Source organism: Macrococcus sp. CoH-51_TC_04, from assembly GCF_058188655.1.
This window is the reverse complement of the sequence record NZ_JBVGOY010000006.1, coordinates 1-113,871: the sequence shown is the minus strand read 5'-3', so window position 1 is coordinate 113,871 and position 113,871 is coordinate 1. Positions and strand designations below refer to the sequence as shown.

Sequence of the window (113,871 nt, the reverse complement as noted above, 5' to 3'; positions counted from 1 at the left end):
TTGAAGATACAACTTGTGTATTCTTTGGTTGTTTCGTACGCTCATTCTCTTCGTGCGCTTCGATTAATGGTGCAATTTCTTCGTGCACTTTCTTCTTGTAGAACTTGTTTCCTAACCAAGTCTGTAACACTAAGAATGCTCCACCTACAGCCCAATATAATGGTAATGCTGCAGGAGAAATGGCTGACATCCAGACAATCATAATTGGCGAGATAAACATCATCATACGCATCTGTGCTTTTTGTTCTTCTGGTATGTTCTGCATAGAAACGTAAGCTTGTAATGCGTATACAATACCTGCGATAACTGTCATCGCGATATCCGTCTTCGTTAACTCAAACCATAAGAAATTCGGATACTGCGTGATGCCACCTTCAGTTGGATACTTCAATACATAGAATAATCCAGTGACGATTGGCAATTGAATTAATAATGGTAAACATCCCATGTTTAATGGGTTAATACCATTTTCTTTGTATAATGCCATCATTTCCTGGTTTGCTTCCATCTTCTCTTCTTGCGTGCGCGCACGCTTTACTCGTTCTTGAATCTCTGTCATCTGCGGCTTGATTAAAGCCATTTTCTCACGCATAACGCTTTGGTTCTTATATGTTTTCATCATAAATGGGAAGAGCGCTAAACGTACGATTAATGTAATCGCAATAATCGCAAGTCCGTAGTTATGTCCCATATGCGCCCCTAACCAGTGAATTAACTGGTCTAAAGGATGCACAAATGTATCATAGAAAAATCCATTACGGTTTGATTCTTTTGAATAGTCACAGCCAGATAAAATTATCGCTGCAGTAAATACTAGGAGCCATATCGACTTCTTTTTCATTTTTTCACCTCATAATATTATTCACATAGAGGTTATTTTATCATAAATCTAGGTATACATAAACAAAAACCATGATATTTTACTTTTTACTTATAATACTGTAAGTAATCTGTAACAACTTGCTTAATATCACTGCTTCTTGTAATAGATGAAATGGTAGAGATACCATCTGCTCCTGAAGCGATAATCATTTCACAGTTACTACTTGTTATTCCACCAATTGCTACAATTGGAATGTCTTCATCATGTAGACGCATCTTACGTATCAGTTCAATACCACCGGGCTTTTTCGCATCACTCTTACTACTTGTTTCATATACAGGACCGACACCTATATAGTCCACATGTGTTAAATCTGACTGATCATACTCTTCAAAATTACCGACAGACAATCCTATGATTTTTCCGTGGAAGTCATCGATGATATTTTCTATCTTTTCATCACCCTGTCCAAGATGAATACCGTCTGCATCAATTGATTTAGCAAGTGCAACATCGTCATTGACGATAAATGGAACTTTATAGTCTTTACATAGCTTAAATAAACGTTCAGCAAGTAGTTGTTTCTCTTGCCCCACCTTTGCTTTCGGACCTTTCTCTCTAAACTGAAACATTGTAATTCCTGCTTCAAGCGCTTCCTTTAGCACACGTTCTAAGTCACCGTCAGGAACGTCAGAAGTCCCTGCAATGAAATATACATGAAGCATCTCTCTTTTAAACATAAGCTACACTTCTTTCACACGTGATTCCTTTGCTATATCATCTTGTTGAATTAAATAGAGCTGATCTATTAAATTCACAGCAAAATGTCCTGGCAAGGTCCCATTAGCACTGTGCTCAGCACGTTCTGCCGCAATCGTATAAGTCGCAATTGCTTCTGTTAATAATGCTAATGAAGGTTTAGTTTCATTATATATGAAACTTGCAACAACTGCTCCTAATAAACATCCTCCTCCTGTGACTTTCGTCAGGAGCGGTGTCCCATTTTCCACTAAAGCGATTTGTCCATCCTGACAGATTGCATCAACCGCACCGGTTACGATAATCGCAGTATTGAACTTATCATATGCTCTTCGCGCAACGCTTTCAGTCGATAGCGATTGATCTGCATCTGTCCCTTTCATTGTGGCATCTTCTGTTAATGCTGCAAGCTCTGACGCATTCCCACGAATGACACTAATATGATGCTCGTTCAGCAATTTTAAGCAGAAGTCTTTACGAAACTTAGATGCACCACAAGCGACAGGATCAAGTACGATAGGTACATGATGTTTATTTGCAAATGCAGCCGCTTGTAACATGTTTTCCTTATCCCCTTCTTCAATTGATCCTATATTGATTAGTAACGCACCAGCATACGCTAAAAACTCATCCATTTCTTGACGTTCTGTCGCCATCGCAGGGCTTGCACCAAGTGCGAGCAGGCCGTTCGCTGTAAAGTTTTTGACGACATCATTCGTAATACAGATGATCAACGGGTTGTCTTTACGAAGTTGAGTGAGTTTTGTCATTATTCAACCTCCTGAAACTTAAAGTGATTTACTGGGCCCTGGCCATGACCAATTCCAGGAGTGTACTTAATGGCCATATCCATATAGCGCTTCGCTAATCGCACAGCATCTTCTATACTCTTCCCTTTGGCAAGTTCTGCTGTGATAACAGCTGAATAAGTACAGCCCGTGCCATGTGTGTGCTTCGTATTATAACGTTCTCCAGGCAAAGTAATTAATCCCGTCTTTGTGAAGAGATAGTCAGTCGCATCTCCCTTTAAGTGTCCACCTTTGATAAGCACGCTTCGAGAACCAATTTCATCGATAAATATTTTTCCTGCACGTAAGATATCTTCTTCCGTTTCCACCTTCATTCCAACAATTTTCTCTAGCTCAGGGATATTTGGTGTCACCACCGTCGCAATATCCAGTAACTTCGTGCGTACGGCGTTCTGTCCGTTCTCATCGAGCAACAAATCTCCACTTTTAGCCACCATCACTGGATCGATGACATATGGGACGTTATAACGTTCTATATACGGTCTCACCACGTCCATCACTGCGCTTGTTGCTAACATTCCTGTTTTTACTGCATCCGGAACAATGTCTGAATATACACTTTCAAGTTGCTTCTGTATAACATCCACAGGCTGATTAAAGACATCCTGCACACCTAATGTATTTTGTGCAACAATACTTGTTATTACACTCATCCCGTATACGCCGCGTGACTGAAAGACTTTCAAGTCTACTGTCGTTCCGGCACCTCCTGTAGGATCGGTTCCGGCAATCGATAATGCTGTTTTCATCAATAACCCTCCCATGTTTCAATGTTATAGGACATATTAAAGAAGCGCTTCTCATGAATACAGCTTTCAACAAAGTTCTTTCTTAATATATTTAGTTCTTCATCAGAAGCTGTTTCACTGAACTCATCTACCCAGCGATCTAAATGACCGATAAGCTCATGCATATTTGTACAATAAAAGTCGACCCAAGGTTTTAGCGGATTACCTTCCAGGTCATTACGTTCAGCAATCTTTAGTGCCAGCTGCTGATAGACATATGGACAAGGTGCCATCGCACATATTGTAAAGCTCGCATCACTATAGCGGTAGGCATTGTAATACATATGCTTAATATAATGATCACTTGATGGATACCATTCTCCTTCTTCAATCACTGTCTTATAATCAACACTTGCATAGTCTGCTAATGTATAGTGAGCATCCACTTCACCATTCATAACAAAATCGATTTGGCCGAGTAAGAACTGAATTCCTTCTCTATCATTTAGTTTCGGAATAAGTAGGCTATATATCTTTGCAAACTCGTTTAAATATAAACTATCTGCCTTTAAGTAATGTTTTACTGCTTCTTTCTTTAGATTCCCATGAATAATACCTTGAATAAATGGATCATTATAAATCGATTCAATAATCGGTTCTACTTCTTTTTTCAACTGTCTCGTAAACACGTTATCCCTCCTAAAAATAAAAACCTATCTCCTAATAGGAAATAGGTTAAATACACATAACGGGTACTTAGCACAACATTCCTACGCCGGCATTATCCGGATCAGGTGAAGGGTTCGGCAAAAGCCGTCTCAGCGCAAGGCACCCCTAGTGTGTATATTAATATTAGTGTAACGAAGTTAATGGATTAATGCAAAAAAAGAACTTCAAAGTGAATACACCTTAAAGTTCTAATATCGTTACTATAAACGTGCCCCACATACTGGCCACGGCTGCGCACCGCGCATATTGTATAAAATTTGAGCACGTTTCGTTTGCTCTGCTGCAGAAGCTTGGTGTGGATAACCACTTCCACCGACACCACGCCATGTCTGTAAATTGAACTGATACATTCCATAGTATCCATTTCCTGTATTAATTGATGGATTGCCACCAGATTCACATCTTGCTAATGCTGCCCAGTTTAATCCGTTGTTCACACGAACAGCCGGTGCTTGTGTCCTTGTCGTAGTCACACGCTTTGTCGTCGATGCCTTATAAACAGTCTGTCTTACTGGTGCTTGGTATGCTGACTTAGCAACAGCACGTTTAACTGGTGCTTGATATGCTGTTCTTGTAACGGGTGCAGCTGCTACAGCCGGTCCATTAACCTTCAATGTACGTCCAGCAATAATTAAATCTGAATGCAAACCATTCCATGCTTTAAGCTGCGCAACAGATACACCGTAACGTGATGCAACCTTGCCCAAAGTATCTCCAGGAACGATGCGGTAATATGAACCTGTAGTTACAGGTGCTGTGTATGCAGATTTATATGTTGATTTATAAGTATTTCGTTTTGTTGTATTCTCATTAATATTTAATACTTGATTCACATGAATTAAGTTAGATCTCAATCCATTCTCATGCTTTAATGCTTGAACTGACGTCCCATAGATTTGAGAGATTTTCCATAAAGAATCCCCACTTTTTACTCTATATTGTGCTGCATCCGCTTGAGTCGCTGCAAATGTTCCACCTACTGCAAATACTGTCGTTACCGCTAAAAGTTTTTTCATCTGGAAAAGTCCTCCTAAAGATTATCTACAATTTTAATACGTTAACTACATTAAAATTTCATATTTCATAGGTTACAACAATATAAAAGATTAAGTGTTATGTTAAATTTCTGACTAATTAATACGCCGTTGACCACTGAGAAGCTCCAGCAGTTTGATATAATATTCTTGCACGTTTCCATTGTTCTTCAACTGAAGCATTTGCAGGATTTCCTGTTCCACCTACAGATGCCCATGTTGATGGTGAAAATTGGAATAATCCGTAGTATCCAGATGCATTAACAGCATTAGGGTTGCCACCTGATTCACGTTGTGCGATAACGCGTAAATGTGCATCCATTGATGAATTTCCAGCAGGAGCTGCTTGCTGTACTGGCTTTTGTGCTGCTTGTTGGACCGGTGCTTGCTCTACTGGCTTTTGTGCTACTTGTTGGACCGGTGCTTGCTCTACTGGCTTTTGTGCCACTGGTTGCGCTACTTGCTCTTGTGCTACTTGTTGGACTGGTTGCTCTACTGGTTGTTGTGCTGCCGGTTTAGCTGTTTGCTCTGGGGCTTTGACGACCGGTGCTTGATACGCCACTGGTTGTTGTACAGTTACTGGTGCTTGCTGAGCAGCTGTTTGCGTAACGATTTGTCTTTTTTCCTCTTTATCAACAACAATCAGTTTACCTACTTTAAGATTTTTATTTGTTTCAATATTGTTCCATCTCTTTAAATCTGCAACTTTAGTATCAAACTTTTTAGCGATCTTCTCTAAAGTGTCTCCTTTTTGGACTTCATATTTACCTTTAACTAACACTTCTAATTTTTGATTCGGTAAGATGATATCTGATTCTATTTTGTTAATTTTTTTAATTCTTTCAACTGTAGTGTCATATTTATCTGCGATTGACCAAAGTGACTCCCCATAAGTTACTGTATGTTCTTTTGCATCTGCCTGTGCTGAAATTCCTGTAGCTAAAATTGCCATTCCTGTAAGTGCAGTAATTTTTTTCATTGTGAGTGTTGCCTCCGATAATTTTCTTAATTTATATTAATAATTATATTTGTCTTTTATTGAATGATATAAATTTAACACGTATTGATATTTCTTTGGTTACAGGAAGATGATTTATAATTACAAATATATTACAAAAGCATATCAATTTAACATCGAACCCCCCAGTAGCGTTCAGCACAGCGCTACTGGGGGGTATGGGGTGTATTTGAATGAGGTTTAAATGTGAGTAATGAAATGGTGTTAAAATGGTGTACTGGAGTCTGTTACATCTGATACAGATGTATTTTCTGTTTGATTGCTGTCTTCTTGAAGCTCTTCTTCACTTTCAGCTGACACATCTTTTTGATCTTCATTGTTTGTTGCAACTTTAATAATCTCATCTGCCTGAGCAGCATATTCACTCGGTGTCTTTTCTTCTCCACCTTCTATACCAAAAAGTTTACTATTCCATCGTTCTTCTGCAGTAGACTGAATAAGCTGCTCTGTACCTTTCACAATAAGATTCTGAGCTACTTTATCTTTAATTTCATCCGGTAAGCTGTTCCATACAGCATCCGACCTTGATTCATTCTTCTCTGCTTTATTTGCTCCGATATTTGGTAGAAACTTAATATTTTCAACTAAAATTTCAGTAGAATAATGCGTCTTTCCTTCTTTCTCGTAACGATTGCTATGGAATTGACCTGTTATACAAACAAAACTTCCTTTACTACAATATCTTCCTATATTTACAGCGGTCTTGTTAAATGCTTTGCACATCAAAAAATCCGTCGAACGCTCACCATTTTTAGAAACTCCTCGGTCAACTGCTAAAGAAAAAGTAGCGATAGTCGTATTATTTGCTACTTGTCGTAACGATGGATCCTTTACTAAGCGTCCAGCTACAATCGCTTTGTTTATCACATCTTCACCTCCTTTCCCATAAACTATAGAGCAAAAATTAAACTTTGAAAAACTGCAGTAATTTAAAAATTGTATAGAAATCTATATAATTTTTTAAAAACTGAGCAAATATATTAAAAAACATCTTAAAATTAACTTAATTTTTTAAATATTGTAATTTGAAAAATTTATTCAAAGAATTATAATAGATAATGGAGGGATATACATGAAAACGTTCAAAGCAATTCGATTTCAGCTCGTTGAAGATGAAGCGATTAAGGAATACACGTTGTATGATGGGGTAATAATAAACAAAGAAAATAGCGGGACAGGTTGGCTACTTGAAATATTGATCGATGAAATTCATCTGGAGACGATGGAAACCTATATGCACAACGAAACTATTCTTGATACACGTATAGTTATTACCCGTGCCTCCAATGACCCTGCAATGTTTGAATCTACAATTAAGGACATTCAGAAGTTGAATGATAAGATTTCTGTAATCTTCGAATGCCATATTTACACGTTGAGACAGACATATGCAGAAAAGTTATTAGAGCAATTGGTAAACGAAGGTTTATCTGGCCAGGCTCTAATTAAAGCATTTAATAGAAAGATGCAGTCAAAACCAAAATTAAAAGATGAAAATGAATAATAAATAAACACCCGAACGATACAGAAATACCATCGCTCGGGTGTTTTTATTTTACTGTTCTAACTAACCTACTTGTCGATAATCGCAAAGCTGATTTCACAGCTACAAGCGAGCTTATCTCCGACTTTCGCCGTAGCGGTACCTTTACCAATAGGACCTTTAACACGTGTCATCTCAACGGATAACGTTAACGTATCTCCAGGCGTGACTTGAGATTTAAAACGACACTTATCAATCCCTGTAAACATTGCAAGTTTTCCTTGATTCTCTTCTAGTTTCAACATTGCAACTGCACCGACTTGTGCCAGTGCTTCTACTATAAGAACACCAGGCATTACTGCGTATTCAGGAAAATGTCCTTGAAAGAAAGGTTCATTACCGCTTACTTGTTTAATTCCCGTACAACGTTTACCCTCTTCCAGTTCGGTAATACGATCGATTAATAAAAATGGATAACGATGTGGAATAATCTTCTTAATTTCATCAAAAGACAATAAAGTTTCCATTAGCTGTCACTCCCAGTAAGTTCTTTAAGATGTTGCCATGTAGAAGGTTTAAATATATCAATCGGTGAGTGGAGAATGCCATATCCAATCATCATTCCAACTATAAATAGTACAATCATTAATGCAAATATAATGGATAGTGTAATATAAATTGGAACAGTACGGTGAACAACTTCTGTTTCTCCGATTTTACTGACCTTTTGTTTATAAATAGGCTGTTTAAAGTTCATAATGCATACGCTCCTAGGCTTTGATTAATTGTTTTGTATCACCTGTGCGTTCGATTTCTGCGCCAAGATTGCGAAGCTTCTTATGGAAATCAACATAGCCTCGGTCCAGGTGATGCAGTGCAGTTACTTTAGTATAGCCTTTTGCAATAAGACCTGCAAGAACAAGTGCGGCGCCACTTCGTAAATCCGTAGCAGCAACATCGGCTCCTTGTAATGTACTATTGCTAATATAAGCAATTCGCTTATCCACTTTAATTTGAGCATTCATTTTCTGGAACTCTGTCGCATGCATAAAGCGATTTTCAAACACAGTCTCGTTAACACTACTATTACCTTCTAGTGATAACATGAGCGCCATCATCTGAGCCTGCATATCCGTGGGAAAGCCAGGGTGCGGCATTGTCTTGATATCAATTGCTTTAAGATTCTGTTCTACAGACAGATGAATTCCTCTCGTATCAATCTCAATATGGCATCCAGCTTCTTTCAGCTTTGCAATAAGTGCATGCATATGCTCATATATTGCACCTTCAACATACACATCACCACGTGTGATTGCTGCAGCTACTAGGAAAGTTCCCGCCTCAATGCGGTCAGGAATAATCTCATGCTTCGCTCCCGTCAATGTCTCTACACCATATACGGTAATCGTATCTGTACCAGCACCTTGAACGTTAGCACCCATCTGATTTAAATAGTTTGCGAGATCTACAATCTCTGGTTCACGCGCGACATTACCAATAACAGTCTTTCCTTCTGCTAAAACAGCAGCCATTAAGATATTTTGCGTCGCTCCGACACTCGGAAAATCCAGGTAAATATCGGCACCTTTCAGTCTGTCTTTAACAGTACCAACTAAATAACCGTTTTTCTGCTCAATAATTGCTCCTAATGCTTCTAACCCTTTAAGATGTAACTCAATAGGTCTTGAACCAATCGCACATCCTCCAGGCATCGCAACTTCCGCATACCCAAACCTTGCAAGCAATGGTCCAAGCACAAGTACACTGGCACGCATCTTACTTACAAATTCATATGCAGCTTGTGTTGAAAGTTCACCACGTGCATCAACTACTACTTTATTTTGTTCAATATTTTTTTCTACTTTTGCATTTAACCCTTCTAATACTGCTGAGATTGTATCTACATCAGACAAAGCAGGTACATTCATAAATTCACTAACGCCTTCAGACGCTAACAATGATGCTGTCATGATAGGCAATACAGCATTTTTTGCTCCTTCGACTTTTACGCGCCCTGATAATCTGTGTCCGCCTTTTACTATAATTGTATCCATTATTTCCTCCGAATTTCTTAACTTATCTATACAAGTATTTTATACCATTTACCCTACAATTACATCATTTATACATTAAAATAATATAAATATCTGATTTGTATATTTAATCAAGTCAATGAGAAAATTAGTGATAAGATAACCTAAAGACATACTTAAACCGATAAAGAGCATCTGAATCTCTTTAGTACGGTTCTCTTTAAACCACTGCTCTGTTCTTACTGCCTGCAAACTATTAAATACAACTCCCGTAATCCCAATATAAAGTACTATATATGTTAAAGCATAAACATTCATAAGCTACTCCTATGTAAAAAAGGAGCAAGACAATTGTCTCACTCCTTTATTTATTATCTAAACTTCGCGACTTCAATACGGTTAATCGCGCGGTGCAATGCACGTTCTGCACGATGGAAATCAACATGTGCTGCTTTATCTTCATTAAGACGTGCTTCTGCACGCTTTAATGATTCCTTTGCACGCTCAATATCAATTCCCTCTGCTTGTTCTGCAGCTTGTACTAACACCGATACTTGTTGTGGACGAATTTCAGCAAATCCTTCAGTTACAGCAATGTAGTCTTTATCATTGCCTGACTTCGTCACACGAACAGCACCAATCTTAAGTGGTGCGACTGTAGGAATATGTCCAGCCATCACACCCATTTCACCTGACTCAGTCTGTAGAACAATTAATTCAGCTTCAGTTTCTGAGTATATTGATCCATTAGGAGTGACTATTTCAATTGCTAATTTATTCATAGTTTCTTCCTCCTATGTTTATACTTCTACACCCATGCCTTTAGCTTGCTCTAAAACTGCTTCAATGCCACCTACTAAACGGAAAGCATCTTCAGGAATATGGTCATATTTACCTTCTAGAATTGCTTTGAAGTCCTGAACCGTTTGTTTAACTGGTACGTAAGATCCTTTTTGACCTGTAAACTGTTCAGCAACGTGGAAGTTTTGTGATAAGAAGAACTGTATACGACGTGCACGTGAAACAGTCTTTTTATCTTCGTCAGATAATTCATCCATACCTAAGATTGCAATGATATCTTGTAGTTCACGATACTTCTGTAATGTTGCTTGTACTTGACGTGCAACTTCGTAATGCTCTTCACCAACAACGGCAGGCGTTAATGCACGAGATGTTGACGCTAATGGGTCAACCGCTGGGTAGATACCCATCTCAGTTAATTTACGTTCTAAGTTCGTTGTTGCATCTAAGTGAGCGAATGCAGTCGCTGGCGCCGGGTCAGTGTAGTCATCGGCTGGTACGAATACCGCTTGAATCGATGTAACTGATCCTACGTTTGTTGAAGTGATACGCTCTTGTAATTGTCCCATTTCAGTTGCAAGTGTTGGTTGGTAACCAACGGCTGATGGCATACGTCCTAAAAGGGCAGATACCTCTGAACCTGCTTGCGTAAAACGGAAAATGTTATCGATGAATAATAATACGTCCTGACCTTGTTCGTCACGGAAATATTCAGCCATTGTTAAACCAGATAATGCTACACGCATACGTGCACCTGGTGGCTCGTTCATTTGTCCGAATACCATGGCTGTTTTCTTAATAACACCTGAATCGCTCATTTCGTGGAATAAGTCGTTCCCTTCACGTGTTCTCTCACCAACTCCAGCGAATACTGAAATACCACCGTGTTCCTGAGCGATGTTGTTGATTAATTCTTGAATTAATACTGTTTTACCTACACCGGCACCACCGAATAGACCGATTTTACCACCTTTGATATATGGTGCTAATAAGTCTACTACTTTAATACCAGTTTCCAAAATTTCAACTTTCGTTGATAACTCTTCGAATTTAGGTGCTTGTCTATGAATTGGATCACGACGTACAGTACCATCTAATTCAGGTTCTAAGTCAATCTTTTCTCCTAATACGTTAAATACGCGACCTAATGTTGCGTCACCAACTGGTACAGAAATCGGTGCGCCAGTATCAGTGACTTGCGCTCCACGTTGTACACCGTCAGTAGAGCTCATTGCGATTGTACGTACTGCATCATCACCTAAATGAAGGGCAACTTCTAATGTTAACTTTGTAGTGTTACCTTCTCCACGTTCGATATCTAAAGTTAAGGCATTGTTTAACGCTGGTAATTGACCATGTTCAAAGCGAACGTCAATAACCGGACCCATAACTTGGATTACGTGACCTACTGCCATGTTTATTCCTCCTAAGTGTTATTCTAATGCGGCTGCTCCACCAACAATTTCAGTAATTTGCTGAGTAATCGCGGCTTGTCTCGCACGGTTATATTGTAATGATAAATCATCGATTAGTTCTTTTGCGTTATCTGTTGCATTCTTCATTGCAGTCATACGTGAAGCATGTTCACTTGCTTTACCGTCTAAGATAGCACCGTAAATCAGACTTTCTGCATATTGTGGAAGAATGACTTCTAAAATTGCATCTTTGTCTGGTTCAAATTCATAGTTAGAGAGTTTCGATTCTCCTGAAACCTCTTCCTTAGATATTGGTAAGATCTTACGTTCATGAACTTCTTGCTCAAGTACGCTGATAAAATGACTATAATGCATATAAAGTTCGTCATATTCTCCAGTTTCAAAACGAGATACTGCTGTGTGAGTAATATCTTTAATAGATTTGAAAGATGGTTGATCTGATAATCCAATAATTTGGCCTTCAACGTTATAGTCTCTAGCACGTAAGAAATCATACCCTACTCGGCCGATAACTAATATGCCGTATTCAGCTGGATTATTATTATGACGTTCCTGAATTTTTTGCGTTACACTTTTTAAAATGTTTGCATTGTATGGACCTGCAAGGCCTTTATCACAAGTTATGACTAAGTAACCTGTCTTTTTCACCGGACGTTTTTGAAGCATTGGATGGTTTGCATCTGAGTTACTTCCGCCAATAGAGGTAACTGCATCCTGCATCTTCTCCATATATGGATAGAAGCTTTTTGCATTCTCTTCAGCACGACGTAATTTAGAGTTTGAAACCATGTGCATTGCCTTAGTGATTTGACTTGTTTTCTTAGTCGAATTAATACGGCCTTTTATGTCTCTTAATGAAGCCATTTTGTCACCACCTTATGATTAATTTCCCGTTCTATACTTCAGACTTGTTGAAGATTTTCTTGAATGCATTAATTGCCTCTACGAATACTTCATCAGCCGGTAAGCCTTTCGTTTCGCGAATTTCCTGGTAAATATGTGGTGCGTTTGAACCCACCCAGCCTAGGAATTCATCTTCAAAGCGTGTAATATCCTGAACCGGAATATCATCTAAGTGACCTTTAGTTAATGCATACAGAATCGTAACTTGCTTATCTACTGTTAATGGTTTGTTCTGGTCTTGTTTTAAAACTTCAACCGTACGTTTACCACGTTCTAATTTCGCTTTCGTTGCTGGGTCTAAGTCAGAACCAAATTGTGCGAATGACTCTAGTTCACGGTAAGAAGCTAAGTCAAGACGTAGTGTCCCCGCTACTTTCTTCATCGCTTTAATTTGTGCTGATCCACCAACACGTGAAACTGAAAGTCCCGCATTGATTGCAGGACGAACACCTGAGAAGAATAAATCTGATTGTAAGAAGATTTGTCCGTCAGTGATTGAGATTACGTTTGTTGGTACGTAGGCTGAGATATCCCCTGCTTGTGTTTCAACGAATGGTAATGCAGTAATAGAACCGCCACCTAAACTATCGTTTAATTTCGCAGCACGCTCTAACAGACGGCTATGTAAGTAGAATACATCCCCTGGATATGCTTCACGACCTGGCGGACGACGTAATAATAAAGATAATTCACGGTAAGCTGCTGCTTGTTTCGTTAAATCATCATATACGATTAATACGTGTTTACCGTTAAACATAAATTCTTCAGCCATTGCTACACCCGCATATGGTGAGATGTATAATAATGGTGCTGGTTGTGATGCAGATGCAGATACAACGATTGTATAATCTAATGCACCATGTGCACGTAATGTTTCAACAGCAGTACGTACTGTAGATTCTTTTTGACCAATTGCAACGTACACACAGATCATATCTTCGTCCTTTTGGTTAAGGATTGTATCGATTGCTACTGTAGTTTTACCTGTTTGACGGTCACCGATAATTAACTCACGTTGACCACGACCGATTGGTACTAATGCATCAATCGCTTTAATACCTGTTTGTAAAGGTTCATCTACTGATTTACGATCCATTACACCAGTTGCTGGTGATTCAATTGGACGTGTTTTTGTTGTGTTAAGTGGTCCGCGACCATCGATTGGTTGACCTAATGGGTTTACAACGCGACCGATTAATTCTTCACCTACAGGTACTTCCATGATACGACCTGTACGTTTAACTTCGTCGCCTTCTTTAATATCTGTGAAAGGTCCTAAAATTACGACCCCTACGTTGTTCTCTTCTAAATTTTGTGCAAGACCTAATACACCGTTATGGAACTCAACAAGTTCTCCAGCCATAACGTTGTTTAAACCATGTACTAATGCGATACCGTCACCGACCTGGATAACTGTACCTACATCCGTTACTGTCATACCAGACTCGTAATTTTCAATCTGTGATTTAAGTAACGCACTGATTTCTTCAGCTTTGATGGCCATTTATGTCACTCCTCTTAAGAAATTATTGTTTGTGAAACGATTTTTCAAGTTGTGTTAGTTCATTTGCAACAGAGCCATCATAAACAGTCGTACCAATTGTTGCACGTATACCACCGATTAGAGTGCTGTTTACTACGTTTTCAATTAATAACTTTTTGTAGCCTGTACGTTTAATGAACGCTTTTCCGATTTTATCAAGCTCTTCACTTGATAATGCATATACTGATTCAACTTTCATGTATTGCTGATTATTAAACTTGTTATAGTGTTCTGTGTAATAATCTGCAATTTCAGGTAATAGTGCAAGCTGCTGCTTATCTGCAAGAATGCTTAATAAGTTTTGTAATGGCTTGTCCACACCTTTAAATGTTGCCTCTACGAATGCATTTCTCTTCTCACTTGATACTTTAGGATCTTCAGCAAATAAAAAGAATGCTTTGCTTCCTGTTACAGCTTTTTTAATTTCACCAAGATCTTGACGTACACTTTCATGTACACCTTGTGCTTGTGCTACTTCAAAAAGACTTTGTGCATATTTATCCTGGACGATAGCCATTATTTATCGCCTGCCTCTTCGATAAACTCTCTTACTAATTGTTTTTGATCTTGTTCATTGATTTCTTTGTTAATCACTTTTTGAGCAATTAGTACTGATAATTCAGCAACACGATCATTGATGTCTGCAATCGCACGTTGTTTTTCGTTTTCAATTTCTACTTGTGCATCGCTAACAATTTTGTTTGCACGCATATTTGCTTCATGAACAATTTCTTCTTGCTGTGTTTTCGCTTGTTTCTTAGCATCTTCCATAATGACAGATACTTCTTGTTGTGTTTTAGCTAATAACGCTTTATTTTCTTCAGCGTAATGCTTAGCTTCTTCGTTTTGACGTTTCGCATTGTCAAGGTCAGCTGTAATCCCTGCTTGACGTTCGTCCATAATGTTCTTTAATGGTCCCCATGCGAATTTGCTTAATAAGAATAGCAATAGTGCAAATAATACTAATGTATATGCCGCTGTTCCCCACTGTACGCCAGTGTGCTCAGCTGCTTGACCTAATAATAAGAAATCCAAGTATAACGCTCCTTTCATCGCACTTTTCATAAATGAATGGCGAAATCAGAACGACTTCGCCTTTAACGAGTTATATTTTATAATTAACGGTTCATTACCATGAATGCTACTACTACTGCGATGATAGGAAGGGCCTCAACTAAACCTACACCGATGAACATGATAGTCATTAATGGACCACGTGCTTCTGGTTGACGTGCTACACCTTCAACTGTACGAGATACGATTAATCCGTTACCAATACCTGCTCCTAATGCTGCTAAACCAATTGCGATTGCTGCTGCTAATAAATTCATTAATAATTTCCTCCTAAAGAAATATGATAGTTTTTTAAATTTTTATATTAATGGTCGTCTGACACTTTATGTGACATATAAACCATTGATAACATTACAAAGATATAGGCTTGAATTGAACCTACAAAAATTGAGAAACCTTGCCAGATAAGAGTTGGAATTGCTGCACCTAGCATGCCAGCTGCTCCAGCTGTACCTAGCGTTGCAAGTAATCCGAGCAATACTTCACCTGCGAAAATGTTACCATAAAGACGCAGACCAAGCGTTAAAGTTGATGAAAATTCTTCGATGATTTTAAATGGCACCATAAACCATACTGGTTGAGCAAAACTCTTTAAGTAATTACCAGTACCGCGCATCTTAACACCATAGAAATGTGTTAATAGCACCATCAGTGTAGAAAGTGTTAATGTAACTGTCGGGTCTGCTGTTGGAGATTTCCACCATAATGTGTGACCATTAATAATTGCAAATGGTAACCCCAGCATATTTGCAACAAAGATAAATAATAACAATGTTACAGCCAGGAAATGAAAACGCCCACCTTTATTCCACGCCATGTTACTGTTGATAATTCCTCTTGTAAAGTCAAAAATCCATTCAATAAAGTTCTGTTTACCGTGAGGTCTTACACTTAAATTTCGTGTAAAGAACATCGCTATTAAAAAAACGATTGCTGCTGTCACCGTAAGCATCAACATCGATGAAAGATCAAATATCATTTCATGACCGAATAAATCAAGACTATAGAGGGGTGATACGTGTCCCATTACTTCACCTCTTCCATATATGTATTATTTTTTCAAACTGTTAACAGAATGTACGATAATCATAACATACGTTAACATCAGGCCGAGTGCGATTCCAAGCAAATTAATGCTTTGCGGAAATCTTACCCAGAAGAGGCATGCCATGACCGCTATTAAAAAGCGAATCCCCATACCACTCGAAACATAGAGCACATCACTATTGATTGCTCGCAATAAATTGTGATGCCAGACAAAACTACTGATTGCCGAAGCAATTGTACCAATGATCAATCCTAATATGAAGCTATTTCTATAGAAAATATAAATAATAGCAAGTAGAATTATCAAGCACAAAAAATACTTTAGATACAAGTTGAAAAATGTCTTAAATTCTGACATATCAGGATAAACTCCTTAGAAAAAGTTTTCACATGAATGAAAACAGTTTCATTCCTAATTTATGATAATATAGGGCAAAATATGTGTCAATGCTATGTGAAAAACTTAAAAATTAAAGTTTCACTAAATGTTCACAAATTAGACACATTTAAGCGTTTAATAAAAAGTCTGATAATTGCAAACGTAATTACTTGCTTCCAACTTTAAATGGCGCAGGTTTTTCTTCTGTCAAGCTGAAATAATATTTAATATGTTCACAAATACGTTGTGAAGTTTCACCATCGCCATAAGGATTGCTCGCTTTAGACATGGATTGATATAATGTCTCATCAGTTAACAAAGATTTTGTTAATTGATAAATATCTTCTTCTTCAACGCCTGCTAACTTTAATGTCCCAGCTTTAACACCTTCAGGACGTTCGGTTGTGTCACGTAGCACAAGCACTGGCTTACCTAACGATGGTGCTTCTTCTTGCACGCCACCCGAATCTGTAAGAATAAAATGACTGCGACTTGCGAAATTATGGAAGTCGATAACATCTAAAGGTTCAATCAATTGAATACGGTCATGATTATTTAAATGTTCTGCAGCAATTTCACGCACTTTTGGATTTTTATGCATCGGGTAGACAACTTCAACATCTTCAAACTCGTCCACGATTCTTCTGATTGCACTGAAGATATTATGCATTGGCTGACCAATATTTTCTCTTCGATGTGCAGTTAATAGAATCACTCTACGCTCACCTGCACTGTCTAAGATATCAGAACGATAATCCGACTTTACCGTCGTCTTTAAAGCGTCAATCGCAGTATTACCTGTGATAACAATTCTATCTTCAGGCTTATTTTCATTACGAAGATTCTGTGCTGCATCATCAGTCGGTGCAAAATGAAGGTCTGCCAATGTGCCTGTCATTTGTCTATTCATTTCTTCTGGGAATGGAGAGTATTTCTGCCAAGTTCTAAGCCCCGCTTCAACATGTCCAATCGCTACTTCATTATAAAAAGCAGCAAGACTTCCAGCAAATGTCGTTGTTGTGTCTCCATGTACAAGAATCATATCAGGGCGCGCTTCTTTGATGACTTCTTCTAATCCTAAGATAACACGGCTTGTCACTTCAGACAGTGTTTGACCTGCCTTCATAATGTTCAAATCATAATCCGGAGTAATTCCAAATATCTCAAGTACTTGATCCAGCATTTCACGATGTTGTGCAGTCACAACAACGATCGGTTCTAATTCTGGATCATTCTTTAAAGCCAATACAAGGGGAGCCATCTTAATTGCTTCTGGTCGTGTACCAAAGATTGTCATTATCTTCTTCATATCAATTCTCCTAATTATTTAGTCCCGAACAATCGATCGCCTGCATCACCCAATCCTGGAACAATGTAGCCATGATCATTGAGTTTTTCATCTAGTCCTGCAATATAAATATCTACATCTGGATGTGCTTTTTGTAATGCTTCTACACCTTCTGGAGCAGCAACGAGACACATAAATCTAATCTTTACAGCACCGCGTTTCTTCAATGAGTTAATTGCTTCTATTGCCGATCCACCTGTTGCAAGCATTGGATCCACTACAATAAAGTCGCGCTCTTCAATGTCCTGTGGCATCTTTGCAAAATATTCTACAGGTTGAAGCGTCTCAGGATCACGATATAGACCAATATGACCGACACGCGCTGCAGGAATCATCTTCAGCACACCTTCAGTCATGCCTAGTCCGGCACGTAATATTGGGACAACTGCAATCTTTTTTCCTGACAGGCGTTTTGCTGTCATATCAGTAACCGGTGTCTTAATCTGTACGTCATCTAGCTCAAGGTCACGTGTTACTTCGTATGCCATTAACATACCAACTTCATCAACAAGCTCACGAAACTCTTTCGTACCCGTTGACTCCTCTCGAATATAACTTAATTTGTGTTGAATAAGGGGATGATCAAATACATGGACTTTCGCCATACTATACCTCTTTCCTAATAATTATTTATATAATGGATATTTTTCTGTTATTGCACGTACACGCGCCTTTGCATTATGCTTCACTGTTTCATCTTCTGTATGAGCGAGCACATCCGCAATAATCGATGCAATATCTTTCATGTCTTCTTCATTAAATCCACGTGTTGTCACAGCCGGTGTCCCGATTCTAATACCACTTGTAACGAATGGACTTTCTTTATCAAATGGAATCGTATTTTTATTTGTAGTAATGCCGACATCGTCAAGTGCACGCTCTGCGACTTTACCCGTAATGTTACAGCTCGTTACATCTATACTCATCAAGTGATTGTCTGTGCCGCCAGAAACAATGCGTAATCCTTTTTCAGTTAAAGCATCCGCTAATGTCTTCGCATTAAGTACCACTTGCTGTTGATATGCTTTAAAGTCTTCTGTCAACGCTTCACCAAATGCGACAGCTTTGGCTGCGATAACATGCATCAATGGTCCGCCTTGAATTCCAGGAAATATCATCTTATCGATCGCTTTTGCATACTCTTCCTTACAAATGATCATACCACCACGAGGTCCACGTAATGTCTTATGTGTCGTCGTCGTAACAAAGTCTGCATGAGGTACTGGATTCGGATGAAGACCAGCAGCTACAAGCCCTGCGATATGTGCCATGTCGACCATCAGTTTTGCACCGACTTCATCTGCAATCGTTTTAAACGCTTCAAAATCAATAGTTCGTGAATATGCTGATGTGCCTGCAACGATAAGTGCAGGTTTATGTTCTCGTGCAAGTTCGCGAACAACATCATAATCAATTCTTTCTGTTTTTTCATCTACACCATAAGCAACAAAATTATAATCTACACCACTAAAGTTCACTGGCGAACCATGCGTGAGGTGACCTCCATGGCTTAAATTCATTCCTAGAACTGTGTCTCCAGGTTTTAAAGCGACACGGTAAACGGCCATATTAGCCTGCGAACCTGAATGCGGTTGTACATTGACATGTTCCGCTCCAAAGAGCTCTTTAATACGATTGCGTGCTAAATCCTCAACGATATCTACAAACTCACACCCACCATAATAACGGCGATGCGGGTAGCCTTCAGCGTATTTATTTGTCAGAACCGATCCCTGTGCTTCCATCACGGCTTTTGATACAAAATTCTCAGACGCAATTAATTCAATATGATGGTCTTGTCTCTCAAATTCTTTCGTGATTGCTTCAAATACTTGATTATCTTGCTGTTTAATTTCTGACATAATACCCTCCTATTTATATTGAGCGCGTGGCCCACCAATTAATTTCGGACGATGTGTTGCTATCGTGACTACTGCCCCGCCCACTTTTTTCGTTGTGGTTCTTACCGGAATCTGTACATGCTTAATATGCATTCCTATAAGCGTCTGACCAATATCAATACCACAGTCTGCCTGGACATGTTCAACTACGACAGGATCCTTAAAGTGACGATAAGCTGCTGCTGACATACTGCCCCCTGCTTGTTTTGCAGGAACAACCGTAACTTCATTTAGCTGATAGTTGAGCATAACTTCTCGTTCCATCGTTAATGCTCGGTTAATATGTTCACATCCTTGGAAACAAAAATCCACACCCGTTCTATTATGAACATCATCAAATATTTCAATAAACTGTGCAGCAACTTCATCAGAACTATGTGTTCCGATTTTTTCACCGATGACCTCAGATGTAGAACAGCCGATTACACATAATTGGCCCTCTTTAAAGAAATCTTTTGCTTCTAGCTCTGTCATCAACTGTTTAAGACTATTCATTGCAAGACTCCAGCGCTGCTAATTTATCAATCCTCTTCTGGTGGCGACCCCCTTCAAATTCAGCGTCCAGCCATGTCTGAACAATTAACAGCATTAGCCCTTCGCCTATCACACGTTGTCCCATTGCTAATATATTAGAGTTGTTATGCTCACGCGTCACTTGCGCTGTAAATACATCGTGCACTAATGCACAGCGAATACCTGGCACTTTATTCGCTGCGATGCTCATTCCAATACCTGTGCCACAAATCAAGATTCCACGGTCACATTCTCCATTCACTACACTCTTAGCAACTGGCTTAGCATAATCAGGATAATCAACAGATGTTTCATCTGGTGGGCCAAAATCAACATATTCAATATTTTGGGACTGTAATAATTCAATGATTTTCTCTTTATACTGAAATCCACCATGATCACTTGCGATTGCAATTTTCAAATAAACAACCTCCCTTAAATCTATATCACTCTATATTATACCGTATTTCATGTATGAGTAAATCAATTATCGGTCGAGCTTTCGAAGCATTTCACGAATATAATAGGAGAGTTCGTTATAAGTATCTAAATACACTGAGAAATCCCCTCCGTAAGGGTCTGATATATCTCCCTTCTCATCCATCGCATACTCTTTTAAAGTATATACATTACTTCCTGGATACATTAACTTAATTTGCATTTTATGACTATTTGTCATCGTCAATATTAAATCCTTTTCACTATCTATAGCATCGAACTGATGACTCTCTGTTACAGGCACCAAGTTTTCCTGCTCAATGATTGATGCTGCATGCTTTGAAATAGGCTGTCCTTCTTGTGCATACAGCCCAGCTGAAGAAAATAAATGGTTAGAATTAAGTGATTTTGCGATACTTTCTGCCATTGGACTACGACAAGTATTCCCTGTACAAACGAATACGATTTCCATATGCCACCTACTTTCTTGTAACTGCTTTATTGATACGATTCATTAACGCATCACTACCATTATAAGACGTAAAGTCAGTAATATATATCTTTTCAATTTCCTCTATATCATCTGCACTGCGCAGCGCATCATATAAATCATACATTGCACCCCCACTATCTTCAAACGTAGCACCAAGTTTAAAGAACCATCCACCATTCACTTTATCCTTTTCACTTAGTGGTGCAATAATCGCTTCATTTGCAGCCAGTTCCAAACTTTCAAATCGCTCCACTAATTCTAATGGGCTGTTCGGCGCATAATGTCGATATTTCATACCTGGAGCAATTGGTTTGTCTCCCTCAATACGTTCATCGCTCATACATCCAGGCACCACCATTTCCAGGTCATTGTGTGTAATCGCTCCTGGCCTTGCAATTCTAAATGGATACTGACTACAATCAACAACCGTGCTTTCTATTCCGACCTCTACTTGTTCGCTTTGAACAATGCCAAATATCTTCCCTTCCATATCATGAATCACGTGTTCTGCTTTTGTAGGTGACGGTTTGCCGCTCGTATTAGCGGACGGTGCAGCGAGCAACAAATCAGTCATCTCGATGAGTTGATGCGCAACCTTATGTGCAGGCATACGTACTGCCACCGTATTTAGTCCCGCAGTAACACTTTCCGCAAGGATACCTTGTTTTACTGGAACGATAAATGATATAGGCCCTGGCCAGAAATAATCCATCAACTTATAAGCCGCCGCATGAATATCATGAGTAAACCATTCAAGCTGTGACAGATGATGAATATGTACAATTAACGGATTATCTTGTGGTCTGCCTTTCGCTTTGAATATCGCTGCTACTGCCTCTCTATTTGTAGCATCAGCTGCTAAACCATATACTGTTTCAGTGGGAATTGCGATTGTTTCTCCTGCTTTGAAACCTGTAATGATTTCCTGTACGTGTGGATATGTGGACAAATCTTCCACATAGTTACACACATCCCAAACATTTGTTCTCACTTCGTTCACTCCTTTATTTAAAGGTCTTTCATGTAAAAATAAAAAGTTATGCACAAAATGTGGATAACTTTTTAGAATTGTGCATAACTTATTAACACCATTTAAACCATAGCACTCGATCATTACCATTAATATCTTTATGTATATTGACGTGTAAATGACTAAAATGTTCGTGAATATAATGTGTGAGTGCATCCGCCTGACGGTGCCCGATTTCAAACGCAATAAAGGCACCTTGATTCATAACTTCCGGGAGACTTTTAATCATACGTTTATAAAGTACAAGCCCTGCATCTTCTGCAAATAGCGCAAGTTCAGGATCAAAGAGCGCGGTCAAGTTCATCTCTGTCACTTCATCTCTACTAATATAAGGGGGATTGGATAGCAGTGCATCTAGCTTTATCCCTCTTTCAATAATAGGTTGAAGTAGATCACCTTCAAAACATGTCACTCGTGCATCTAAGAGCGCAATATTATGCAGCGCTACTTGCAACGCTTTCCGACTAATATCTGAAGCATACATCGTACATCCACTTTCTAGTTGAACCGTTGCTGCAATCGCACCACTTCCAGTTCCTATATCTGCAACAACGTCTGATTGAGATACATGCGCTAAAGCAAGCGCTACAAGCTCTTCTGTTTCAGGTCTAGGAACGAGTACGCGTTCATCCACCATAAATTTGCGGTCATAAAACATCTGAAAACCAGTAATATGAGCAAGCGGCTCATGCCGAACAAGCCGCGCAATCCCCTCTTTATATTGCGCACATTCTTCATCACTCAACTGACGTTCACCTAGCATAATATCTGTTCTCGAGAGAGCAAACAGATCCATCATTAGAAAAGTCGCTCCAATAGCTGGCTCTTGTGCATTAATAAGCGCTACTTCTCCTTCTTTAATAAGATTTCTTAAATTAGAGTACGCCATCATTTAATGCTTCTAACTTAGACGTTTGTTCTGCAATTGTTAATGCATCGATGATTTCTCCTAATTTACCCTCAACAATTTGATCTAATTTTTGAATCGTCAAACCGATACGATGATCAGTTACACGATTTTGAGGATAGTTATATGTTCTAATACGTTCAGAGCGATCACCTGTTCCTACCGCTGATTTACGTTGTTCAGAATACTTCGCTTGTTCTTCTTGTAATTTCGCATCAAATACACGTGTTTTAAGTAATTTCAATGCTTTTTCACGGTTTTTAATTTGAGATTTCTCAGAAGATGTCGCCACAATCCCTGTTGGAATATGCGTAATACGTACTGCTGAGTCAGTCGTATTTACGTGCTGACCGCCAGAACCTGATGAACGGTACGTTTCAATACGTAAATCTTCTTGACGAATCTCAATTTCCACATCTTCTACTTCAGGTAATACAGCAACCGTTGCTGTAGACGTATGTATTCGTCCACCACTTTCAGTTGTTGGAATACGTTGTACACGGTGTGCTCCATTTTCGAATTTCAACTTACTGTATGCACCTTTACCGATGATTGTGAAACTGATTTCTTTAAACCCACCATGATCAGCTTCATTCGTTTCCATCACTTCAATCTTCCAGCCCTGTTCTTCTGAAAATCTTGAATACATACGGAATAAGTCTCCAGCAAAGATATTTGCTTCATCCCCACCAGCTGCACCACGAATCTCCATAACCACGTTTTTGTCATCCATCGGGTCTTTAGGGATTAATAATAGTTTCATCCTTTCTTCTAGTTCAGGAATTTGAGGTTTTAACGTATTGATTTCCTCTTTAATCATTTCTTGCTCATCAGCATCACTGGCTTCACCCATCATTTCTAATGCTTCTTCAAGTTGCTGTTTTACTTCTTTGTATCCTCTATACACTTCAACCGTTTCCTGAAGGTCAGCCTGTTCTTTTGAGTATTCTCTTAATTTATCGGTATCACTTACGATATCTGGATCACTTAATAATTCATTTAATTGTTCGTAACGCTGTTCTACAATTTCTAACTGATCAAACATAACATTCTCCTTTAAATTTTATTTAGGTACAACATGATGTTCCCTACATCTTGGTTCATAACTTTCCTTTGCACCAACAAGTATAATCGGATCATCGAACTTGGCGGGCACACCATCTATTAATCGCTGCGTACGGGAGCTAGGTGCTCCACATACACTGCAAACAGCCTGAAGTTTCGTCACATGTTCGCTAACCGCCATGAGTTCTGGCACCGGCTCAAACGGAACACCCCTAAAGTCCATATCTAGTCCGGCAACAATCACTCTATATCCTTCTTCTGCAAGCTGTGTTGCAACACCTACGATATCATTATCAAAGAACTGCACTTCATCTATCGCTATAATATCATGCGTCTCTTTTACATGTTCTAATATTTCTGATGAATGATGCACATTTACAGCTTCTACTTTATTGCCGTTGTGTGATACAACTTCCAGTTCACTATATCTATCGTCTATAGACGGTTTAAATACAATCACTTTTTGTTTTGCGAAAAGTCCACGTCGCACGCGGCGAATTAACTCTTCACTTTTCCCACTAAACATACTTCCTGTAACACATTCTATCCAACCTGAATGGTAATGCTCATACATTTAAATGCCACCTTTATAAACAATAATCGATTAATTATATCATAAATTGTTTATAAAAAATAAAAAATCCCACAACCAAAACTGGCCATGGGATCATTTGAATTATTGGTTGCTTGATTTGAATCCGAACTTTTTGTTGAAACGTTCCACACGACCATCCGCAGATGCGAATTTTTGACGTCCTGTGTAGAATGGGTGTGAATCAGATGAGATATCTAAACGGATAACTGGATATTCGTTTCCATCTTCCCATGTCATTGTTTCACTTGAAGTACGTGTAGACCCACTTAAGAATTTAAAATCTGTAGTAGCATCTAAGAAAATTACTTTGTGATAATCAGGATGAATTCCTTGTTTCATTATTTTTCAGCTCCTTTGCCCTGAACCATCCGGAACAGAGTTTATTCGTGAATAATTTTCACGTCAATACTTACATATTATATATGGATTGTGTGTAGAATGCAACTATAAATTTATATGATCGGCTTACCAGTCTTCGCACTTTCAACCATACGTTCTCCCAATTGCTTAAAGAAATCTTCATTAGATTCACTTTGTTTTAGGCGTCTTAAGAAACGTTCGGTGAAGTCCGGACTCTCAGTAAACAAATTACGGAGTTGCCATATCATATCAAGCTCATTTTTATCGAGTAACAACTCTTCCTTACGTGTTGAACTGCGTCGAATATCAATCGCTGGATATACACGTTTTTCAGCTAGCTTTCTATCAAGCATCAACTCCATGTTACCAGTTCCTTTAAATTCTTCATAGATCATATCATCCATGCGGCTCCCTGTTTCTACAAGCGCTGTTGATAATATTGTCAAACTTCCCCCAGCTTCGATATTACGCGCCGCGCCGAAGAATGCTTTTGGTTTATGAAGGCTCGCAGGATCAAGACCACCTGACAACGTTCTACCGCTCGGTGGGATAACAAGGTTGTACGCACGCGCAAGACGCGTTATAGAGTCCATAAGAATAATAACATTTTCACCAATCTCAACAAGGCGCTTTGCACGTTCAAGGAGTAACTCAGCAACTTTCACGTGATGTTCAGGAGGCTCGTCAAACGTTGAGTGCACTACTTCGGCAGCTTCAACTGAACGTTCGAGGTCTGTAACTTCTTCAGGACGTTCCCCAATTAATAGTATAAAAAGTTTTGCATCTGGATGGTTAACTGAAATAGCATTCGCAATTTCTTTAAGTAGCGATGTCTTACCTGCTTTAGGTGGCGCTACAATCATTCCACGCTGGCCGAACCCAATAGGTGTAACTAAGTCCATTATACGCGTAGAATAAGCCGTTTTCGTTGTCTCCAGGCGAATGCGCTCATCGGGATAGAGTGGTGTTAACGCCTGGAAATGCGGACGTTTCTTAACCTCTTCAGCGTTTTGGTCATTAACAAAGTCTACCTGCAGCAAACCATAATACTTCTCATTTTCCTTAGGTCTACGCACTTTTCCAGTAACTTTATCCCCTTTTTTTATTTCAAAACGACGAATCTGACTTGCGCTGATATAAATATCCTTTTCACCCTTAGAATAATTGACGGTTCTTAAGAAACCATATCCGTCAGGCTGAATATCATCAAGAATACCTTCCATATAATAATTGCCGTCTTTTTCCATCTGTTTTTCCATAATGGCAAGCACGAGTTCCTTTTTATTAAGTTTACTGTAATTTACAAGACCTAATTCTTTTGCACGTTGTGTTAGAGCTTTCGTTGTCTGATTTTTGTAAAGTTCATGAAAAGATTCATATTGCGGACTTGTTCTAATTTTTTCTGGCATAATGACACCCATTTCTATTAAAAATTGTTTTATATATTTATAAGAATTTATTTAGCGGAATTGAAGGAGTTTATAGGGGCAAACAAATTAATTTTAACACGATTTCTGTTTATCACAAAGAAATATTACTTATTGTTATATAACAACTCATATACAGTAAGGAATGTAAAAACCCGAATATCACAGAAAACGAAAAACTTCTCCTGCAATATTCGGGCTTTACTTGACTTCTGTCATTCTATTATATTCTATCGCTATCTTTAATTACTAATCCCGGTTTCTTCTCTAAGCTGTGTCGTCCTTGAATAAAGCGGACCGTTCCTGATTTCGCACGCATAACAAGTGAGTATGTTTCAGCAAACCCACCTTTAAATTGTACTCCCTTCATCAGTTCACCGTCCGTCACAGCAGTTGCTGCAAAGATTGCATCGTCACCTTTAACCATATCATCAAGCTTCAGTACAGTATTCGGTTCGATACCCATCGCACGACAACGCGCTTCTTGTTCTTCGTCTTCCGGTAATAATATTCCTTGGAAATCCCCGCCTAACGCTTTAATCCCTACAGCAGCGATAACACCTTCTGGCGCACCACCAGAACCGAACAATACATCCACACCTGTAAAGTCAAATGCTGTATTGATTGCGCCAGCTACATCACCGTGTTCGATTAATTTAATACGCGCACCAGCTTCACGAATTTCTTTAATAATATCTTCATGACGCTTACGATTCAATAATGTCGCTGTAACTTCTGAGACATCTTTGCCTTTAGCTTTTGCTACCGCCTGTAAGTTTTCTGTTACTGATTTAGAGATATCAACAACACCTTTACACTCGGGTCCAACCGCAATCTTCTCCATATACATATCAGGAGCATGCAGTAATGTACCACGATCACCTACAGCAAGTACCGTCATCGCATTCCAGCTACCTTCAGCTACTAAAGTAGTACCTTCTAAAGGATCTACCGCAATATCAATCGCCGGCCCTTCTTTTGTTCCTAGCTCTTCCCCGATGTAAAGCATCGGCGCTTCATCCATTTCACCTTCCCCGATTACTACAACTCCGTCCATCGGAATTGTATCAAATACTTCTCGCATTGCCGTTGTTGCTGCATCATCCGCTTCATTCTTAAGGCCCTTACCTACCCATTTCGCACTCTTCAAAGCTGCCGCTTCAGTTACTCTGACTAATTCCATCGATAAACTACGTTCCATCATCATTCTCCTATCACCAATAATTTTCTTAATTAGTATAACATAATTCGTCATTTTACATACTATTAGTTTGTAATTATATACAGGTGATAAGTCCAACAAAAAAAGCGAGGCTTAAGCCTCGCCTTTTTTCGGAATTTCTAATTCCAGATGTTCCTGCGCCCAGGATTCTATAGGATGCATTGCTTCAGACAACGAGATACCTTTGTCAGTTAAAACGTATTTAATAGATAAAGGCGTTGTTGAAATGACTTTCTTCTCTACAAGGCCCCACTCAGATAGTTCTGTAAGTTTCAAACTCAACGCTCTCGGTGTAATGGTTTTTAAATCACGTTTAATATCCGAGAAATGTGCTGCATTATTCTCAGAACGCGATAAATAATTGATTAATAATCCATTCCAACTTCTGCCGAGGATTTTAAACGTCTCTTCTAAATATGGACAAACTTCCATAATATCACCTCTTTATCTCTCGATTATAACACGATATAAAAAATATATCTAGTATAAAAAGTACAATTTTATACCAAGGTATATTTTTTATATCAATAATGTACAATAAAGACGGTCAGCTGACCGTCTTAATCTTCAATAGATTCTCTCCAGATATCCGCGCCTAATTTTTTCAGTTTTTCTACAATACCACTATAGCCTCTATCAATATGGCGAACATTATATACTGTAGTTACACCATCAGCATATAAGCCTGCGATTACAAGGCATGCGCCAGCACGTAAATCACTCGCTGCAACCTCAGCTCCAGAAAGTTTTGATTTTTGTACAGCGGCTGTCCCGTCAGATTCTTTAATATTGCCATTCATTCTCATTAATTCTTCAACATGTTTAAAGCGTGCTGGATATATCGTATCAGTAACAATACTTTGACCATCCGCTCTAAATAATAACGGCGTAAATGGCTGCTGTAGATCCGTAGCAAATCCAGGATACACATTTGTAGTAATCGTTACCGGTTTGTACGTATCTGGTTTCTTAATACGCGCGGAATCTTCACCAATTTCTACGGTAATGCCCATCTCCCTCAACTTAGCAGTTAAAGGCTCCATATGTAGTGGAATGATATTTTCTACAAGTACATCCTCACCCATCATAGCAGCTGCACACATATATGTACCTGCTTCTATTCTATCCGGGATGATCGTATGTGTTGTACCATTAAGCGCTTCAACACCTTCAATTTTCAATGTATCCGTTCCCGCGCCACGAATTTTAGCACCCATATTATTAAGGAGCGTCGCAACATCTACAATTTCAGGCTCTTTTGCAGCATTTTCAATCACTGTTTTACCCTTTGCCATTGAAGCTGCTAGCATAATATTTATTGTAGCACCTACCGATACTACATCCATGAAAATTTTAGCACCCTTCAACTCGTCAGCTTCAAGATACATGCCACCTGCTTGATTCGTAATCTTAGCACCTAGCGCTTCAAATCCTTTAATATGCTGGTCAATAGGACGTGGCCCTAAAGGACATCCACCTGGCAGTCCAATGATGCACTTCTTAAATCTCCCTAACATTGCACCCATCATATAATAAGACGCACGTAAAGACTGTACTTTATGGTTCGGTAAAGGCATATTAATCGCTTCTGAAGGATCAATCGTTAAAGTATCTCCATCTAAATCCGTCTTTATATTTAGATCTTCTAGTAAGCTCATCAATGTAACAACATCTGAAATTTCAGGTAATCCTTCTAATTTCACAATACCATTCGCCATTAATGTAGCTGGAATAAGTGCAACTGCACTATTTTTTGCACCACTTATCTGAACAGAGCCATTTAACGGTTTACCGCCTCTGATTTTAATTACTTCCTGTGACATATTCGGGACTCCTTTAATTGTAATCACAAATTATTTATCTTTAACTTATTTCAATATTTTATATTATTATAAACTAATTTAACATTTCTATGCAAAGCAAAGCCATAGAAATTTAATATAAGATAGATTACAAAGTAAAGTCAAGAAAAAGAGCACTCCGAAATTTCAGAGTGCTCTTTCTATCAACATATATAACTATGCTTTATTAGAAGTTCCAAATTCTTTAATTTTACCAATCACAGTTGCTTTAATTGCTTCACGTGCTGGCCCTAAATATTTACGAGGGTCATATACATCTGGGTCATTGTTTAATGTATCACGAACTGCTTTCGCTGAAGCAATTTGGTTTTCAGTATTTACGTTAATCTTAGCAGTTCCTAACGAAATTGAACGCTCGATATCTTTCGTTGGGATACCAGTACCACCGTGTAATACTAATGGTAAACCAGTAGCATTACCTATTTCTTCCATTTCTTTAAATCCTAAATTCGGTTCACCTTTGTAAGGCCCGTGAACTGAACCTAATGCAGGAGCTAAGCAATCAATACCAGTTTTCTCAACTAATTCCTGACATTCTTTAGCATCAGCATATACAACACCATCAGATACGACGTCGTCTTCCTGACCACCAACACGACCTAATTCTGCTTCAACAGATACACCTTTAGAATGTGCGTATTCTACAACTTTCTTAGTGATTTCAACGTTCTCTTCGAAAGAATGGTGAGAAGCATCGATCATTACTGAAGTGAATCCAGCATCGATTGCTGCTTTACAGTTTTCAAAGCTTGAACCGTGGTCTAAGTGAATTGCCACAGGAACTGTAATCTTCATATCTTCCAGTAAACCTTCAACCATCTTAACTACCGTATAGAAACCACCCATGTATTTTGCTGCACCTTCAGATACACCTAAGATAACTGGTGCGTTCTCTTCTTGTGAAGCCCCTAGAATTGCTTGAGTGAACTCAAGGTTGTTAAGGTTGTATTGACCAACTGCATAACCACCTTCTTTAGCTTTAATTAACATTTCTTTCATTGAAACTAATGGCATGGATAATATCCTCCTTGTGTGCGTTAGGCACTAATTTTATAGATTTAGTATAGCACTATCGTCCTGTGTTTGCATTTATAAAGGTGGCTACTTTGTGTATTTTCGCACAATATTCATAACTTCTTCAATAGTAAACGGTTTCATCAGTATTCCTGATGCGCCACGACTTTTAAGTCCTTTAATTTGTTCGTTTGTCTGGAAGGCAGAGATTAAGTAGATTGGTCTATCAGTATATTTTCTCATTTCTCTCAATGTTTCTTCCCCCGACATTACAGGCATCCGTCGATCTAAAAATATAATGTCATAATCGTTAACTATCACCATTTCAAGTCCCTTTTTACCATGCTCTGCTTCATCAGCTTCTATACCTTGAATAGACAATATTTCTTTAAATAACAATCGAATATTTATTTCGTCATCTACTATGAGTATTTTCATCGGTTATCTCCCAGTATGTTATGATATAGTCAATCATTTCTTGAAAGTAGGTTTAATATGTTCAAAATATTTAATACACAACTCAATGGTATCTTTAAAAAAATAGAAGCGCAAGAAGTAGAAATTGATATTGCAGCACGACTGCTTGCACAAGCTGTTGTCGGTCAAGGAAAAATATATGTTAAAGGATTTGGCGATCTTAAACATTTCGAAGACTTTGCTGTAGAAAGCAAAGAAAGATTATTTGACTCAGAAAAATTTATTACTGAATCGCTAATCGATCATACGGACCGCATTTTAGTGATGAGCGACACGTACGATGAAGATTGTCATGAATTTATTACGATGCTAAAGGAAAAAGATATCGATTTCGTTCTTGTATGTAATAAAGATGAACGTATAGATGTGATGAACTTTATCGATTTAAGTACTCCACGTGCCCTCGTACCAACCGAAAACTTCAGTCGAATTATTACGCCTCATATGATGGCGATGAACTTTATATACTACGGCATTTATAATGTCATGTATGAAATGTTAGTTGAAGAAGAGGAAGCATAGCATAAACGCCCGAACAGTTGTCTGTTCGGGCGTTTCAAATTTGCATTTACCAGCTTCTATTCGGACGCTATCACACCATTTAGAATCTTGTTCAAGACTTATCGCTCACATGATAACCACTCTATTGAATCGCAGCTTCAATGAATCCTTTGAATAATTTCTGAGGTTTCATTGGGCGAGATAAGAATTCTGGGTGGAATTGACATGCCACGAACCATTTATGGTCAGGAATTTCAACGATTTCCACTAAACGTCCATCCGGAGATAAACCTGAGAACACTAATCCTTTTTCTTCTAATCGCTCACGGAATTCATTGTTAAACTCATAACGATGACGGTGGCGTTCATCAACATGCGTTGTACCATAAGCAGCATGTGCTCTTGTTCCTTCTTTTAGTTCACATGGATATAAGCCTAATCTTAATGTTCCACCTAAATCAACAACATCTTTCTGATCAGGCAATAATGCAATAACTGGGTAAGGCGTGTTTGGATCAAGTTCTGATGAATGTGCGTCTTTTAAGCCAACAACATTACGTGCAAACTCAACTGTTGCTAACTGCATCCCTAAACAAATACCTAAGAATGGCACGTTGTTTTCACGTGCGTATTGCGTCGCAAGAATTTTACCTTCAATACCACGTTCACCAAATCCACCCGGTACTAATATACCATCAGCATCTTGTAAACGTTCTTTATAGTTTGTTACATCTAAATCTTCTGAGTTAATCCAATCGATTTCGATGTCTTTTCCAAATTCATATCCCGCATGTTTTAATGCCTCAGCAACTGAAAGATATGCATCCTGAAGCGCCACGTATTTACCTACTAATGCAATTTTAACTTTGCCTTCTAGGTTACGCACAGTGTCCAAAAGTTTATTCCATTCTGTAAGATCTGCTTCTCCACTTGCTTCAAGTCCTAGACGCTCGATTACAAGATCATCCATATGCTGTGCTTGTAATGCTACAGGAATTTGATATAGCGTATCTGCGTCGCGACATTCAATTACTGATTTTTTATCAATGTCACAGAATAACGCAATTTTATCACGTAAATCTTCCGTCATTTCATATTCTGTACGCACAACAATCATATCTGGCTGAATTCCTAATCCACGAAGTTCTTTTACACTATGTTGAGTTGGTTTTGTTTTCATTTCACCAGCTGCTTTAATGTACGGCAGTAAAGTACAGTGAATGTACATTACATTCTCACGACCTAAGTCACTTTTAATCTGTCTGATAGACTCGATAAATGGTAATGACTCAATATCTCCTGTTGTACCACCAATTTCAGTAATGACAACATCAGCTTTCGTAGATTCCCCCGCAAGCAGTAAACGTGACTTAATTTCATTTGTAATATGAGGGATAACCTGAACAGTACCACCTAAATAATCTCCACGACGTTCTTTCTTTAATACATGAGAATACACACGTCCTGCAGTTACGTTAGAATACTGATTTAAATTGATATCGATAAAACGCTCGTAATGCCCTAAATCAAGGTCAGTCTCAGCTCCATCATCTGTTACGAATACTTCTCCATGCTGATAAGGACTCATCGTACCTGGATCAACATTTAAATATGGATCAAATTTCTGAATCGTGACTTTAAGTCCTCTATTCTTTAATAAACGACCTAAACTTGCTGCCGTAATCCCTTTACCTAATGATGAAACAACGCCACCTGTTACAAATATAAATTTTGTCATGTTTACCTCCTGGAAATTAAAATAATAAAAAACGCTCCCATGCACAGTAAGTACATTGGGAGCGTATAGTTTATACGTTCGTCCTTAAATTAAGGAGCCCAAGTAAAATAATAATCATTTTTAAGAAGATTGTCAACTATGATTATTCTTCCTCGTCTTCAAATTCGTCTTCTTCTTCTTCGAATTCTTCATCCGGTTCAACAACAAGACCTGCCTCATCTAATTCATCTTCCACTTCTTCATCTTCAGTGTCAACATTTTCCTCGTCACCATCAGTCGGTAATAGATCAAGTTCATCTTCCACTTCATCCTCACCTAATAAGGCGATCTTCGGTGAATCTTCGTCTTCTTCATCTAAAATATCAAACTTCTGAACAGTTGGTGCAATCTTTTCTTCAATATCGTCCACTGAATACCAGTCACGCAGACCCCACATATATTCACCAGTAGATAAGAATCTACCATCTGTGTTTAAGTCTGTATAGAATTGTACGACACGCGTTTCTACTGCTTCATCAGAATAATTCCCGATGGCTTTAAACTCATCGATTAATTCGTATAAGTTTACTTCTTTACCTTTTTCGCTTAAAGCCATGTAAGCTAAGTCGATAAAAGAATTTTCGTCCATCATTTCTTTAGTATATTCAGAGATTTTCATTATATTCGTCCTTTCAGAACTCTAAAGTGTTTATACTACATCATAACAAATTACTTCCAAAAAGCGCAATAATTATTCAAAATTTCTCTATTAATATTTAATTAACTTCGTTAATACTTGTGTATTTGCTGTATCCATCGCTACAAAGTTATTACTTAAATAAAGCGCGGCATCATCACCTGACACATCGATCTCAATTTTATCTACTGCTTCAAAATTACGACGAAGGAAAGTAGCGATCTGTCTCAATACATTTTGTTTAATAACGTCTACATCTTGCTGTATATTAAACGATACGAGGTGAGCTGTAGTATCTTCAATTGTATATTCAATTTCTCCAACAAACTGACCATCTCTTTCAAGGCGAATAACCTCTTCGTCTTTAATGAGTCGTAGCTTCGAAACATAATCGGCACCTAAATCTAGATAATAGAGACGCTCTTTTCCGATTGGCCCTTCAGGATTCGTCGCTAAATGAAGAAAACCGGCACGTTCATATAGATTCCATGCAGCCTGATTCTCTGCATCAACTACTAGGAAGAGTTGATCGAAATCCGGAAATACACTTTGTACAAATTCAGGAATATTCATCATAATTTCAGTGCCATAGCCATGACCTTGCAACTTATTGTTGATTGATAAGCTACGGACATATACTGCATTAATCGGCGTATCATATCCTTCATGTTGATAATGCTGATGCAACACAAAGAACCCTACAACCTCTTCGTCACGATTAAGCACAACACACGGTCTACGATCCGGATCCATCAACCCTTCATCTAATACCTCTTTCGGTAAAGAAGAATAAATCATTTGACGCTCTGTTAATTCGAACTGGTCTAATGCCTCACGATAGTCTTCTTTATACTGTACAATTTTAATTTTAGAACCTAAGAATTCCATTATCTCTTTGCCTCCGTACATTGCAATTTATTTTGTTAAATATATTTTACCCATTTTTTAAATATTAGAACATGAAAGTTTATTTTTTGACTGCTAAGCATCACCTTATATGATAAGATAAAATAAAAAATGTGAGGTTTATGATGAAAATAGGAATCGATGCAGGTGGTACCTTAATCAAAATTGCTATCCTTGAAAACGATACATTTACATATAAAAAAGAACAATCTACAGACATTGAACGCGTTGCAGCATGGCTTAACACTATGCCAGATGCACAAGTAGCTCTAACAGGCGGAAAAGCCACTTATTTAAATAGTCTTATTTCACATGATGCATTTCAATCAATTGAGTTTGATGCGACATTTAAAGGGATTCAATCCTTTTTAGATGAAAATAATATGTATCTCGATAAATTTGTATTCAGCAATGTAGGCACAGGAACTTCCATCCACTTTGTTGATGAGAATAAACAAATTCGTGCAGGCGGAACAGGTGCAGGTGGAGGTATGATGATGGGACTCTCATACTTACTGACTGGGAAAGAAGATTTTGCAGATATCGTTACAACAGCTAGAGCTGGTAATCGCGATATTATCGATCTTAAAGTAAAACATATTTATAAAGGTGATAAAACACCCATTCCAGGCGATCTTACAGCCGCTAACTTCGGGAACGTACTTCACAACAAAGACACCGAAAGCTTTACAGATGCAGATAAGATTGCTTCTGTCCTCGGAATCGTTGGAGAAACAGTGACGACAGTATCTATCCATGCAGCTAGAGAATTTGGAGCAGAATATGTTGTTTACATCGGTTCTAGTTTTCTGGACAACAAATTATTGCAGGATATCGTCGTAAATTATACTAAATTACGTAACTTCAAACCTTACTTTATCGAAAACGGAGAATATTCAGGTGCTGTGGGCACACTTAGGTTGATGGATGAAAAATAACGTAAAGGCTTAGCCTTTACGTTATTTTTTAAGCACCTTTATTAAACTTACAAGCATCGGCAGCAATGTCGCACTAATTACCGATGCTGCAAATATACTACTTTTTCTAGTCTTCATGAACTTCACCTTTTAAACGTTGTTCAAATTGTTTTGCTTTTTGATCGATGAATGCTTCGTCATCACCATACCATATACAAATAAAGCGTGACGGGAAAGCATTTTTATCTCTATAATCTCCATCATAATATGCTAATGGGAATAAGTTACCACTCTTTACTTCGTTTAAAATTGTTTCATAGAATGCTGCATTATCACCATCAGAGTAATAGGCAAGGAACTTTTTATAGTCCCCTTTTAGTACATCATCCAGTAACAATAATGAACTTGATCCATTTTGTCTGAAGTTTAAATCAATTGCAAACAGATTATCATCTTTATCTACTAATATATCAAATCCTGCAATCCCTTTATAGCCCGCATCGACACCATTCTTCATAATCTTTCTACCGGCTTCAATTACAGATTCAGGTACATTCCTATCTGTTGTATTACCTCTGTATTTACCGTATTTTTCTACCATCTGAAGCGATGCACCCAAAAATGTGATGCCCTTCTCTTCGCTATACGCATATTGTACGCAGTAATTTTTAATAGGTTCAACAAATTGTTCGATAATCAACTGCTCGGTACCACTTGCCGCCTGCACGCGTTTTATCGAACTTTCCACATCATCTTCTGTATAACATAGCATCACACCATATCCACCTGCTGTCGGATGTTCGTCACCCGGCTTAATAACAAAAGGAAGCGTCCATTCACGTACACGTGTTTGGAAATCATCAATTTTTACAATTTCGCGTTTTGGAAGATACTCTCCACCCGTCCATTTATGGATGAGTGATTTGTTGTTTAAATCTAGAAATATGTCTCGTGGTACAACATAATCATCATTGTCCACAATATCAGTCTCGTGCGCATATTGGAAGAATATCTTTCCTGTCTCGGCATATTCTTTTAAAGCCTTTTCATACTCTTCACGTGTTTCATACGTGATATATGTTTTGGGCATCGCTACTCCCGCTGCGCCAAATAATTCACATGTCTTCTCAGTTACCGTTGCTTTATGAACAATAACAGGCATCTCTGCAATGATTAATTCTCTGGCACTTAATAAATTCGACTGATGTTCTTCAGGCTGTAGCCACGGATTAAAACCATAGCTTGGTCGTGATGTGTAAAGCACATTATCACCATACAGATCACGCATCGTAAGTGAAATATTTAATTTATTGGTGGTCATAGACTTTCCCCTTCAACACTGTATGTAAATTTTTTATCGCTTTTAATTCATCCGGATTATCAATGAGTTCTAATGCCATCGTCGCCATTATTTTAGCACCTTGAATCAGTGCATGATCTCCATGTGCACTACCAGCAGCATCTTTAAATTCAACAGTATGCCCTACTAGGCTTGAAGGCCCAATTTTTATATGCGGATGAATTGTTGGGATAACATGACTCACATTCCCTGTATCTGTTGATCCAAAACCAAAATCATCATGTAATATTACCTCATTGTGCTTTTTAGCATGACGTTCAAATAGATCATCTAACAAATCATTACGAATAAATTCATTTACTCCATTTTGAATGTGATTCAGCTTATACTCTGCACCCGCAGTAAGTGCAGCACCTTCAGCAACACGTTCAACTTTGCCGGTTAACACATCTAGTTCCTTGCGACTCATTGCGCGCGTGTAGAATCTTGCCTTCGTGTAATCCGGGATAATATTCGCGCTCTTGCCGCCATCCAATATTACACCATGTACTTTATCAGATTTTCGAATATGCTGACGAAGCTGCGCAATCCCGTTAAAGAAACTGATCATTGCGTCCAGTGCGTTAATCCCATTATGAGCATTCTCAGAAGCATGTGCGGTCTTACCGAAGAACTCGACTTCAAATACATCTACAGCAAGTGTAGGCACCGTACGATATGACTCGTGTCCTGGATGTATCATCAAAGCAACATCGCACTCAGAGAATAATCCAGCTTTAACATACGACGCCTTTGCACTACCATTCACACCACCCTCTTCAGCTGGTGTACCAAATACTTTAATCGTACCACCGTGCGTTTCAACATATTCTTTAATGCTCACGCCTGCAAGCACACTTGATGTTCCGATAATATTATGTCCGCATGCATGACCAAGTCCAGGCAGAGCATCGTATTCCGCTAAGAATGCAATCGTCGGTCCTTCATGTTCACTTTCAAATGTCGCAATGAATCCTGTCTCGTGGCCTGCGATATCACGCTCAATTGTGAATCCTTCGTTATATAAAGTCTTGATGAGTAAACTAGACGCAAAATACTCTTCGTTTCCAAGTTCCGGGCGTTCGTGAATCTGGTGGCTTATTTTAATAAATTCCTCTTTATTATATTCAATATAGTTAAGTACATTTTGTTCATTCATCGTCATTACCCCTTAATTAAATTCAATTAAGTCCACTTAATAAAAAAGACACCCTCAGATAAGGATGTCTATACGTCTTATCTGTCAGCATAAGCTGCAGGAATTAGCACCTTACATATTGCAGGTTGCTGGACATCAGCGGGCCTGTCCCTCCGTCCGTCTCGATAAGTGTTTAATTGTTATCAATTATATTAGAGCTTTAAAGCATGATTGTCAATAAGATAACTTATTTTTCAGATATTATCCGAATATCTGTACTTCGTTCGATCCGTTCCAGTTCATCGCTTTAACTTCAATTACAGTCAAGAAGATGTCCCGCGCCTTTTTATACGAAGAGAAATCAAAAGGATAAATTCTTGCAAGTTCCCATTTGAACGCACTATAACGATCTCTCTCACTTGAAAATGTTCGAAAATAATCTCTTAACTTAATGCGTTTCAATAATTCTTCATCTGCCTCTTTATACACAAAAAGATGAAATTGATGATCCTTTGTAGCATATACTTTATAACATACTTCTTTACAGATTAAATGATATCCAAGTTCAGCTAACTTTAGTTCTTCAATATCATGCTTCACCTCTACAGCAATATCTATCGTCGCACGTGCGTCCATACCTGGTACCGCAGTAGACCCAATATGATGAATCGCACTAATATTTTTTAACTTCTGAAGCACTCTTTTCTTTTCGCCTATATAAAGGTGCTGCCATATACTATCGTAAGGTACTATCATCACTTGTTTCATCCTTTCCCCTCCTTCTTTAGATACATTTTAAAATATTATACTTCTTTGCACACAAATTCACAAACTATTATATTGAGTAAATAATAAATTCATGATATTATTAATCCCGAGTTATCTGATAAGAATAATAATATTAGGAGTGTACCGATGAGTTTACCTTTTATGGACATCTTTAAAGCATGGGCATCAGATTATGATGATGCTGTAACAGGACAAAATCCCGAATATAAAGATGTATTCTCAAACTATGATTTTATGATAGAAGAAGCAACAAAACACGCAGGAAAACGCGTAACAGAATTTGGTCCTGGAACTGGGAATTTAACAAACATGTTATTACAGCGCGGATTGGACGTACAGGCTGTAGAACCAAGTATTGATATGACAAAGTTAGGTGAGGCTAAGACAGGTATTACGTTCGAACGTGGCGATTTCCTGAACTTCAATGCTAGAGAAAAAGATACATTTATTTCTTCTTTTGCTTTTCACCACCTTACAGATAAAGAAAAGAAAGAAGCGATTGCCCTTTATAAGCCGCTTCTCTCCGAAGATGGAAACATCATTATATTGGACACAATGTTCAATTCCTTAGATGAAAAAGAACAGATTAAATCACATTATGACGCACGAGGTTACCATAATCTTGTCGAAGATCTGGAAAGAGAATATTATCCATTAAAGGAGACAATGGAAGAGATTGCCAACGACTTGGGATTTGATTATCAATCCACTCAGATGAATCGTTTCGCTCATCTTCAAATATTAACTAAAAAAAAAGTAAAAACTCCTGCTGATTTAATCGGTAATACACCGCTAGTGGAACTTAAGCATTTTCCACTGAATAAAGGAAACCGTCTATTTGCAAAACTTGAGTTCTATAATCTGGGCGGCTCTGTAAAAGACAGACTGGGTGTCAACATTTTAGAACAGGCTTTACTTCGTGGTGATATTCAAAACGGTACAGTTGTTGAAGCTACAGCTGGTAATACAGGAATTGGTCTTGCACTCATCTGTCAACAGTATGGATTAAAGCTACATGTCTATGTTCCCGAGAAATTCAGCATCGAAAAACAAAGCATCATGCATGCATTAGGGGCTGAAATCGTAAATACCCCTACAGAAAAAGGAATGCTCTTCGCACGCGAAGAAGCGCTGAAATTCGCTCAAGAAACCGGTGCATTCTATACAAATCAATTTGAATCAGCAGATAATCCTTCAAGCTACGATAAACTGGCAAAGGAGATAAAAAGAGATGCTGGGAAGGTTGATGCAATCGTTGCTGGTGCAGGCAGTGGAGGAACATTTACAGGTCTTGCAAAGCACTTCAAAGAAAGTCATCGCGTTATCGTAGAGCCTGAAGGTTCGATATTAAATGGTGGAGAATCTGGTAGTCACCGCACAGAAGGCATCGGCGTTGAAAAATGGCCCGTGTTCTTAGATAAAGATTTAATCGATGCCGTTGAAACAATTTCTGATATCGATGCCTTTACACGTGTCTCAGAACTTGCCCAAAAAGAAGGTCTTCTTGTCGGTTCTTCAAGCGGAGCCGCGCTACATGCCGCACTTAAAACCCAAGAAAATATGACTGATAGCAATATCGTCGTAATATTCCCTGATGCAGCTGAGCGATACTTATCACAACAAATATTTGATATTAAAGGAGAATAGATTATGCAAAAGAAAACAATGATGATTCATGGTGGAAATACAATAGATGAATACACTGGAGCTGTAAACCCTCCAATTTACCAAACAAGTACCTACAAACAAGATGGCATCGGGAATATGCGTCAAGGCTATGAATATTCTCGTTCAGCAAATCCAACACGTACAGCATTAGAATCATTAATCAGTGACTTGGAATCAGGTGATGCTGGCTTTGCATTTGGTTCAGGTATGGCTGCAATATCTTCTGTAATCATGTTACTCAATGCTGGCGATCATATCGTTGTTGGTAGCGATGTATACGGCGGAACTTATCGCGTCTTCACAAAAGTCTTCGAACGCATCGGTATTAAATCAACATTCGTTGACACAACCGATATCGAAGCAGTTGAAGCGGCAATCAATGAGAATACTAAGATGCTTTATATCGAAACTCCTACCAATCCATTACTTAATGTAACGGATATTCGCAAAATGGTTGAAATCTCTAAAGCACATAACTTAATTTCTGTTGTAGACAATACATTTATGACACCTTACTTCCAGAATCCACTTGAACTTGGTGCAGATATTGTACTTCATTCAGCAACGAAATATATCGGCGGACATAGCGATGTTGTAGCCGGACTGGTTGTAACACGCACACCTGAGCTTTCTGAATCAGTTGGCTTTATACAGAATTCCGTAGGTGGTATACTTGGACCTCAAGATAGTTTCTTACTTGTGCGCGGTATTAAGACACTTGCAATTCGAATGGAACAAACAGAACACTCAACATTAAAAATCATCGAATTCCTCCAAAAACAAAGTGCCGTAACAAATATCTTCCATCCTGTCTTGCTTGATGAACAAGATAAGAAAATTCACGAATCACAAAGCAAAGGTTACGGTGGAATGGTATCATTTGATGTAGGATCTAAAGAAAATGCCGAAAACTTAGTAAAAGCAACGAAATATTTCACTTTAGCAGAATCTTTGGGTGCAGTAGAAAGTTTAATTTCTGTCCCGAGCCAGATGACTCATGCTTCGATCCCTAGAGAACGTCGCCTTGAACTTGGTATTACAGACGGTTTAGTTCGAATCTCTGTGGGTATTGAGGATAGTGAAGACTTAATTGCAGACTTAGAACAAGCATTTAAACAATTAAATTAGGAGTGACGCTTATGACTAAAAAAATGAACGTTGAAAGTTTCAACTTAGACCACACGATCGTCGATGCACCATTCGTACGATTAGCGGGTATCAAAGAAGGTATCAATGGTGATGTAATTCATAAATATGATATTCGTTTCAAACAACCAAATAAAGAACACATGGAGATGCCTGCACTCCATTCATTAGAACATTTAATGGCTGAAAACATCCGTAATCATACAGATAAAGTAGTAGACATCTCTCCTATGGGATGTCAGACTGGCTTCTACGTTTCACTTATCAATCACGATAACTATGAAGATGTGTTAGCAATATTAGAAAACACTTTGAATGATGTATTAGCAGCTGATGAAGTCCCTGCTTGTAATGAAGTGCAATGTGGCTGGGCAGCGAGTCATTCTTTAGAAGGTGCAAAAGCAATCGCACAGGAAATGCTATCTAAAAAAGACAGATGGCATGTAATTTATCAGCCTGGAAAAGAACCACAAGCATAATTAATTGATATATCAATAAGTGGCACACATGAAACTTCATGTGTGCCACTTATTTTTAAAATCTTATTAAATTTGTAGCTGCATATACATCATCATATTCATTTAAAACATTAAGCTGTTCATCTACAATATCCAAGTGATATGGACCAGTTGCTTCATTAATCTTCTCTATCTTATCAAGCGACACATCATCATGCTTCTTAAAATTAAAAGTAACACTATAGTCCGTCTTCTCACCAGTACCGTATACAAGTTCTCCTAAAACCTTCTCTGTTCCATTACCTTCAAATAAAAACTTCAACTCATTTGGTAACGTAAATCTAAAGCGATAGTGGGGAGTATTATGCGTTAAATAATCATATAATATTCGATCAATTTTATAATCTAATCTAAATGAAATACCATGTTCATTATGCATTGCCACTAAATTCTTTATCATAAAATGAGGCATCATAAACGCTTTATCTGCTACATCAGCTGATACAGCTCCAGGTTTAACTAGCTCAACATTCTTACTTTGTTTCTTATCCATACTATCACCTTGATTCTTCGTTAAAAAATAATAGAGCGCACCACTTGCTGCAGCAAAGATAGCAGCACCAATTGTTTGTTTATATTTCATATGTATTAGCTCCTTTATACTTTTTATTCTTATACCCCATTTCGCTTAGGTAATGCATAAATACAATAAATTACACCGTCACACAAATATTATTTTGCGTTAAATTAATTTTCCCTCAATAAATAATGGAGATGATAATATGTTTACAGAGAAGGAACGTATAAATTTAATACTCTTATATGAACTTGAAGATGCAATTGAATTATATGCTAAATATAATAATCAAGCTTATAAGCATCTGAATGAATATAAAAATATCAATAAACAACTTCTAGAAAAACTATCACTAGCAATCAGTTATATCGAAAGACAAGTTGTTCAATAATAAAAGGAGTAGGTATCTGAGATACCTACTCCTCTTCCATCCTCTAATTCTTACTTCAATTCTTCCAAATAACTCTCACCAAACTCTGGCAATTCAACACCAAAGTTATCAGCAATCGTCGCACCAATTGAAGCGAATGTAGTATGCGATTCTAATTCACGACCACCATCAAACTGTTTACTATACATGAGTAGCGGTACATATTCTCTTGTATGATCTGTTCCCGGCATTGTAGGGTCGTTACCATGGTCTGCCGTAATAATGAGTAAATCATCTTCTCTTAACGCTTCTAATAATTCACCCAGTCTATCATCAAATGCTTTAATTGCATTCATATAACCTTCTTTATCACGACGATGTCCATACAATGCATCAAAGTCCACTAGGTTCAGGAAGCTTATTCCATCAAAGTCAGACTTCACAACTTCTAATAATTTATCCATACCATCCATATTATCTTTCGTTCGGATGGACTTCGTTACACCTTCACCATCATAGATGTCATTGATCTTACCGATTGCGATAACATCACGCCCTGCATCTTGAAGTTCATTCATCACTGTACGTCCAAATGGTTTTAATGCATAGTCATGACGATTTGATGTTCTCGTGAAATTCCCTGGTTCACCTACATATGGGCGTGCAATAATGCGCCCAATTAAATATTTCGGGTCTTTCGTATATTCACGGACTTTCTCACAAATTTCATAGAGTTCTTCAAGCGGAATAATCTCTTCATGCGCTGCAATTTGCAGTACCGGGTCAGCTGAAGTATAGACGATTAAGTCACCTGTTTCCATCTGGTGTTCGCCCCACTCATCAATAATCGCTGTTCCTGATGCTGGTTTATTAGCTACGACTTTTCGTCCTGTCATTTCTTCAATAGCTGTAACAAGCTCTTCAGGGAAGCCATTCGGATATACTTTGAATGGCTGATCGATATTCAGACCCATGATCTCCCAATGACCTGTCATCGTATCTTTTCCTACAGATGCTTCCGATAATTTCGTATAGTATGCTCCTGGTTTATCGACTTTTTTTACGACCGGAAGTGGTGCAATATTACCTAATCCTAACTTTTCTAAGTTCGGTAATTTCCCTGCATATCCTTCTAACGTATGTTTTAAAGTATGGCTCCCAGTATCACCAAACTTCTCTGCATCTGGTGCTTCACCAATCCCTACAGAATCCATTACGATAAGATGCACTCTTTTAAATGTCATAATATCTCTCCTATTCAGTTATGACTTTATGAATTAACACTGGCGCTTCTGCGTGGTCAGAGATTTCAATATTGTCATAAATTTTGTTCATTACATCCTCTACATTATCACGGTTTGCATAAATTGTTACAAGTGATTCGCCTTCTTCAACTTTGTCGCCAACTTTCTTGCGTAACATCAGTCCTACTGCAAGATCAATCGTATCTTCTTTCGTTGCACGGCCTGCTCCAAGCAGCATAGAAGCAATGCCTAATTCATCAGCAACAATTTTACTTACCACACCTGTGCGTTTCGCTGGTACTTCAATGACATATTTCGCTTGTGGCAACTTCGTTACATCATCAACTACTGATGGATCTCCACCTTGATTTTGAAGGAATGTTTTAAATTTATTCAGCGCTTTACCGTTGTTAATTACTTCTTGTAACTGTCCACGTGCATCTTCAAGTGTGGTTGCTTTACCTGCTAGCACGACCATCTGGCTACCTAGTGTTAAAACAAGTTCTGTTAAATCTTCAGGACCTTCTCCACGTAAAGTTTCAATTGCTTCTTTCACTTCAAGCGCATTACCAATCGCATATCCTAACGGCTGACTCATATCAGAAATAATCGCCATCGTATTACGTCCAACATTATTACCGATCTTAACCATCGCAGTTGCTAACATTTCTGCGTCTTTATCTGTTTTCATAAATGCGCCTGCACCTGTCTTAACATCAAGTACAATCGCATCTGCACCAGCTGCAATCTTCTTACTCATAATACTTGATGCAATAAGTGGAATACTATTTACCGTTCCTGTAACGTCACGTAATGCATAAAGCTTCTTATCAGCAGGTGTTAAATTACCTGTCTGTCCGATAACCGCAAGTTTGTCTTCATTTACAAGTTTCATGAAATCATCTTCCGAAATTTCTACATGGAAACCTTCAACTGCTTCCAGCTTATCAATCGTACCACCTGTATGTCCCAGTCCACGACCACTCATCTTCGCAACTGGAATATCAAGCGCTGCAACTAAGGGTCCAAGTACTAAAGTTGTCGTATCACCTACACCACCTGTTGAGTGTTTATCAACTTTAATCCCTTCAATTGCTGATAAGTCGATCTGGTCGCCACTTTCAACCATTGCCATCGTTAAGTTTGCTCGTTCTTCGTCATTCATATCCTGGAAGAAAATCGCCATCGCTAAACTTGATGCTTGATAATCTGGAACTTCACCATTCGTATAACCTTTGATGAAAAACTCGATTTCTTCTTTCGTAAGCGCACGTCCATCTCGTTTCTTTGCAATAATGTCTACCATTCTCATTATAATTTCCTCCTTTTTGTAAACGCTTTCTATAAATTTATAAGGGAAAGGGAATTAATAATCCCCTTTAGCTTCTTCACCTTTTAAAATTTGTACACCTGCACTTGCACCGATACGTGTTGCACCCGCTTCAACCATCGCCATAACGTCTTCAAAAGAACGCACACCACCTGAAGCTTTAACACCCATATCAGGGCCCACAGTTTTTCGCATTAATGCGATATCTTCTTTCGTTGCACCACCAGATGAAAATCCAGTAGATGTCTTCACGAAATCTGCACCTTGCGCTTGCGCAATTTCACATGCTTTTACTTTCTCTTCATCGGTCAATAGCGCTGTTTCGATGATCACCTTTGTCGTAACATCTCCTGCAGCATCAACTACTGCTTTAATATCTTCAGCTACTAAGTCATAGTTCTTATCTTTAAGCGCACCTATATTAATAACCATATCAACTTCACCGGCACCATTTGCAATCGCATCTTTCGTTTCAAATGCTTTCACAGCAGGTGTATTCGCACCTAATGGGAAGCCGATAACTGTACACACAAGAACATCAGTTCCTTCTAATAAAGATTTAGCATACTTTACGTGTGAAGGGTTGACACACACACTCATAAATTCATATTCGCGTGCTTCCTGTGCTAATTGAGCTATCTGTGCCTTCGTTGTTTCAGGCTTTAATGCTGTATGATCAATATACTTTGCTAAGTTCATGATTCATCCTCCTTTAATTTCACTTCTATTATATCAGATACTGAACAAAAGTAAAAATCATAAATGAACTTATGTTCAAATCAAAGTAATTTCCTGGCTGTAATACTATCGGTAATGAGCACATTAGGAATATTTCCATTTAGTGCACCACGTATTGCTTCAACTTTATGGTTTCCTCCAGCAACAAGTATGCTCGTTGGTATTTTGCGTAATGTATCGAGCGTAACACCCATCGTACGATCATCTACCCATCTGTCTGCTATTTTACCATCTTTCGTATAGAATCTCGAACAAATATCGCCTACAGCACTCGTTTTCAATCGTTTCACTTCATCTTCAGAGAAAAAACCGAGCTTAAAAAGTAACGCCTCATCTCTAACTGTCCCTGTTGTATAAATCGCAACATTACATTTCGGCGCCATCTTCAATATACTTTTAATATGACGATCGGCACTAACAAGTCTCTTTACTTCCTTATTATCAAATATGACTGGAACCGGTAAGTCTCTCGGAATGGAATTAAAGCTACGCGCAAATAAGGACAACGTTTCATGCGAATGGGTCACCACATCAGAATATGAGACTCCACCTTTAAGCTGAATCGTTTCTACACCATTTAAATTCAATGGTTTCATAAGTTCAGCAACGCGAAACATTGTCTTACCCCAGCTGATACCTACAATATCATTATTCTTCACAGTTCGAGATAAATATTCCGCAGCACATTCAGATATTGCCTTTATCACTGTTTCATTACGATCATTTGTTACATCTTTAATGATCACTTCCTTCAGACCATATTTCTCCTGAATTAAATGTGCTAATTCATCACTCTTCTCGTATGGATCATGAATGATGATTTCAACAATCCCCATATCTCTGGCATGGTTTAATTGTCTTGATACAGTAGGTCTTGATATATCCAGCTCATCCGCAATTTCTTTTTGACCAAGGTTTTCCTCATAGTACATCTTTGCAATCTTTATACATTGCTTCATCTTATCTTCCATTCTCTTCACCTCTACTCTTCAATTCTATATAAAAACAAAAAAAAATACACTCCAAACTATTTGGAGCGTACCAAGTAAATTTATTATTTCAAGAATGATTTAAGCATCCAATTATGTTTCTCAAGGTTACTAATCATACCTAGGAACATATCTGCAGTCATCTCATCATCTGCTTCTTCGGCTGCTGCTTTACCTTCTTCTAATTGTTTAATAATCTTATCGAAGTCTCTCGATAAATCTTTAACCATATCCTCAGCCGTTAAATCTTTCTTCGCTTCTTTAACTACAGATAATTCAAGCGATTCTTTCAATGTCGCAATTGGATGTCCTTGAATTGCTAAAATACGTTCAGCTAGTTCATCGATATATGTACTAGCTTCATTATAAAATTCTTCAAATTTTACGTGTAAGCTAAAGAAGTGAGGCCCTTTAACATACCAGTGATAATTATGAATTTTAGTATATAATACCGTCCAGTTTGCTACTTGCTGGTTTAAAGCTGTTACTACTTTGTTATCATTTGATTTTTTTGCCATTATAAATCTCTCCTCTATCTTGTTTATATTAATTATTATATTATAATCATTCTAATTAATAAAGTATTATGTCTTATTCGAATTTATTTGGGTATACTAATTAAAAAGGAGGGCATTATGCTAAAAAAATACATATTACCAACCATCATAGCAGTTATCGTCTTTTTTATCTTATTCACAATCGATCTCTGGAAAGTACTGTTAATGGACATACTTACTTCTACCCCTTTTATTATACTTTTATGCATTTGCGCATTATTTGCTGCTTTGCTAGCTTATCTCTTCAGCAAACTTGCCTATAAAGTTGATAACGACCCATCACTTGAACATTACGAACAGGATCGTGCAAGCTTTAAGAAATTCTCAGAAATGAATATATTCTTAATCATTTCATTTTATTTTGCACTTGGCTCAATTATGTTAATCAGTTTAAACCATGCACCTTTCTATTTAGGGATTATCAGTATCGTAACACTTATGATCGCAATCGTAATGCGCTATTATGGTTACAGTATGATCAATAAACTTTATCCAGAACGCGACCTTCCAGAAAACTTCGAATCAGACTTTGATGATAAACTCATCGACTCATTAACCAAAGAAGAAATGATTACAATATTTACGGGTCTCTACAATGCATTTAAGTTAACAAATATCATCTTACCTGCAGCAATGTTGTTAATAACAATTTACGGATATGCAACAGGTATCCCTCAACATTTTGCATTAAGTGTTATAGCAGGATGTGCGATTGCAATTAATATTATGTATCAGGTAACGGTAAGAAAATTGATATAAAATAGCAGTTATCCATTCAAGGATAGCTGCTATTTTTTAACTCTTATTTTTCTTCTACTATTAATGGTTGGTCAGGCTTAACAAAGAACCATAATACAATTGCTACAACAGCTGGAATAATCATCAAATAGAATGTCGTATCCCAACCATAATGCTGTACAAGGTATCCACCAAGCATCGGACTTAAGAAAGCACCCACGTTACCCCATAAGTTCATCCATCCTGATACAGTTCCAGAGAAGTTACGTCCAAGGTCAGTAGCAGAAGCCCAGCTCATACCCATAGATAAACCTACACCACCAAGACATAATGATAAGTAGATTAAATTCATAACCATGTCATTTGTCTGAACAGATAAGAATAATGAAACTGCAAATACGATAAATCCAAAGATTGCAATCAACGCACGCGCTCTAAAACGTGAATAGCCTCTAGAGATAATTGCATCTGAAATTGTGCCACCCGCCATAATCAGTATAAACATCATTAACCACGGCGCTGCTGCTAAGAACTTCATATCCTTTAATACAACATGGTATTCCTCTTGTAAATATGTCGGTAACCAAATTAAGAATAAAGTAATAACAAACTGTACTACAAAGTATTGTCCAGCAATCGCAAAGAAACTGAAGCGCTTGAAGAATAGTCCCCAAGGTGCAGATGTCTTATCTGTCTGAACCACATCACGGTTTTCCATGATGTATGCTTTCTCTGCTTCGTTAACCATCTTATGATGTTCCGGTAAGTCTTTAGCAATGATTGCCCAGATTGCAGCAATAATGATACCAATCGCACCGAAAATAAAGAATACTGCTTCCCAACCGAAAGCTTGATAAATAGCTATTGTTACAAACGGTGCAATAACAGGACCAAAGTATGATCCTGCAAGCAATGCACTTGATGCACGACCTTTTTCACTTTTGGCAAACCAATATGTATTAAATACTGCATTTGAAGGATACATCGGTCCTTCCCCTACACCAAATAAGAAACGCATTGTGTATAATAATCCGTGATTTTTGACAACCCCTGTTAGAATTGTGAATGCACTCCACCAAACAAGTGCAAATGTTAACATTTTCTTAGGGCCAAACTTCTCCGCCATAATACCTGCTGGCACTTGCATTAATGCATAACCTGCTGCAAATACCGAAGCTAACATACCAAACTGTGTCTTATTCATATTCAGATCTTCCATCATTGGTTGCGCAATATATGAGATATTGGCTCTATCCATATATGCAATAACTCCAATCAGAAAGAACATCAGTGCAAACATCCATCTTACTTTAGTAGCTTTTTGACTCATTTAATTCACCTCATTAATTTGTATAGTCATCCTATGACCAATTGACTAGATTAAAAATAACACATGCTGAAAACGATTACAATAACTTTGTGAAATTTTAGCTCAAAAATAAAATATTTGTTATATAACACTGTGAAAAAATACCAAAAAAGCTATTTTTGAAAGAAAATTTCTAATATATATCAGTTTTATTACAAGGTATTTTCGGGATAAATTACACCTCAAAAATTCACAAACTTTCCTTAAGGATATATAGTTTGTGAATTTAGTATCAAAGTTGTATACTAATATTGTAAATAAATATTTGGAGGGATCATTACATGAAAGCAGCAGTATGGCATGGTAAAAAAGACATTCGAGTTGAAGACAGAGAAATCCGTGAAATGCGTGATAATGAGGTACGCGTTAAGGTCGGATATGCTGGAATTTGCGGTAGTGACTTACATGAGTATCAAGAAGGACCAGTATTCGTTCCCGTAGACAAAGAGGATGATCTTACTGGGGGTAAAGCACCTCTAATCATGGGACATGAGTTTTCAGGTACAGTCGTTGAAGTTGGTAAAGAGGTTAAAGACTTCAAAGTTGGCGATCGTGTTTCAGTAAACCCAACTGTGACATATGGTAAAAATACAGATGAACTAGATGTCTATGATGGCTTCAGTTTCCTCGGCCTACATACAGATGGTGGTTTTACTGACTTAGTTAATGTACCAGAAACTAATCTTTACCACTTACCAGATTCATTATCTTTACGTGTAGCAGCAACTATCGAGCCTTTAGCGGTAGGCGTTCAAGCTGTTAAAGAAAGTGGCTTAGAGTTCGGAGACACTGTGGCAATCTTTGGCGCGGGTCCTATTGGTATCTATACGACCCTTGCAGCTCGTGCGGCTGGTGCAAGTAAAATTATTGTACTAGATCTTTCTAAAGAACGTTTAGAAAAAGCAAAAGAATGCGGCGCAACGCATGTCATTAACTCAGGCGAGGTAAACGCGGTAGAAGCAATCAAAGAAATCGTACCAGGTGGAGTAGACCGTTCATTTGAAGTAGCCGGGGTAACACCTACATTTGTACAAGCGATCGATGCTACACGTCCTCGTGGCACAATGGTAATCGTTTCTATTTTTGCTGGTGACATTAACTGGCCACCATTACAATTGACTAATGCTGGTGTGAAAATCACTTCAACAATCGCTTATTCAAGAGCATCTTACCAACAAACAATCGATTTAATGGGTAGTGGTCAAATTGATACAGAGAGTACTATTACCGGGGAAATTGAGCTTGATGATATCGTAGAACACGGTTTCGAAAAATTAACAAATGATAAATCTCAAGTTAAGATCTTAGTTAAGCTTAATGGAGAAGACTAAAAAATAAAAAGTGCTGAGACAAGGTGTCTCAGCACTTTTTTTTATATTAACTTTTCTCTAAAATTCCTTGTATAATCGTTTAGTTCATAGTCTTCAGGTACCTGTTCTGTTCTGACCACAAGTACGTCACACTTTGCATATCTAACGATCGCTTCAGACACACTTCCCATAACGAAACGCTCAAATGCATTGTAGCCACTTGATCCGCACATTATTAAATCAACCTTGTAACCTACTGCAATTTGTTTCGGAATAATATTTTTAGCTGCGCCATGCGCTATAACGATTTCAACATCCTTTACACCTCGGTCTAACGCAATTGCTTTGTACCCTTCTAGCAATTCTTGTGCATAGATATCAGCGTTCTCAGCAAGTGATCCACCTTTGGCATCAACGTTAGCATAAGTTCTAATATCAACAATATGTGTAAGTACAAGTTTTGCATCATTCCTTACAGCTACCCCAATCCCTTTCTCAAACGCATACTCACTGACCTTAGAACCATCTAACGGGATTAATATTGTATTATATTTCATAGTATTCCCTCCGAATCATATTTTCTTATACTTATTGTAACATCCAAGTGTTTTATAATCCTAGATTCTTCATATATTGTTCACGTACATCTGCTTTCAATGTCTCATTAGGCAGGAAATACCAAAGCCCATCTTCTAATATCTCACCGTCTCCTTGAAGCTGAACTTTCTTCACATTGCGAACTGCGCCATTATAACCAGTAGCTAATCCTTTTAAATCATCAAATGATAAATCAGTTACAACATTTCCTTCGATACTTTTCAATAAAGAATCTAATTTCGTTACAGAATCTACGCTTAATACTTTTGTTGCTAATGCCTGAATCACAAGCTGCTGTCTTTCCTGGCGACCGAAATCGCCTCCCGCACCTTCTTGTTTACGACTTCTAATAAATGCCATAGCTCCATCACCATCTAGATGAATTTCTTGTCCTTTTACAAAATTGAATCCACCATAACTGAAAGTAGAATTGCTGACAACATCGATACCACCGACTTTATCTACCATTTCATGCATACCATCCATATTAATCGTCGCATAATAATCGATAGGAACATTCATAAATTTCTCTACAGATGCTACCGCCATCTTTGCCCCACCGTATGCGTATGCATGTGCGATTTTCTCGTTCGTTCCTTTACCTACCATTTCACTGTATGTATCACGAGGGATACTTACCATTTGTGATTTGTTCGTCTTTGGATTGATGCTCATCAGAATAATCGAGTCACTACGTCCAGCATCGCCAGTTGCAAGTCTTTGCTGATTTGAATCAACCCCGAATAATGCAACACTGATTGCATCTTTATTACCGATGTCAACTTTGTCACCACGCAGTTCTGACTTGTCCCTACCTTCTATTTTGTGCTGAATATGCTCTGCCGTTTGTTTCACCTTAAAATATGATCCACCTACAAACCATGCAGCTACTAATAACATGAGTACAAATACGATTAAAAATATTGAAAGACATCCCAGTCTTCTCTTTCTTCTCTTTTCCATAAATCCACCTCTTTTACTTAATAATACAACAATACAAGCCAATATTCATAAGGCTTAAGTATGACTTGTTCCTTTTCTTATGCACTTAAAAGTATACTAATAAAATTTTGATTACACAAAATTTATTTAGTAAAAATAAGTAAATTCCCTCTTAAATTTATACCTTTATATCCCTCACTCAGTAAGCGTCTGATTTCCATATCATCAGTCATTTTCACAGCAACTTCTTCTTCATATATGCAATCTCTATCACGGAATAACGCAAAGATATAGCGAATTTTATCATCATATACGTTATCTAGCGCTACAATCTTCATACTATGGTGAAACTTATCTTTGATGCTCGCGATATTGTCTGGGTGTACTGTAGCCATTATTATCGTATATTTGTCATCGATCTCCTGAAACAGCCATTCTCCTAATTTTTTCTGTAACCCTCTTCCACGATAGTCTGGATGTACAACTGTAATATCAGAGTAGATGATCCGATCTCTATCAGATGGATCAAGTGCTATATATTTTCCTAGGTAATCGTCTACTGGTATATGCATTGAACGAAATGCTACAATCCTTTCGTCAATCTGACAAACACATAACACACCATCATTCACGTTTTGAGCAATCTCTTCTTCAGATAAAGTTACGAGCATATCTTTATTGCCAATTTCCTGTATAGCAGCTTTTTGAACATCTAGTATAGCTTGAATATTAGTATTATTAGCGAATTTAATTTTCATTACATTCTCCTTTTAAGAAAAATTTTACTTGCATATTACATAGATATCATGCAAAATATTATACATTGACCGTAATTATTTCGTTCTATCGTCTCAATCAGTCATAATTTTAATATACGTCAAAAAAGAGGGAGTTAAAATGATAAAATTAGAACAGTCAATATTCAAGACAGCAAGCCAAGTCGAGCATGTTTTAAATGCTATACTTTTAAAACGATTCGGAATCACATTTGCTGAATTTCTTATTCTATACAAAGTATATAAAGATAGTAATAGCTCAGTGACAGACATACAAGATGACATTCAATATAAGATGGATTCTGCAAGCATAAAGACTAAGAAACTTAGGGACTTAGGGTTCGTCGTTAAAGAACGTCGTAAAGATGATGAACGTAAAGTATGTGTGAAAATTACAGATAGTGGCTGTGAAATCGTCAAACTAGTCATGGTGGAGCATCAACAATGTATTTATGATAGTATAGGAAATACTTTCACAAAAGAGGACGGTGAAACCCTATTTATCCTTCTTGATAAATACAGAAAAGCTTTCCATCAATATACCGATACGATTAACTAAAAAACTGGGTGCACTTCAATGTGCATCCAGTTTTTTACAGTTCTGCAGATTGTACTTGTTGTCGTAAAAATCCCTGCTGTTCTTCTTTATTGATCTTAACAATCTTGAACCCAGTATAACCATAAACAAGTGAAATGATTGGTACTACAAAATTTAGAATTGCATATGGTGCATAGTCAAATACATGTACACCTAGTGTTGCTAAAATGAATACACCACATGTATTCCACGGTACGAATACACTTGTTAGTGTACCACTATCTTCTAAACAACGTGATAAGTTTTTCGGGTGTAAACCTTTATCAATAAACGCCTTTAAGTACATACGACTTGGTACTACGATACTAATATATTGTTCTGAACATGTTGCATTCACTGTAAAGCAGCTTAACAATGTTGCTGCAATCAAACTACCCGTAGATTTCGCCACAAGTAAAATCTTTGAAATCAATGCTTGTAACATGCCACTGAACTCTAGAATTCCACCAAACGTCATGGCAACAATCGTCATCGAAATCGTAAAGAACATAGATTCCAGACCACCTTTGTTGAATAACTCCATTACAAGTGCATTATCCGACTTCATCACATAACCTTCCTGTAACGTCTTCGCGATGATTTGTAAACTATCTCCTTGAATAAAGAATTGACACCCTGCCCCTAATATTATACCGACGACAAGTGCTGGGACTGCCGGGACTTTAAGCGCCACAAGTACAATGACAGCCACAGGCACTAACAATAACCATGGTGATAATGTAAACTGCACTTCCATTGCTTTCGTGATTGAATCAATTTTTGTCGTATCTAAATGACCACCACTAAACTGACGACCAATAAAAAAGTATGCAATCAATGCAATAATAATACCCGGTATTGTTGTGAAAAACATATGCTTAATATGATCAAATAAATCTGTACCCGTTAAACCTGAAGCTAAATTCGTCGTGTCTGATAACGGACTCATCTTATCTCCAAAGTAGCTTCCTGAAATAACTGCACCCGCAATCATACCCGCTGGAATATCCATACTCAAACCGATTCCCATACCTGCAACACCTACTGTCGCCATTGTAGACCAGCTAGAACCAATTGCAAGTGCAACAATGCTACAAATAATACAAATTGTTACAAGGAACATTGAAGGAGAAATCATCTTCAAACCATAATAGATCATTGTTGCAACGATACCGCCTCCTATCCACGCACCAATGACTAAACCAACAAGGATAATGATGACAATTGCCGGTAGCGCCATCTTAATCCCTCTATACATCATTTCTTCAATTTGTTCCCATGTAAAACCATGTCTATGTGCTACGATTGCTGCGATAGCAGTGCCGATCATCAATGGAATATGTGGTGCTTGCTTAAGTTTTACAACCCAGAATAGCATACAGACAATCATAACAAGTAAAGGCACTAATGCCCAAAAAACATTAATATCTTTTCTTTCAAATGCTTTCTTTTCTTTCCCCATCCGTCATTCTCCCCTTTGTGAAAACGCTTTCTTGTTACATTTTAAAGTAATAAAGAAGAAAAATCTATAATAATTTTTCAAATCACTCCAAAAAAATAAATCTTCCTATAAAACATCTTTTTAATAGGAAGATTATCAAAATATTTGTTATTTTTCATCTGACTTAAGTTTATCTACAACAATTGTAATAGCCATGCCAATCATAGTAATAAATGAGGCAGCAATTGCATTATCAGGGCCCACGAACATTTGGAGGAATAAATTATTATACATATCTAATTGCATTAAAACATCCATAAACGGCCTCCTATTTTTCATGCTATAATAAGTATACCTATTTTATCAGAAAATTCAAATTACAATTATATTACAAAATATAACCAAATGTATAAAGAATGGAAAACTAAAAAGGGGGGGTAAAGTAATATTCAGTGGTATCGCTATTATCATGTCACTTATTCTCGTTTGATTTATTTATCATCGTATTCATTACTTCTCTACTTAAATTTAAAAGCACTAAAAATCAGGAGTTTCGCATCCTATGTTTTAGTGCTTTTAAATATTTTATATCTCAGGGTTGATTCGAACGTTCGTTAGCGACTTCTGGAGATTTTATATTTTTAGCGGCTGAACTCAGCAATAGTAAAGTGTAGTAAATTGAGTATTGACTCTAACTAAGATGTATATGTAGAAGATATCGAGTTAATCACAACTTTCCATCACATTAAATCAATATAAATATCATTATGTAATATCATAAAAAATATTAATTAAGAATTTTTTAATATTTATAGAATTTCATTGCTGCGGTAATATACTCTGGAAATGCAGCTTTAAATTCTGTCACATCAGAGGTTGTAATTCCTATAACCCTAAAATTTTTTGGTACTTCAAAGGTTGCGCCGCTTCCAACTGGTCCAATTGTCGCACGCTGTTGTTCTTCTAGCACAGGCAGCGATACTGTCGTTCCTTGTGATGCATAAACTAATGGTTTAAGTTGCTCAGTCGTCACATGGTCAATATGCTCTATGATAATTGTATCTGGCACTTCAGTGGCAAGTGCTTCAGTGATGATTCCGCGATTATATGTATAGTGTTGACCTGACTTAATATATTCCCCGTAAAGGTTTGCTTGTTTCCAAGTTGCATCCGCAATAAATAATTTAACTGCATGCGCATCTAATTTCATAAATTTAACAACTGTTTTCATCCCGTTTACATGCTGTGGCAGACTGAAGATATGAAAGAGCTTTTGCTGCACTGTTACGTCATGTTGTTCTAATGCAATGTTTTTTGTTGTATCTGATAATCGCTTTGCTTCAAAGAACTTCTTATCCATTGCTGCTTTTCGCGCGCTGTATTGTGCTGTTTCTATCACTTCATTTATGGAAGGTGCTGTAGGCGTCGCTTTCGTTTCAGAAGGTTCTAACATGGCTTGATATTGATTTTTAGTAATCTCTGTCACAGATTCATTCCATTTTTCGTCTAAGAAATATTGTGCACGCAACATCAGTTCACGATCTAATTCATAAATTGTTCGAGGTGTCACATCTTCGATATATTTAATGATAATTGCAGTTGCATCTGTCCTCCCGGGTACAGGTTTATTCCCATGCTTTCCTTTAACGACTTCTGCAATACCATATATCCCACGTTCCGGCTTCGTTTTATAGATAATGACCTTATCTTCTGGTTGCATCTCTCCATAATGTTTATAGCCTAAACGATGTACACCGTTAACGTTGCTGACATAAATGGTATACTCCATACCTGATTCAAATGGTATTTCTTCTTTCATTAAGAAGTAACGGTTAATTTTTTCTTTATACTGGCCGACATTAATAATTTTGTTATAGTCCGCTTCTGAGATCGGATTCAGCAACTGCTCTTTCATGCTTTGTATCGTCTCTTTTAAATTTTCATCTCGAATTAAATAGTCTTTCGTAAAAGGTGCAAGCTTTGTATCATATTTAAAATGAATTTTAATTTGTCCACGTCTTGGCTCTTCGACTTTAAGTACTTCTCCAGCCCCAAGTAAACCAATTTTATTTTGTACAAGGTAAAAGATGACGCGATCTCCAGGGTTTGCACGTTTAAATGCCTGGTATCCCTCATTCGGATTAAAATGCACTGTCGAATCAAAAACTGAGACTTGGTTCATCAAATCCTCAAAATGATTAAATCTATTATAACCGCAATTCAACCAAAAATAATTCACACAAATTCCTCCTAAATCCACTTATAATTCTTTTTATTTTACATTATCCTTCTTAAATAATACTGCAAGAAACGCAAGTAACACTGAAAATGACAGTTTCTTTTTCATTATACTCACCTACCATATATGTAATACTTGCTGCATGACTAAACTCATTACGATTACAACCATCCATGTGATTGCACCTAACGCTAGCGGTTTGATACCAACTTTGAAAAACTTGCCTATATCTACCGTCATACCTATTCCAGCTAAAGCTGTACTCATTAAGAATGTAGATAAAGTCTTAATATATGATGTGATATATTCCGGTATCGGAATAATACTTGCAACGATACTCGCTATGAAAAAATACAATATAAACCAAGGGAAGACCTTTTTTAAATTTACAGAAGATTGACCTGCCTGCAATAATGCGAATATTAAACAAATCGGTACTATCATAAGTGCACGTACAAGTTTGACGACCGTTGCTGTATCTCCAGCATCCTCACTAAATGCATAACCTGCTGCAACTACACTACTCGTATCGTTTATCGCTGTACCGGCAAAATATCCAAAGCCTGTATCACTAAATTGTAACCAGTGACCGACTGTCGGAAAGACAAATACTGCAATAATGTTAAATAGGAAAATTGTAGCAATAGAAAATGCAATCTCTTCATCTTTCGCTTTAATTATTGGACTTACTGCTGCAATTGCTGATCCCCCACAAATTGCTGTGCCTACGCCAATTAAAGTACTTAAACGCTGATTAACACCAAATAACTTGCCCACTAAAACACCCACACTTAAAGCGGCAGCGATGCTCGTGATGATGAGTGGAAAGGATGATGCACCTAGACTCAATGCTGCTTTAAAACTAAGCGTAAATCCCATCAGAATAATGCCGTATTGAAGTAACTTCTTACCACTATACTTAATACCTTCTTCATAAGGTGCTGTATTTATTAAATTGCCTATGATTATACCAATAATAATACTGAAGATCATACTACCAACTAACGGGAAAATATAACCCAAGTATGTGGCAATCAGTGCGACCAATAGACACAAAAACACTCCTTTAACCTTCATCACATCGCCTCCACTTTCTAGTTGAGTCTATTATATCTAACATGTGATGATATCTAAAGCACGAATTCATTATACCTATTGATTACGAACGTATGTTTGTTTATAATTAAAGGATATTGCTAAAAACGAGGTTTTAAATTGAATTTATTATTATTGTTTCTCACATTAAACTTTTCATCCTTTCAAAGTGATATGCCAAAGGTACCGGCGACCTTCGATCGTGCTATTGATGGAGACACAGTTTCATTGAAAATTAATAACCGCAAAAAGACAGTCCGTCTATTACTCATTGATACGCCTGAGTCAAAAAAACCAAATACACCCGTTCAGCCATATGCTCTTGAAGCGGCACGTTATACAGAATCACTTGTAAAGACTTGCGATCTTAGTGTCCAATACGACACAAAAGGGAAGAAAGATCGATACGGGAGAGAGTTAGTCTATCTTTACTGTGGTAATACAATGATTAATGAACAGCTGGTCAGACAAGGATACGCTCGAGTCGGCTATGTGTATCAACAGAAAGATTATTTAAATCGAATGCTGGCGGCAGAACGAAAGGCCAAAGCTGAAAGTTTAAAAATATGGTCTCTTAAAGGATATGTGAACGTTGACGGAGAAGGTTTTAATTCTACTAAAGAAGAAAGACAGCAAGAGACAGATATTATGCTGAAGATTAGAGAATCACTGCATCGCATACTAGATGCAGCGATAGATGGATTAATCAAAGGAATAAAGTCCGCCTTCACATCATAAGAAAATATGTTATAATGGAATAGAAAATAATTAAATAACGCATTCTTATAAAGAGAGATTGAGGGACAGGCCCAATGATATCTCAGCAACCGGTTCGCAAGAACACGGTGCTAATTCCTGCGGAGTAATCCGACTATAAGAACCTTACAACGCTTCTTATAGGAGGCGTTGTTTTTTTATCTTCAATACAATAAAAAGGGAGCGTTAATCATGAGAAATTTAGAAGATTATAGAGCATTAAAGCAGGAACTCACAAAATGGAACAGCATTACACCAACTAGTTATGCAGCGAGCATTGCACGAACAAACAAAATAAAAGAACTGAAACGCCAACTCGGTAATGATCAGTATGATGAGGCAGATGCACGTAACGATGAATTTCTATTACGCCATGAAATCAAATCGTTACATATCGAACTCGCACGAATCGAAAAACAACTCATCGATAAGTATCAAGCACTTCACAGTATTTCCTAAGCAGAATAAAATAAGAGATAGCAGACGCTATCTCTTTTTTAATGTATAAATACATATCTTGATACTTGCCATTGATTAAGCGTACGGTAACCAATCACCCCTACACCCGTTGCATAGTTCATCTCTGAAACAAGAATCGTGCCATCTGCGTTTACTCTTTCAACAAAAGCAACATGTCCATAATATCCATCAGACGTTTGTGCAATCGCACCATAGGCCGGCGTTTTATTTACAGTATAACCGTCTTTAATCGCACCATTTGCCCAATTACGTGCATGCCACCAATAAGTAGAAATTCCTTTTCCCATGGATGCTCGTTTATTAAACACGTACCATGTACATTGTCCGTTATCATATAAATTAGAATGTGCAAATACCGGTGTAACGAAATTGGTAACTGTAGTTGAAACAGGCGCATGTGATGCTACCGGACGCACAGTAGGTGTGCTTTGTACTCCATTACCTTTAACAACTAATCTCTGATTCGGAAATATTAAATCTGATGTCAGACCATTCAATGATTTAAGTTGTGCAACGGTGATGCCATAACGATTAGCAATTAAAGATAAATACTCACCAGGCTTCACAACATGGGATGTTGCATTACTTGTCACTGCAATTGGCCTTGTTGTGGATACTGCCGTTGTCGTTGTAGTTCCAGATACTTTAAGTCTTTGCCCAGGAAAAATTAAGTATCCTGTTAAATTATTCAGACGCATAAGTTCATTTACAGATGTATTGTAACGATACGCTATCAAAGATAAGCTATCTCCAGATACTACAGTATGTATCTTCCCACCACTCTGTACTGCAGGACGATTCACTGTTTGTACAGTAGTTGGTCTTGTATTGCTTACAGATCTTGATACTTGTAATGATTGATTCGGAAAAATCAAATTTGAAGACAAGTTGTTCAGTGTCTTAAGTTGAGCAACTGATGTGTTATATTGATTGGCAATAGACCATAGTGATTCCCCAGCTTTGACTCTGTGTTCCGCTGCGTCTGCTTGGTAAGAATAAGCTGATGCGGCGGCTGTAGCTGTTATAGCAGCGAAAGTTAATTTCTTCTTCATACAAGTCCTCCGTATAATAATTGTTAAAAAATAAGATATTTATATTATTACACAAAATATATATGCATAATATTACAGTTTCCTTTCAATTTTAAAGTTTTCTCCAAAAACGAACTATTTTAGCACATATACCTATTAAAACATTTAGCTTTGAAAAACGTTGATATATCAATAATTAGATCGATTCATTAAAATAAAGCCATTATAACATTTCGACATTTTTTAAGTATCTCAATAACAATCTTTACATTTCCTTGTTACGATAAGTATTAATAATACAATATTCTGATTAAATTTTATTGTTTTACTATCATATCAATAAAACTTGTAACAATTTTGCAATATTATATATGAGGTTCATTATTTTATCATTTTCTGGCTAATTTTCGTATCTATTCGTTAACCATGATATAATTGTCTCATCATTTAAGAAAAAGGATGAATTGTATGAAGCCTACTGCACCAAAATATAATTTCCATGACATAAAAGAACTAAAATTCGGAGAAGAAATTGGTAACTCTGTATCTCATGGTGTGCCTGCCCTACTCATCTTATTTACTCTTCCTTATTTTGCGGTACAGTCATATGTACAGCACGGTAGCCTTTTTTCTTTCGGTATCAGTGTGTTTTTAATCAGCATATTCCTAATGTTTATCTCATCATCTATCTATCACTTAATGCCACCGAAGTCTGTTCATAAATTAGTGATGAGAATCATAGATCATGCGATGATCTATATCGCTATCGCCGGCACATATACACCTGTCGCATTAAATCTGGTTGGAGGGAAGCTCGGCATCACAATTATGATCACCCAGTGGGTTATTACTATTGTTGGTATCGTCTATAAGGCAACAGCAAAACATGTGAATCCAAAAATTAGCCTTGCCATGTACTTAGGAATGGGCTGGCTTGGTGTCGTACTGTTTCCATCGTTAATCAGTAAAGCAAGTTTGACTTTTATACTGCTCATCATCGCCGGTGGGTTAATGTATACGATAGGTGCATGGTTCTATGCACAGAAAAACCGTCACTACTTCCATATGATCTGGCATTTCTTTATAATCCTAGGTGCTTTATGTCATTTCATCGCTTTGCTTTATTTTATACAATAAATAAACGTGACACGAGCAAACACTCGTGTCACGCTTGTTATTCTCCGACTAGCAATCCATTATGTTTATATATTTTAAACGTCTGGATTAAAAAATTATTATGTTTATCTATTGCTTTCACTTTGAAATAACTGCCACCTGCATCTTCTTCATCATTTCCAGCAATTAAGACGACCTGTTTATCTGGATTCTCTTTTATTAAACGTGCCATATGTTCTGTTCTGACTTTTTCTATTGCGCCATCAATATTTGCAACTTGCTGTGTGCGCTGTTTTACTACAGGCGTCACACTATAATCATTAAAGTCGTAAACCTCCATTCTTTTATGTTTTTTATTATAAGAGAGATCATATACAGTGACCACTTTACTTTCAATATTATTTGTTCCATTAGATTTCATTATTCTTGATACCTTTACATGGACGTGATGCTTATTATCTTCTTCTATAGATTCAATGTTATATGATCGAATCTGATAATTATCAAACATACCTGTCTTCAGTTTATTTTTAATATACTTATCCGCTTCTGAACCCGCTTTAATATAAGGCTGAATTAATTGATATTTACGTATATTATATGCTTCCGGCATTTTCCTCATCAATTGCTTCATTGTTGACTCAGCAAGATCCTTATATGCTACTTTATAAATCTGCTTAACAGGTACACTTTCCTGTGCATTTGTCGTACTTTTTTTCACTGTCTTACTTATTTGATTGTCATCTTGACTGCATGCTGTAAGTAATAATATTATTAATGGCCATTGATACTTTATTAATTTCATAAGCATCCCCCTTTATTAGCTTTATAATATCACAATCTTCTCAACTTCTGATCTGTGACATTTATCACGCAAATATATTGTGCAACATCATATTTTTATATTAATGTATTATTTTTTCATTTTACATGTTATATTCTAATAAAATAGAAGGAGGTGCCTACGATAGAAGCATTAAAAGCCTATGAAATCTTCGATCGTTTTAATAATAAATGGAGCTGTACTATATATAGAAATTTACAGTACCAGGAGGCCCCTTCTTTTATGCGATTGCGTTGTAGTGCGCTCAACTATAATCGTATCATGGAAACAAATAATGACGAACAAACTTTACTTCGATTATTACGTTATATTACAATTTATCTCGACGAACTCCAGTTTGTGAGTCATGATACTGTGCGACTAGTAGATGTCTCTCCTTTACCTGAACAATAAAAAATTGTGAAGAATATCCAACATTCTTCACAATTTTTTATTTCATAATGCGATTAACCTCCAAAATACAGTGAACTAAATAATATAAGCAGTATAAGATCGAACACGTGTCTGAACATATTTTCTTTAAATGCATTTCTATCGAGACTATCTAGTAATCCTAATATCAATAGTGCTGCGAAAGATAATACGATTAATAAATTCAGGTTTACTTGTGTTACTAATCTTATGATAATCATAAAAATAACAGCAATATTTAATATATTATATGCTCTATTCCAAATTGTTGTAGTTGTTTTATTCAAAGGTACTTTTCCTCCTCAGTGTATATTATTTCTTCTTTCTTTTTTTCTTTTTCTGTTTAACCTGAACGACTTTACGTTCCTTTTTCTGCTGTGTCTTATGCCCATTTAAAGACCAAAGACGTGTATCAATGATCGCACGAACGATATACTCAGGTAATGTAAGATCCTCTACTTTTAAAAATCCACTATTTTCAATCTGCTGTATATGCTTCAATATGAATTCCGGTGTATCATTTGCACGTAGACCAAATATAATTGTGTCTGTGATTAATTGTGCTGTATATGTTCCTCTATATTCTTCTGTTACCATGTCATCTAACAATGTTCTCAGTGCCTCTATCGCTTCTGATGGTTCAGTAAAGTAAGGATCTTTGTAGTTCAGAAACTCCGATTCAGTAGCTGGCTCATAGTACTTCTTACCATGCGTTAAAGCTTTCATATTCAAGTTAACTTGTGCTAAATCGCGATGTTTAACACTTCTATGTTGAATTAAATCTTTATATTCAGGTAATAGGCGTGTTATTTCTTCTTTGATTGTCTGTTCATCTTTTTGAAGTCCTTTATATTTATATTGAAGTTTTGCGAGCTGCTTTAAACTTACAAATCCATATAAATTGAACGCACTATGATAGAACTCTATCAGCTGGATATCACTGTTAATATCCGGATGAGTTTCGATAAATTGCTTGAAATGTTGTTTCACATCTTTTGGAATTACGAGATGTTCATCTGCTTCAGGATAGAATAGAAATAATGTATCCGGAATATCTCGATTAAACCTCACAGTTTCATTATCACTTACTGCAAGCTCATAAAAGATGAGCTTATAATCGCTCGATAATTCTTGTAATAATCGTGTCAGTAGTTGGTCATCTTCAAAGTACGTACTTTGAATCAACTCAATAAGTTCATCTTTATTCTTTGAAGAAAATCCTTTAATATCAAAATTTCTGCAAATATCTTTAAGTTCTTCTTTAGATAATGACTCTAAATACCATGTTAAATTCTGAACATTATGTGTCATATATGCCTCCGTATAATAATCGTCTTCATTCAGACATGCAAACTTACTTAATTGTACCAAAAATAAATTCTATATAAAACTTTCTGAATCATAAGAGCAATGAGATAAAGCAATTCTATCTTAACCCATCACTTTCTTCTAACGTACAAATTGAATTATTTGTACCAAAAATCACGCAATTCAAAGGAATTATGACGAATTATTGTAGTAATTGTGAATATCCAAAAAAGCACATTATATAGTGATAATATATTAATCAAATACTATATATAGTGATAAGGAGTACGAATATGAGTGAAGTTATAGAACGTTTACAAGAAGATCTCACCCGTTTAACAAATGAAGTGAGTGACGTAATCCATGAGAATGCAAATAAAGATCCAAAGCGATTCACTACGATGCGAGATTTAACCGCAGGGACTGTCGCACGTCATATTGGATTAAGCATGTTACCTAAGCATGTCAAGGACGCTCACGTTAAAGGAGAAATCCACTTTCATGATTTAGATTATCATCCTTACCAACCTATGACAAATTGTTGTTTAATAGATGTCGGCCACATGTTACAGAACGGCTTTATTATGGGAAATGCACATGTCAATCCGCCACAATCCATTCAAACCGCTGCAGCACAGATCAGTCAGATTATTGCGAATGTTAGCAGTAGCCAATATGGCGGCTGTTCTATAGATCGTATCGATGAAGTATTGAGCAAATTTGCTCATCTTAACGCATTAAAGCACAGGCGTAACGCTGAGCAGTTCATTACGCTGCATTTGCAGGATGACTATGTTAAGAGAATGACAGAAAAAGATATATATGATGCAATGCAGTCATTAGAATATGAAATAAACACTTTATATACGAGCAATGGTCAGACTCCATTTGTAACATTTGGTTTTGGACTTGGTACAGATGTTTATGCGAGAATGATTCAGCGCGCAATTCTAAGTAATAGACTAGTAGGTTTAGGTAAAGAAAAGGTTACTGCAATATTCCCTAAACTTGTCTTCAGTATTAAAGACGGCATTAATTTCAAAGCAGGAGATCCAAATTACGATATTAAACAGCTTGCATTACAATGTTCTTCTAAGAGAATGTATCCAGACATATTGAATTACAAAGCACTTACCGATCTCATCGGCGACTTCAAAGTACCGATGGGCTGCCGCAGTTTCTTAAATCTATACGAAGAAGATGGGCAGATTGTTAATAGCGGTCGTTGTAATTTAGGTGTTGTAACGTTGAATCTTCCCAGAATCGCCCTCGAATCAAGGGATACAGAACAGTTCTTATCCATATTAAGGACACGATTAGACATCGCAAAAGATGCTTGTTTATATCGTATCCATCGCCTTAAAGATGCTACCCCTGAAAATGCACCGATACTTTATCTACACGGTGCATTCGGTAAATTACTGCGTCCAGACGATGATATTACACAACTATTCACGCAAAGACGAGCAACTATAAGTATCGGTTATATCGGACTGTATGAAGTCGGAGCGGCCTTATTCCACCCGAACTGGGAAACTGATGAGAAAGCTAAATCCTTTGTGGAGCAAGTACTAATTACGATGAAACAGTATGTAGCACAATTAACGGAGCAGTACGACGTACAATTCAGTATATATGGTACACCAAGCGAGTCACTTACACACCGCTTCTGCACTTTAGATTACGAGAAATTTGGTCCGTTAGAGCATATTACGGATAAAGGCTATTATACGAATTCCTTTCACTACGACACAAGAAAGGCCGTTACTCCATTTGAGAAACTGACATTTGAACAACGCTTTGCAAAACATTCGTTAGGTGGCTTTATACATTACTGTGAATACCCTGATTTGAAGCATAACTTAAAAGCGCTTGAAGCAGTATGGGATTATTCCTATGATAAAGTCGGTTACTTAGGAACGAACTTACCGATTGATAAATGTTTTGCGTGTGGGTTTGAAGGGGAATTCGAAGCGACTGCAGATGGCTTTATGTGTCCGCACTGCCATAATACTGATCCTGAAACGACCGATGTGATTAAGCGCACTTGCGGTTATTTAGGACAACCACTTAAACGACCGATGATTAAAGGCCGTCATAAGGAAATACAATCTCGAGTTAAACATATGTGTTCAGTATGAGCAATATCGCAAAGATTATGCCAGCATCAATGGTTGATGGTGAAGGTGTACGCGTCAGCGTATACATTTCAGGATGCAATTTTCACTGTCCAGGTTGTTACAATGCAAGTATATGGGACTTCCATAAAGGTACGCCTTGGTCAGAAGCGCTTAAACTTGAAATTATAGCATTATTAGACCACGACTATATCCAAGGTCTTTCTATTCTCGGTGGAGAACCATTGCAGAATGCTGAACTTACACACGAACTCATACGTTCAGTAAGAGAACATTTCGGACATTCTAAAGACATATGGCTCTGGTCCGGTTATATGATTGAATGGATATCACGTTCGTCTTTTGCGTTTATATTAGATGATATTGATGTCCTCATTGATGGACCCTTTGTAAAGTCTCTTTATAGACATAACTTAAAGTTTAGAGGTTCTCTTAATCAGCGAATACACGACTTAAGTAAAAAACGCACACCTTTCAAATGAATTGGAGGGTGTGCATTGTATTTATTACTACTTTCTTCTAGCAGATATAATTAGCATCATCGGTCTTCTGAGTTCATCTTTCATTTCAGGATTGGACTCAAGCATATCTTTACTAGGTTCAGGTTCATCAATGCCCTTAATAACAAAGTTGTTATCAATCAGCACACTCAAATAATGTGATAATGTACGATGGTATTTACGAACTTCTTCTCCAAGAAAATTCGTCTCACGTTCTCCTTCTTTATAGTAATTGTCTACCGGCCAATATAATTTATTCCCTTCCTCATCATATATCCACTGTTGAGAGCCTTCAGCTGTATAAACAGGATGTTCTATACTAAAAATAAATGTGCCATTAATCGTGAGCACTTCTTTTACTTGTTCAACGACATCTTTGAATGAAGGCATATAATGAATGGCAAGTGAACTCATCACTACTTCAAACTCGTGGGGCTCAAAATGCATTTCGTCCATAGACTGCTCAAGAAATGTTATTTTATCGGCATCAGGTTGTTGCCTGGCATGTTTTAACATCTTTTCAGAAACATCTATTCCTACTACTTTTGAAGCACCAGCCTCAACTGCATATTGACAATGCCAGCCATAACCACACCCTAAATCTAATACCGCTGCATCTTCTAGATTGGGTAACAATGATTTAAACGCTTCCCATTCACCGGCGGCCTCTAATCCATTTTTCGAACGTTCCATCTCACTATAGTTTTGGAATAAGGTGTCATCGTATCGTTTATCCATATTTTTCCCCTTTTATTCTTGTTTCAAGAAATCCAAAGCTTCTTTTTCAAAGTGTTCTTTTTCTTCAAACAGCATCGCATGCCCACTCTTTTCAAATGTAATAAGTTTGCTACCCGAGATATATTGATGTATCGTTTCAGCTTCATCTTGAGGAATAAGTTCATCATACTTCCCATTTAAAATCAGCGTCGGTGCTGTAATGGACTTAAAGTCTTCTACATTAAAATCAATTGTAGATAATATTACTGCATCTTCTTCCTTGTCTGTCAGTCCATTAGATGTTTCAATCATTTTCTTATAATATTTCTTAATAGCCTTAACATCATGATACATATAATCCATCAACACTTCGTTACGCTTAGAGCGTGATAATGTTCTTAGTATACTTGCATACTTGGAATGAAATTTCTGTTCTGCTTCGTAATAACTCTGTTGACCGATACTCATAACTACAAGGTGATTCACGTACTCTGGATACTTTGCAGCGATACTACCTGCAACCATTCCACCGAGGCCAAAGCCCATGAAATGTGCATTTTTAATAAACAATTTATCCAGAACTGTTAGCACATCCTCAATATAACCATCCATTGTTATCGACGTGAGTTTATCAGACAGGCCATGCCCTCTTAGGTCGATCTTTATTAATTGAAAATCTTTAAAGGCATCGTTAAATGCGTCAAACATTGACGTATTCATAAATTGGCCATGAATCATGACAAGCGGATAACCTTTCCCTCTAATTGTATAGTGTATTGCAACATCGTTATTTGTTAATGCAAGCTCCATAAAACACCTCGTTATCTTATAATCTTCGCAAATTCATGTACATCTGATGATTCATCATAATTATAATTTTCAGTGTACTCTACTGTCTTTATTGTACAGTTATTTTTAATTGTAACATTATCTCCACGTACAAGTTCTGCAACAACATTTTCTAGCGTCACGACCGAACCATCGATTGCTCTTACTGATAATCTCGAATCTTTGTCTTTAAGTAGTAACATTTCACGTTCTGCTTTCACTTGTACTTCCTCGCCATTTAAATAACGGATATTACTGACCTCACTGACAATAATCTCCGCCGCTTGCACTGTCAGATCATTATCGAGCTGTAATGAGCCTGTTGACCTAAAACGTTCCGAGTTTATTGGTCCACGTGCAACCACTACCCCTGTTGAATCGAATTTTTCACTTCTCAGTCCACCTTCAGTCTGTAGACGCCCTTTATTATGAATAGATGCGGATATTGTATCACGATTCACTCTAAGCTCTGCATCTTTATCGATTGTCAGCTGCTCTGTTTCAAGGGTATCTTCTATATTCAATGTACCAGAAACACGAATAAATGGTGCATTGACTTTTCCTTGTACAGTGAGGGTTCCTGTTTCATGTATCATTATTTCATTTGCTTCAATGCTCGAAGTTACAGTTACAGGAGCACTTACTTCTATCTTCTCAAATATTCCACCTTCTACGCTTGCAGGTTCGTTCCAATTGATCATTGTCATGTAATCGTCTCCTCGTCTAAAATATTTAATATTTCTATCATTGTATGTGTTTTCATTTCTTTAGTATTTATCAGTCGTATTCCTGTACCGACTGCATCCACAATTTCATCACCTGTTACAAATAATGTATCTTGAGGGCGTGTGTCTAATGAACGACACATCTCAATCAACTGTGTTTCACCAATCGTATTTTCTTCTGTAATGATTGTATGCGTAATATAATTTTCTATACCCAGAACATCGATAATATAACGCTCATGCTCATACTCACCGGTGGCAATCACTCCAATTTTATAACCTCTATTTTGCAGTCTGGTCACGGTTTCTTTCATATTATTAGTTTCTGAAGCGAATTTAGGGAAATTTAACGTATAATCCTGCATAAGCTCACGTGTTTCAATGTATGTAATACCAAACTTATCAATAACAGCCTGATACACACGCTTAACCGGAACTGCACCTTCTTTATCATATGTTATAAAGTAGTTGATAAAATCCTGCTTTTGCACTTCAATAAAGTAAGTTCTGTAATATTCATACTGTGCATCTAAAAAACGCTCAAGTGATAACTTCCTATCTAACAATACTGATTCCATATCAAATATTATAGCCTTAACCATATTATCCCTCCGTTAGCAGTATTATACCCTATCTGATACACTGTTATCATATAAAAAGGAGGGAGAAACGATGTGGACAAAAAGAAAATTAATTGGAAAGCAAGATTATAAGGTCTTTAAAGTCATGACCGCTCAATTTAGCTATTACTCAAATACTGCTGAATTCTATCAAATTGAGGCACCACATTGGATTAATATTATCGCACGATGTAAAGATGATATCATTATGATTCATCAGTATAGAATCGGTATCGAAGATTACAGTTTAGAGTTACCCGGAGGAATTATAGAAGAACAAGATATTATCACAGCCGGAATGCGCGAGCTTGAAGAAGAAACAGGTTATACAGGTACGCCTGAAATTATTGGCACGATGCACCCTAATCCAGCACTTTTTACAAATCATCTCTATACGTTATATGTGAAGGATGCATATTATATAGCGACAAATAAGCTAGAAACATTTGAAGATATCACTGTATATCATGTGCCCTTATCAGAAATACACAGAAAAATAGCGCATGGTGAAATTACCAATGCGCTGACACTTGCGAGTTTAATGCAATTAATCTCGAGATATCCTCATTTGTTTGACTGTAGTAATGAATAATAAAGGCAATCCAATGAGACACATCATGATACTCACTGGAATTTGTACAGGAGGCACGATAACTTTTCCCAGGAAATCTCCAAGTAATATAAGTATAGTGCCAAGTAAGGCTGTCGTATGCATTTTACTTAAGAAATTTCCACGCATAAAGAAACGCACAAATGGTGGAATAACCATTCCGACGAATCCAATAATACCTGTGAAACTAATCAAAATTGCTGTTGTAATACTTGCAATCGTTAATAATAAATACATAAAACGCGTGGCTTCTAATCCTAATACATGTGCATGCTCCTGCCCTAGTGACAATAATTCTAACGGTTTATGGTAATAATAAAGTAATAGTATCCCTATGATACTGACAGGGAGTACAATGATCACTTCATTCAAAGATACATTATCAAGAGTGCCAAAAAGATAATTCATAATATCCCTAGTTTTATCAGGAACAAAAAGTATAAGCATATACAGTACACTAGAACAGAACAGATTAATGAACATTCCAGTTAGCACAACCCATACCGACTGATGACTTACTTTAATCATCATGCTAAGCAGTATTACAACGAGCAACGTGATTAAACTTATCACGATTCCACTGACCGCAATCATCACAAGCGACAGTCCTGTAATTACACCAAATGCACTACCAAGACTGGCACCACTTGCAATACCAAGGGAAAAGCTGTCCGCAAGATTATTCCTTAATATAATCTGAAAAGTTAAACCACTTAACGACAAAACAGTACCTGCAACAATTCCCATAATGACACGCGGGATTCGTACTTCCAATAATATAGACCGATTAAGTGGATCCGTTAAATCTAGCCATCCATTATCAAAGAACAAATGACCACAAATGATGCATAATATGATACAAAACAAATGTTTATTGTGCATCTTCTATCGTTTCAGCAAGTTCCTTTAATCCTTGTGCGATACGTGGACCCGGCCTTGAAATTTCATCCTCATGGATCGTGTATACAGCACCATGCTTCACTGCATTCACATTGCTGAATCCCCCACGTTTTTCTACTGAAGCTTTATATGCTTCATCCGATAAGTCACTTGTTGCAATGATGACATCAGGATTCCGTTTAATAATGGCCTCTGAATTTACTGGCTGCCATCCATTGATATCATGGAAGACATTGACACTACCGAGCTGGTGAATCATGTCATCGAACAACGTCCCTTTACCACCTGTATAAATCTCAGGCGCCGGAGACACTTCTACTAATACCTTTTTATCAGCCAGTTTGTTGTGATACTCAGCAATCACTTGTTTTATATCTTCTTTAATTTTCGCTTCAAGTTGATTCGCTTCTTTTTCTTTATGTATAGCTTTACCGATCTGATCGATACTGGTATACATTTCATCGAAGTTTTGAGCATCTTTTACCGTTACCACCGTAATTCCTTTATCACTTAGACGCTTTAAGACCTTTTCTTGAGAGGTCATCGATTCATGTGCAAAGATTATCGTCGGTTTTGCTTTTAACAACGCCTCGTAGTTCAACTGCATCGCATCAAATTTTTCAAGGTTTTTAACTTCTTTGGGATAGTCGTCAACGGTTGACACACCGACCATTTCTTCTTCCATACCCAGTGCATAAAGGATCTCAGTATTACTCGGCATCAATGAAATAATACGTTCTTCCTTTACTTTGTTTGTTTGTCCGTTGCATCCCGTTAATACGCATAAAGTTATCAATAGAATAATTATTCTTTTCATTTTAGGCTCCTCGTAATAAAAGGGTGGGACAACTAAATGTTCCACCCTTCATATTTAATAGGAATTACATCTTCTCTGGACTAGACACACCCACTAATGTCAATGCATTCTGTAATGTAATTCTAACTGCTTCAATCATTGCTACATGTGCACTTGATTTTTCAATATCATCTGTTAATACTTTTTCAGCATTATAGAACTTATGGAAATGTGCTGCAAGATCCTGTATATAATTTGTAATGCGGTGTGGTGCACGGTGTTCTGCAGCTTGCTCAATAACACTTTCAAAGTCTGCGACACGCTTTAATAATTCAAATGCTTTTTCATTTGTAATTAAAGCATAGTTCGCGTCTCGACTTGGTGTGATACCTGTTTCTTTCGCCTGACGTAACATCGAGCATATTCTCGCATGTGCATATTGTGCATAGTAAACTGGATTGTCACTAGATTCACTTTTCGCAAGTTCCATGTCGAAATCAAAGTGTGAGTCTGGACTTCTCATCGTTAAGAAATAACGTGCTGCATCAATTCCCACTTCGTCCATAATATCACGAAGGGTAATTGCATTCCCTGTACGTTTACTCATCTTCACTTCCTGGCCATCTTGTAATAGACGTACCATCTGCATGACTTGAATTTCAAGACGTTTTGAATCAACACCAAATGTTTCAAGTGATGCTTTTAATCGATTAATATAACCATGGTGATCCGCACCGAATAAATTAATTAACGTATCATAGCCTCGTTCAATCTTATCATAGTGATAGGCGATGTCCGGTAAGAAGTACGTATAAGAACCATCTTTCTTAATCAGTACACGATCTTTGTCATCGCCGAACTCCGTCGTACGTAACCAAGTTGCACCGTCTTCTTCAAAGATATAACCGTGTTGTCTCATCTGTTCTAACGCTTTATCGATTTCTTTATTCTCATACAACGATGTTTCACTGAACCAGTTATCGAAATGTACATTAAATTCCGTTAAATCTTTCTTTAACTTCTCCATTTCGTAATCTAATCCAAGTTTACGGAATGCTTTAATACGTTCAGCTTCCTCAACATCTTTATATTCAGGATGCTTCTCTGCTAGATCTTTACCGATTTCGATAATATCTTTACCATGATAACCGTCAGCCGGTAACGCTTTGTCTTCACCTAACGCTTGTAAAAATCTAGCTTCAATTGAATATGCCAAGTTTTCAATTTGTTTTCCAGCATCGTTAATGTAGTATTCACGTAACACATCATATCCTGCAGCAGATAACACATTACATAACGTATCTCCTACAGCTGCGTTACGCGCATGTCCGATGTGGAGGCTACCTGTAGGATTCGCAGATACATATTCCACTAAGATGCGTTCATCCTTCGGCTCACCTTTTCCAAAATCTTCTTTTTTCGTTAATGCTTCTGTAATAATTCCTGTTAAATACGCATTATCCATGTAGAAGTTAATAAATCCAGGCCCTGCAATATCGATCTTTGATACGTCTGCTTTTTGAACATCTAAGTTGTCGACAATGGCTTGTGCAATCTCTCTTGGATTACGCTTTGCGAGTTTTGTTAATACCATCGCAATATTTGTTGCGTAGTCTCCGTTTTTTGTATCTTTTGGATTTTCAATTTTTATTTCAGGCACTTCTGTTACAAGTTCCGCTTTTAATATGGCTTGCTTTATTTCTTCAATTAACGTTTCCTTCTGCTTTTGTACGATATTCATCATGCTCTCTCCTTATATGTCAGTTCATAAGAATATGTTCCTATGACCGTGTTGTTTGTTGTGATTGAATATTGTATATAGATATGGCCAGATGTGCCTTCTCTTTTTATAACGAGCTGATTTGTCGTTATATCCATAACAGCTTTCTGATTTGCCATATGATAAATATTCTGCGTTGTTTCTGTAGGTACAAATAAGAAATCCATCGATAATTCGCCGATACGCCGAATCCGGATACGATTCTCCTCTAATTTTACACGAACGCTTGTTGCAATATTATCAAGCTTCTCTGTATACGTAATATATGAATGCTGCTTGTCGATCAGTTGTCCAACTGTGTTAACTTCAAACATTTCAGTCTCTTCTTCAGTCTTAATACTTTGCAATACATGAATATCAATGTCCATACTGTTCACCACTCTTTTAGTATAGCTTATATTATATAAAAAATTAAAGAAAGCAGGTATAAAAATACCTGCTTTCTTTAGTGTCCTAGCTATTTTTATAGCTATTCATATCTTACTTCTCTTAAGCAAAAAAAACAACCGTTAAATCAGAAGTTCATAATTGTCATAATTTTGACAAATTTTACTCTGCAAGTATCGTTTTTAATGCATCATCAGACAATTCCCACATACGTGCATCATGTTGCATTAAAAATTCTTTTAATACACGACGACTGTCTGCATCAATATGTTCGAGGATATAGTGGTGTTTCATCGATTTATCCATCATATTCACATGTTCTGCCATCACTTTATAGCCACGCTTACGCACTTTGTTCACCGCCATATAGCATGCTGTGACGCCTGCATAATATGGTCCTCGTTCACCACGTTCAGTTGTCACCCATACGAGCCAGTATTCCTGTTGATCTGGACCTTCTGTTTCAGATTTATCACTGACCCATTTCACGCGTTTTTCAACTTCACTTCTTGCATGCATCGCTCCGATATCTATAAAGGCATGCTGCTCTTTAATATCAATAAATACAGGTGCCACGTTATCAAGACTTATTGCACCGATATTAGTGCCTTTATGTCCATCTAATGGATCATTCTTTATAATGTTAAACTGAAAATCTGCCATATTTTTCACCTCTAATTTAATTCATTGAGTAAGTTAATAATGGATCCTTTTAATTCTGGATCTCGAATATTAAGTATAAGCTCTTTCGGATAATAAAGCTTATAATCCTTTCTATCTAACCCGGTAATACTATTAATAATAACAGATTGCATACTGATTTCCTTAATTTTGTTATTGCGTGTTAGCAGATGGATTGGTTTTCGTTTATTAATGCCTGGTCGGTTGTAATCATAGGGTAAGTCACTGAAAGCATCAAATACTAAATAGTATTCAGAGTCAATTCCTGCTTTTTCAAACAAATCAGTCAGCTCTGCAATGGTAATCTGGCTACCGTCAAATGGTAAGTACTTAAAGAGATCACGATTAACAAAACGGCGAGACAAATCACTCAGTATCGCATCTTCTTCATCAATCCACTCCTGAAGATAATAGTTAATCAACATCTCATCTAACTTCAAATAATGTGTAACATCAACATCCTTCGAGTTAAAGAACGGTACTAAATATTTTGGCGGCTCTTTAAACTTATATCCTTCGTCATACAGTAGCTTGGCACGCTTAAAAACGCGATTAAGTAGTACTTCTCCACCTCGACTTACCGGATGAAAGTAGACCTGCCAGTACATCTGGTAACGGCTCATCAAATAATCTTCTACAGCGTGCATACCACTTTCTTTAATCACAACTTCATCTTCTGTCGGACGCATCAGCCTTAACACACGTTCCATATCGAAACTACCATAGCTTACCCCTGTATAATATGCATCGCGCTGAAGGTAATCCATTCTATCTGCATCAATTTGAGATGAAATCATAGATATGACAAGCTTATTTGCATGTGTCTTATTAATTACATCCGCCACTTCTTTAGGGAAGTCAGAATGCACTCTAGATAACACTTCATTGACTTCAGTAAGTCCAAGAATGATTTTTTGCGTATACGCTTCATGATCAGTGTCGAATATTTTCTCAAAGCAATGTGAGAATGGTCCATGTCCTAAATCATGCAGTAATGCAGCACACAGTGCTAACGGACGATCTTCCTCATTCCATGCAGAGCGTCCCATAAAGATTTCATCAATCATGCGACGTACAATTTCATAGACACCTAATGAATGATTAAAGCGAGAATGCTCCGCAGAATGAAATGCCAGATAGAGCGTTCCAAGCTGCTTTATGCGACGCAATCTCTGAAATTCTTTTGTTTTAATTAAATCCCAGATAATCTGATCGCGGACATGTATGTAGCGATGTACGGGATCTTTAAAAACTTTTTCTTCAGGCATTTTCTTAAACTGGTAGCTCATAGGGTCCTCCTAAACATTCTTATCAACTTCATCTTATCATAGAATGTTGATATCTATAATTTTTAAGAATTATTATAATATTTTAAGAAATATTCAATGTTTCTTAATGGGTCCCTATTTACAAAAAAATAGCCCAATAAAAAACTCTGCATATGCAGAGCTTTTTTATTGGACTTCTATCTTTACTTCGCCTACTGTCTCATAGACCGCTTTATAAATCCCTTTTTCAAGACGCTTTGGCAAAATAAATGTTCCAGATGAGACAAACATTCCTGGTGTAAGTTTTCTGTCGTATTCAGCAATCGCTTCAACGAGCCATTTCACACTTTCTGCTGGATGTCCTAATACTTCAGACGAACGCCCTTCAGCAATCACTTCATCATTTAAATATAGTGTTCCTTTTATATCTTTAATGTCATCATAACTGCAAACCTTACCTTCACCAAAGACAACGGCTCCGCTCACGGCGCTATCAGTAACAATTTCGGCTACGCTCATATTTGGAAACCAATTCGTATAACGCGCATCCGGAAGTTCAATTCCTGGTGCTATAACACATTTCCTCATGATATCAGATACACTATCTCCTTGCTCTAATGTTCCTTTCACAATAAACACGAGTTCAAGTTCTAGTAATCCTTCATTGAATTCACCTAGAGCGACACGTTCCGATAATATCGTTTTATCTGTCATCGCACCATATAATGGACTATCACTATTAAACATACGCTGTGTCTCTTCGCTCGTAAGAGAAACTTTATAGCCTTTTAACGTTTCTGTTTGCTCTTTTAATTTCAAAACCTCATGCTGTACATCATATGCTGTTGCTAGAGACATCGTTTCAGGAACAATATGTTCTTCTAGCACCTTTCTTTGCTGATATGCATCAAACAATGGTTCAACATATTGATTGCTACTCATAAAAACACTCCCTATAATGTCTTTTTAAGCAGACCAGATAATACTTTCTCACCAAGAATGTCTTCTTCATACTCACGTACAAGCTCGAACCCTTCTCTATAATAAAACTTCGTTGCACGTTCATTGTCCAGTGCAACCTCAACAAAGACTGCATCATACGTGTCGAAATAAGACAGACCATTATGCAGGAGTGCCCTACCGATCGCATGACGCTGATGCTCTGGCAAGACATAGATAGCAGATAAATTCAGAGCTTTTCCGTAGATGAAATTTGCGAATCCTACGATTTCTCCATCTACTTCCGCTACTAAAAATAGTGTCTCTTTAATTCTCTTTTCTAGTCTTGAAGTGCTGAACGATGCTTCTAAAAATTGAACACTTGTGCTCGCTGTCATTATATTCTTATATGTATCGTGCCATGCTTTTGTGACCACATTTTTGATTTGAACAATATCATCTTGTGCTGCTTTACGAATACTTACCATTTCCATTCTCTCCTACTTCAGTTTAAAAAATTAATATCTTTTAATTATACCATTTAATTATCAGAATTGCACGACAACTTAATTGAACTGTGTTCGCTTTAAAGCTGGAGTCCCTATTGTTGTCGCACACTTAATAAACGTTAAATAGTTCAACTGTTTCATCGGAGAGAGATGTTTAATATAGATATAATGATATTCTAGATATGGTCTTGATCCTCGCGCTAATTTATAATCTTTGGCACCTGCACTGTTATTAATAGCATATCCATTACGCTTAGCAAATTCATATAACAATCCACTCGTTATAAAATAGAGGTGTTTAATGGATTGATTCATACCAAAATAAGCTGGAAATAATGTGTTCCCCGCTTCCTGTACAGCCATAAACGATACGATGCGCTCTTCATCCTTTAAGACAAACCACTGCAAATTCGTAGACTCATACATAAACTTAAAGAATTCAGCTGTATAGTGTGGATTAAAATGAGAATACTTATCTAAATATACTTGTTCATATAATGGAACTAATTGCGCAAAGTCATCATCTTCAAGCGTCATCGTAAATGTTAATCCACTCTTATTAAATTTCTTAATATCTTTCTTTAAATCTTTACGTTCGTTCTTATTGTGCTGTTCATTGCTATCATATATGTATACTGCTCGAGATATAAGACGTTCGTAACCCGCGTTATTAAGCAATTTCATTTCATGCTTATGAAATTTATCATTTAATGTACGGAAGCAGATGGCATGCTTTGGATAACGCTCTGATAGCAGCTTTGTAATCAACTCAATTTGGTCAAATTCACACCCTTCATACATTGTTGTCGACATAAAAGAAGGGAATACCGTTACTGTTTTTTCACATGCTGGATTCAGCACAAAGCGCCCGACTGTAAGCATTGCATTCGTTACAGGTTTTAAATATGCAGGCAGGTTCATACGGTTTGTTTCGCTTACCATTTCATCAATATACTGACCCCTAAACGAATGAATCCACGATTGATTCATTCCGCCGTCTTTAATGCTGAACGGGATAAGCTGTCCATTCAATATCATAACTTCTACACGGGCATGCACATTCCTGATGCCACGCGTAATACCTTCCATCATATAACGTAAATATTCACGCTCTTTAATGCCAATAACAATCTGTTCAAATGGTATCTCTGTATAAGTGCTATAGAATGTCATACACAATCCTCTATTTCTTTGTCATAAGGTCATCGTTCCACTCAATATCATAAGTCGTAATCGTATTCACAGTCGTCTTCAGTGACTTCGCTGTTAACCACCACTGCGCACCACTGATAAGCTGCTCAAAGAATATCCCTTTTTCACTCGGATGCCAGAATATATCCTTGCCGTACTTCAAACGTTCTAAGTTATGTTTCTTAGGTCGCATAATGAAGTTATAGAGGGATACGAATATTAGCTGACGCGCTTCATATTTCGGTGTGCACGACTTTAACTCCCATACTTCAGGTTGCATAAATAAGGCACCATTAGTTGCACGCGGGTTACACTCAATAAAGTAATATTCACCGGTTGTATCACAATGAATCACATCAAATGCGATTTGATATGACCAGTTTAAATTGCGAATAACGCTTTCGATAATTTCCTGTAGTGTCTCATTTTTCTGCGAATGAAAGTGTGTTGAACAATTGTAACTATCATGTGTGTTCGATAAATATAACGATGTACTTAAACTTCTTCCTTCATACGCAAAGCTATAAGAACACCATTCTGTCCCTTTAATTAATGTCTGAATCATAAACGGAAATTCGATTAATCGCTGATTCTCTAACTCCATACGTGATAATTTACGTACGGATTGTCCGAAGCGTCCATATGGCTGCTTAACAATATATTCATTTCCCGGGTAATCATTCATAAACTCTGTTAAATCCTGATGATTCATAATATATTCTGTATCCGGGACTTTAAATCCCATCGCATCGATTAACTTTGTAAAGTTATATTTATTATGTACTGAAAGCATCTTCTGAATTTCTTCAACATAAATAGGTGCATTAATTTGTGATTTCATATAAGAAAGATAGAACGACTCTTCATTCAATGGTATAACAAGATCAATGTGATATGTGTCGATAATATCATTAATATCCTGAATATAGAGTTCTGTAGAAAATCGTGGAGAAGTGGTTATTATAAATTGCTCAATAAACTTTGACTTCTTAATACTTACTTTCTTCGTAGAGTCCGATAGGTAAACCTTTCTACCAAGCGCGACCTGCTGTTGCACTACTTCATACGAAATTGGTGCACGAGCACCAGTAATCAATATATTCACGAAATCTTCCACCTTTCATGTATGACACTTTATATTTATCGTAACAGAGAGATATTAAACACGTGTTAATTTGCATTAAAGAAATATGTGGAATATTAAGCTGTATATTTAAAAGTATAAAAAAGCACAGAAAATATCATTCATTTTCTGTGCTTTAGTACATCTAACCTTTATTTAATTTCGCTTTTAGCTTCGCGTTCTGCTCATCCAGTCTGCGTTTACGTTCGGCATTACGCTCCGCTAAACGTGCCTCTTCTTCTGGATCACGTTTTTGAGAAAGACGTTTCTTCACTTTCTCCATCAGCTCATCTTCAGTAAGTGCTGCAAGCGGGCGATTATTCACAAATGCAAAAGTTTTCTTACGTCCTGGTCCGCAGTAAGACTGGCATGCAATTTCCACTTCAGCATCTGGATCTAACTTTTCTAATTTTGGTAACAACGTTCTTAAACACACACCTTGGCAGTCATCACATACCTGAAACTTATTACGCATTTATGTCACCCTTCCTGATTTATCTTCAATTTACTATTACGTTCAATCATGCGCTCGAAATATATATTATACAATGTCCACATGTCGTTTGTCATCTCATTATTTGAAAGTGTAGCACCAAGTGCTTTCATCGCAAACAATAATTTAAACAGCACTTCTTCAACAGACAACTTTGTCTCGAGCAATTCTTCAAGACTGGCCATGCATGATGGATCAATATCCGGATAATGAAACTTCGTCTCTTGCCCGTTCAATGCAATGTCATAAAACTGACGCATCAGCTCGGCACGCTCGCCGCCACTGCCCTCAATACACAAATAAATCTGGACTGCGATACCACCTTTAACGCGACGTTGCGATATGCCTGCAAACTTCTTGCCATCAATGCTTAAGTCATAACTCCCCGGACAATACGAGCGCGTAATTTCTTTCGCTTCAATACGTTTACCGTACGACGCAAACATCTCCTGCACAAGCTCATACATATATTCATAACCTGCATCAATCGAGAAGCTGATATCCCCTTTAAATATAAGAGAAATATTCAGCACACCTGCATCAAGCACAACACCTAACCCACCGGAATTACGCACAATCGCACCATATCCTTGATTATTCAAGTATTCTATTCCTTCAGCTAAGTACGGTAATCTCGCATCATGAATGCCAAGTATAACGACATGATTATGTACCCACGTTCTCACTACAGAATCATTACCTTGACCCACTAAATGACAGTACATATCATCAAAACTAAAGGACTGCATCGGCTGCAGTCCTGTCGTATGATCAACATATTGCCATTTTCCTTCGAAAATGGAACCTGTCATTATAGTGATTGTGCTGCAGTAATGATGGATAATGATACTACATCTTCAGTAGAACATCCGCGTGATAAATCATTTACTGGTGCATTTAATCCTTGTAAGATTGGTCCAACTGCGTCGAATCCACCTAAACGTTGTGCAATTTTGTAACCGATGTTACCCGCTTCTAATGAAGGGAATACGAATACATTTGCATCACCTTGAATTGGAGACTCAGGTGCTTTCTTCGCTGCAACTGAAGGAACAAACGCTGCATCAAACTGGAATTCACCATCAATTACGACACCTTGTAAATCGCTTTCTGAAGCTAACTTCTCCTGTGCTAATTTCGTTGCTTCTGTTACTTTCTCAGTTTCAGGTGTTTTTGCTGAACCTTTCGTTGAGAAGCTTAACATTGCAACTTTCGGTTCCATACCGAATTGTTTTGCAGTCTTCGCTGATTCAATCGCAATCTCGGCTAATGCTTGTGAATCTAATTGAGGGTTAATTGCACAGTCACCCATAACGTACTGTTCTTCTCCACGCATCATGAAGAATACACCTGATGTACGAGATACGCCTGGCTTCGTCTTAATAATTTGTAATGCAGGACGTACAGTATCCGCTGTAGAATGTGCTGCACCTGATACTAAGCCAGCTGCATGACCAGCATATACTAACATCGTACCAAAATAGTTCGGATCCTTTAACATTTCAGTCGCTTGTTCTTCTGTCGCTTTACCTTTACGGCGCTCTACAAACTTCGCAATTAAGTCTTCACGTAATTCGCTCGTAGCCGGGTCCATTATTTCAATACCATCAATCGCAACACCTAACTTTGTAGCAAGTGCTTCGATTTCAGCTTTATCACCTAGAACGATAGGTGCAACTTTATCACCTTTATGTAACTCAACTGCAGCTTGTAATACTCTCTCATCGTTACCTTCAGGTAGTACAATCTTCACATTCTTCCCTGAAAGTTTCTCGTTTAATACTTCTAACAAATTAGCCATAATAGCCTCCCGAATGAATTAAATTATTTCCGTACTTATTATAAACCTAATTGCATTATTTTTCACGTCATCAATTTGTAGATTATAAGAAATTACTTATACCATTATATATGTTAGAATAAACATGATTAAATTTAAGGAGAGATGGATAATGAATGAAGCAGCAAAGACATTAGACGGATGGTATAGTTTACATCTATTCTATGCAATCGATTTTACAAGCCTTAAAATTTTAGAACAAAGCGAAAGAACTGCGATGGTTGAAGAGTTTAAAGCGTTTATCAACACTTTAGAAGACAACCATAGTGCAAAGGAAGGTTCATATGCGTTATACAACATTACAGGACAGAAAGCTGACTTAATGCTCTGGGTTTTACGCCCTGAAATGAAAGACTTAACAGCACTTGAAAACAAATTCAACAAACTTGCAATTAGAGATTTCTTAATCCCTACATATTCATACGTTTCAGTAATTGAGTTAAGCAACTACTTAGCGGGTGACTCAAATGAAGACCCATATGAAAACCCACATATTAAAGCAAGATTATACCCTGAATTACCACGCTCTGAATATGTATGTTTCTATCCAATGGATAAACGTCGTCAAGGTGAAGACAATTGGTATATGTTAGATATGGATCACCGCAAAGGACTTATGCGTTCACACGGCATGATCGGTCGTGGCTATGCAGGCATCGTTAAACAATTTATCACAGGATCTGTAGGATTCGACGATTATGAATGGGGTGTTACACTCTTCTCAGACGATGTATTACAATTTAAGAAACTTGTATACGAAATGAGATTCGACGAAGTATCAGCACGTTACGGTGAGTTTGGCGGCTTCTACGTCGGAAACATTCTTACAGTAAATGACCTTCAAGATTTATTTGCATTATAAAAATAATGCGTGTGTCAAAAGACACACGCATTATTTTTATTTATAAGCTTTCTCTACTTCTTCAATTTGTTTCACAATCGTTACTGCACCACCGCTTGAGAAGTACCATAAGTATGGATCTACTTCTACGACTTTATTATCTTTAATTGCGTTAACGTTTTTAATAACATCATTTGATAACGCTTGTTCAGCTGAAGACTTACCACCTACAGCTACTCCACGGTCCATCGCAAAGATAATATCCGGATTCTTCTTGTTGATATATTCAAAGTTAATTACTTGTCCGTGACCTTTTGCTGTAATATTTTCATCCGTTTCTTTCACGCCTAATACATCATGAATAAACCCGAAACGTCCGCCTTTACCGAATACAGAAAGTTCACCTTCATTTGCTAACACGAACAATCCTTTTTTATCTGATTTCTCAGTCATTGCTTTAACTTCTTTGATTTTTTTATCTATGTCTGCAATAAGCTTTTCAGTTTCTTTCTCTTTACCGAAGATTTTGCCGATATTTTCAGTATTCACTTTAATACTATCGATATAGTTCTTATCATCTGCACCAACATATACAATTTGTGCTTTCGGTGCTGCTTTTTTCATTTCATCCATTACCTTCTGGTTAGCCTGACGACCTGAGATTAAGATAAGGTCTGGTTGCATTTCAGCTAATTTTTCAAAGTTTGGTTCTTTTAGGCTTCCTAAGTTTGCATATTTATCATCTTTATATTCTTTTAAGAATTCAGGTAAGCTACGGTTCCCTTCACCTTTTGGCATACCTTTTACGTTTTTATCCGCGCCAATTTCCTTTAATGTTGTAAGTGTTCCGTAATCAAATACTGCAACGCTTTTTGGGTTTTTAATTACTTCCACAGTTTCAGATACTTCTTTTGCGTCACTACCGTCTTCTTTTTCACCCATTAACTTATATTTATTATCGATTTTTACTGTTTCAGCTTTGCCATTTGAACCACTTGATGTTTTGTCATCTGTTTTAGAAGTATCCTTCGTTCCTCCACATGCTGCTAATACTAAAATTAATGATAATGTGATAACTAATCCAATAATACGTTTCATTTTCCAGTCTCCTTAGTGTAATGTATTTCCCCCGTTTTATCGCTGCCCCATAGTAGTAATAACCCGGCAACACTCCTTTCGATGATTTAAGTTTATACCGCCTGAACTTCTTCTATAAATTCATCTACCGTCATACTTTCATCATCGAAGTATACACAAATTTGCTGTCCGAATATGCACTCGATATTAATGTCCATATCGTATACAGTCTTCAAGTTTTCTGTTGTGATACATTCGTTTTTCGTTCCATCCAGCAGTACTTCACCGTCTTTCAGGGCGATAATGTAATCTGCGTAACATGATGCGAAGTTAATGTCGTGTATTACGATTACAATCGTTTTTCCTTTTTCGCGTACTAAACGACGTAATAGCTGCATCATTTGTACCGAATGTTTCATATCAAGATTATTTAGTGGTTCATCAAGGAAGATATAGTCTGTATCTTGTGCTAATGTCATCGCAATATATGCGCGTTGTCTTTGTCCACCTGATAATTCATCAAGAAATCTTGTTTCAAAAGATTCTAACTCTAAATAGTCGATTGCTTCGTTAACGATACGTTCGTCTTCTTTCGTGAGACGTCCTTTTGAATATGGAAATCGTCCGAAGTTTACAAGATCACGTACTGTTATCTTTAAATTCGTATGGTTACTTTGTTTCAATACTGCAAGCTGCATCGCGATATCATCGCTTTTCATCTTACTGATTTCTTGATTATTTAACTGCACTGTCCCTTTATCAAAATCAGACAGTCTCGTAATGGCTGATAACAATGTACTCTTACCAGCACCGTTTGGGCCGATAATCGCTGTGATTGCACCTTTCTTAATTTCCGTTGATACGTCTTTTAATATTGTTTTATTACCGATATTTTTATACAAATTGTTAACTTTAATCATGAGCGCCCTCCTTGAATAATAAGTATATGAAGTAAATCCCTCCGATAAAGTTGATAAGTATCGTAATCTCTGTCGTTCCATCGAAGAAATATTGATTGATCATTTGGCCAAGTAACAATGTAATTGCGGATACTGCAATTACAGAAATGATTAAATATTGGTGTTTAAATGTCTGCATGAGCTGATAAGTTACGTTACATACGATAATACCTAAAAACGTAATCGGTCCAACGAGTGCTGTTGAAATGCTGACTAGTATTGCAATTACAAGCAGCATGTTACGTGTAAGCCTGTCGACATTTACACCAAGATTGGTTGCATGGGTCTTTCCGAGGCTTAACACATCTAATTCATATGATTTCTTGTAAATATATATCAGTAATATGATGATGAGTGCACAGCTGATAATTAATAGTTTCTCATTCACTGTATTAAAGCTCGCAAACAATTTATCCTGTAACAGCAAGAAGTCATCTGGATTCATAACCATATGCATAAAGCTTGATAAGCTTGAAAAACATGTCCCCATTACAATACCAAAAAGTAGTACAAAGTATACGGACGTATTCTTCTTAAATACGAGGTTGAATAAACCTAATGTAAAACCAATCATTAATATTACAGAGACGAAGAAGTTCGTATATACGTTAAACACGGCATCTCCCATCTTCCCGAACAAGAAGATAATAATCGTCTGAATAAATAAGTACACAGCGTCTAACCCAATGACTGAAGGAGTTAATAAATGATTCTCAGTAATCGACTGGAATACGAGTGATGATACACCAATTGCTGCACCTACAAGTAATATCGCTGCAAGTTTTCTTAATCTTGAAGGGAGAACGTAATCAAGAATTGCAAAATTCAACTGAATCAGCACAAACCCTGTCATAAGGAGCAGCATTACAATAATGAGTGCACTCGCCTTTTTCATTTGGCTAGACATATGACTTCCTCCTTTTCAGAAGAATCGCCATGAAGATAACACTTCCTACGATCCCGAGTGTGAGACCAATCGGAATCTCATAAGGAAAGATAATTAATCGACTGAATATATCTGCTACCATAACAAGAATTGCACCAAACAGTGCTGTATATGGTAAAGCTTTATTCATATGATCGCCGACAAACAGTCCGACGATATTCGGAATAATCAATCCTAAAAATGGTAATACACCGACTGTTACAACTACTGTCGCCGAAACGATTGCAGCAATAACAACTCCTAAATTCATCATCTTCGCGTAAGATATACCTAAGTTTTTACTGAAGGACTCCCCCATTCCGACGATGGTAAAGTGATGCGCAAAGAGGTAAATCAGCACTACCATAGGAATAATAACAAATAATACTTCATAGCGTCCTTTCGTAATCATCGAGAAGTTTCCCACAAAGAAGTTAGAAATACTTTGCATAGCATTGAAACGTAGTGCCATAAACGTCGCTAAACTTGAAACGATGTTACCGAGCATGAGCCCTACAAGGGGAATAAAGATAGCATCTTTAAACTTGATACGATTGACAATCCACATAAACATCATCGTACCGATAATCGCTGAAACAATACTGAATGATAATTTAACAAGTAGTGGTGCTTGTGCAAAGAATATCATTGCGATGAGTACACCAAACTTCGCAAAATCCATCGTCCCCGCTGTTGTTGGTGACACGAATTTATTACGTGTGAGCTGCTGCATCAACAAACCCGCCACACTTAGTGCTACACCGGCTAATATAATAGCAAATGTTCTCGGCAATCGACTGTTCAACAAAATATTCTTTTGATTCTCATCCAAGTTTAGTAAATTTGATGGGCTCAAATCTACAACACCAATAAACATTGAAATTATAGACAAAACCAGCAACAGTAATGTGGTGTAAATTATTTTCATGAACAAAAGCTCCTGTCATCATTGATAATAGTTATCAATGAGAAAAATTCTCAATTACAATATTATCAAAAATCTGAAATAAATCAATACGTATTATAAAAAAATACTTTATTGAATTACTATTCTTTATATTCTGATTTCATGATATATTGATAAAAACTATAAAAAGAGGTGGCGTTATGAATAAACATCATGGAGAACAAGCACTCGAAAAAACGATAGGATTCTGGACTGCTATAACGATAGTTATCGGAACGATTATTGGTTCTGGCGTGTTCGTTAAACCTTCCGTAGTGCTCAATCATGCAGGTACAAGTGATCTTGCAATCTGGGCCTGGGTTGTCGGAGGTGTATTAACTTTAGCAGCAGGTCTGACTATTTCAGAAGTAGGCGCACAAATACCAAAAACCGGAGGATTGTATGCTTATATTAGAGATATTTATGGTCCCTTCTGGGGATTTTTAACAGGTTGGATGCAGACGGTCATCTATGGCCCCGCAATTATCGCTTCACTTTCATTATTCTTCGGCATACTCGTAACGAACTTTTTTGGAATCGATCCAGCCCTAGGTATATGGATTGGTGTCGCAGCATTTACTTTTCTTGTCATTCTTAATATTCTTGGTACAAATGCTGGTGGTGCGATGCAGACCTTTACTACAATCTGTAAACTGATTCCTGTATTCGCTATTATTATCTTCGGTTTGTTGTGGGGTAAAGAAGGTGTATTCGGACATAACGTGACAAGCTTAATTGAGAATAAAGGAGAAGTTAATTTCGGTCGTGCCGTACTAGCTACGTTATTTGCATACGATGGATGGATTCTACTGACAAACTTAACAGGTGAAATGAAAAATGCAAAGCGCAATCTGCCACTTGCGATGCTTATAGGACTAAGCGTTGTTACATTCGCATATGTACTCATCAATATCGCTGTCTTTAAAGTCATCCCTGCTGAAACGCTTGTTGGACTAGGAAACACTTCATCTGCGGAAGCCGCTAAAATATTATTCGGTGACCTCGGTTCTAAATTTGTTAATATCGGCGTTATTATCTCGATATTCGGTTGCTTGAACGGAAAAATTATGACTTTCCCTCGTATTCCATTTGCAATGGCTGATGATAACTTATTGCCCTTCGCGAAATTTATCAGCTATGTAAGCCCTAAATTTAAAACACCCATCGGTGCAATGATTACAATGTATGTTGTAAGTATGATTCTACTTTTACTTACAATCGTAATTCCTGAAGTCGTGAACGCCGACTACTTATCTGAAGTATGTATATTCGTAATTTATATCTTCTATATCGCTAGCTTTATCGGACTGTTTATATTACGCAAACAAAATAAAGGACAAAAACGCGATTATTCAGTACCGTTATATCCAATCGTCCCTATCGTTGCGATGGGTGGAGGTCTATTTATTATCATCAGTACATTAATGAGTGATTTCACCGGTTCAATGCTCGGTGTACTTTTCGTAGTCATCGGAATTCCATTTTATTTCATGTTGCGCAAAAAACATGTTTAATATACGCAATAACGGTTATATAACTACTAATACATTACAGAAATGAGGATATACTATGAAACGTTTAGTTCGACTAATCATTAAATTAAGTCCCATCCTAATTCCAATCGTAAAAAAACAATTAGAGAAACGTTCGCACCAACAAAATACAACACGTAAATAAACAAAAGCAGCTAAAGTTTTAGCTGCTTTTGTTTATTTCCTTATCTAAAATTAGGTGATCTAATGTCTCTTTAGACATTGCTTTAAGTTTACGAAAACGAATCATAAAGAATATAATCCCTATTATTAACCAAACTGCTAATGCAATATAACTAGGTAGTTTAAGTGATGCCGGAGACCCCGGAAAGAGTAATAAAATAAGGAACGTGGCGCTCACAATTACTCCAAGTAACGCCATCCATTTATATTTCAGGTCATAGTGTAGTGTATTACGTTGTCCAAAAAGACGATAAGCACTTAAGCATGTCACTAAATACGCAATAGACACTCCTGTAGAACTCATATCGACAATCCACGTCAACGCTGTTCTACCTAGCCATGGAGAACAAAGCGCCAGTAATGTAATGAATGCTATTGCTATGTATGGTGTATTGTATTTTGGATGAATACGGCTAAATATTCTCGGCATTACACCCGAACGCCCCATCGAAAACAACAATCTGCTTGAACTCATCAGAAATCCATTCAATCCAGTAAATATCCCCATCAGTATTGCAACTGATAGTATTCCTACACCAATGTATCCAAATGCATACTGGATAACTGATCCTGTAACAAATAAATCTCCGCCTAATACAGATGCATCTTTAACTGTCCAGCCCGTCAATAAAATCATTGCTACGTATGTAAATGCACTTGCAGATAAACTAAAAACAATTAATTTAAATGTTTTGCTAGGCGCAAAATTAAATTCTTCTGCAGTTTGAGGAATATTATCAAATCCCACAAAAGCCCAAGGTGCGACTGCTAAGATCATAAGTATCGATTGTAAAGCTCCCATGTTTTCGTTGAAAATTGGTGATAAATATCCAAATGAAAAATCCTTTGTAAACATTGAACTAATAAATAGCATGATTACTACGACTGCTAATATGACACAAAATACGTATTGTAAGTTTCCTGAAAAACTTGCTCCTTTAACACTTATCCATCCAAATATAATAAGTATTACTGAAGATAATATAATCTCTGTAACATATACATCCCATCCGGCGACCGTATATAATTTACCTCTTGTCATAAGTCCCGGGAATAAGAATTTAAAGATTAAACTAAACGCTGATGCATTTAATGCGACAATGCATATATATCCAAAAGTTAAGAACCAGCTTGAAAAAAATGCAATGTATTTTCCGAATCCTAAGTAACCAAATGCAAATGCACCCCCTGATACCGGAAATTTCTCAACTAAAGCACCATAACTTACTGCAATGACAATCATAAGTAATGCGCCAAGGAGTATGCCGATTGTAGCACCTATTGGGCCAGCGCTTTTTATCCAGTCACCTGGTAAAATAAATGCACCCCCTCCTATACTTGAACCATATGCTATAGCCCATACAAATTTTTCAGAAAGATTCTTCTCAAGCTCCTTACGTACAGGTTTTTGCGGTTTTTTAATAATTTCCCCTCTCATAAAATCACCTCAGAAATGCTTTACCCTAATCTATCTATTCCATAACATGTAAATTCCTACTTATACTTTTCTGAAGACTTATATAAAAAAGCATCCCTTAACATAAAATATAGTTTAAGGGATGCTCGTCAAAATTTTCTTTATGATAAGCCTAATATTTAATTGCTGCAATCATCAGCATAACCCAGCTTGCAATAAACAGGACACCACCAATTGGAGTAATCGCACCAAGCACTTTAATTTGCGTTAATGCCAATAGATAAAGTGACCCACTAAAAAGTACAATACCTATCGTCATCAACCATCCTGCTGTATTTAAGTTCATCTTCGTAGTACCATTTAAAATTGCAATCGCAATAATACCAAGCGCATGATACATTTGATACGCCGTCGCTTTATCCCATATATCCATGTACTTCTCACTTAACTTACCCTCTAAACCATGTGCACCGAATGCACCAAGTGCCACTGCTAACATTGCGTTAAATGCACCTATAATCAAGAATAATTTCATGTTAATGCCCTCCTATTTATTAAAAATCAAAGATTGAATCTCCATTACCAAAACCATCATCTGTTTTTATCTTACTATCATTCGATACAACTTTAGCACCCATCATCTTCAGTTCTTCTGGTGAAACCGCTTCGTGCGGTCCAGTTTGTTTTACTGGTGGTGATTCTGCAGGCATATATGCAGGTTTAGGTATCGATTTCGTTTCGCTTTGTCCGATATTTGCCATCATTTCTATCGCATAGAGATGTTTATTAAATTCTACAACAGTTGAAGCGCGTTTAAGCGCTTCAACTTCTTCGGACAATTTCTGAATGAGTTTATCGTTCACTGAACATCCTCCCTTCCCCAATCTATGGGCGTCTTATTGTGTGCAACTAAATATTCATTCGTCTGACTATATGGTTTTGATCCAAAGAATCCTCTATAGGCACTCAATGGACTTGGATGGACACTTTTAATGACTTTATGTTTCGTCTTATCAATTAAAGGCTCAAGTTTCTGTGCTGGTTTACCCCATAGTATGAAGACCACGTTTTCTCTATATTGCGAAACAGCTTTTATAATTTCAGTTGTAAACTGCTCCCACCCAATACCTTTATGCGAATGTGCCTGACCACCTAAAACAGTCAATACATTATTCAATAATAACACACCTTCATATGCCCATCCTGTCAATTCACCTGTATGTCTTCGAATGTTTAAATCGTTTTCCAGCTCCTGATACATGTTACGTAATGATGGCGGAAGTTTTGTTCCATTCATTACAGAAAAGGCCAAGCCATGTGCCTGATTTGCACCATGATAAGGATCTTGACCTATAATCACAACTTTAACGTCATTAAATGGCGTAAACTTAAACGCATTATATATATTCTCACGTGCTGGATATACTGTCTGTGTTGCATATGCTTTTTCTAATATTTCATCCATTTCATCAAAGTTATATTTCTCTTTAATTCCATGAAAAATCTGCTCCCATTCCATACTATCCACCTCATATATATTATAAATATATCATTTTGAATTAAACGTATTCATGATATGATATTAACAAACAAACAAGAATAGGGGAAATGAAAATGAGCTTAAAAAAGATTTTAACAATTGCCGGATCTGATACAAGTGCTGGAGCTGGTATGCAAGCTGACTTAAAAACTTTCCAGGAATATAACACATACGGTATGGTGGCATTAACCGCTGTAGTCGCAATGGATCCAGAAACTTGGGGCCATGATGTTACACCACTGCCAATTGAATTATTAGATAAACAAATTAAAACTGCATTATCTATCGGCCCTGATGCCATTAAAACAGGTATGTTAGGAACTGAAGAAATCATCCAGCGTGCGGCCAAAGCTTTTGAAGATTCTGATGCTGCGTATTTCGTAGTGGACCCTGTTATGGTATGCAAAGGGGAAGATGAAGTGCTTAATCCTGGCAACACGGATGCTATGATTAAATATTTATTACCACTTGCTACAATTGTGACACCGAACTTGTTCGAAGCAGGTCAATTATCTGGTTTAGGTAAACTAACAACAATCGAACAAATGAAAGAAGCTGCTGAAATCATTCATCAACGTGGTGCAAAACACGTTATTATCAAAGGTGGAAAAGCTTTAGAATCTGATAAAGCATTAGATTTATATTACGATGGTGATAATTATACATTACTGACAACTGATAAATTCCAATCATCATATAATCACGGTGCAGGTTGTACATTTGCCGCTGCTACAACAGCAAACTTAGCATTAGGTAAATCTCCACGTGAAGCGGTAATTGCTGCTAAAGGATTTGTCGCATCAGCAATTAAACACGGATGGAAAATGAACGAATTTGTAGGACCAGTACAGCATGGTGCTTACAATAACGTTGAGAAGATTGAAGTAACAACTAAAGAAGTGTAAAAAAAAGATTGTGACATGAGTAATATTATGAAAAGATGGCAGGAAATGTTCTTTGTTTCCAGTCATCTTTTTTGATTTAACTCGTGCCTGAGCGTGGAACGCCGTTAGTTCGAGCGTACCGCATTATAAGTACGGATATCGCTCAGTTTTTTTATGTCTTTTTTTCTTATACAAGCTCAAAAGGTATAATTTTTACAATTTATTTAGTAAAATAGTTTAGTATAAACTTTGAGGAGTAATGAAAATGGAATTAATCGACAAACAACAAGTACAGGAGCTATTGAATCAATTTCAAGAGAAACCTGTCTATTTACATGTAGAAACAACGAATGGTGCTTATGCAAGTCACTTTGATCAAAAAGTGTTCAATGCAGGTACATTCTTACGTAATATTCAAGTATCATATATTCAAGGGATTATTACTGGCGGCGGAAAAGAACCTTTCCGTGTCGGTTTGAAATTAAATAGTGGCTGGATTTATGTACAAGGTTTAACACACTTTGAAATTGACGAAGAAGGCCGTTTCTTAATGGCTGGTTTAAACTATCAAGGTCAGCTTGCCGCAGCTCTTGAAATAAGCGAAACGCCATTTGAGGTTTAAGGGGGAAATGATGATGGAACAAGAAAGACAAGTGCTCGTAATCTTCCCTCATCCGGATGATGAAGCATTCGGTGTATCAGGTACGATTATGAAACATATAGATGCAGGCACGCCAGTTACTTATGCATGCTTAACGCTAGGGCAAATGGGGAGAAACCTAGGGAATCCGCCATTTGCAACCCGTGAATCATTACCAAAGATTCGTGAGAAAGAATTAGAAGAAGCTTGTCGCGTAATGGGAATTACCGACTTACGCAAAATGGGTTACCGTGATAAGACATTAGAATTTGAATTATTAGATGACTTAGTCGACATGGTGACAGGATTAATCAATGAATTAAATCCTTCAAAAATCATTTCGTTCTATCCAGGTTACTCTGTACATCCAGACCACGAAGCCACAGCAGATGCAGTAGTTGAAGCGGTGCGTCGTATGGAGGGTGAAAAGCCTAAATTACAATTAGTCGCTTTTAGTAATGATACTGTTGAGAATATCGGAGAACCAAATGTTGAATATGATATTACGGGATATGAAGAAAGAAAGATGAATGTATTAGGTGCACATGCATCGCAAACAGGACCAATGCTAGAAAATTTAGCGGCAAATACACAAGAAGCAGAAGCGGCACAAGATATGTGGCTTCGAAAAGAACGCTTCTACGAATACGAAGTTTAATTAGGAGAATGAGATGGATCAATATAATTTAAATACACGTGAAGGTCGATGGAAACATTTCGGTTCGGTAGATCCTATTAAAGGGAGTAAACCTACTGAGAAAGAAAAGATGACAGACCTGCAAAGTTCGAAAAAAGATTTTTTATTTGAAATCGATCATGTAGGTATTAAAAATTTAACATATCCCGTCCGACTGGATGGTTATCAAACAGCAGGAACATTTAGCCTATCCACGCATTTAGCTAAAGATGAAAAAGGCATTAACATGAGCCGTATTTTAGAATCAGTTGAAGCCCATTATGATAATGGTTTATCGCTTGATTTCGATACATTAAAAACAGTATTAATTACTTTACAGACAGTAATGCATCAAAAAGATGCGACTGTTGATGTAGATGCAAAATGGTTCTTTGACCGTTTCAGTCCAGTAACAAACCTACGTGCAATCGGACATGCTGATACACGTTTTTCTATGACAGTTGAAGGTGATACGACAGTTAATAAATCGTTAACATTGACTGCAATGGTAACAACACTTTGCCCGTGCTCTAAAGAAATCAGCGAATACTCTGCTCATAACCAACGCGGTATCGTGACAGTTAAAGCTGACTTTGCACCAGAAGGTGAATTACCAGCAAACTTCAAAGAACGCATCTTAGAAGCGATGGAAGTCAACGCTAGTTCAATGCTATACCCAATATTAAAACGTACAGATGAAAAATCAGTAACGGAACGTGCATATGAAAACCCACGTTTTGTCGAAGATTTATTACGATTAATTGCAGCTGATTTAGTAGAACTTGATTTCGTTACAGGTTTTACAATTGAATGTCGCAATGAAGAATCTATTCATCAGCATGATGCCTTTGCACGTCTGACGTATAATAAATAATATGCTCACTGAAAAAGAAAAGATGCTACAAGGTGCTATATATAATCCCTCTGACGCACAACTTGCGCACGATAGAATGAATGCAAAGCTTATGACACGTCGTTACAATAATCTGCCAGAAGATGAAGTAAATGCTCGCTGTCAGCTCATTAAAGAAATCTTCGGAACCACGGGCGAGCACATTCATGTCGAAGCAAATATACGTGTTGATTATGGCTATAATATTCACGTAGGTGAAAACTTTTATTCAAATCATGATTTAACGATTTTAGATGGCGCGTCAGTTACAATTGGCGATAACTGTATGATAGCGCCAGGTGTGCATATCTATACAGCCACTCATCCGATTGATCCTATTCAACGTAATAGCGGTTTAGAGTATGCAAAGTCTGTTGTGATTGGTGATAATTGCTGGATTGGTGGACACAGTATCATTAATCCAGGTGTAAAGATAGGTAATAATGTCGTTATTGCGAGCGGTGCAGTTGTAACAAAAGACATACCAGATAATGCTGTCGTTGCAGGCATTCCTGCAACAGTAATCAGGCAAATAAAATAAGCAGCCAGACGGCTGCTTATTTTATTTCTCCATTCATAACTTGCATAATTGCGCGTCCTACACCGCTTTCTTCATTGTCCCCGGCCATGTATTTAGCAACCTGCTTAACTTCCTCTGCTCCATTAGACATAGCGAATGAATATTTAGCACGTTCTAACATTGAAACATCATTTAAGTTATCACCAATGGCCATCACTTCATCCATCGTAATATTCAGTTTTTCACATATGGATTCCAATGCAATTCCTTTTTGTGCATTAGTATGCGTAATTTCTATATTCCCTCTTGATGATGATGATATTGCTAAACTATTATATTCAGCAAGTTCAGCCTTTGCTGCATCTATCTTTGACAAATCACTAGAAAACGCCAGGAATTTCAGAACAACCTCACCCTCACGTTTATATATTTCTTCATAACTATCGACTTCTTTTAAAGAGCCGTTATCTATACGCTTTTGTATTGATTTACGAATCTTTTCAACATCTGGAGTATGCCCCATTTTCTCCGCAATATCTATGTAAATTTCAAGATCCTTCTCTTTATCTTCAGTATAGATACGTGCACTCGTATATACCTGATAGTATAGATGATGTTTTTTAAGAGTTTCTGTGATGAGCCTAATCTGTTCATCACTAATCTTAGAAGTGTATATTATATTGAAGGCTTCATCGCGTACTTCTGCCCCATTCAGACAAATAAAAGGGACTTTAAGTCCAGTTGGTTTCACAGGCGTATTTGCTTCATAGAATGCGCGTCCCGTCGCAATAGCCACAGTGACACCTTTCGATTGTGCATATTTAATCGCTTGAATATTTTCTTCTGAGATTTCATGCGCACTATTCAATAATGTACCATCCATATCTGTTGCGATTAGTCTAATCATCATTTCATCTCCTATTATTAATACATACAGTGTATCAAATTCAGTGACTTTTATCTAAAGATGTTACTCTTTTAGTTTCTTATTCTTCTCGAGTAATTTATTATTTCTAAGTGTTTTAAAGAAATCTTTAAGCAATAGACTGCATTCTTCATGTTTGATACCTGCAATTACTGTTGCCTGATGATTGAATCGTGATTCATGCAACAAGTTCATGAGCGATCCACTGCAACCACCTTTTGCATCATGAGCACCGTATACGACAGTCGGAATCCTACTCATTACAATTGCTCCGCTACACATTACACAAGGTTCAAGTGTCACATACAATACACATTCCTCTAAACGCCATGAGCCAATATTTTTACTTGCTTCATTTATCGCAACAACTTCTGCATGCATCAGTGGATTTTGTAACGATTCTCGTAAATTATGGCCACGGCCAATAACTTCCCCATGCTTTACAACGATTGCTCCAATAGGTACTTCATTGATTTTATATGCTTTTTTTGCTTCATCAATCGCCATCTGCATAAAGATTTCATGATTCATTTCTTCATCCGCCTTATTTATTTTATGGTACAATACAAATACTATTTTATTTTAACATTCGAGGAGAGAAATATGGCACCTTTATTTATAGCAATAGAAGGACCGATCGGTGTCGGCAAAAGTTCACTGACTAAGAAGCTATCATCCACTTTAAATTTAACCCCCATCTATGAAATCGTTGAAGAAAATCCTTTCTTATCTGACTTTTATGAAAATATCGATAAGTGGAGCTTTCAGACAGAAATGTTTTTCCTATGCAACAGATATAAGGTTTTAACAGAATTATCAAATGATATATCTGTAGTTAGCGATTATCATATTCTTAAAAATAAAGTATTCGCAAACAACACTTTAAATGATAAAGAATATAAGATGTTCGAAGAAATTTACGATATATTGACGCGAGAAGTTCGCAGACCTGACGTTACTGTGTTCTTAACAGCAGATCTAGATGTACTTAAACAACGCATTCAGCTACGTAATCGCGACTTTGAATCTCATATCGAAGATGATTATTTATTAAAGTTAACCGAGGATTATAGACGTGTATATGAATCAATGAAACATGATCATCAGACGATACTTATCGATACAAGCGATACAGACTTTGTAAATAATGCAGCAGATTATGAGTATATCGTACAACAAATAAAAGATATTATAGGAGCTTAATATGTATACAATCCCTAATGATGCAATCATCACTATTGCAGGTACTGTCGGAGTCGGAAAAAGTTCGTTAACAAAAGCACTGGCTGAGAAGCTAAACTTCAGAACTTCTTTTGAAAAAGTAGATAACAATCCTTACTTAGAAAAATTCTACAATGATTTTGATCGCTGGAGCTTTCATTTACAAATCTATTTTCTTGCAGAACGTTTTAAAGAACAAAAACGTATGTTTGAATATGGCGGCGGTTTTATACAGGATCGCTCCATCTATGAAGATGTAGATATCTTTGCTAAGATGCATGAAGAAGGCGGCACGATGACGAAAGAAGACTTCGCAACTTATTATCAGTTATACGAAGCAATGGTAATGACGCCATACTTCCCGCAACCCGACTGTTTAATCTTCTTAGAAAGCGATTATGAAGATGTGATTAATCGTATCGCGGAACGTGGTCGTCAAATGGAAATAGAAACAGATGAAACTTATTGGCGTGCATTATATACGCGTTATGTCGAATGGATTGAGAACTTCAATGCATGCCCTGTCGTAAGAATTAATATCAATGAATATGATGTATATGGAGATATCGATTCACTTGATCCAGTGATTGAGAAGATTGCTAAAGTAATCCACACACATCGTGCAATGCATAAAAGATAAATATTAAAAATGGTACGGTAAAACATTACCGCACCATTTTTATATTGGTTTATAACCCTAACCTATCAACAATCTCAGCCACACTATTTAATACTATATCCGCATTTCGCAAATCTTGTGCATCACCAGAGCCTGATAATACGCCTACTATTTTTCTGACTTCAGCATTCTGACCAAGTTCAACATCCATCTCAGTATCTCCTACCATCATCGTATCCTCTTTTTCAACATTTAACTCATCCATTATAAGCTGCACCAACTCTTTTTGTGGTTTATGATAATCTGATGAATCACTCGTAATAATCTTATCGAAATATTCACGAATACCATATTTATCTATGAATAAATCCATCGATGCATTGTCATCTGCTGATACGATAGCAAGAAGGTAACCTTTATCATGTAGAGATTTCAATGTTTCCTCGACACCTTCAATAATTTCGATGTCTTCCACTTCATTGTCAGACGTTGCATGTTCAATCTTTTTAAGTAACCAGCTGGCCATCGCATCACCATTCGGAAGCTTTTCTAAACTGGATACGATTGCCTTTGTTGTTTGTGCACCAAGCAATTTATCAACTTGATCATCGACAATACCGAATGCGTCTTTTATTTCAGATTTTGGCACATGAATATCTGTACGCACTGAAAATTCATTGATCAAATCATCAGCTAACTTCACCACCGGATGTCCTAATTTCATTAATGTCCCATCTTTATCAAAAATGATTAATTTCGTCATAATTTTTGTCTACTCCCTAACTTCACTTTTATTATTTTATAACCTTTTCACGCAAAAATATCTCACTCTAACTTGAGCGAGATATTTTATTTATTTGATTTCTAAAGTTAAGTCCCCTGCTTTCACATGATTAAAACGTCGTGCAACACCGTAGTGTAATACATACGTTACGACAAGCGGTAGAAAGACGCCTGCAATCATAAACTGCGTAAATGCGACAATGCCTTGATCATTTAAAATTTGCATCGGTGCGATGAAGCCGCATAAACCGATACCACCAATTTCATAGGGTACGCCCAGCTTAAACCACAGAATTGCAACTGGACCACTGATTGCAGATGCTACGAGAGGCGCAATCGTAATTTTAGGGTTGTTTACAATGTTCGGGAACTGAACCTTAGGCGTACACACGAGTTGCGCTAAGAAGCCACCTAGATCATTATCCTTTAGCCCCATCGCTGTGTATCCGACGAATTGTGCTGAGATACCGACGAGTGCTGCCGCAGAAGATGCTGGATCAAGTTGTAAGACAATAACCAGTGCTGCTGACGATGCTGGGGTCATTACGATAACTGCAAATACGAGCGCGATCACTACAGACGAGATGAGTGGTTGTCCTTCTACAGATTGAGCGATTGATTTCGAAATAACAACTAATGCAGGTTCCACAACGCGTGCTAGATAATAACCTACTAAACTACCAGCAAGCACTGCAGATACTGGCACTGCCATCATATCGAGAATGGTCTTTCCGGTTACTTTCTTACCGACATAAGTTGCTACGATTGCACCGATAATTGCTCCGATAGGTAGTCCTGTCTGGATTGTAAAAGCTCCATCTACTTCTTTCAGTGCATTACCACCGATTGTTGCAGCAACCATAGCAGAAACTAATGTAATTCCATTTGCGCCTAAACTATAAGCGATAGCTCCTCCTAGTGCCGGTGCTAAAATTAACATCGAAATCGTACCGAAAAGAACTAATAAATCAATATGCAATAAACCTCCAATTGACTTCAATAACATTCCTACCCCGAGCGCTACAAAGATTCCTGCCGAGATACCTTGTGCTCCCTTTTCGAATCGATCTTTAAAATAGTCTTTTCTACTCATCTCATGTTCCATAATCATCCACTCCTATTTTTAGTTTTTACATAATATGACCTTCTTTATCGTTACAAATATGAATATCCATAGTTGAACCACTCCTTAATAATTATTCTGCTGATACACACCATCCAAACGGATCTTCTTTCGAACCACTTTGAATACTAGTATAAGCACTATATAGTTCTTCAGTAATCTTACCTGTATTGCCATCACCAATCGTCAATACATCATCTTTATATTTAATCTCGCCAACCGGTGAGATAACGACTGCTGTTCCTGCACCGAATACTTCTGTTAAACTACCATTCTTTGCATTATCCACAACCTCCTGGATACTAATGCGGCGCTCTTCCACTTCGTACCCTAGATGCTCTGCAAGCTCTAAAATAGATTTTCGTGTAATCCCCGGTAATATACTGCCATTCAGTTCAGGTGTAACGAGTTTATTGTTGATAACAAAGAAAATATTCATACTTCCTACTTCTTCAATATAAGCCTGTTCTACACCATCTAGCCACAACACTTGATCATAGCCTAATTTTTCAGCTCTAGACTGTGCAATTAAACTTGCAGCATAGTTTCCTGCTGCTTTAGCAAATCCCACACCACCTCTAACAGCTCTAACATATTCATCTTCAACATAGATTTTCGTTGGCGTTAATTGCCCACCACCATAATATGCACCGACTGGAGATAAAAGAATCAGAAATTTATAGCTGATCGCTGGTCGTACACCTAGGAAAGGTTCATTCGCAAATACAATCGGTCTAATGTATAAAGATTGACCTGCACCACTTGGAATCCAATCTTTCTCGAGTTCAACAAGCTGTTTGAGCGCTTGTACCATTTCTTCAACATCTATCTGGGGTATTTCTAAACGCTCACATGATTGATTCATTCGTTTAAAATTTTGATCAGGTCGAAATAACTGAACACCGTGTTGCGTCTTGTAAGCTTTCAGCCCTTCAAATACTGCCTGACCATAATGAAGCACTTGTGAAGCAGGGCTCATGGAGATTTCTTGATAAGGGATAATTTTTTTGTTATGCCAACCTTCTTCATTTGAGTAATCCATTGAAAACATATAATCTGTAAAAAACTTACCAAATCCTAAGTTTTCAGGATTAGGTTTTTGCTGTTTGTGCATTCGTTCTTCCACTTCAAATACTACTACCATTTCATCCAATCCCTTCAAAATTTATTATTAATGTCACTTAGTATAGCAACTCCAAATTCCTTTTTCAATAAGTTTTTAGAAAATTCTAATTCTTATATACAATTAAAACGCTTTCATTATGCTATTAAAAAAATCCAAAGAGATGGGTAGCTGATACTACTCATTTCTTTGGATTTTTATAAGATTCATCAATTATTTATTTTCTTTTAATTTAATTGCATTTAACATTTCCTTCGTCATTGCATCTAAATCAAACTTAGGATCAAATCCCCACTGTTTCTTTGCTTCTGTTGCATCAATTGAGTCTGGCCAGCTTTGTGCAATACCTTCACGCACTGGATCTACATCATAATCAAGTTCGAAGTCTGGCACTAATTTACGAATGCTTGCAGCAATCATTTCCGGATCAACACTCATTGCAGTTACATTAAAAGCATTACGGTCTTTTAGGTTTTTAGAAGGTGCCTCCATTAACTTAATAATTGCATCAATCGCATCATCCATAAACATCATATCCATGAAAGTACCACTGTTTATGTATGAAGTATATTTACCTTCACGAATTGCTTTGAAGTAAATCTCTACTGCATAATCCGTTGTACCACCACCCGGTTCTTTGACATGTGAGATAAGTCCCGGGAAACGTACGCCACGCGTATCCACATTAAAGCGGTGGAAGTAATAGTCACATAATAACTCACCAGAAACTTTATTTACACCGTACATTGTTGTAGGACGTTGAACTGTAACTTGTGGTGTGTTGTCAGCTGGTGTACTTGGTCCAAATGCACCAATCGAAGACGGTGTAAAGAATTGCATATTATATTTACGTGCAACTTCCAAAGCGTTAAGTAAGCCGCCCATATTTAAGTTCCACGCAAATACCGGATCCTTTTCAGCTGTTGCGGATAAGAGTGCTGCCATATGCATAATCGTGTCAGCATTAAAGTCTGAAGCTAATTTATCCATGCGCTCAGCATCCGTTACATCTAGTTCTTCAAATGGCCCTTCTAATACTTTAGCACCTGCTTCAGGATGACGTAAATCAGTAGCTAATACATTATCCACCCCATAGATTTCTCTTAATTTTAATGTTAATTCTGTACCAATTTGACCCAAAGCACCCGTAATCATAATCTTTTCCATTTCATTCTCCCCTTATACAACTGTATTCCCGAAACGAACAAATAATTAATATATTGACTATTACCCCCTAGATTCTATATTAAAAACGCTTACATGTCCACCATAAGAATACATTTATTTATCTTTTTACATGAACATATATAAAAAAGCTGGAGGTGCACTCCAGCCAATAAACTATTTAATAATGTTTAATTCTTTCCCTACTCGCTCATAGATTGCTAACGCTTCTTCAAGCATTTCTTTCGTATGTGCTGCTGTCGGCATGTTACGTACACGCCCTGTTCCACGTGGCACTGTTGGGAAGACGATAGATTTTGCATATACGCCTTCTTCCATTAAACGTCTAGAGAATTCTTGAGTTGTCTTCTCATCACCGATAATACATGGTGTGATGGGTGTTTCAGAATGACCGATATCAAAGCCTAATTTTTCTAACCCTGCTTTTAAGTAGTCTCCATTTTCCCATAATTTATCATGTAATTCTGTAGATTCCATAAGTATTGTTACTGCTTCCGTAATTGCACGTGTATCAGCTGGTGCTAGAGAAGTAGAGAATAAGAATGGTCGTGAAGCCACTTTTAACCAGTCGATTAAATCTTTAGTTCCTGCTACATATCCACCTACGACGCCGATTGCTTTAGATAATGTCCCGATTTGGAAGTCAATCTTATCTTGAAGACCAAAGTGCTTAACTGTTCCTGCCCCTTTACCCATAACACCTGATCCATGTGCATCATCTACATACGTAATTAATCCAAATTCTTCAGCAATTTCTACGATTTCAGGGAGTTTTGCAACATCTCCATCCATTGAGAAAACACCATCAGTAATATACATCACTTTATTGTATAAACCAGACTCAACCGCTTCTTTTGCTTTTATACGTAAATCAGCCATATCCGAGTGATTAACACGAATAACTTTCGCTTTTGACAAACGACAACCATCAATGATTGAAGCGTGGTTTAATTCATCAGAAAGAATTGCATCATTTTTGTCCATTACTGCGCTAATAGCAGCCATGTTACAGTTGAAACCAGATTGATATGCAATCGCAGCTTCTGTCCCTTTGAACTCTGCTAATTTCTCTTCTAATTGCACATGTAAGTCTAAAGTACCATTAATCGTACGAACTGCCCCCGCACCTACGCCATGAGAATCTACCGCTTCTTTTGCAACTTTCTTTAAACGCTCATGTGTTGCTAACCCTAAATAGTTATTAGAAGATAGGTTGATAAGTTCTTTACCATCAATCTTAATTTTAGCACCATTTGGTCCTTGTACTACATTAATTTCATTGTATAAACCATTGTCCTTTAGTTCGTCTAAACGCTCCGTTAAGAACGATTGTAAAGCTTTAGTCATAAATTGACACCCCTTTTCATTTTCACTATCATCATAACACAACTATTTTAGGAGTTCTAATGAACGCACTATTGAAATTTTGGTGTTAAGAAGTTTAAATATTCTAAACTTTTTGATACACTAGAAATATTAAATTTTTTTAAAGTAAGGAGCGTTGAAATGGACATTGAACAATTAATCGCTAATGATTTTGATAAGATGGTGGAGATCAGAAGATATCTTCATCAACATCCTGAAATTAGTTTTCATGAAGAAAAGACATACGCATACATATTAAATTCTTTAACGCATCTCAAACATTTCAAAATTAGAGAACATGTGGGTGGTAAAGGTATTGTAGCAAACATATCAAATGGTGAAGGACCATCTATCGCTCTACGTGCGGACTTTGATGCACTGCCGATACAAGACCAGAAAGATGTAGATTATCGTTCTAAAAATGATGGCGTTATGCATGCTTGTGGACATGACGGACATACTTCAATTTTACTCTCTGTTGCAAGACTTCTAAATTCAACTTATGAATTAATAACAGGTTCGGTCACGCTAATTTTTCAATTTGCTGAAGAAGTCGCCCCAGGTGGTGCACATGATATGGTGAATGATGGAGCACTAGCCGGTGTTGATAAAGTTTATGGTAATCATCTATGGTCTCCTTATGAACAGGGTGCTATCTATTCAAGAAATGGTGCGCTAATGGCTAGCCCAGATACATTTCATATTACTGTGCAAGGAAAGGGAGGTCATGGAGCTCACCCCAATACAACAGTAGACGCCATTGTTGTTCTAGCCGAACTCATTATCAATTTGCAGACAATCGTTTCACGTAATGTGGCCCCCACTGAACAAGCTGTCCTGACAATAGGTAAAGTCGTCGCAGGCGATACTTTTAACGTCATCAGTGATAGCGCTTATTGTACAGGTACAGTACGGACTTTTAATCCTGAAGTTAAGGCACTGATTAAGAAAGCGATGGACAGAGAGATTAAAGGCATTACTGCAGCTAAAGGAGCAACGTACACATTCAATTATATCGATGGCTATCCTGCTGTTATTAATGACACGCAATCTGTAGAAGTCATACAGCGTGCTGCACAACATGCAGGTATTGAATACAAAGAAACAGAGCAATTGATGATTGGTGAAGACTTTTCATACTACATACAGCATAAACCAGGTGCATTCTTCTTAACAGCAGCAGGAAATAAAGCAAAAGGGATAACTGCACCTCATCATCATCCACTCTTTGACTTTGATGAACAGGCAATGATTGATGCTGTAAAGTTATTCTTATGTATATTAAAAGAGGAGCATGTGTATGATAAACCTAGTCAATGAATACTATGATGAATTAGTAGCAATAAGAAGACATTTGCACATGCACCCGGAACTCTCTTTCCAAGAAGAAAAAACACCTGAGTATATCGCAGCATTTCTTGAGGAGCAAGGTATTACAGTAGAACGTAATGTCGGTGGTAGAGGCGTTGTCGGTCGGTTAATCAAAGATGAATCACTTCCGACGCTTGCGATACGTGCAGATTTTGATGCATTACCAATACAAGATGAGAAAGATGCACCTTATAAATCGCAAGTCCCTGGCGTGATGCATGCTTGTGGACATGATGCACACACAGCCATACTTATGATCACTGCAAAGATTCTTGCAAAGAACTTCGATAAAATAAACGGGAATCTTGTTTTTATACACCAGCATGCTGAAGAAGTAGACCCTGGTGGCGCGATACAAATGATTGCGGACAATTGTTTGAAAGGCGTAGATGCTATCATTGGTCAACACGTCTCCAGTGATCTAGAAGTAGGAAAATTAGGCTATAAATACGGCACTGCAACTGGCATACCTGATGATTTCTGGATTACAATAAACGGGAAAGGTGGACATGCTGCACATCCTGACACTACAATCGATCCTGTTGCTGCTACTATTAGACTCTGTAATGATCTTCAGTATATCGTTTCACGTAAAACAAGCGCTACTACACCTGCTGTCATATCCGTAACACAGCTACAAGCTGGAGACCAAAATAATGTCATCCCTGATAGTGCTAAAATAGCCGGTACGATAAGAACATTTAATCCGACGACACAAAGATTGATGATAGATGAATTAAAAAGATGTCTCGAAGGACTGGTTACTACGATGGGTATTACTTATGAACTTAAGTATAGTAAAGGCTATCCACCTGTAGTAAATACTATCAATGAGACTGACCTTATTGTTAATGCCGCGAGAAAGATAGAAGATATCGAGGAACTTGTCGAACTAAAACCTTCTCTTGGCGGAGAAGATTTCTCTTACTATTTACAACGTGTTCCGGGTTCTTTCTTCTATACAGGGACACGTAACGAAAACTTTAAAGCCGATTTCCCACATCATCACCCGAAATTTGATATTGATGAGACGGGCATGCTCAATGCCGTTAAAGTATTTTTACAAGCGACTGAAGACTTCTTCAACAAGGAGGATAAATAATGAACTGGACAGATGAGGTCATTAACTATAGGGAAGAACTTATAGAAATTAGACGTTACTTACATATGAATCCGGAACTCTCTTTTCAAGAAAAAAATACTTCTAAATTTATCGAAGATTATTTAACTGAACTTAATATTCCAGTAGTAACAAATGTCGGAGGATATGGCCTATACGGTAAACTTTCAGGACAAGGCGATGGACCAACAGTATTACTCAGAGCAGACTTTGATGCATTACCAATTAATGATCAAAAAGATGTACCTTATCGCTCACGATTGCAAGGCGTAATGCATGCATGTGGTCATGACGGGCATACTGCAATGTTACTGATTACTGCAAAAATTTTAAAGAAATATGAATCCGAAATTAAAGGGAATGTTATATTATGCTTCCAGCATGCTGAAGAAGTGCTGCCTGGCGGTGCAAAGTCCATGATTGAAGCTGGGATATTAGAAGGTGTAGACTTCGTGTTTGGTACACATTCATCTAGCAGTATGGAAACCGGTGACGTTGGCTTTATTACAGGACCGTCATACGGTAATGCAGATTCATTGAAGATTACTATACAAGGTAAAGGTGGACATGGTGCGACACCTCATGTAACACATGATTCTATAGTAGCAGCAAGCCACTTAATCTCTCAGCTTCAGACAATCATATCACGCAGCATAGATCCTATAGAGACGGGCGTTGTAACCATTGGTGAGTTTAAAGGTGGAGATGCGTTTAATGTTATTGCAGATCGTGTTACATTAACAGGTACAGTACGCACATACAAAGAGGAGATCAAAAATGTAATTATTCAGCGATTGCATGAAATTTCCAATGGAATAGAAAAAAGCTTCAATGTAGAAATTAATCTTGAATACACCCACGGATATCCTGCACTTGTCAATAGCGAGAAAGAAACATTATGGCTCAAGAATATTGCTGAAAACATTTCATCCATCAATAATGTTGTTACTACCGCTCCTAGTTTAGGCGGTGAAGACTTCGCTTATTTCTTAAAAGAACGTCCAGGATGTTACTTTAATACTGGAGTAAAAAACACGGCAATACAAGCAGATTATCCTCATCATCATCCAAAGTTTGATATGGATGAAAATGGTCTGTTAAATGGTCCCAAAATATTCTTAGCACTCATACAAAAAATGAATGAACTAAAATAAAAAAAAGCTATGAGGCACGCCTCATAGCTTTTTCTATATCACAAAAAGTGATTATTATTTTTCGATTACAGATACAACGCCTGATCCTACAGTACGTCCACCTTCACGAATTGAGAAACGAGTTCCGTCTTCAATCGCGATTGGAGAAATTAATTCAACGTTCATTTCGATGTTATCTCCAGGCATTACCATTTCAGTACCTTCTGGTAAGTTAACTACACCAGTTACGTCAGTTGTACGGAAGTAGAACTGAGGGCGGTAGTTAGTGAAGAATGGAGTATGACGTCCACCCTCTTCTTTAGATAATACGTAAACTTCAGCTTTGAATTTAGTATGTGGAGTAATTGAACCTGGTTTAGCTAATACTTGTCCACGTTGTACGTCTTCACGAGAAACACCACGTAATAAAGCACCGATGTTATCTCCAGCTTCAGCGTAATCTAATAATTTACGGAACATTTCTACACCTGTAACTGTAGTTTTTGATGGCTCTTCAGTTAAACCAATGATTTCAACTTCTTCACCAACTTTAACTTGTCCACGCTCAACACGTCCAGTTGCAACTGTACCACGACCAGTGATTGAGAATACGTCCTCAACTGGCATCATGAATGGTTTGTCAGAATCACGTTCTGGAGTTGGGATGTACTCATCAACTGCGTCCATTAATTCCATGATTTTGTCTTCGTACTCTTCAACGCCTTCTAATGCTTTTAAAGCAGATCCAGCGATTACAGGTACATCGTCACCAGGGAAGTCATATTCAGATAATAAGTCACGAACTTCCATTTCAACTAATTCTAATAATTCTTCATCGTCAACCATGTCAACTTTGTTTAAGAATACTACTAATGCTGGTACACCAACGTTACGTGATAAAAGGATATGTTCACGAGTTTGTGGCATTGGACCATCAGCAGCAGATACTACTAAGATACCGCCGTCCATTTGAGCAGCACCAGTGATCATGTTTTTAACGTAGTCCGCGTGACCTGGGCAGTCAACGTGAGCATAGTGACGTTTGTCAGTTTCATACTCGATGTGTGAAGTATTGATTGTGATACCACGTTCTTTTTCTTCAGGTGCGTTATCGATTTGGTCGTAAGAACGAGCTTCTCCACCTAATTTTTTTGATAAAACAGTTGCGATAGCAGCTGTTAAAGTAGTTTTACCGTGGTCAACGTGACCGATTGTACCAATATTGGCATGTGTTTTCGAGCGATCAAATTTTTCTTTAGCCATTTTGAAATCTCTCCTTAGTTTTAAGTTAATAGTATTTATTACTCATGAGGGATTCTCACCCTCATGAGGGAATTCATAATTCATTTATAAAACATTTAGTGATAAATTGCAATATATTAAGCACGAATGCATAATAAATACAGATTATTCACCTTTGTTTTTCTTAATGATGTCTTCAGCAATTGATTTAGGCACTTCTTCATAGTGATCAAATACCATTGAGTAAGTACCGCGACCTTGCGTATTAGAACGTAAGTTAGTCGCGTAACCGAACATTTCTGCTAATGGTACGAATGCACGAACAACTTGAGCGTTACCACGAGCTTCCATACCTTCAACACGTCCACGACGGCTTGTTACGTCACCCATAATATCTCCCATGTATTCCTCAGGCATAACAATTTCTACCTTCATCATAGGTTCTAAAATTACAGGATCACATTTTTTAGCAGCTTCTTTAAGTGCTAATGAAGCAGCTACTTTGAAGGCCATCTCAGATGAATCGACATCATGGTAAGAACCATCGAATAATTTCGCTTTAACGTCGATTAATGGATAACCAGCTAATACACCGTTTTCCATAGAATCTCTAAGACCTGCTTCAACTGAAGGAATATATTCACGTGGAACTACCCCTCCGACGATAGCGTTTTCGAATACGAATCCGCCGCCAACTTCGTTTGGTGAGAATTCGATATGAACGTCACCATATTGTCCACGACCACCAGATTGACGTGAGAATTTACCTTGAACAGCTGCAGTTGTTTTGAACGTCTCACGGTAAGATACCATTGGCGCACCAACTGTTGCTTCAACTTTAAATTCACGTTTCATACGGTCAACTAAGATATCTAAGTGTAACTCACCCATACCACCGATAATAACTTGTCCAGTTTCCGGATCAGTATGCGCGTGGAAAGTCGGATCCTCTTCTTGTAATTTTACAAGAGCGTTCGTCATTTTATCTTGGTCAGCTTTAGATTTAGGCTCAACAGATAAGTGAATAACTGGTTCCGGGAATTCCATAGATTCTAAGATTACTTGGTTCTTCTCGTCACATAAAGTGTCACCCGTTGTAGTATCTTTTAAACCTACTGCAGCAGCGATATCACCAGAGTAAACTGTTGAAATCTCTTCACGTGAGTTGGCATGCATTTGTAAAATACGTCCAACACGTTCACGTTTACCTTTAGTAGCATTTTGTACATAAGAACCTGAGTTTAATGTACCAGAATATACACGGAAGAATGTTAATTTACCAACGAATGGGTCTGTCATAACTTTAAACGCTAATGCAGCGAAAGGTGCTGAATCATCAGGTTTAGCTATGATTTCTTCATTTTCATCATCAGCAGCATGTCCAACAATTGGCTTAACATCTAATGGTGATGGTAAGTATTCAATTGCAGCATCAAGCATTAACTGAACACCTTTATTTTTGAATGCAGTACCAGCTAATACTGGGTAGAATTCAACGTCACAAGTTGCTTGACGAATAGCAGATTTCAATTCTTCAACAGAAATCTCTTCGCCACCTAAGTACTTATCCATTAAATCTTCATTAACATCCGCTACTGCTTCAATTAGTTGTTCACGCATAGCTTCTGCATCTGCTAAATATTCTTCAGGAACATCTGATACTTCAATGTCAGTACCTAAATCATTTGTAAAAGTGTGAAGCTTCATTTCAACTAAATCAACGATTGCATTGAATTGATCTTCAGCACCAATTGGCATTTGAATAGGATGTGCATTTGCTTGTAATCTGTCATGTAACGTGCCTACAGAGTAATTAAAATCCGCACCAGTTTTATCCATCTTATTGATGAATACGATACGAGGTACTCCATAAGTCGTTGCTTGACGCCATACAGTTTCAGTTTGTGGTTCAACACCTGATTGTGCATCAAGTACTGTAACCGCACCATCAAGTACACGTAATGAACGTTCAACTTCAACAGTGAAGTCTACGTGTCCAGGTGTATCGATGATGTTGATACGATGGCCATTCCACTGAGCTGTTGTAGCAGCTGAAGTGATTGTGATACCACGTTCTTGTTCTTGTTCCATCCAGTCCATTTGTGAAGCACCTTCATGTGTTTCACCAATTTTATGGATACGACCAGTATAATAAAGAATACGTTCAGTAGTCGTCGTTTTACCAGCATCGATGTGAGCCATGATACCGATATTACGCGTGTTCTTCAAAGAGAATTCTCTTGCCATGGGTATTCTTTCTCCTTCCAGGATTGGTTTATTTTATAGAAGTATAGCCTAACAGTCACATATAGACAGCAAGCTGCCATGTGCGACTGGAAAGGCTATAATTCATCTTACCAACGATAGTGAGCAAATGCTTTGTTTGCTTCTGCCATTTTATGAGTATCTTCACGCTTCTTAACAGCACCACCAGTGTTGTTAGCAGCATCTAAGATTTCATTAGCTAAACGCTCTTCCATAGTTTTCTCACCACGAAGACGTGAGTAGTTTACTAACCAACGTAAACCTAAAGTCGTACGACGCTCAGCGCGAACTTCTACAGGTACTTGGTAGTTAGAACCCCCAACACGACGAGCTTTAACTTCTAATACAGGCATAATATTGTTGATTGCTTCTTCGAAAACTTCCATTGCATCACGACCAGAACGTTCTTGAACTAAATCGAATGCATTGTATAAGATTTTTTGAGCAGTACCACGTTTTCCGTCAATCATAATTTTATTGATTAATTTAGTAACTAATTTAGAATTATGAATTGGATCTGGTAATACATCTCTTTTTGCAACAGGACCTTTACGAGGCATATTAATATCCTCCTTTCTTAAGTATATTTTTTTGATTGTTTTATGTCTATTAAGAAGGCATCATTTACACAAATGAAATACTGTTAATAGAATTTATCGTTTTTAATGCTTATTTTTTCTCTTTAGGTTTTTTAGCACCGTATAAAGAACGTCCTTGCATACGGCCGTCAACACCTGAAGTATCTAATGCTCCACGTACGATATGGTAACGTACCCCCGGTAAATCTTTTACACGACCTCCACGAATAAGTACTACACTATGTTCTTGTAAGTTATGTCCGATACCAGGAATATAAGCATTAACTTCGATATTATTTGATAAACGCACACGTGCATATTTACGTAACGCTGAGTTAGGTTTTTTAGGTGTCATAGTTCCTACACGAGTACAAACACCACGTTTTTGTGGAGATGCTAAATCTGTAGCTTTTTTCTTATGACTGTTATAACCTTTGTTTAATGCAGGCGCAGTTGATTTTTTAACTTTAGAAGTTCTTGGCTTTTTAACTAATTGGTTAATAGTTGGCATTCTAAATGTCCTCCTCTCTCTTCTTTAATTCCACACATCCAGGTGGTTCATTTTTAAGGTAAATAAAAATTTGTAAGAATACCGCCTTACAAAGCGGGTTTCAAGTGTGCAACGACTGTTGCCCGAACTTGAATTCCATATTGTTTACCCAGCGTTTCTTTCGAATCACTGAATTCAATAGGTATTTCTTGCTGGTATGCTAGTAATAGCACATTAGTTAATAAGTGGATCTCGGTATTCTGTGCAATCACAATATAATCGACAGTTCCTTTCCTAAGTGACTTTAATGTCTCCTTAAGTCCCACAACATATTGACTAGAGTGCATAACTTTTTCATTAGACATCATTATCCTCCAAAGCTATAGAGCTACTCATCAACCTAAACAATATTATCATCTTTTAAGCCATACGTCAACTATATAAAAAATAACATTTAAACAAATCGTTTAAATGTTATTTAAGTGTTATAGGATCATTAACAATTCTTCTATAATCGATGGTGCCATAAGGATGTTCTTTCACGTTTTTCATAGTATCTAGAATTAATACTTCTCTTTTATGAGTAAATATCGGTATCATATATTCTATTTGCACAACTTTCTAAAATTCTATCCTTATTTTCATCAAATGACAAAAAAAGCGACAATTCTACATAATAATGTCGTCTTTTATAAGAATCTTGAGTTTTAATTAGCACTCTACATCACTTATTTTTTAGCATTATAGCATATTATTTAAAATTTGAGTGATTTTTTACTTCTCAAAAATATAAAAAAGACGAGACACGAATGTGTAGTGAACCCAAAAAGTTGAACTTTTTATTAAGCTACTTTCATTAAAGCAAGATTTCTGTATTCTACAGGAGTCT

General features: G+C 37.3%; 129 protein-coding genes, 1 pseudogene and 3 riboswitches (1 of these 133 only partly in view). Of the genes and pseudogenes, 31 read left to right on the top strand and 99 right to left on the bottom strand.

Going from position 1 to position 113,871, the window contains the following annotated elements; all coding sequences use genetic code 11:
- From yidC to ACZ2V4_RS07375, 8 genes are all read right to left on the bottom strand, one after another.
- Positions 1-841: the 5' portion of a membrane protein insertase YidC gene (gene yidC / locus ACZ2V4_RS07410; protein ID WP_219493153.1), read on the bottom strand. The gene continues 20 nt to the left of window position 1, outside the view; only the first 841 of its 861 coding nucleotides appear in the window; it begins with the start codon at positions 839-841; its stop codon lies off the left edge, out of view.
- Between the two features lie 86 nt (positions 842-927).
- Entirely contained in the window at positions 928-1,563 is a 636-nt protein-coding gene (thiE, locus tag ACZ2V4_RS07405; RefSeq protein ID WP_490514677.1) for a thiamine phosphate synthase, read from the bottom strand.
- Between the two features lie 3 nt (positions 1,564-1,566).
- Positions 1,567-2,352, bottom strand: a complete 786-nt coding sequence (gene thiM / locus ACZ2V4_RS07400; RefSeq protein ID WP_219493157.1) for a hydroxyethylthiazole kinase — start codon at positions 2,350-2,352, stop codon at positions 1,567-1,569.
- The gene (gene thiD, locus ACZ2V4_RS07395) at positions 2,352-3,140 is read right to left on the bottom strand and encodes a bifunctional hydroxymethylpyrimidine kinase/phosphomethylpyrimidine kinase (RefSeq protein ID WP_490514676.1); all 789 of its coding nucleotides are present in this window, start codon (positions 3,138-3,140) and stop codon (positions 2,352-2,354) included. The genes thiM and thiD (ACZ2V4_RS07395) overlap by 1 nt, the downstream gene beginning before the upstream one ends.
- The gene (gene tenA, locus ACZ2V4_RS07390) at positions 3,140-3,808 is read right to left on the bottom strand and encodes a thiaminase II (RefSeq protein ID WP_490514675.1); all 669 of its coding nucleotides are present in this window, start codon (positions 3,806-3,808) and stop codon (positions 3,140-3,142) included. The genes thiD (ACZ2V4_RS07395) and tenA overlap by 1 nt, the downstream gene beginning before the upstream one ends.
- 60 nt (positions 3,809-3,868) lie before the next feature.
- Positions 3,869-3,965: riboswitch (TPP riboswitch) on the bottom strand.
- Positions 3,966-4,048: 83 nt separating this feature from the next.
- Positions 4,049-4,864 carry a LysM peptidoglycan-binding domain-containing protein gene (locus ACZ2V4_RS07385; RefSeq protein ID WP_283722185.1) on the bottom strand — a complete coding sequence of 272 codons (816 nt, stop codon included), beginning with the start codon at positions 4,862-4,864 and terminating at the stop codon, positions 4,049-4,051.
- Positions 4,865-4,982: 118 nt separating this feature from the next.
- Positions 4,983-5,861: a transglycosylase family protein gene (locus ACZ2V4_RS07380; protein ID WP_490514674.1), complete on the bottom strand. Its 879-nt coding sequence runs from the start codon at positions 5,859-5,861 to the stop codon at positions 4,983-4,985.
- 243 nt (positions 5,862-6,104) lie between these two features.
- Entirely contained in the window at positions 6,105-6,767 is a 663-nt protein-coding gene (locus tag ACZ2V4_RS07375) for a single-stranded DNA-binding protein (protein WP_490514673.1), read from the bottom strand.
- Between the two features lie 205 nt (positions 6,768-6,972).
- Between ACZ2V4_RS07375 and ACZ2V4_RS07370 the strand changes: the two genes are divergently transcribed.
- Complete coding sequence (locus ACZ2V4_RS07370; protein WP_219493164.1) at positions 6,973-7,404, top strand: YwpF-like family protein; 432 nt, start codon at positions 6,973-6,975, stop codon at positions 7,402-7,404.
- 68 nt (positions 7,405-7,472) lie between these two features.
- Here ACZ2V4_RS07370 and fabZ read toward each other — a convergent pair whose 3' ends face one another.
- The 30 genes from fabZ to ACZ2V4_RS07220 form a co-directional block, all read right to left on the bottom strand.
- On the bottom strand, positions 7,473-7,910 hold the full coding sequence (fabZ, locus tag ACZ2V4_RS07365; protein WP_219493165.1) for a 3-hydroxyacyl-ACP dehydratase FabZ: 438 nt from the start codon (positions 7,908-7,910) through the stop codon (positions 7,473-7,475).
- Complete coding sequence (locus tag ACZ2V4_RS07360) at positions 7,910-8,140, bottom strand: DNA-directed RNA polymerase subunit beta (protein WP_458620263.1); 231 nt, start codon at positions 8,138-8,140, stop codon at positions 7,910-7,912. Before ACZ2V4_RS07360 ends, fabZ begins: the two co-directional genes overlap by 1 nt.
- 13 nt (positions 8,141-8,153) lie before the next feature.
- Positions 8,154-9,437, bottom strand: a complete 1,284-nt coding sequence (murA, locus tag ACZ2V4_RS07355) for a UDP-N-acetylglucosamine 1-carboxyvinyltransferase (RefSeq protein ID WP_283722187.1) — start codon at positions 9,435-9,437, stop codon at positions 8,154-8,156.
- A gap of 75 nt (positions 9,438-9,512) precedes the next feature.
- Positions 9,513-9,734, bottom strand: coding sequence for a DUF1146 domain-containing protein (locus ACZ2V4_RS07350; protein ID WP_219493168.1), 222 nt, complete (start codon positions 9,732-9,734; stop codon positions 9,513-9,515).
- Positions 9,735-9,787: 53 nt separating this feature from the next.
- A complete protein-coding gene (locus ACZ2V4_RS07345) occupies positions 9,788-10,198 on the bottom strand; it encodes a F0F1 ATP synthase subunit epsilon (protein ID WP_219493170.1) in 411 nt (136 codons plus the stop codon).
- Between the two features lie 18 nt (positions 10,199-10,216).
- Positions 10,217-11,632 (bottom strand): F0F1 ATP synthase subunit beta, encoded by a 1,416-nt coding sequence (atpD, locus tag ACZ2V4_RS07340; protein WP_015912256.1) that lies wholly within the window; start codon positions 11,630-11,632, stop codon positions 10,217-10,219.
- Positions 11,633-11,650: 18 nt separating this feature from the next.
- Positions 11,651-12,517, bottom strand: a complete 867-nt coding sequence (gene atpG, locus ACZ2V4_RS07335; RefSeq protein ID WP_219493172.1) for an ATP synthase F1 subunit gamma — start codon at positions 12,515-12,517, stop codon at positions 11,651-11,653.
- A 31-nt stretch (positions 12,518-12,548) separates the two neighbouring features.
- Positions 12,549-14,060 carry a F0F1 ATP synthase subunit alpha gene (gene atpA / locus ACZ2V4_RS07330; protein WP_219493174.1) on the bottom strand — a complete coding sequence of 504 codons (1,512 nt, stop codon included), beginning with the start codon at positions 14,058-14,060 and terminating at the stop codon, positions 12,549-12,551.
- Positions 14,061-14,082: 22 nt separating this feature from the next.
- Positions 14,083-14,616: an ATP synthase F1 subunit delta gene (gene atpH, locus ACZ2V4_RS07325; RefSeq protein ID WP_219493176.1), complete on the bottom strand. Its 534-nt coding sequence runs from the start codon at positions 14,614-14,616 to the stop codon at positions 14,083-14,085.
- A complete protein-coding gene (locus ACZ2V4_RS07320; RefSeq protein ID WP_219493178.1) occupies positions 14,616-15,152 on the bottom strand; it encodes a F0F1 ATP synthase subunit B in 537 nt (178 codons plus the stop codon). Before ACZ2V4_RS07320 ends, atpH begins: the two co-directional genes overlap by 1 nt.
- 65 nt (positions 15,153-15,217) lie before the next feature.
- Positions 15,218-15,430, bottom strand: a complete 213-nt coding sequence (gene atpE / locus ACZ2V4_RS07315; protein ID WP_041636195.1) for a F0F1 ATP synthase subunit C — start codon at positions 15,428-15,430, stop codon at positions 15,218-15,220.
- A 47-nt stretch (positions 15,431-15,477) separates the two neighbouring features.
- Positions 15,478-16,200 carry a F0F1 ATP synthase subunit A gene (gene atpB / locus ACZ2V4_RS07310; protein WP_219493179.1) on the bottom strand — a complete coding sequence of 241 codons (723 nt, stop codon included), beginning with the start codon at positions 16,198-16,200 and terminating at the stop codon, positions 15,478-15,480.
- A 24-nt stretch (positions 16,201-16,224) separates the two neighbouring features.
- Positions 16,225-16,578: an ATP synthase subunit I gene (locus ACZ2V4_RS07305; protein WP_219493181.1), complete on the bottom strand. Its 354-nt coding sequence runs from the start codon at positions 16,576-16,578 to the stop codon at positions 16,225-16,227.
- Between the two features lie 187 nt (positions 16,579-16,765).
- Positions 16,766-17,908: a non-hydrolyzing UDP-N-acetylglucosamine 2-epimerase gene (gene wecB, locus ACZ2V4_RS07300; protein ID WP_283722188.1), complete on the bottom strand. Its 1,143-nt coding sequence runs from the start codon at positions 17,906-17,908 to the stop codon at positions 16,766-16,768.
- Between the two features lie 14 nt (positions 17,909-17,922).
- Entirely contained in the window at positions 17,923-18,552 is a 630-nt protein-coding gene (gene upp, locus ACZ2V4_RS07295; protein WP_490514672.1) for a uracil phosphoribosyltransferase, read from the bottom strand.
- Between the two features lie 21 nt (positions 18,553-18,573).
- Entirely contained in the window at positions 18,574-19,809 is a 1,236-nt protein-coding gene (gene glyA / locus ACZ2V4_RS07290; RefSeq protein ID WP_283722189.1) for a serine hydroxymethyltransferase, read from the bottom strand.
- 9 nt (positions 19,810-19,818) lie between these two features.
- A complete protein-coding gene (locus tag ACZ2V4_RS07285) occupies positions 19,819-20,343 on the bottom strand; it encodes a TIGR01440 family protein (protein WP_219493190.1) in 525 nt (174 codons plus the stop codon).
- Positions 20,336-20,782: a ribose 5-phosphate isomerase B gene (gene rpiB / locus ACZ2V4_RS07280; RefSeq protein ID WP_283722190.1), complete on the bottom strand. Its 447-nt coding sequence runs from the start codon at positions 20,780-20,782 to the stop codon at positions 20,336-20,338. Before rpiB ends, ACZ2V4_RS07285 begins: the two co-directional genes overlap by 8 nt.
- A 66-nt stretch (positions 20,783-20,848) precedes the next feature.
- Complete coding sequence (locus ACZ2V4_RS07275; protein WP_219493193.1) at positions 20,849-21,271, bottom strand: low molecular weight protein arginine phosphatase; 423 nt, start codon at positions 21,269-21,271, stop codon at positions 20,849-20,851.
- Between the two features lie 7 nt (positions 21,272-21,278).
- A complete protein-coding gene (locus tag ACZ2V4_RS07270; RefSeq protein WP_219493195.1) occupies positions 21,279-22,283 on the bottom strand; it encodes an L-threonylcarbamoyladenylate synthase in 1,005 nt (334 codons plus the stop codon).
- A 91-nt stretch (positions 22,284-22,374) separates the two neighbouring features.
- The gene (gene prmC, locus ACZ2V4_RS07265) at positions 22,375-23,214 is read right to left on the bottom strand and encodes a peptide chain release factor N(5)-glutamine methyltransferase (protein ID WP_420493987.1); all 840 of its coding nucleotides are present in this window, start codon (positions 23,212-23,214) and stop codon (positions 22,375-22,377) included.
- Positions 23,198-24,274, bottom strand: a complete 1,077-nt coding sequence (prfA, locus tag ACZ2V4_RS07260) for a peptide chain release factor 1 (RefSeq protein ID WP_086039246.1) — start codon at positions 24,272-24,274, stop codon at positions 23,198-23,200. The genes prmC and prfA overlap by 17 nt, the downstream gene beginning before the upstream one ends.
- 18 nt (positions 24,275-24,292) lie before the next feature.
- A complete protein-coding gene (locus ACZ2V4_RS07255; protein ID WP_099482257.1) occupies positions 24,293-24,868 on the bottom strand; it encodes a thymidine kinase in 576 nt (191 codons plus the stop codon).
- 102 nt (positions 24,869-24,970) lie between these two features.
- Positions 24,971-25,228 carry a type B 50S ribosomal protein L31 gene (locus ACZ2V4_RS07250; RefSeq protein WP_419895141.1) on the bottom strand — a complete coding sequence of 86 codons (258 nt, stop codon included), beginning with the start codon at positions 25,226-25,228 and terminating at the stop codon, positions 24,971-24,973.
- 113 nt (positions 25,229-25,341) lie between these two features.
- The gene (rho, locus tag ACZ2V4_RS07245; RefSeq protein WP_219493200.1) at positions 25,342-26,658 is read right to left on the bottom strand and encodes a transcription termination factor Rho; all 1,317 of its coding nucleotides are present in this window, start codon (positions 26,656-26,658) and stop codon (positions 25,342-25,344) included.
- A gap of 241 nt (positions 26,659-26,899) precedes the next feature.
- Positions 26,900-27,877, bottom strand: a complete 978-nt coding sequence (glpX, locus tag ACZ2V4_RS07240; RefSeq protein WP_219493201.1) for a class II fructose-bisphosphatase — start codon at positions 27,875-27,877, stop codon at positions 26,900-26,902.
- A 114-nt stretch (positions 27,878-27,991) separates the two neighbouring features.
- On the bottom strand, positions 27,992-28,330 hold the full coding sequence (locus ACZ2V4_RS07235; RefSeq protein ID WP_219493203.1) for a winged helix-turn-helix transcriptional regulator: 339 nt from the start codon (positions 28,328-28,330) through the stop codon (positions 27,992-27,994).
- 128 nt (positions 28,331-28,458) lie between these two features.
- A complete protein-coding gene (gene murA / locus ACZ2V4_RS07230; protein WP_490514671.1) occupies positions 28,459-29,721 on the bottom strand; it encodes a UDP-N-acetylglucosamine 1-carboxyvinyltransferase in 1,263 nt (420 codons plus the stop codon).
- A 195-nt stretch (positions 29,722-29,916) separates the two neighbouring features.
- A complete protein-coding gene (fdaB, locus tag ACZ2V4_RS07225; protein ID WP_283722194.1) occupies positions 29,917-30,774 on the bottom strand; it encodes a class IIb fructose-bisphosphate aldolase FdaB in 858 nt (285 codons plus the stop codon).
- A gap of 87 nt (positions 30,775-30,861) precedes the next feature.
- Complete coding sequence (locus ACZ2V4_RS07220) at positions 30,862-31,212, bottom strand: response regulator (RefSeq protein ID WP_283722195.1); 351 nt, start codon at positions 31,210-31,212, stop codon at positions 30,862-30,864.
- 57 nt (positions 31,213-31,269) lie between these two features.
- Here ACZ2V4_RS07220 and ACZ2V4_RS07215 point away from each other — a divergent pair, with 57 nt between their 5' ends.
- Entirely contained in the window at positions 31,270-31,773 is a 504-nt protein-coding gene (locus tag ACZ2V4_RS07215) for a DUF2529 domain-containing protein (protein WP_283722196.1), read from the top strand.
- Between the two features lie 121 nt (positions 31,774-31,894).
- Here ACZ2V4_RS07215 and pyrG read toward each other — a convergent pair whose 3' ends face one another.
- From pyrG to ACZ2V4_RS07200, 3 genes are all read right to left on the bottom strand, one after another.
- Entirely contained in the window at positions 31,895-33,490 is a 1,596-nt protein-coding gene (gene pyrG / locus ACZ2V4_RS07210; RefSeq protein WP_219493208.1) for a CTP synthase, read from the bottom strand.
- Between the two features lie 142 nt (positions 33,491-33,632).
- Entirely contained in the window at positions 33,633-34,148 is a 516-nt protein-coding gene (rpoE, locus tag ACZ2V4_RS07205; protein ID WP_219493209.1) for a DNA-directed RNA polymerase subunit delta, read from the bottom strand.
- Positions 34,149-34,238: 90 nt separating this feature from the next.
- A complete protein-coding gene (locus ACZ2V4_RS07200) occupies positions 34,239-35,054 on the bottom strand; it encodes a GNAT family N-acetyltransferase (protein ID WP_120785887.1) in 816 nt (271 codons plus the stop codon).
- A gap of 143 nt (positions 35,055-35,197) precedes the next feature.
- Here ACZ2V4_RS07200 and coaW point away from each other — a divergent pair, with 143 nt between their 5' ends.
- Positions 35,198-36,010: a type II pantothenate kinase gene (gene coaW / locus ACZ2V4_RS07195; protein ID WP_219493210.1), complete on the top strand. Its 813-nt coding sequence runs from the start codon at positions 35,198-35,200 to the stop codon at positions 36,008-36,010.
- A gap of 106 nt (positions 36,011-36,116) precedes the next feature.
- Here coaW and ldmS read toward each other — a convergent pair whose 3' ends face one another.
- The 3 genes from ldmS to ACZ2V4_RS07180 all read right to left on the bottom strand — a co-directional run bounded on the left by ldmS (position 36,117) and on the right by ACZ2V4_RS07180 (position 39,234).
- Complete coding sequence (gene ldmS / locus ACZ2V4_RS07190) at positions 36,117-37,310, bottom strand: L-aspartate--L-methionine ligase LdmS (RefSeq protein ID WP_490514670.1); 1,194 nt, start codon at positions 37,308-37,310, stop codon at positions 36,117-36,119.
- A complete protein-coding gene (locus tag ACZ2V4_RS07185; RefSeq protein ID WP_120785884.1) occupies positions 37,297-38,493 on the bottom strand; it encodes a M20 family metallopeptidase in 1,197 nt (398 codons plus the stop codon). The genes ldmS and ACZ2V4_RS07185 overlap by 14 nt, the downstream gene beginning before the upstream one ends.
- 68 nt (positions 38,494-38,561) lie before the next feature.
- Positions 38,562-38,658: riboswitch (SAM riboswitch) on the bottom strand.
- A 69-nt stretch (positions 38,659-38,727) separates the two neighbouring features.
- On the bottom strand, positions 38,728-39,234 hold the full coding sequence (locus ACZ2V4_RS07180) for a GrpB family protein (RefSeq protein WP_283722200.1): 507 nt from the start codon (positions 39,232-39,234) through the stop codon (positions 38,728-38,730).
- 147 nt (positions 39,235-39,381) lie between these two features.
- Between ACZ2V4_RS07180 and ACZ2V4_RS07175 the strand changes: the two are divergent.
- The 4 genes and pseudogenes from ACZ2V4_RS07175 to ACZ2V4_RS07160 form a co-directional block, all read left to right on the top strand.
- Positions 39,382-39,786, top strand: a pseudogene (locus ACZ2V4_RS07175) (class I SAM-dependent methyltransferase); the annotation flags it as partial.
- 183 nt (positions 39,787-39,969) lie between these two features.
- The gene (locus ACZ2V4_RS07170; RefSeq protein ID WP_241427522.1) at positions 39,970-40,902 is read left to right on the top strand and encodes a PLP-dependent cysteine synthase family protein; all 933 of its coding nucleotides are present in this window, start codon (positions 39,970-39,972) and stop codon (positions 40,900-40,902) included.
- A gap of 3 nt (positions 40,903-40,905) precedes the next feature.
- The gene (locus ACZ2V4_RS07165) at positions 40,906-42,051 is read left to right on the top strand and encodes a bifunctional cystathionine gamma-lyase/homocysteine desulfhydrase (protein ID WP_219493218.1); all 1,146 of its coding nucleotides are present in this window, start codon (positions 40,906-40,908) and stop codon (positions 42,049-42,051) included.
- An 11-nt stretch (positions 42,052-42,062) separates the two neighbouring features.
- Positions 42,063-42,548, top strand: a complete 486-nt coding sequence (locus ACZ2V4_RS07160; RefSeq protein ID WP_120785880.1) for an S-ribosylhomocysteine lyase — start codon at positions 42,063-42,065, stop codon at positions 42,546-42,548.
- Between the two features lie 55 nt (positions 42,549-42,603).
- Here the strand turns inward: ACZ2V4_RS07160 and ACZ2V4_RS07155 are convergent, their stop codons facing one another.
- Complete coding sequence (locus ACZ2V4_RS07155; RefSeq protein WP_490514669.1) at positions 42,604-43,170, bottom strand: hypothetical protein; 567 nt, start codon at positions 43,168-43,170, stop codon at positions 42,604-42,606.
- 139 nt (positions 43,171-43,309) lie between these two features.
- Here ACZ2V4_RS07155 and ACZ2V4_RS07150 point away from each other — a divergent pair, with 139 nt between their 5' ends.
- Entirely contained in the window at positions 43,310-43,495 is a 186-nt protein-coding gene (locus ACZ2V4_RS07150; RefSeq protein ID WP_490514668.1) for a hypothetical protein, read from the top strand.
- Positions 43,496-43,545: 50 nt separating this feature from the next.
- Here the strand turns inward: ACZ2V4_RS07150 and deoB are convergent, their stop codons facing one another.
- The 5 genes from deoB to ACZ2V4_RS07125 form a co-directional block, all read right to left on the bottom strand.
- Positions 43,546-44,718, bottom strand: coding sequence for a phosphopentomutase (deoB, locus tag ACZ2V4_RS07145; protein ID WP_490514667.1), 1,173 nt, complete (start codon positions 44,716-44,718; stop codon positions 43,546-43,548).
- A 10-nt stretch (positions 44,719-44,728) separates the two neighbouring features.
- Complete coding sequence (locus ACZ2V4_RS07140) at positions 44,729-46,030, bottom strand: pyrimidine-nucleoside phosphorylase (protein ID WP_283722203.1); 1,302 nt, start codon at positions 46,028-46,030, stop codon at positions 44,729-44,731.
- A gap of 54 nt (positions 46,031-46,084) precedes the next feature.
- The gene (gene deoC, locus ACZ2V4_RS07135; RefSeq protein WP_490514666.1) at positions 46,085-46,747 is read right to left on the bottom strand and encodes a deoxyribose-phosphate aldolase; all 663 of its coding nucleotides are present in this window, start codon (positions 46,745-46,747) and stop codon (positions 46,085-46,087) included.
- Positions 46,748-46,827: 80 nt separating this feature from the next.
- The gene (locus tag ACZ2V4_RS07130; protein WP_413475445.1) at positions 46,828-47,757 is read right to left on the bottom strand and encodes a sugar-binding transcriptional regulator; all 930 of its coding nucleotides are present in this window, start codon (positions 47,755-47,757) and stop codon (positions 46,828-46,830) included.
- Positions 47,758-47,840: 83 nt separating this feature from the next.
- A complete protein-coding gene (locus ACZ2V4_RS07125) occupies positions 47,841-48,293 on the bottom strand; it encodes a Dps family protein (protein WP_219493229.1) in 453 nt (150 codons plus the stop codon).
- A gap of 117 nt (positions 48,294-48,410) precedes the next feature.
- Between ACZ2V4_RS07125 and ACZ2V4_RS07120 the strand changes: the two genes are divergently transcribed.
- A complete protein-coding gene (locus ACZ2V4_RS07120; protein ID WP_283722204.1) occupies positions 48,411-49,091 on the top strand; it encodes a hypothetical protein in 681 nt (226 codons plus the stop codon).
- A gap of 43 nt (positions 49,092-49,134) precedes the next feature.
- Here ACZ2V4_RS07120 and ACZ2V4_RS07115 read toward each other — a convergent pair whose 3' ends face one another.
- Positions 49,135-50,400: a pyruvate MFS transporter gene (locus ACZ2V4_RS07115; RefSeq protein WP_219493232.1), complete on the bottom strand. Its 1,266-nt coding sequence runs from the start codon at positions 50,398-50,400 to the stop codon at positions 49,135-49,137.
- Positions 50,401-50,720: 320 nt separating this feature from the next.
- Here ACZ2V4_RS07115 and ACZ2V4_RS07110 point away from each other — a divergent pair, with 320 nt between their 5' ends.
- Positions 50,721-51,770, top strand: a complete 1,050-nt coding sequence (locus tag ACZ2V4_RS07110) for a 2,3-butanediol dehydrogenase (protein WP_219493234.1) — start codon at positions 50,721-50,723, stop codon at positions 51,768-51,770.
- A gap of 41 nt (positions 51,771-51,811) precedes the next feature.
- Here the strand turns inward: ACZ2V4_RS07110 and ACZ2V4_RS07105 are convergent, their stop codons facing one another.
- From ACZ2V4_RS07105 to ACZ2V4_RS07095, 3 genes are all read right to left on the bottom strand, one after another.
- Positions 51,812-52,306, bottom strand: a complete 495-nt coding sequence (locus ACZ2V4_RS07105) for a universal stress protein (RefSeq protein ID WP_420493993.1) — start codon at positions 52,304-52,306, stop codon at positions 51,812-51,814.
- A gap of 52 nt (positions 52,307-52,358) precedes the next feature.
- Positions 52,359-53,309 (bottom strand): LCP family glycopolymer transferase, encoded by a 951-nt coding sequence (locus ACZ2V4_RS07100; RefSeq protein ID WP_283722207.1) that lies wholly within the window; start codon positions 53,307-53,309, stop codon positions 52,359-52,361.
- Between the two features lie 122 nt (positions 53,310-53,431).
- Entirely contained in the window at positions 53,432-54,046 is a 615-nt protein-coding gene (locus ACZ2V4_RS07095; protein ID WP_490514665.1) for a GNAT family N-acetyltransferase, read from the bottom strand.
- Between the two features lie 139 nt (positions 54,047-54,185).
- On the opposite strand from ACZ2V4_RS07095, the gene ACZ2V4_RS07090 reads away from it, so the two are divergent.
- A complete protein-coding gene (locus ACZ2V4_RS07090; RefSeq protein WP_219493239.1) occupies positions 54,186-54,623 on the top strand; it encodes a MarR family winged helix-turn-helix transcriptional regulator in 438 nt (145 codons plus the stop codon).
- 34 nt (positions 54,624-54,657) lie between these two features.
- Here the strand turns inward: ACZ2V4_RS07090 and nhaC are convergent, their stop codons facing one another.
- The 4 genes from nhaC to ACZ2V4_RS07070 form a co-directional block, all read right to left on the bottom strand.
- Positions 54,658-56,103, bottom strand: a complete 1,446-nt coding sequence (gene nhaC, locus ACZ2V4_RS07085; protein ID WP_490514664.1) for a Na+/H+ antiporter NhaC — start codon at positions 56,101-56,103, stop codon at positions 54,658-54,660.
- A 147-nt stretch (positions 56,104-56,250) separates the two neighbouring features.
- Entirely contained in the window at positions 56,251-56,400 is a 150-nt protein-coding gene (locus ACZ2V4_RS07080; RefSeq protein WP_219493241.1) for a hypothetical protein, read from the bottom strand.
- 484 nt (positions 56,401-56,884) lie between these two features.
- Positions 56,885-58,321 (bottom strand): EVE domain-containing protein, encoded by a 1,437-nt coding sequence (locus tag ACZ2V4_RS07075; protein WP_219493242.1) that lies wholly within the window; start codon positions 58,319-58,321, stop codon positions 56,885-56,887.
- Positions 58,322-58,438: 117 nt separating this feature from the next.
- On the bottom strand, positions 58,439-59,398 hold the full coding sequence (locus ACZ2V4_RS07070) for a YeiH family protein (protein WP_283722212.1): 960 nt from the start codon (positions 59,396-59,398) through the stop codon (positions 58,439-58,441).
- Between the two features lie 138 nt (positions 59,399-59,536).
- On the opposite strand from ACZ2V4_RS07070, the gene ACZ2V4_RS07065 reads away from it, so the two are divergent.
- On the top strand, positions 59,537-60,154 hold the full coding sequence (locus ACZ2V4_RS07065) for a thermonuclease family protein (RefSeq protein ID WP_219493244.1): 618 nt from the start codon (positions 59,537-59,539) through the stop codon (positions 60,152-60,154).
- A 42-nt stretch (positions 60,155-60,196) separates the two neighbouring features.
- A riboswitch (SAM riboswitch) is annotated at positions 60,197-60,296 on the top strand.
- A 68-nt stretch (positions 60,297-60,364) separates the two neighbouring features.
- Positions 60,365-60,631 carry a hypothetical protein gene (locus tag ACZ2V4_RS07060; RefSeq protein ID WP_219493246.1) on the top strand — a complete coding sequence of 89 codons (267 nt, stop codon included), beginning with the start codon at positions 60,365-60,367 and terminating at the stop codon, positions 60,629-60,631.
- A 38-nt stretch (positions 60,632-60,669) separates the two neighbouring features.
- Here ACZ2V4_RS07060 and ACZ2V4_RS07055 read toward each other — a convergent pair whose 3' ends face one another.
- Complete coding sequence (locus ACZ2V4_RS07055; RefSeq protein WP_219493247.1) at positions 60,670-61,704, bottom strand: LysM peptidoglycan-binding domain-containing protein; 1,035 nt, start codon at positions 61,702-61,704, stop codon at positions 60,670-60,672.
- Positions 61,705-62,151: 447 nt separating this feature from the next.
- Between ACZ2V4_RS07055 and trhA the strand changes: the two genes are divergently transcribed.
- The gene (gene trhA / locus ACZ2V4_RS07050; protein ID WP_219493248.1) at positions 62,152-62,820 is read left to right on the top strand and encodes a PAQR family membrane homeostasis protein TrhA; all 669 of its coding nucleotides are present in this window, start codon (positions 62,152-62,154) and stop codon (positions 62,818-62,820) included.
- 37 nt (positions 62,821-62,857) lie between these two features.
- On the opposite strand, the gene ACZ2V4_RS07045 is transcribed toward trhA, so the two are convergent.
- On the bottom strand, positions 62,858-63,604 hold the full coding sequence (locus ACZ2V4_RS07045) for a TcaA NTF2-like domain-containing protein (RefSeq protein WP_219493249.1): 747 nt from the start codon (positions 63,602-63,604) through the stop codon (positions 62,858-62,860).
- A 261-nt stretch (positions 63,605-63,865) separates the two neighbouring features.
- Between ACZ2V4_RS07045 and ACZ2V4_RS07040 the strand changes: the two genes are divergently transcribed.
- Entirely contained in the window at positions 63,866-64,036 is a 171-nt protein-coding gene (locus ACZ2V4_RS07040) for a hypothetical protein (RefSeq protein WP_219493250.1), read from the top strand.
- A 53-nt stretch (positions 64,037-64,089) separates the two neighbouring features.
- On the opposite strand, the gene ACZ2V4_RS07035 is transcribed toward ACZ2V4_RS07040, so the two are convergent.
- Complete coding sequence (locus ACZ2V4_RS07035; protein WP_101039928.1) at positions 64,090-64,341, bottom strand: hypothetical protein; 252 nt, start codon at positions 64,339-64,341, stop codon at positions 64,090-64,092.
- Positions 64,342-64,366: 25 nt separating this feature from the next.
- Positions 64,367-65,365, bottom strand: a complete 999-nt coding sequence (locus tag ACZ2V4_RS07030; protein WP_419895156.1) for a Rho termination factor N-terminal domain-containing protein — start codon at positions 65,363-65,365, stop codon at positions 64,367-64,369.
- Positions 65,366-65,667: 302 nt separating this feature from the next.
- On the opposite strand from ACZ2V4_RS07030, the gene nrdD reads away from it, so the two are divergent.
- Both nrdD and nrdG read left to right on the top strand, forming a co-directional pair.
- A complete protein-coding gene (gene nrdD / locus ACZ2V4_RS07025; RefSeq protein ID WP_490514685.1) occupies positions 65,668-67,503 on the top strand; it encodes an anaerobic ribonucleoside-triphosphate reductase in 1,836 nt (611 codons plus the stop codon).
- Positions 67,500-67,982 carry an anaerobic ribonucleoside-triphosphate reductase activating protein gene (gene nrdG, locus ACZ2V4_RS07020; RefSeq protein WP_419895157.1) on the top strand — a complete coding sequence of 161 codons (483 nt, stop codon included), beginning with the start codon at positions 67,500-67,502 and terminating at the stop codon, positions 67,980-67,982. The genes nrdD and nrdG overlap by 4 nt, the downstream gene beginning before the upstream one ends.
- Positions 67,983-68,009: 27 nt before the next feature.
- Here nrdG and ACZ2V4_RS07015 read toward each other — a convergent pair whose 3' ends face one another.
- The 4 genes from ACZ2V4_RS07015 to ACZ2V4_RS07000 are packed head-to-tail and all read right to left on the bottom strand — an operon-like array spanning position 68,010 to position 70,872.
- Complete coding sequence (locus ACZ2V4_RS07015; RefSeq protein ID WP_219493253.1) at positions 68,010-68,738, bottom strand: class I SAM-dependent methyltransferase; 729 nt, start codon at positions 68,736-68,738, stop codon at positions 68,010-68,012.
- 12 nt (positions 68,739-68,750) lie between these two features.
- Positions 68,751-69,527, bottom strand: coding sequence for an alpha/beta fold hydrolase (locus ACZ2V4_RS07010; protein ID WP_413475347.1), 777 nt, complete (start codon positions 69,525-69,527; stop codon positions 68,751-68,753).
- An 11-nt stretch (positions 69,528-69,538) separates the two neighbouring features.
- On the bottom strand, positions 69,539-70,252 hold the full coding sequence (locus tag ACZ2V4_RS07005; RefSeq protein ID WP_283722213.1) for a hypothetical protein: 714 nt from the start codon (positions 70,250-70,252) through the stop codon (positions 69,539-69,541).
- Positions 70,249-70,872, bottom strand: coding sequence for an HAD family hydrolase (locus tag ACZ2V4_RS07000; RefSeq protein WP_490514663.1), 624 nt, complete (start codon positions 70,870-70,872; stop codon positions 70,249-70,251). The genes ACZ2V4_RS07005 and ACZ2V4_RS07000 overlap by 4 nt, the downstream gene beginning before the upstream one ends.
- Positions 70,873-70,942: 70 nt before the next feature.
- On the opposite strand from ACZ2V4_RS07000, the gene ACZ2V4_RS06995 reads away from it, so the two are divergent.
- Positions 70,943-71,482 carry an NUDIX hydrolase gene (locus tag ACZ2V4_RS06995; protein WP_283722214.1) on the top strand — a complete coding sequence of 180 codons (540 nt, stop codon included), beginning with the start codon at positions 70,943-70,945 and terminating at the stop codon, positions 71,480-71,482.
- On the opposite strand, the gene ACZ2V4_RS06990 is transcribed toward ACZ2V4_RS06995, so the two are convergent.
- From ACZ2V4_RS06990 to pta, 13 genes are all read right to left on the bottom strand, one after another.
- Positions 71,438-72,382, bottom strand: coding sequence for a FecCD family ABC transporter permease (locus ACZ2V4_RS06990; RefSeq protein WP_490514662.1), 945 nt, complete (start codon positions 72,380-72,382; stop codon positions 71,438-71,440). The two genes, ACZ2V4_RS06995 and ACZ2V4_RS06990, sit on opposite strands and share 45 nt — an antisense overlap.
- Positions 72,372-73,217, bottom strand: a complete 846-nt coding sequence (locus ACZ2V4_RS06985) for a heme/hemin ABC transporter substrate-binding protein (protein ID WP_490514661.1) — start codon at positions 73,215-73,217, stop codon at positions 72,372-72,374. The genes ACZ2V4_RS06990 and ACZ2V4_RS06985 overlap by 11 nt, the downstream gene beginning before the upstream one ends.
- Positions 73,218-73,281: 64 nt before the next feature.
- Positions 73,282-74,937, bottom strand: a complete 1,656-nt coding sequence (argS, locus tag ACZ2V4_RS06980; RefSeq protein ID WP_219493264.1) for an arginine--tRNA ligase — start codon at positions 74,935-74,937, stop codon at positions 73,282-73,284.
- Positions 74,937-75,344: a YwiB family protein gene (locus tag ACZ2V4_RS06975; protein WP_219493266.1), complete on the bottom strand. Its 408-nt coding sequence runs from the start codon at positions 75,342-75,344 to the stop codon at positions 74,937-74,939. Before ACZ2V4_RS06975 ends, argS begins: the two co-directional genes overlap by 1 nt.
- Before the next feature lie 181 nt (positions 75,345-75,525).
- Positions 75,526-76,026 (bottom strand): YwhD family protein, encoded by a 501-nt coding sequence (locus tag ACZ2V4_RS06970; protein ID WP_219493267.1) that lies wholly within the window; start codon positions 76,024-76,026, stop codon positions 75,526-75,528.
- A gap of 11 nt (positions 76,027-76,037) precedes the next feature.
- On the bottom strand, positions 76,038-77,333 hold the full coding sequence (locus ACZ2V4_RS06965; protein WP_490514660.1) for an HD domain-containing protein: 1,296 nt from the start codon (positions 77,331-77,333) through the stop codon (positions 76,038-76,040).
- A 165-nt stretch (positions 77,334-77,498) separates the two neighbouring features.
- A complete protein-coding gene (locus ACZ2V4_RS06960) occupies positions 77,499-78,254 on the bottom strand; it encodes a 2-keto-4-pentenoate hydratase (protein WP_490514659.1) in 756 nt (251 codons plus the stop codon).
- A gap of 11 nt (positions 78,255-78,265) precedes the next feature.
- Entirely contained in the window at positions 78,266-78,745 is a 480-nt protein-coding gene (locus tag ACZ2V4_RS06955) for a GNAT family N-acetyltransferase (RefSeq protein ID WP_015912328.1), read from the bottom strand.
- A 72-nt stretch (positions 78,746-78,817) separates the two neighbouring features.
- Positions 78,818-79,933 (bottom strand): peptidogalycan biosysnthesis protein, encoded by a 1,116-nt coding sequence (locus ACZ2V4_RS06950; protein WP_419895163.1) that lies wholly within the window; start codon positions 79,931-79,933, stop codon positions 78,818-78,820.
- A 10-nt stretch (positions 79,934-79,943) separates the two neighbouring features.
- Entirely contained in the window at positions 79,944-81,056 is a 1,113-nt protein-coding gene (locus ACZ2V4_RS06945; RefSeq protein ID WP_283722218.1) for an ATP-grasp domain-containing protein, read from the bottom strand.
- 163 nt (positions 81,057-81,219) lie between these two features.
- On the bottom strand, positions 81,220-81,549 hold the full coding sequence (locus ACZ2V4_RS06940) for a YuzB family protein (protein ID WP_120785956.1): 330 nt from the start codon (positions 81,547-81,549) through the stop codon (positions 81,220-81,222).
- Positions 81,550-81,554: 5 nt separating this feature from the next.
- The gene (locus ACZ2V4_RS06935) at positions 81,555-82,379 is read right to left on the bottom strand and encodes a lipoate--protein ligase family protein (RefSeq protein WP_120785955.1); all 825 of its coding nucleotides are present in this window, start codon (positions 82,377-82,379) and stop codon (positions 81,555-81,557) included.
- The gene (gene pta / locus ACZ2V4_RS06930) at positions 82,379-83,368 is read right to left on the bottom strand and encodes a phosphate acetyltransferase (RefSeq protein ID WP_099482339.1); all 990 of its coding nucleotides are present in this window, start codon (positions 83,366-83,368) and stop codon (positions 82,379-82,381) included. Before pta ends, ACZ2V4_RS06935 begins: the two co-directional genes overlap by 1 nt.
- A gap of 151 nt (positions 83,369-83,519) precedes the next feature.
- Here pta and hemQ point away from each other — a divergent pair, with 151 nt between their 5' ends.
- On the top strand, positions 83,520-84,269 hold the full coding sequence (hemQ, locus tag ACZ2V4_RS06925) for a hydrogen peroxide-dependent heme synthase (protein ID WP_219493274.1): 750 nt from the start codon (positions 83,520-83,522) through the stop codon (positions 84,267-84,269).
- 36 nt (positions 84,270-84,305) lie between these two features.
- On the opposite strand, the gene ACZ2V4_RS06920 is transcribed toward hemQ, so the two are convergent.
- From ACZ2V4_RS06920 to ACZ2V4_RS06905, 4 genes are all read right to left on the bottom strand, one after another.
- On the bottom strand, positions 84,306-85,346 hold the full coding sequence (locus tag ACZ2V4_RS06920; RefSeq protein ID WP_490514658.1) for a ferrated catecholamine ABC transporter substrate-binding lipoprotein SstD: 1,041 nt from the start codon (positions 85,344-85,346) through the stop codon (positions 84,306-84,308).
- Positions 85,347-85,438: 92 nt separating this feature from the next.
- Entirely contained in the window at positions 85,439-86,245 is an 807-nt protein-coding gene (locus ACZ2V4_RS06915; protein WP_099482409.1) for an iron ABC transporter ATP-binding protein, read from the bottom strand.
- Complete coding sequence (locus ACZ2V4_RS06910; protein WP_219493275.1) at positions 86,238-87,191, bottom strand: iron chelate uptake ABC transporter family permease subunit; 954 nt, start codon at positions 87,189-87,191, stop codon at positions 86,238-86,240. The genes ACZ2V4_RS06915 and ACZ2V4_RS06910 overlap by 8 nt, the downstream gene beginning before the upstream one ends.
- The gene (locus ACZ2V4_RS06905; RefSeq protein ID WP_490514657.1) at positions 87,184-88,137 is read right to left on the bottom strand and encodes an ABC transporter permease; all 954 of its coding nucleotides are present in this window, start codon (positions 88,135-88,137) and stop codon (positions 87,184-87,186) included. Before ACZ2V4_RS06905 ends, ACZ2V4_RS06910 begins: the two co-directional genes overlap by 8 nt.
- A gap of 179 nt (positions 88,138-88,316) precedes the next feature.
- Here ACZ2V4_RS06905 and ACZ2V4_RS06900 point away from each other — a divergent pair, with 179 nt between their 5' ends.
- Together ACZ2V4_RS06900 and ACZ2V4_RS06895 are read left to right on the top strand one after the other, a co-directional pair.
- Positions 88,317-89,669 (top strand): APC family permease, encoded by a 1,353-nt coding sequence (locus tag ACZ2V4_RS06900; protein WP_219493276.1) that lies wholly within the window; start codon positions 88,317-88,319, stop codon positions 89,667-89,669.
- 55 nt (positions 89,670-89,724) lie between these two features.
- The gene (locus tag ACZ2V4_RS06895; protein ID WP_490514656.1) at positions 89,725-89,832 is read left to right on the top strand and encodes a hypothetical protein; all 108 of its coding nucleotides are present in this window, start codon (positions 89,725-89,727) and stop codon (positions 89,830-89,832) included.
- A gap of 18 nt (positions 89,833-89,850) precedes the next feature.
- Here the strand turns inward: ACZ2V4_RS06895 and ACZ2V4_RS06890 are convergent, their stop codons facing one another.
- From ACZ2V4_RS06890 to ACZ2V4_RS06875, 4 genes are all read right to left on the bottom strand, one after another.
- On the bottom strand, positions 89,851-91,308 hold the full coding sequence (locus tag ACZ2V4_RS06890) for an APC family permease (protein ID WP_490514655.1): 1,458 nt from the start codon (positions 91,306-91,308) through the stop codon (positions 89,851-89,853).
- 151 nt (positions 91,309-91,459) lie between these two features.
- Positions 91,460-91,822, bottom strand: a complete 363-nt coding sequence (locus ACZ2V4_RS06885; RefSeq protein WP_120785942.1) for a DUF423 domain-containing protein — start codon at positions 91,820-91,822, stop codon at positions 91,460-91,462.
- A gap of 19 nt (positions 91,823-91,841) precedes the next feature.
- On the bottom strand, positions 91,842-92,150 hold the full coding sequence (locus ACZ2V4_RS06880) for a DUF5327 family protein (protein ID WP_419895166.1): 309 nt from the start codon (positions 92,148-92,150) through the stop codon (positions 91,842-91,844).
- Positions 92,147-92,806: a uracil-DNA glycosylase gene (locus ACZ2V4_RS06875; protein ID WP_283722221.1), complete on the bottom strand. Its 660-nt coding sequence runs from the start codon at positions 92,804-92,806 to the stop codon at positions 92,147-92,149. Before ACZ2V4_RS06875 ends, ACZ2V4_RS06880 begins: the two co-directional genes overlap by 4 nt.
- Before the next feature lie 95 nt (positions 92,807-92,901).
- Between ACZ2V4_RS06875 and thiD (ACZ2V4_RS06870) the strand changes: the two genes are divergently transcribed.
- From thiD (ACZ2V4_RS06870) to ACZ2V4_RS06850, 5 genes are all read left to right on the top strand, one after another.
- Positions 92,902-93,732, top strand: a complete 831-nt coding sequence (thiD, locus tag ACZ2V4_RS06870) for a bifunctional hydroxymethylpyrimidine kinase/phosphomethylpyrimidine kinase (RefSeq protein ID WP_283722222.1) — start codon at positions 92,902-92,904, stop codon at positions 93,730-93,732.
- A 244-nt stretch (positions 93,733-93,976) separates the two neighbouring features.
- A complete protein-coding gene (locus ACZ2V4_RS06865) occupies positions 93,977-94,333 on the top strand; it encodes a YojF family protein (RefSeq protein WP_211517734.1) in 357 nt (118 codons plus the stop codon).
- Between the two features lie 13 nt (positions 94,334-94,346).
- Entirely contained in the window at positions 94,347-95,009 is a 663-nt protein-coding gene (gene bshB2, locus ACZ2V4_RS06860; RefSeq protein WP_283722223.1) for a bacillithiol biosynthesis deacetylase BshB2, read from the top strand.
- Between the two features lie 13 nt (positions 95,010-95,022).
- Complete coding sequence (gene folE2 / locus ACZ2V4_RS06855; RefSeq protein ID WP_283722224.1) at positions 95,023-95,901, top strand: GTP cyclohydrolase FolE2; 879 nt, start codon at positions 95,023-95,025, stop codon at positions 95,899-95,901.
- Between the two features lies 1 nt (position 95,902).
- Positions 95,903-96,460 carry a sugar O-acetyltransferase gene (locus ACZ2V4_RS06850; protein WP_490514654.1) on the top strand — a complete coding sequence of 186 codons (558 nt, stop codon included), beginning with the start codon at positions 95,903-95,905 and terminating at the stop codon, positions 96,458-96,460.
- Positions 96,461-96,476: 16 nt separating this feature from the next.
- Here ACZ2V4_RS06850 and ACZ2V4_RS06845 read toward each other — a convergent pair whose 3' ends face one another.
- Positions 96,477-97,346, bottom strand: a complete 870-nt coding sequence (locus ACZ2V4_RS06845) for a Cof-type HAD-IIB family hydrolase (RefSeq protein WP_120785935.1) — start codon at positions 97,344-97,346, stop codon at positions 96,477-96,479.
- A gap of 63 nt (positions 97,347-97,409) precedes the next feature.
- Positions 97,410-97,895 (bottom strand): tRNA adenosine(34) deaminase TadA, encoded by a 486-nt coding sequence (gene tadA / locus ACZ2V4_RS06840; protein ID WP_219493284.1) that lies wholly within the window; start codon positions 97,893-97,895, stop codon positions 97,410-97,412.
- Positions 97,896-97,967: 72 nt separating this feature from the next.
- Here tadA and ACZ2V4_RS06835 point away from each other — a divergent pair, with 72 nt between their 5' ends.
- Positions 97,968-98,567 carry a deoxynucleoside kinase gene (locus tag ACZ2V4_RS06835; protein ID WP_490514653.1) on the top strand — a complete coding sequence of 200 codons (600 nt, stop codon included), beginning with the start codon at positions 97,968-97,970 and terminating at the stop codon, positions 98,565-98,567.
- 1 nt (position 98,568) lies between these two features.
- Positions 98,569-99,225 (top strand): deoxynucleoside kinase, encoded by a 657-nt coding sequence (locus tag ACZ2V4_RS06830; RefSeq protein WP_283722227.1) that lies wholly within the window; start codon positions 98,569-98,571, stop codon positions 99,223-99,225.
- A 49-nt stretch (positions 99,226-99,274) separates the two neighbouring features.
- Here the strand turns inward: ACZ2V4_RS06830 and ACZ2V4_RS06825 are convergent, their stop codons facing one another.
- The 5 genes from ACZ2V4_RS06825 to ACZ2V4_RS06805 all read right to left on the bottom strand — a co-directional run bounded on the left by ACZ2V4_RS06825 (position 99,275) and on the right by ACZ2V4_RS06805 (position 104,765).
- Positions 99,275-99,967 (bottom strand): HAD family hydrolase, encoded by a 693-nt coding sequence (locus tag ACZ2V4_RS06825; protein WP_283722228.1) that lies wholly within the window; start codon positions 99,965-99,967, stop codon positions 99,275-99,277.
- Positions 99,968-100,057: 90 nt separating this feature from the next.
- Positions 100,058-101,092 carry a PTS sugar transporter subunit IIC gene (locus ACZ2V4_RS06820; protein ID WP_241427463.1) on the bottom strand — a complete coding sequence of 345 codons (1,035 nt, stop codon included), beginning with the start codon at positions 101,090-101,092 and terminating at the stop codon, positions 100,058-100,060.
- A gap of 91 nt (positions 101,093-101,183) precedes the next feature.
- The gene (locus ACZ2V4_RS06815; protein ID WP_283722229.1) at positions 101,184-102,254 is read right to left on the bottom strand and encodes a branched-chain amino acid aminotransferase; all 1,071 of its coding nucleotides are present in this window, start codon (positions 102,252-102,254) and stop codon (positions 101,184-101,186) included.
- Between the two features lie 192 nt (positions 102,255-102,446).
- Positions 102,447-103,400, bottom strand: a complete 954-nt coding sequence (locus tag ACZ2V4_RS06810; RefSeq protein WP_120785931.1) for an NAD-dependent epimerase/dehydratase family protein — start codon at positions 103,398-103,400, stop codon at positions 102,447-102,449.
- A gap of 174 nt (positions 103,401-103,574) precedes the next feature.
- The gene (locus tag ACZ2V4_RS06805) at positions 103,575-104,765 is read right to left on the bottom strand and encodes a glycine C-acetyltransferase (RefSeq protein WP_413475376.1); all 1,191 of its coding nucleotides are present in this window, start codon (positions 104,763-104,765) and stop codon (positions 103,575-103,577) included.
- A 159-nt stretch (positions 104,766-104,924) separates the two neighbouring features.
- Here ACZ2V4_RS06805 and ACZ2V4_RS06800 point away from each other — a divergent pair, with 159 nt between their 5' ends.
- The 3 genes from ACZ2V4_RS06800 to ACZ2V4_RS06790 are packed head-to-tail and all read left to right on the top strand — an operon-like array spanning position 104,925 to position 108,428.
- The gene (locus tag ACZ2V4_RS06800; RefSeq protein ID WP_490514652.1) at positions 104,925-106,103 is read left to right on the top strand and encodes an amidohydrolase; all 1,179 of its coding nucleotides are present in this window, start codon (positions 104,925-104,927) and stop codon (positions 106,101-106,103) included.
- The gene (locus tag ACZ2V4_RS06795; RefSeq protein ID WP_423245827.1) at positions 106,084-107,256 is read left to right on the top strand and encodes an amidohydrolase; all 1,173 of its coding nucleotides are present in this window, start codon (positions 106,084-106,086) and stop codon (positions 107,254-107,256) included. Before ACZ2V4_RS06800 ends, ACZ2V4_RS06795 begins: the two co-directional genes overlap by 20 nt.
- Positions 107,256-108,428 (top strand): M20 metallopeptidase family protein, encoded by a 1,173-nt coding sequence (locus ACZ2V4_RS06790; RefSeq protein WP_490514651.1) that lies wholly within the window; start codon positions 107,256-107,258, stop codon positions 108,426-108,428. The genes ACZ2V4_RS06795 and ACZ2V4_RS06790 overlap by 1 nt, the downstream gene beginning before the upstream one ends.
- 54 nt (positions 108,429-108,482) lie before the next feature.
- Here the strand turns inward: ACZ2V4_RS06790 and tuf are convergent, their stop codons facing one another.
- From tuf to ACZ2V4_RS06765, 5 genes are all read right to left on the bottom strand, one after another.
- Positions 108,483-109,670 carry an elongation factor Tu gene (gene tuf / locus ACZ2V4_RS06785; protein WP_144781510.1) on the bottom strand — a complete coding sequence of 396 codons (1,188 nt, stop codon included), beginning with the start codon at positions 109,668-109,670 and terminating at the stop codon, positions 108,483-108,485.
- 144 nt (positions 109,671-109,814) lie between these two features.
- Positions 109,815-111,896 (bottom strand): elongation factor G, encoded by a 2,082-nt coding sequence (gene fusA, locus ACZ2V4_RS06780; protein ID WP_219493298.1) that lies wholly within the window; start codon positions 111,894-111,896, stop codon positions 109,815-109,817.
- Positions 111,897-112,003: 107 nt separating this feature from the next.
- On the bottom strand, positions 112,004-112,474 hold the full coding sequence (gene rpsG, locus ACZ2V4_RS06775; RefSeq protein WP_015912362.1) for a 30S ribosomal protein S7: 471 nt from the start codon (positions 112,472-112,474) through the stop codon (positions 112,004-112,006).
- Positions 112,475-112,583: 109 nt separating this feature from the next.
- Entirely contained in the window at positions 112,584-113,003 is a 420-nt protein-coding gene (rpsL, locus tag ACZ2V4_RS06770) for a 30S ribosomal protein S12 (RefSeq protein ID WP_015912363.1), read from the bottom strand.
- Positions 113,004-113,089: 86 nt separating this feature from the next.
- Positions 113,090-113,347, bottom strand: a complete 258-nt coding sequence (locus ACZ2V4_RS06765) for a ribosomal L7Ae/L30e/S12e/Gadd45 family protein (protein WP_219493300.1) — start codon at positions 113,345-113,347, stop codon at positions 113,090-113,092.
- Positions 113,348-113,871: the final 524 nt, after the last annotated feature.

Excerpts from the sequence above, each read along its gene's own strand:
- thiE (WP_490514677.1), bottom strand. The coding sequence starts at position 1,563 with ATGTTTAAAAGAGAGATGCTTCATGTATATTTCATTGCAGGGACTTCT.
- thiM (WP_219493157.1), bottom strand. The coding sequence starts at position 2,352 with ATGACAAAACTCACTCAACTTCGTAAAGACAACCCGTTGATCATCTGT.
- thiD (WP_490514676.1), bottom strand. The coding sequence starts at position 3,140 with ATGAAAACAGCATTATCGATTGCCGGAACCGATCCTACAGGAGGTGCC.
- ACZ2V4_RS07385 (WP_283722185.1), bottom strand. The coding sequence starts at position 4,864 with ATGAAAAAACTTTTAGCGGTAACGACAGTATTTGCAGTAGGTGGAACA.
- ACZ2V4_RS07380 (WP_490514674.1), bottom strand. The coding sequence starts at position 5,861 with ATGAAAAAAATTACTGCACTTACAGGAATGGCAATTTTAGCTACAGGA.
- ACZ2V4_RS07370 (WP_219493164.1), top strand. The coding sequence starts at position 6,973 with ATGAAAACGTTCAAAGCAATTCGATTTCAGCTCGTTGAAGATGAAGCG.
- fabZ (WP_219493165.1), bottom strand. The coding sequence starts at position 7,910 with ATGGAAACTTTATTGTCTTTTGATGAAATTAAGAAGATTATTCCACAT.
- ACZ2V4_RS07360 (WP_458620263.1), bottom strand. The coding sequence starts at position 8,140 with ATGAACTTTAAACAGCCTATTTATAAACAAAAGGTCAGTAAAATCGGA.
- murA (WP_283722187.1), bottom strand. The coding sequence starts at position 9,437 with ATGGATACAATTATAGTAAAAGGCGGACACAGATTATCAGGGCGCGTA.
- ACZ2V4_RS07350 (WP_219493168.1), bottom strand. The coding sequence starts at position 9,734 with ATGAATGTTTATGCTTTAACATATATAGTACTTTATATTGGGATTACG.
- ACZ2V4_RS07345 (WP_219493170.1), bottom strand. The coding sequence starts at position 10,198 with ATGAATAAATTAGCAATTGAAATAGTCACTCCTAATGGATCAATATAC.
- atpD (WP_015912256.1), bottom strand. The coding sequence starts at position 11,632 with ATGGCAGTAGGTCACGTAATCCAAGTTATGGGTCCGGTTATTGACGTT.
- atpG (WP_219493172.1), bottom strand. The coding sequence starts at position 12,517 with ATGGCTTCATTAAGAGACATAAAAGGCCGTATTAATTCGACTAAGAAA.
- atpA (WP_219493174.1), bottom strand. The coding sequence starts at position 14,060 with ATGGCCATCAAAGCTGAAGAAATCAGTGCGTTACTTAAATCACAGATT.
- atpH (WP_219493176.1), bottom strand. The coding sequence starts at position 14,616 with ATGGCTATCGTCCAGGATAAATATGCACAAAGTCTTTTTGAAGTAGCA.
- ACZ2V4_RS07320 (WP_219493178.1), bottom strand. The coding sequence starts at position 15,152 with ATGAAAGGAGCGTTATACTTGGATTTCTTATTATTAGGTCAAGCAGCT.
- atpE (WP_041636195.1), bottom strand. The coding sequence starts at position 15,430 with ATGAATTTATTAGCAGCAGCAATCGCAATTGGTTTAGCAGCATTAGGA.
- atpB (WP_219493179.1), bottom strand. The coding sequence starts at position 16,200 with ATGGGACACGTATCACCCCTCTATAGTCTTGATTTATTCGGTCATGAA.
- ACZ2V4_RS07305 (WP_219493181.1), bottom strand. The coding sequence starts at position 16,578 with ATGTCAGAATTTAAGACATTTTTCAACTTGTATCTAAAGTATTTTTTG.
- wecB (WP_283722188.1), bottom strand. The coding sequence starts at position 17,908 with ATGAAGAAGATAATGACAATCTTTGGTACACGACCAGAAGCAATTAAG.
- upp (WP_490514672.1), bottom strand. The coding sequence starts at position 18,552 with ATGGCGAAAGTCCATGTATTTGATCATCCCCTTATTCAACACAAATTA.
- glyA (WP_283722189.1), bottom strand. The coding sequence starts at position 19,809 with ATGTCAGAAATTAAACAGCAAGATAATCAAGTATTTGAAGCAATCACG.
- ACZ2V4_RS07285 (WP_219493190.1), bottom strand. The coding sequence starts at position 20,343 with ATGAATAGTCTTAAACAGTTGATGACAGAGCTAGAAGCAAAAGATTTC.
- ACZ2V4_RS07275 (WP_219493193.1), bottom strand. The coding sequence starts at position 21,271 with ATGGAAATCGTATTCGTTTGTACAGGGAATACTTGTCGTAGTCCAATG.
- prmC (WP_420493987.1), bottom strand. The coding sequence starts at position 23,214 with ATGATGGCGTACTCTAATTTAAGAAATCTTATTAAAGAAGGAGAAGTA.
- prfA (WP_086039246.1), bottom strand. The coding sequence starts at position 24,274 with ATGTTTGATCAGTTAGAAATTGTAGAACAGCGTTACGAACAATTAAAT.
- ACZ2V4_RS07255 (WP_099482257.1), bottom strand. The coding sequence starts at position 24,868 with ATGTATGAGCATTACCATTCAGGTTGGATAGAATGTGTTACAGGAAGT.
- ACZ2V4_RS07250 (WP_419895141.1), bottom strand. The coding sequence starts at position 25,228 with ATGAAACAAGGAATTCATCCTGATTATCACAAAGTAATTTTCTTAGAT.
- rho (WP_219493200.1), bottom strand. The coding sequence starts at position 26,658 with ATGCCAGAAAAAATTAGAACAAGTCCGCAATATGAATCTTTTCATGAA.
- glpX (WP_219493201.1), bottom strand. The coding sequence starts at position 27,877 with ATGGAACGTAGTTTATCGATGGAATTAGTCAGAGTAACTGAAGCGGCA.
- ACZ2V4_RS07235 (WP_219493203.1), bottom strand. The coding sequence starts at position 28,330 with ATGGAAGTTTGTCCATATTTAGAAGAGACGTTTAAAATCCTCGGCAGA.
- murA (WP_490514671.1), bottom strand. The coding sequence starts at position 29,721 with ATGTCACAGGAAGTAATTAAAATCAGAGGCGGTAAACCGTTAAATGGC.
- fdaB (WP_283722194.1), bottom strand. The coding sequence starts at position 30,774 with ATGCCATTAGTTTCAATGAAAGAAATGTTAATTAAAGCTAAAGAAGGT.
- ACZ2V4_RS07220 (WP_283722195.1), bottom strand. The coding sequence starts at position 31,212 with ATGAAAATACTCATAGTAGATGACGAAATAAATATTCGATTGTTATTT.
- ACZ2V4_RS07215 (WP_283722196.1), top strand. The coding sequence starts at position 31,270 with ATGTTCAAAATATTTAATACACAACTCAATGGTATCTTTAAAAAAATA.
- pyrG (WP_219493208.1), bottom strand. The coding sequence starts at position 33,490 with ATGACAAAATTTATATTTGTAACAGGTGGCGTTGTTTCATCATTAGGT.
- rpoE (WP_219493209.1), bottom strand. The coding sequence starts at position 34,148 with ATGAAAATCTCTGAATATACTAAAGAAATGATGGACGAAAATTCTTTT.
- ACZ2V4_RS07200 (WP_120785887.1), bottom strand. The coding sequence starts at position 35,054 with ATGGAATTCTTAGGTTCTAAAATTAAAATTGTACAGTATAAAGAAGAC.
- coaW (WP_219493210.1), top strand. The coding sequence starts at position 35,198 with ATGAAAATAGGAATCGATGCAGGTGGTACCTTAATCAAAATTGCTATC.
- ldmS (WP_490514670.1), bottom strand. The coding sequence starts at position 37,310 with ATGACCACCAATAAATTAAATATTTCACTTACGATGCGTGATCTGTAT.
- ACZ2V4_RS07185 (WP_120785884.1), bottom strand. The coding sequence starts at position 38,493 with ATGACGATGAATGAACAAAATGTACTTAACTATATTGAATATAATAAA.
- ACZ2V4_RS07180 (WP_283722200.1), bottom strand. The coding sequence starts at position 39,234 with ATGAAACAAGTGATGATAGTACCTTACGATAGTATATGGCAGCACCTT.
- ACZ2V4_RS07170 (WP_241427522.1), top strand. The coding sequence starts at position 39,970 with ATGAATCGTTTCGCTCATCTTCAAATATTAACTAAAAAAAAAGTAAAA.
- ACZ2V4_RS07165 (WP_219493218.1), top strand. The coding sequence starts at position 40,906 with ATGCAAAAGAAAACAATGATGATTCATGGTGGAAATACAATAGATGAA.
- ACZ2V4_RS07160 (WP_120785880.1), top strand. The coding sequence starts at position 42,063 with ATGACTAAAAAAATGAACGTTGAAAGTTTCAACTTAGACCACACGATC.
- ACZ2V4_RS07155 (WP_490514669.1), bottom strand. The coding sequence starts at position 43,170 with ATGAAATATAAACAAACAATTGGTGCTGCTATCTTTGCTGCAGCAAGT.
- ACZ2V4_RS07150 (WP_490514668.1), top strand. The coding sequence starts at position 43,310 with ATGTTTACAGAGAAGGAACGTATAAATTTAATACTCTTATATGAACTT.
- deoB (WP_490514667.1), bottom strand. The coding sequence starts at position 44,718 with ATGACATTTAAAAGAGTGCATCTTATCGTAATGGATTCTGTAGGGATT.
- ACZ2V4_RS07140 (WP_283722203.1), bottom strand. The coding sequence starts at position 46,030 with ATGAGAATGGTAGACATTATTGCAAAGAAACGAGATGGACGTGCGCTT.
- deoC (WP_490514666.1), bottom strand. The coding sequence starts at position 46,747 with ATGAACTTAGCAAAGTATATTGATCATACAGCATTAAAGCCTGAAACA.
- ACZ2V4_RS07130 (WP_413475445.1), bottom strand. The coding sequence starts at position 47,757 with ATGGAAGATAAGATGAAGCAATGTATAAAGATTGCAAAGATGTACTAT.
- ACZ2V4_RS07125 (WP_219493229.1), bottom strand. The coding sequence starts at position 48,293 with ATGGCAAAAAAATCAAATGATAACAAAGTAGTAACAGCTTTAAACCAG.
- ACZ2V4_RS07120 (WP_283722204.1), top strand. The coding sequence starts at position 48,411 with ATGCTAAAAAAATACATATTACCAACCATCATAGCAGTTATCGTCTTT.
- ACZ2V4_RS07115 (WP_219493232.1), bottom strand. The coding sequence starts at position 50,400 with ATGAGTCAAAAAGCTACTAAAGTAAGATGGATGTTTGCACTGATGTTC.
- ACZ2V4_RS07110 (WP_219493234.1), top strand. The coding sequence starts at position 50,721 with ATGAAAGCAGCAGTATGGCATGGTAAAAAAGACATTCGAGTTGAAGAC.
- ACZ2V4_RS07105 (WP_420493993.1), bottom strand. The coding sequence starts at position 52,306 with ATGAAATATAATACAATATTAATCCCGTTAGATGGTTCTAAGGTCAGT.
- ACZ2V4_RS07100 (WP_283722207.1), bottom strand. The coding sequence starts at position 53,309 with ATGGAAAAGAGAAGAAAGAGAAGACTGGGATGTCTTTCAATATTTTTA.
- ACZ2V4_RS07095 (WP_490514665.1), bottom strand. The coding sequence starts at position 54,046 with ATGAAAATTAAATTCGCTAATAATACTAATATTCAAGCTATACTAGAT.
- ACZ2V4_RS07090 (WP_219493239.1), top strand. The coding sequence starts at position 54,186 with ATGATAAAATTAGAACAGTCAATATTCAAGACAGCAAGCCAAGTCGAG.
- nhaC (WP_490514664.1), bottom strand. The coding sequence starts at position 56,103 with ATGGGGAAAGAAAAGAAAGCATTTGAAAGAAAAGATATTAATGTTTTT.
- ACZ2V4_RS07080 (WP_219493241.1), bottom strand. The coding sequence starts at position 56,400 with ATGGATGTTTTAATGCAATTAGATATGTATAATAATTTATTCCTCCAA.
- ACZ2V4_RS07070 (WP_283722212.1), bottom strand. The coding sequence starts at position 59,398 with ATGAAGGTTAAAGGAGTGTTTTTGTGTCTATTGGTCGCACTGATTGCC.
- ACZ2V4_RS07060 (WP_219493246.1), top strand. The coding sequence starts at position 60,365 with ATGAGAAATTTAGAAGATTATAGAGCATTAAAGCAGGAACTCACAAAA.
- ACZ2V4_RS07055 (WP_219493247.1), bottom strand. The coding sequence starts at position 61,704 with ATGAAGAAGAAATTAACTTTCGCTGCTATAACAGCTACAGCCGCCGCA.
- trhA (WP_219493248.1), top strand. The coding sequence starts at position 62,152 with ATGAAGCCTACTGCACCAAAATATAATTTCCATGACATAAAAGAACTA.
- ACZ2V4_RS07045 (WP_219493249.1), bottom strand. The coding sequence starts at position 63,604 with ATGAAATTAATAAAGTATCAATGGCCATTAATAATATTATTACTTACA.
- ACZ2V4_RS07040 (WP_219493250.1), top strand. The coding sequence starts at position 63,866 with ATGCGATTGCGTTGTAGTGCGCTCAACTATAATCGTATCATGGAAACA.
- ACZ2V4_RS07030 (WP_419895156.1), bottom strand. The coding sequence starts at position 65,365 with ATGACACATAATGTTCAGAATTTAACATGGTATTTAGAGTCATTATCT.
- nrdG (WP_419895157.1), top strand. The coding sequence starts at position 67,500 with ATGAGCAATATCGCAAAGATTATGCCAGCATCAATGGTTGATGGTGAA.
- ACZ2V4_RS07015 (WP_219493253.1), bottom strand. The coding sequence starts at position 68,738 with ATGGATAAACGATACGATGACACCTTATTCCAAAACTATAGTGAGATG.
- ACZ2V4_RS07010 (WP_413475347.1), bottom strand. The coding sequence starts at position 69,527 with ATGGAGCTTGCATTAACAAATAACGATGTTGCAATACACTATACAATT.
- ACZ2V4_RS07005 (WP_283722213.1), bottom strand. The coding sequence starts at position 70,252 with ATGACAATGATCAATTGGAACGAACCTGCAAGCGTAGAAGGTGGAATA.
- ACZ2V4_RS07000 (WP_490514663.1), bottom strand. The coding sequence starts at position 70,872 with ATGGTTAAGGCTATAATATTTGATATGGAATCAGTATTGTTAGATAGG.
- ACZ2V4_RS06995 (WP_283722214.1), top strand. The coding sequence starts at position 70,943 with ATGTGGACAAAAAGAAAATTAATTGGAAAGCAAGATTATAAGGTCTTT.
- ACZ2V4_RS06990 (WP_490514662.1), bottom strand. The coding sequence starts at position 72,382 with ATGCACAATAAACATTTGTTTTGTATCATATTATGCATCATTTGTGGT.
- ACZ2V4_RS06985 (WP_490514661.1), bottom strand. The coding sequence starts at position 73,217 with ATGAAAAGAATAATTATTCTATTGATAACTTTATGCGTATTAACGGGA.
- argS (WP_219493264.1), bottom strand. The coding sequence starts at position 74,937 with ATGAATATCGTACAAAAGCAGAAGGAAACGTTAATTGAAGAAATAAAG.
- ACZ2V4_RS06975 (WP_219493266.1), bottom strand. The coding sequence starts at position 75,344 with ATGGACATTGATATTCATGTATTGCAAAGTATTAAGACTGAAGAAGAG.
- ACZ2V4_RS06970 (WP_219493267.1), bottom strand. The coding sequence starts at position 76,026 with ATGGCAGATTTTCAGTTTAACATTATAAAGAATGATCCATTAGATGGA.
- ACZ2V4_RS06965 (WP_490514660.1), bottom strand. The coding sequence starts at position 77,333 with ATGAGCTACCAGTTTAAGAAAATGCCTGAAGAAAAAGTTTTTAAAGAT.
- ACZ2V4_RS06960 (WP_490514659.1), bottom strand. The coding sequence starts at position 78,254 with ATGAGTAGCAATCAATATGTTGAACCATTGTTTGATGCATATCAGCAA.
- ACZ2V4_RS06955 (WP_015912328.1), bottom strand. The coding sequence starts at position 78,745 with ATGGAAATGGTAAGTATTCGTAAAGCAGCACAAGATGATATTGTTCAA.
- ACZ2V4_RS06950 (WP_419895163.1), bottom strand. The coding sequence starts at position 79,933 with ATGACATTCTATAGCACTTATACAGAGATACCATTTGAACAGATTGTT.
- ACZ2V4_RS06940 (WP_120785956.1), bottom strand. The coding sequence starts at position 81,549 with ATGCGTAATAAGTTTCAGGTATGTGATGACTGCCAAGGTGTGTGTTTA.
- ACZ2V4_RS06935 (WP_120785955.1), bottom strand. The coding sequence starts at position 82,379 with ATGACAGGTTCCATTTTCGAAGGAAAATGGCAATATGTTGATCATACG.
- pta (WP_099482339.1), bottom strand. The coding sequence starts at position 83,368 with ATGGCTAATTTGTTAGAAGTATTAAACGAGAAACTTTCAGGGAAGAAT.
- hemQ (WP_219493274.1), top strand. The coding sequence starts at position 83,520 with ATGAATGAAGCAGCAAAGACATTAGACGGATGGTATAGTTTACATCTA.
- ACZ2V4_RS06920 (WP_490514658.1), bottom strand. The coding sequence starts at position 85,346 with ATGAAACGTATTATTGGATTAGTTATCACATTATCATTAATTTTAGTA.
- ACZ2V4_RS06915 (WP_099482409.1), bottom strand. The coding sequence starts at position 86,245 with ATGATTAAAGTTAACAATTTGTATAAAAATATCGGTAATAAAACAATA.
- ACZ2V4_RS06910 (WP_219493275.1), bottom strand. The coding sequence starts at position 87,191 with ATGTCTAGCCAAATGAAAAAGGCGAGTGCACTCATTATTGTAATGCTG.
- ACZ2V4_RS06905 (WP_490514657.1), bottom strand. The coding sequence starts at position 88,137 with ATGAAAATAATTTACACCACATTACTGTTGCTGGTTTTGTCTATAATT.
- ACZ2V4_RS06900 (WP_219493276.1), top strand. The coding sequence starts at position 88,317 with ATGAATAAACATCATGGAGAACAAGCACTCGAAAAAACGATAGGATTC.
- ACZ2V4_RS06895 (WP_490514656.1), top strand. The coding sequence starts at position 89,725 with ATGAAACGTTTAGTTCGACTAATCATTAAATTAAGTCCCATCCTAATT.
- ACZ2V4_RS06890 (WP_490514655.1), bottom strand. The coding sequence starts at position 91,308 with ATGAGAGGGGAAATTATTAAAAAACCGCAAAAACCTGTACGTAAGGAG.
- ACZ2V4_RS06885 (WP_120785942.1), bottom strand. The coding sequence starts at position 91,822 with ATGAAATTATTCTTGATTATAGGTGCATTTAACGCAATGTTAGCAGTG.
- ACZ2V4_RS06875 (WP_283722221.1), bottom strand. The coding sequence starts at position 92,806 with ATGGAATGGGAGCAGATTTTTCATGGAATTAAAGAGAAATATAACTTT.
- thiD (WP_283722222.1), top strand. The coding sequence starts at position 92,902 with ATGAGCTTAAAAAAGATTTTAACAATTGCCGGATCTGATACAAGTGCT.
- ACZ2V4_RS06865 (WP_211517734.1), top strand. The coding sequence starts at position 93,977 with ATGGAATTAATCGACAAACAACAAGTACAGGAGCTATTGAATCAATTT.
- bshB2 (WP_283722223.1), top strand. The coding sequence starts at position 94,347 with ATGGAACAAGAAAGACAAGTGCTCGTAATCTTCCCTCATCCGGATGAT.
- folE2 (WP_283722224.1), top strand. The coding sequence starts at position 95,023 with ATGGATCAATATAATTTAAATACACGTGAAGGTCGATGGAAACATTTC.
- ACZ2V4_RS06850 (WP_490514654.1), top strand. The coding sequence starts at position 95,903 with ATGCTCACTGAAAAAGAAAAGATGCTACAAGGTGCTATATATAATCCC.
- ACZ2V4_RS06845 (WP_120785935.1), bottom strand. The coding sequence starts at position 97,346 with ATGATTAGACTAATCGCAACAGATATGGATGGTACATTATTGAATAGT.
- tadA (WP_219493284.1), bottom strand. The coding sequence starts at position 97,895 with ATGAATCATGAAATCTTTATGCAGATGGCGATTGATGAAGCAAAAAAA.
- ACZ2V4_RS06835 (WP_490514653.1), top strand. The coding sequence starts at position 97,968 with ATGGCACCTTTATTTATAGCAATAGAAGGACCGATCGGTGTCGGCAAA.
- ACZ2V4_RS06830 (WP_283722227.1), top strand. The coding sequence starts at position 98,569 with ATGTATACAATCCCTAATGATGCAATCATCACTATTGCAGGTACTGTC.
- ACZ2V4_RS06825 (WP_283722228.1), bottom strand. The coding sequence starts at position 99,967 with ATGACGAAATTAATCATTTTTGATAAAGATGGGACATTAATGAAATTA.
- ACZ2V4_RS06820 (WP_241427463.1), bottom strand. The coding sequence starts at position 101,092 with ATGGAACATGAGATGAGTAGAAAAGACTATTTTAAAGATCGATTCGAA.
- ACZ2V4_RS06815 (WP_283722229.1), bottom strand. The coding sequence starts at position 102,254 with ATGGTAGTAGTATTTGAAGTGGAAGAACGAATGCACAAACAGCAAAAA.
- ACZ2V4_RS06810 (WP_120785931.1), bottom strand. The coding sequence starts at position 103,400 with ATGGAAAAGATTATGATTACGGGTGCTTTGGGTCAAATTGGTACAGAA.
- ACZ2V4_RS06805 (WP_413475376.1), bottom strand. The coding sequence starts at position 104,765 with ATGACTAAAGCTTTACAATCGTTCTTAACGGAGCGTTTAGACGAACTA.
- ACZ2V4_RS06800 (WP_490514652.1), top strand. The coding sequence starts at position 104,925 with ATGGACATTGAACAATTAATCGCTAATGATTTTGATAAGATGGTGGAG.
- ACZ2V4_RS06795 (WP_423245827.1), top strand. The coding sequence starts at position 106,084 with ATGATAAACCTAGTCAATGAATACTATGATGAATTAGTAGCAATAAGA.
- ACZ2V4_RS06790 (WP_490514651.1), top strand. The coding sequence starts at position 107,256 with ATGAACTGGACAGATGAGGTCATTAACTATAGGGAAGAACTTATAGAA.
- tuf (WP_144781510.1), bottom strand. The coding sequence starts at position 109,670 with ATGGCTAAAGAAAAATTTGATCGCTCGAAAACACATGCCAATATTGGT.
- fusA (WP_219493298.1), bottom strand. The coding sequence starts at position 111,896 with ATGGCAAGAGAATTCTCTTTGAAGAACACGCGTAATATCGGTATCATG.
- rpsG (WP_015912362.1), bottom strand. The coding sequence starts at position 112,474 with ATGCCTCGTAAAGGTCCTGTTGCAAAAAGAGATGTATTACCAGATCCA.
- rpsL (WP_015912363.1), bottom strand. The coding sequence starts at position 113,003 with ATGCCAACTATTAACCAATTAGTTAAAAAGCCAAGAACTTCTAAAGTT.
- ACZ2V4_RS06765 (WP_219493300.1), bottom strand. The coding sequence starts at position 113,347 with ATGTCTAATGAAAAAGTTATGCACTCTAGTCAATATGTTGTGGGACTT.